Source organism: Ralstonia pickettii (genome assembly GCF_000607165.1).
Taxonomy (GTDB): Bacteria; Pseudomonadota; Gammaproteobacteria; order Burkholderiales; family Burkholderiaceae; genus Ralstonia; species Ralstonia holmesii.
On the sequence record NZ_JFZG01000026.1, the window covers coordinates 1 to 115,343 of the forward strand.

A 115,343-nucleotide genomic window follows, 5' to 3' on the forward strand; every position below is an offset into this window, starting at 1 on the left:
GACGGCCAACTGGCACCACGGAGGATCAGTGAATCAGCGGGGTGGGCGGCAACAGCTTGATGCCGGGCAGTTTGCATTGCGCGACCGCCTTGGCCACCGCTTCAATCGCAGCGATGCGAGTGAAGCTCTTGCGCCATGCCAGCACAACGCGGCGGTCGGGCACCGGCTCCTGGAACGGCACGTAACTCAGCAGGTCGGTGGCGGCAGGCTGCATGCTCGGCACCGACGTACGCGGCAGCACCGTAATGCCCACACCGCTGGCAACCATATGGCGGATCGTCTCCAGCGACGAACCTTCGAACGTCTTCTGGATACCGTCCGCGTTCTGCGAAAAGCGCGACAACTCCGGGCAGACGCCCAGCACGTGGTCGCGGAAGCAATGCCCGTTGCCCAGCAGCAGCATGGTCTGCTGCTTGAGCGCCTCCGGGTCCACCGACGACGCCTTGGCCAGCTCGTGACCACGCGGCACCGCCACGACAAAGGGCTCGTCGTACAGCGGCACCGTCATCAGACCAGCCTCGGGAAACGGCTCGGCCATGATGGCGCAGTCGATCTCGCCCTGCTTGAGCAGCTCCACCAGCCGCACGGTGAAGTTCTCCTGCAGCATCAGCGGCATCTGCGGGACGGTGTCGATCATCTGCTTGACAAGCGAGGGCAGCAGATACGGCCCGATCGTGTAGATCACCCCCAGGCGCAGCGGCCCCGCCAGCGGGTCCATCCCCTGCTTGGCGATCTCGCGGATCGCCATCGTCTGTTCAAGCACACGCTGCGCCTGTGTGACGATCTGCTCGCCGACAGGCGTAACGCTCACTTCCGACGCGCCGCGCTCGAAAATCTGCACGGCCAGTTCGTCTTCCAGCTTCTTGATGGCGACCGACAGCGTCGGTTGCGAGACGAAGCAGGCCTCGGCGGCACGCCCAAAGTGGCGTTCCCGCGCGACGGCGACGATGTATTTCAGTTCAGTGAGCGTCATGACGATCAATCGGCTTGGGGATATCGATAGATTTTACCAAGGGACGTGCGATGTTGCTTGGAGTTCGAACGGCGGCCCCGGCATTGACAACGCTGCCATCCGCCCCATCTTCCGTGAATGCGTTTCAACGAAACAATAAGGAGCCGCCCCAGCATGAGTGACGAACCTAACGGCAGCCGATCCCTGCCCCGCGGCAGGCGCCGCTTTCTGACAACGACAGTGGCGCTCATGGCAGCGCTGCACCTCTACATCGGATGGCGGCTCCTGCCGGATCTGGGCTGGAACGGCGCTGGCTGGGCTGCAGGCGTGATCTTCCTGCTCGTATCGACGGTGATGATCCCGACTGGGATGGCGGCGCGCTTCGTGATCCGCCCGATTTCGCTGGCGGATCGCGTGAGCTGGTTTGGCGCGTTGCTGATGGGCCTATTTTCGTCGCTGCTGGTCCTGACGCTGCTGCGGGACGTTGCGCTGATCGCGCTGCCACAGACTTATCGCCACGACTCGGCCCTGCTCGTCGTCGCCCTCACCTTGCTGGTGACGCTGATCGGCTATGTCAATGCGCGCCGCATCCCCCGCGTCGCTCGGGTGACGGTGCCCATTGCGGACCTGCCAGCGCCGCTGCACGGCTTCACCATCGCGCAAATCACTGATCTGCATGTCGGCCCCACCATCAAGCGAGCGTATGTGGCCGGCGTGGTCGACCGGCTCAATGCGCTGCAACCGGATGTCATCGCCGTGACGGGCGATCTGGTGGACGGCGAGGTCGACGTGCTGCGTCCGCATATCGCGCCGCTGGCCGGCATGTCGGCTCGGCATGGCGTTTTTGCGGTGACGGGCAATCACGAGTACTACTCGGGCGTCGGCCCTTGGGTGTCTGAGTTCGAGCGGCTCGGCATGCGGGTGTTGATGAACGAGCATACGGTGCTTGAGCACGACGGCGCGCCGCTGGTGATCGCGGGGGTAACCGATTTCAGTGCTGGCAAGTTCGACGCTGCGCATGCGAGCGATCCGACGCGGGCGCTGGCGGGGTCGCCGTCCGGCGTGACGCCCACCATCCTCCTCGCGCATCAACCGCGCAGCGCTCCTGCCGCTGCAGAGGCCGGCTTCGACCTGCAACTATCGGGGCACACGCATGGCGGCCAGTTCTGGCCGTGGAGCCTGTTTGTTCCGCTGCAGCAGCCCTTTACGGCTGGGTTGCACAAGCTCGGGCGCCTGTGGATCTACACCAGCCGAGGCACGGGATATTGGGGCCCGCCCAAGCGGTTCGGGGCGCCGTCGGAGATCACGCTGATACGGCTGGAGCCGGCCGTCGGCTAAACCCTAAGAGTGGGCATTCGACGAAGAACCCTGCGACCTCAACGTCTTGCGGCCTGCCGATTCTGCCCGCACCGCCGCAGTGCATACGAAAGTTGTAACGGCGCCTCAACCCGGCGACATTTCGGTCTATGCCGTTCGGGTGACGGGCTAAAATCGCGCGACTCACTGCTACACCCGCGCCGCGCCTCATGCCGTTCGACCACCCGCATCTGCAAAACCCCGCCACGCTCCTTGAAATCGTGCGAGCACAGTCAGAGATCGCCAAGCTGGGCACGGATCTGGGCGCGATCATGGCGCTGGTCACCGAGCGGGCACAGCATCTGACGTGCGCGACGGGGGCGGTCGTCGAATTGGCGGAAGGCGATGAGATGGTGTACTGCGCCACTTCGGGCCTGACCGAAACGCTGCTGGGCCTGCGCCTGGCGCGCAAGGGAAGCCTGTCGGGTCTGTGCGTGCAGACCAGCGAAATCCTGCAATGCACAGACTCCGAAACCGACGCGCGCGTCGACCGCGAAGCCTGTCGCCGCGTGGGTTTGCGCTCGATGGTGGTCACGCCGCTGCGGCATCTCGACACCACGGTCGGCGTGCTCAAGCTGGTGGCACCGGAGGTAGGCGCCTTCAGCGAAAGCGACATCAGCGTGTTGGAATTGATGTCCGAGCTGATCGCGGCGGCCATGTTCCACGCCGCCAACGCAGAGCGTGATCAGTTATATCTGCGCGCCACGCACGACGCGCTGACCGACCTCCCCAACCGCGCGCTGTTCTATGACCGCCTGCGGCAGTCGATCCATCTGGCACAACGCGCGCATGGCGGCTTGGGTGTGCTCAATGTCGACATGGACAATCTCAAGCTCATCAATGATCGCCATGGCCACCGTGCCGGTGATGCAGCCATTCGCGAGACCGCACAGCGCATGGGCCGCACTGCACGGCGCTCCGACACGGTGGCGCGCGTGGGCGGTGACGAGTTTGCCGTGATCCTGCCGGGCATTGTCGCGCGGGCCGATGCGCAGGCGCAAAGCGAGCGGCTCATTGAGGAGGTGCAGCAACCGTACGTGTTCGAAGGCCAGCCGCTGGATCTGCGCGTGAGCATCGGCGTGGCGGTGATGCCCGAAGACGGCACCGAGATCACGGCCCTGCTTGATCAGGCCGATCGCGAGATGTACACCGCCAAGCGCTTGCGCAAGCAGGCCCAGTTGGCGCACTAAAAAACTGTGCGCCGCCGGCCTTAAACGCGCAGGTAGTGCTCGCGCTCGCCCAGCCAGCGCTTGAGATGGGTGTCGACGGCTTCTGGAAAGCGGGCCAGCATGTCGTCCGCCGCTCCTTGGGCAAATTCGACGAGCCAAGCATCGTGGTTCAGATCGGCAAAGCGCAGCATGGCTTCGCCCGACTGCCGCGCGCCCAGGAATTCGCCGGGGCCGCGGATCTCCAGATCGCGCCGGGCGATTTCGAAACCATCGGTGGTCTCGCGCATGGTCTGCAGACGCTGCTTGGCCGTCGGCGACAGAGGCGCCTGATACAGCAGCACGCACACCGATTCCGCCGTCCCGCGCCCCACCCGCCCGCGTAGCTGATGCAACTGCGCAAGGCCAAAGCGCTCGGCATGCTCGATCACCATCAACGAGGCATTGGGCACATCCACACCGACCTCAATGACGGTGGTGGCCACCAGCACGTGCAGCTCGCCGCCGGCGAAGGCGCTCATCACGGCGGCCTTCTCGGCGGATGGCAGACGTCCGTGCACGAGGCCCACCTTCAAACCTTCCAGACTCTGGGAAAGCGTCTCGAAGGTGTCGACGGCGGTCTGCAGCTGCAGCGCCTCGCTCTCTTCGATCAGCGGGCAAACCCAATAGACCTGCCGACCTTCGCGTGCGGCAGCGTAGATGCGTTCAATCACTTCGTCGCGGCGCGCATCGTTCACCAGGCGCGTGACGATGGGCGTGCGGCCGGGCGGCAATTCGTCGATGGCAGAGACGTCGAGATCGGCGTAATACGTCATTGCCAGCGTGCGCGGGATGGGCGTGGCGGACATCATGAGTTGGTGCGGCACCTGGGCGTTGGCGGCGGGCGCATCGCCATTGCCAGCCTTGCCCCGCAACGCCAGACGTTGCGCCACGCCAAAGCGATGCTGTTCATCCACCACGGCCAGGCCGAGCCGCGCGAACGTGACCGCGTCCTGGATCAGCGCGTGCGTGCCGATCACGAGTTGCGCCGTGCCAGCCGCCACGCGCGCGGCCGCCTCGTCCTTCTGCTTGCGCTTGAGACTGCCGGCCAGCCAGACGATGTCCACGCCCAGCGGTTCCAGCCACGCAGAAAGCTTGCGGTAGTGCTGCTCAGCCAGCAGCTCGGTCGGCGCCATCAGGGCGGCCTGCCAGCCGGCGTCGATGGCCTGACACGCTGCCAGCGCGGCAATGACGGTTTTGCCGCTACCCACGTCGCCCTGCAGCAACCGCTGCATCGGGTACGGGTGCGCAAGGTCGGCACGGATCTCTTCCCACACGCGCGCCTGCGCGCCGGTCAGCTTGAACGGCAGCGCATTCATGAAGCGCGCGAGCAGCCCATCCTTACCGCTGTCGCGCAGGATGGGCGCATTGCGCATGCGACGCGCGGCCTGCGCACGCTTGAGCGACAGCTGCTGCGACAGCAGTTCATCAAACTTGATGCGCAGCCACGCCGGGTGCGTACGCTCGACGAGGCTGTGCTCGTCGACATCGGGCGTCGGTTGATGCAACAGGCGCACGGCATCGGCCGGCGTCATCAGCTTGAGCGGCGCTAGCGGCCCAGTGATGAGGCTGTTCGGCAGTGTTTCCGGCAGTGGCGTGCGCGTGAGCGCGTTCAGGATCGCCTTGCGCAGATAGGCCTGCGCCACACCAGCCGTGCTCGGATACACCGGTGTCAGGCGGTCGGGCAGCGGTTCATCTTCCGCCACGGCGCGCACGGTCGGGTGCACCATCTCGGCGCCGAAGAAGCCACCGCGCACCTCGCCGCGCACGCGCAGGCGCACGCCTTCGGCCATCTGCTTGACTTGGCTGCCGTAGAAATTGAGAAAACGCAGAACCAGCTCGCCCGAGTCATCGGCGATATGCACGACGAGTTGCCTGCGCGGCCGGAACGCCACTTCATTGCGCGTGACCGTGCCTTCGACCTGCGCGGCCCAGCCAGTATTGGCCCGGGCCGTGGCTTCGACAATGGTCAGGAGCATGGTTTCGTCCTCGTAGCGCATCGGCAGATGCAGGACGAGATCGACGTCGCGGTGCAGGCCAAGCTTGGCCAGTTTGTCCGCCGGGCGGGCGGTCTTGGCTGCTGCCTTGGCTGGCTTGTCTGCCGGGGCTGCGCGTTTTGGCTTCGGTGCCGGCGCAGTATCAGCGTCGGGCATAGGAGCAGCATCAGTGGCGGAACGGGCGCGAGGCGGCACAGGGCGTTTACAATGGCGAACTTTGCGAGTCGCCCGATTGTACCGGCGCCCGCCACCATCACTTGGCGCAATCCACGTCTGCGCCACTTTTCATGCTGACGCTGTCCGATTTCGACTTCGATCTGCCGCCCGAGCTGATCGCACAAACCGCCCTGCCCGACCGCACCGCGAGCCGCCTGCTGGCCGTCCGCCGTGCGGAAGATGCCGTACATTTTGAAGACCGCCAGTTTGCCGATCTGGTCGACTACCTGCGCCCCGGCGACCTGCTCGTCTTCAACGACACCCGTGTCATCAAGGCACGCTTTTTCGGCCACAAGGCCAGTGGCGGCAAGGTCGAGGTGCTCGTCGAACGCCTGCTGGACGAGCACACCGTGTTGGCGCAAATCCGCTCCAGCAAATCACCGGTCGAGGGCACCACACTTCGCCTGGCCGACGCCTTTGACGTGACGGTCGGCCCCCGCGCCGAGCCGTTCTTTACGTTGCGTTTCCCGCAGCCGGCGCTGGATCTGATCGAGCAATACGGCCGCCTGCCGCTGCCGCCCTACATCGAGCACGACCCCGACAGCTTTGACGAGACGCGCTACCAGACCGTGTATGCGCGCAACCCGGGCGCCGTCGCGGCACCCACGGCGGGCCTGCATTTCGACGATGCGCTGTTCGCCAAGCTTGACGCCATGGGCATCCAGCGCGGCTTTCTCACGCTGCACGTGGGTGCCGGCACGTTCCAGCCCGTGCGCGTGGAAAACATCGCCGAGCACCGCATGCACAGCGAGTGGTACGAAATCACGCCCGAACTGGCTGAAGCCATCCGCGCCACGCGCGCAGCCGGTGGCCGCGTGATCGCGGTGGGCACCACGTCGATGCGCGCGCTTGAATCGGCCGCGCAGCCAGACGGCACGCTCAATGCCTGCAGCGGCGAGACCGACATCTTCATCACTCCCGGCTACCAGTTCCGCGCCGTCGACATGCTGGTGACCAATTTCCACCTGCCAAAATCGACGTTGCTGATGCTGGTATCGGCATTTGCCGGCATGAGCGCCATCCGAGGCGCCTACCAGCACGCCATCGCCCAGCGCTACCGCTTCTTCAGTTACGGCGACGCCATGCTGCTGACGCGCGCTCCATCCGAATCCGGCGAACCCCAATCGCTCTGACCATGCTCAAGTACGAACTGCTCACCACCGATGGCCTCGCCCGACGCGGCCGCATGACCCTGAACCACGGCGTGGTGGAAACGCCCATCTTCATGCCGGTGGGCACCTATGGCGCGGTCAAGGCGATGTCGCCGGCGGAGCTGAAGGACATCGGCGCGCAGATCATCCTGGGCAACACGTTCCACCTGTGGCTGCGCCCCGGCCTGGAAGTGATGGACGCGCACAAGGGCCTGCACGGCTTTAATGGCTGGGACAAGCCCATCCTGACCGATTCCGGCGGTTTTCAGGTTTTTTCGCTGGGTGATCTACGCAAAATCACCGAAGAAGGCGTGACGTTTGCATCGCCCATCAATGGCGACAAGCTGTTCCTGTCGCCCGAGATCTCGATGCAGATCCAGCGCCGGCTGAACTCGGACATCGTCATGCAGTTCGACGAATGCACGCCGTACAAGATCGGCGATCGCCCCGCCACCGAGGCGGAAGCCGCCGCCTCGATGCGCATGAGCCTGCGCTGGGCGCAACGCTCACGCAACGAATTCGAGCGCGAGAAGAATCCGAACGCGCTGTTCGCCATTGTCCAGGGCGGCATGTTCGAGAACCTGCGCGATGAATCGCTTGCCGGTTTGCAAGCAATTGACGCCGATGCAGGCGGCGAAGGTTTCGGCGGCTACGCCATCGGCGGCCTGTCGGTCGGGGAGCCCAAGGAAGACATGATGCGCGTGCTGCAGCACGTGGCACCGCGTCTGCCTGCCAACAAGCCGCATTACCTGATGGGCGTGGGTACGCCGGAAGATCTGGTGGCGGGCGTTGCCAGCGGCATCGACATGTTCGACTGCGTGATGCCGACCCGCAACGCGCGCAACGGCTGGCTCTTCACCCGCTTCGGCGACATCAAGATCAAAAACGCGGTACACCGCAACGATCCGCGCCCACTGGACGAGACCTGCGGCTGCTACACCTGCAGCAACTTCTCGCGCGCTTACCTGCACCATCTGCAGCGCGTCGGCGAAATCCTGGGGGCCCGCCTGAACACCATCCACAACCTGTATTACTACCTGGAATTGATGGCCGAGATGCGCACCGCCATCGAGTCGCACGGCTTTGCCGCATTCCAGGCGCGCTTTGCCGCAGACCGCGCGCGCGGGGCGCTGTAACCCCGCTCCACAGGGCGCCAGGCGCGCCCATTTGCCGCGGCACCGCAATGGTAGAATGTCGGGTCCGATTTTTGACCGATTGACGAACCATTACGGAGTTCTGACGTGTTCCTGATTTCCGACGCTTACGCGCAAACTGCACCGGCTGTTGGTGGTGCCGCGGGTGGCCTGATGAGCTTCCTGCCCATCATCCTGATGTTCGTGGTGCTGTGGTTCATCATGATCCGCCCGCAAATGAAGCGCCAGAAAGAAACCAAGGCGATGCTCGAAGCCTTGGCCAAGGGCGACGAAGTCGTCACCGCCGGTGGCATTCTGGGCAAGGTCAGCAAGGTGGCTGAGCAGTACGTCACCGTGGAGATCGCTGCCAACACCGAAATCACCGTCCAGAAGAGCGCCGTGACGACCGTGCTGCCCAAGGGCACGCTCAAGGCACTGTAAATCGGCCCATCCCGGCGCCGCGCACGATTGCGCTGGCGCCGGAACCCCAGGCAGCGCCTATTCTAAGAATCCGCGCCCGCGCCTCTCGGCGTCGCCTCTCTGCATTCCAAGATGAATCGCTATCCGCTCTGGAAATACATTGTGATCCTGGTGGCGCTTGCCATTGGGTTCCTCTATACGCTGCCGAACTTCTTCGGTGAGGCGCCTGCTGTGCAGGTGTCTTCAGGCAAGGCCACCGTCAAGGTCGACCTGAACGTGCAAAAGCAGGTCGAAAGCCTGCTGGCCGCGGCCAGCATTCAGCCCAACGGTGTGTTCTTCGACAACAACGGAACCTCCGCCAGCGTGCGCGTGCGCTTTGCCGACACCGACACGCAGCTCAAGGCCAAGGACGTCCTGGCGCGCGGCCTGAACACTGATCAAGCCGATCCGACCTACATCGTGGCGCTGAACCTGCTGCCGGGCTCGCCGCGCTGGTTGAGTGGCGCGCCGTTCTTTGCCAAGCCGATGTTCCTGGGCCTCGATTTGCGCGGTGGCGTGCACTTCCTGCTGCAGGTCGACATGAACGGTGCCGTGACGAAGAAGCTCGACTCGCTGGCCGGCGACATCCGTACGCAACTGCGCGACAAGGGTATCCGCCACAACGGTATCGACCGCAACAACAACACGATCACGATCAAGTTCAGCACCCCGGACGAGGCCGACCGCGCCCGTGCGCTGCTGGCCGATTCGACCCGCGAACTGGCCTACACCGTGGACAAGAGCGCAGACGGCGCCACGCTCACCGGTACCTTCACCGCCGCTGCGATGAAGGAAGTGCAGGACAACGCAGTCAAGCAGAACATCGTTACGCTGCATAACCGGGTGAATGAACTCGGCGTGGCTGAACCGGTGATCCAGCAGCAGGGTCCGGACCGCATCGTCGTGCAACTGCCCGGCGTGCAGGACACGGCCAAGGCCAAGGACATCATTGGCCGCACCGCCACACTGGAAGCGCGCCTGGCAGATCCGAACGCGCCGCTCGTGCCGCGTGCCGGCGATCCGGTGCCGCTGGGCGACGAACTGTTCACGCAAGGCCGCAGCGCTCCGGTGCTGCTGCAAAAGCAGGTGATCTTCACGGGTGACCGCATCACCAGCGCTTCGGCCGGCTTCGACCAGAATCACAACTCGTCGGTCGACATCACGCTCGACGGCCAGGGCGGCCGCATGCTGCGCGATGTCTCGCGTGACAACATCGGCAAGCGCATGGGCATCGTGCTCTTTGAAAAGGGCAAGGGCGAAGTGCTGACGGTGGCGACCATCCAGTCAGAACTGGGCTCGCGCTTCCAGATCACTGGCATGGGCTCGACCGAGGCAGCTTCGGATCTGGCGCTGCTGCTGCGCGCAGGCTCGCTGGCGGCGCCAATGGAGATCATCGAAGAGCGCACCATCGGCCCGTCGCTGGGTGCCGACAACATCAAGAAGGGTTTCGATTCAGCGCTGTACGGCTTCCTCGCCATCTCGGTGTTCATGGTGCTGTACTACATGCTGTTCGGTGCGTTCTCGGTGGCAGCCCTGGGTGTCAACGTGTTCCTGCTGATCGCCCTGCTCTCCATGCTGCAGGCCACGCTCACGCTGCCGGGTATCGCGGCAATCGCACTGGCGCTCGGTATGGCCATTGACGCCAACGTGCTGATCAACGAGCGCGTGCGTGAAGAACTGCGCGGCGGCGCATCGCCGCAGATGGCCATCGCCGCCGGTTTCGACCGTGCATGGGCGACCATCCTCGATTCGAACGTGACCACGCTTATCGCCGGCCTGGCGCTGATTGCCTTCGGTTCGGGTCCGGTGCGCGGCTTCGCGATCGTGCACTGCCTGGGGATCGGCACGTCGATGTTCTCGGCAGTGTTCTTCAACCGCGGTCTCGTGAACCTCTGGTACGGCCGCAAGAAGAAGCTGCAGAGCGTCGCCATCGGGCAGGTGTGGAAGCCGGGCAATGCGAACACAGAATCGCCCGCCAAGTAATCACGCCACCCACAACGAATCTCGCATAACCGGCACCGCCCCCGGCACAAAAGGGGCGGTCGCCACAAAGGGCAGACCATGGAGTTTTTCCGCATCCGCCGCGACATTCCGTTCATGAAGCACGCGTTGATTCTCAACGCGCTGTCGTTCCTGACGTTTATCGCCGCTGTCTTCTTCCTGTTCCACAAGGGCCTGCACCTGTCGGTGGAGTTCACTGGCGGTACGGTGATGGAAGTCGCTTACACCCAGGCCGCCGATCTGCCGAAGATCCGCGGCGACGTTGAGAAGCTCGGCTATGCCGACGCCCAGGTGCAGAACTTCGGCACCTCGCGCGACGTGATGATCCGCCTGCCGCTCAAGACCGGTCCGGATGGCAAGCCCATCGCCTCGGCCGTGCAAAGCCAGCAGGTGATGACGGCCCTGAACGCCGCCAACCCTGACGCCAAGCTGCAGCGTGTTGAGTTCGTCGGCCCGCAGGTCGGCAAGGAACTCGCCACCGACGGCCTGCTGGCGCTGCTGTTCGTGGTGATCGGCATCGTGATCTACCTGTCGATCCGCTTCGAATGGAAGTTTGCCGTGGCGGGTGTGATCGCCAACCTGCACGACGTCGTGATCATCCTGGGCTTCTTCGCATTCTTCCAGTGGGAGTTCTCGCTGTCGGTGCTGGCGGGGGTGCTGGCGGTGCTGGGCTATTCGGTCAACGAATCCGTGGTGATTTTCGACCGGATCCGCGAAGCGTTCCGCAAGTACCGCAAGATGAATACGCACGAGGTGATCGATCACGCGATTACCAGCACCATCTCGCGCACGATCATCACCCACGGGTCAACCGAAATGATGGTGGTGTCGATGCTGGTATTCGGCGGCCCGACGCTGCACTACTTCGCCGTGGCCCTGACGATCGGTATTCTGTTCGGCATCTACTCGTCGGTGTTTGTGGCTGCTGCGCTGTGCATGTGGCTGGGCGTCAAGCGCGAAGACCTGGTCAAGTCTGAGAAGAAGGCCGGTGGGCCGAAAGAAGACGATCCGAACTTTGGCGCGCAGGTTTGAAGACCCTGCTACGCGCTGCCCCGAGGATTCATCCCTCGGGCAACAAAAAAGCCCCGCAACTGCGGGGCTTTTTCTTTGGCTGTGGCGATCGCGTGGCTTACTGCTGTGCGACGTTGGTGTCTTGCTTGATGCCTTCCACCTGAATCTTCAGCTTGGTTTCCATGTTGAAACCGTAAGCCTTGCCGTAATCGACGCCGAAGTCGTCGCGCTTGAACTTCATCTCGGCATCGGCGCCGCAGACTTCACGCTTGAGCATCGGGTGCGGCATGCACTTGAACGCGTCGATTTCCAGCTTGGCCGGCTTGGTCACGCCATGCAGCGTCAACTGGCCTTCGGCTTCGGTCGGCACGTCGCCCTTGAACTTCGTGAAGTTGCCCTTGAACGAGGCGGTCGGGTACTTGGCCACGTCGAAAATCTCGGCGCTTTTGGCGTGCTCGTTCATCTTGGCGAGACCGAAGTCGATGCTGTCGGTCTGCACGGTCACGTCAATGCTGCCGGTCTTGGCTGCGCGATCCAGCGTCACGGTGCCGCTGGACTTCTCGAACTTGCCACGCCACTTCGACAGACCGCCCATGTGGTCGGCTTCAAAGCTCGGGTACGTATGGCTCGGATCGAGCTGGTACGTAGCGGGGGCAGCAAAGGCGGCGGTGGCGGCAACAGCGGACAGGGCGGCAACGAGGATACGCAATTTCATGAGAACTCCTGCGGAATAAAAGGCGGCACACGAGGGCCGAAAAACGTTGGATTGAGACTTCTGATTACTTCTTGGCGATGACGACGCGGAATTTGATCGTTACGTCGTCCGAGACAACCGACGTGTCCTTCCACTCACCGTCACCCACCTTGAATACGTTGCGCTTGACCGGCAGCGCGCCTTCAAAGATCTGATTGGCACCGTCCTGCTTGAACGTCACCGGTGCCGTCACGTCCTGCGTGACGCCCTTGATGGTCAGCTTGCCGATCACATCGACCTTGCCGCCTGCACCGGGCTTGAATGCGGACGATACGAACGTCGCCTTCGGGTACTTGGCGGTGTCGAACCAGTCCTTCTTCTTCAGTTCGTCGTTGTATTCCTTGCTGCCGACGTCAACGCTCGTCACGTCGATGTCGACCTTCGCGGTCGATGCAGCCACGTTGGACGGGTTGTAATTGACTGCAGCGTCGAACTTGCCGAACTTGATGTCCATCGGCACACCGAGCTGCTTGCCGGTGGCGGTGACGCTGCTCTTGGCGGCATCGACCTGGGCGATGGCCGATACCGATACGGCAGCGATCGATAGCGCGCCGGCAGCAACCAGGGCAATGGCGCGGGGGCGCACAAAACGTTTCATCATCAGACTCCTTCGGTCAGGCCGGGTCATGCCGGCAGTCTTGGTCAGGATGGAAAGGCAGAGCGCCGGCACACACCGTGCACCGGCGTGTTTGGAAATCAGCGGAGGAAAGGCGCCATGCGGCGCAGCGTGCCGTCACGATCGACGACGTGGTGCTTGAGCGCGGCCAGAATGTGCAGCACGACGATAGCCGCCATGGTCCAGTTCAGCCATTCGTGCGCCATGCTGAAGATGTCTTTCAGCGCATCGCTCTTGTCGAACGGCATCGGCAGTTCCCACAGGCCAAGATAGACAACCTTGACCCCGGCTGCGACGCTCAGCAGATAGCCGGTCAGCGGCACCGCCAGAATCAGCAAATACAGCCCGACGTGTGCGGCTTCCGCGGCGGCGTGCTGCCACTTCGGCATGCCCGGCACGGGCCCCGGGGCGGGGTGCGTCAGACGCCACAGTACGCGAAGCACCGCAAAGATCAGCACCGTGATGCCAATCCATTTGTGATACGAGAACAGCTTCAGCTTGGTTGGCGTAAAGCCCGGGATATCGGTCATGTACAAACCGAGCCCGAAGGCCGCGAAGATCAGCAGGGCGACGATCCAGTGCATCGCAATCGCGGGCTTGGCATAGGCGCCGTGGTCAGCGGCGCCGCGCGTGGCGAGATTCGAGTGGGCGGCTTGTGACATCGGTTCCCTCTGTGTTTTTGAGCGCTCAGTAGGCGGCGCCTGTGGGTAAGACCACGGCGCCAAACGATTGTGCATTATTTGCGCGATCCGACCGGCCAAGGCCGCCTGAAGTTCATCAAGCAATTCAAATTTTTTGATTGACTAGGCATACTAATACTAGCGGCCCGCCGAAAGGTTCTTCGGAAGACACCAAGCAAAACGGCCCGCCCTCGGATTCGAGAGCGGGCCGTTCTTCACACGGCACCACCAAATTTTTGCAACAATCAGGCGATACGGCGTGCCAGTTCTTCAGCCTTACCGATGTAGCTGCCGGGCGTCATGTCCAGCAGCAACTTGCGGGCGTCTTCGGGAATCGCCAGCGTGCCGATAAATTCACGCAGCGCCTCGCGCGAGATGCCTTTGCCGCGCGTCAGTTCCTTCAACTGCTCATACGGGTTGGCGATGCCGTAGCGGCGCATCACGGTCTGCACCGGCTCGGCCAGCACTTCCCAGCAGGCGTCGAGGTCTTCGGCCAAGCGGGCGGGGTTGGTTTCCAGCTTGCCCATGCCGCGCAGGCAGGCGTCGTACGCGAGCAGGCTGTAGCCGAACGCCACGCCGATGTTGCGCAGCACGGTCGAATCCGTCAGGTCACGCTGCCAGCGCGACACGGGCAGCTTCTCCGACAGATGGCGCAGCACCGCGTTGGCCAGGCCGACGTTGCCTTCAGAATTTTCGAAATCGATCGGGTTGACCTTGTGCGGCATGGTCGACGAGCCGATCTCGCCGGCCTTGGTCTTCTGCTTGAAGTAGCCCTGCGAGATGTAGCCCCAGACGTCGCGATCCAGATCCAGGATGATCGTGTTGGCGCGGGCCACGGCGTCGAACAGCTCGGCCATGTAGTCGTGCGGTTCGATCTGGATGGTGTACGGGTTGAACGTCAGGCCCAGGCGGGTCTCGATCACGTTCTTCGAGAAGGCTTCCCAGTCCAGCGACGGATATGCCGACAGGTGCGCGTTGTAGTTGCCCACGGCACCGTTCATCTTGCCCAGCAGTTCAACGGCTTCGACGCGGCGGATGGCACGGTCCAGGCGGGCGGCCACGTTGGCCATTTCCTTGCCCAGCGTGGTCGGGCTGGCCGGCTGGCCGTGCGTGCGCGACAGCATCGGCACGTCGGCATTGGCATGCGCCAGTTCCACCAGGCGAGCCTGTACGCGGCGCAGCGTCGGCACGATCACCGTATCGCGCGCGCCCTTGAGCATCATGCCGTGCGAGGTGTTGTTGATATCTTCGGACGTGCAGGCGAAGTGGATGAACTCGCTGGCGGCTTCCAGCTCGGCGTTGCCCTTCACGCGCTCCTTCATCCAGTATTCGACAGCCTTCACGTCATGGTTGGTGACGGCTTCGATCTCTTTGATGCGGGCGGCGTCTGCCTCGGCAAAGTTCTCGACCAGGGCCAGCAGTGCGCCTTCGGCGGCCGCCGAGAAACGCGGAATCTCGGCCAGGCCGGCCTGCGACAAGGCGATCAGCCAGTGCACCTCCACCTTCACGCGGTTGCGCATGAAAGCGGCTTCCGACAGCCACTCGCGCAGCGGATCGGCCTTGGCAGCATAGCGGCCATCGATGGGAGACAGAGCGGTCAGGGCAGAAAGCGACGACATGGCAGGCGGGGAAAAATGTGAAGGGAATCTCAATCCGGACAACCCGGACGCGGCGTTGCGCGTTGAACCAAGGTGCATACGCGCACCCAAGCGAGCCCGCGATTTTACCACCCGGCACCTGTCTTTCATGGCCAATCCGGCCTAAAGCAAGCCTCCGTTTGGTTGAGTCGGGTTCAGGCGCCGCGCGGCGCACTCGGGAAAGTGCGCAGCTATACTTCCGCCTCCAACATGACACGCCTATGAAACTGATCGGATCGCATGCCAGCCCGTACACCCGCAAGGTGCGCGTCGTCCTGGCTGAAAAGAAAATCGACTACCAGTTCGTGCTGGAAGACGTGTGGAGCGCAGGTACGCAAATCCACCAGTTCAACCCGCTGGGCAAGGTGCCCTGCCTGGTGATGGACGACGGCGGCGCCCTATTCGACTCGCGCGTGATTGCGGAATACGCCGATACGCTCTCGCCGGTGGCGCGCCTCATTCCGCCCTCGAGCCGCGAACGCGTGGAAGTCCGCTGCTGGGAGGCGCTGGCCGACGGCCTGCTCGACGCCGCGCTCATGCTGCGCATCGAACATACGCAGCGCACGCCCGAGCAACGCAGCGAAACGTGGCTCGCGCGCCAGACCCACAAGATCGATCAGGCGCTGCAAGCCATGTCGCAAGGCCTGGCCGACAAGACTTGGTGCAACGGCAACCACCTGACGCTGGCCGACATCGCCGTGGGCTGCGCGCTTGCCTACCTGGACTTCCGCCAGCCGCAGATCGACTGGCGCGAACGTCACGCCAACCTGGCGACGTTCTACGCGCGCATTGAAAAGCGGCCGAGTTTCATGGAAACCCAGCCGCAGTAGCAACGGAAACTCACGAGCGTTACACGGCCACCGGATCAAACCGTTCGGCCTGGGCCATCGGCCAGTAGCGCTCATAGAGTTGATAGCGGTACCGCCCCGCAAGCAGGTCGCCGGGTTCCAGGTACTTGAGCAGCGCGGAGAGCAACTGCACCTCGTTGCCCGACACGCGCCGCACGATGTGGTGCGCGCGAAAATCCGCCGGATGCTGCAAGCCGGCCGCCTGCGTCAGTTCCAGCAGCGCATGCAACGTGTGCGCGTGATATTGATGCACGCGCTCGGCCTTGTCGGGCACCACGAGCGCCTTCTGGCGAGACGGATCTTGTGTTGCTACGCCGGTCGGGCAGCGGTCGGTGTGACACTTCTGCGCCTGGATGCAGCCGAGCGCAAACATGAAGCCGCGCGCAGCGTTGCACCAGTCGGCACCCATTGCCAGCGTGCGCGCCACGTCAAACGCCGTGACGATCTTGCCCGACGCGCCGATCTTGATTTTGTCTCGCAGATTGGCACCCACCAACGTGTTGTGCACCAGCAGCAGCCCCTCCTGCAGCGGCGTGCCGACGTGGTCCGTAAATTCGAGCGGCGCTGCACCCGTGCCGCCCTCCGCGCCGTCGACGACGATGAAGTCCGGCAGGATGCCCGACTCCAGCATCGCCTTGACAATGCCGAAGAACTCCCACGGATGTCCGATGCACAGCTTGAAGCCAGTGGGCTTGCCGCCCGACAGCGTGCGCAGCCGATCCACAAACTGCAGCAGCCCCAGCGGCGTGCTGAACTCCGAATGCGCGGCTGGCGAAATACAGTCCTTGCCAATCTGAATGCCGCGCGTGGCGGCAATCTCGGGCGTCACTTTGGCAGCAGGCAATACGCCACCGTGCCCCGGCTTGGCGCCCTGCGACAGCTTCACCTCAATCATCTTCACCTGCGGGCTGCGCGCCTGCTCGGCAAAGCGGTCCGGATCAAAGCGGCCATTGGCGTCACGGCAGCCGAAGTAGCCCGACGCCACTTCCCAGATCAGGTCGCCGCCCTCTTCGCGGTGGTACGGCGAGATCGAACCCTCACCCGTGTCATGAATGAAGTTGCCGAGCTTCGCGCCACGGTTGAGCGCCCGAATGGCATTGCCCGACAGCGCCCCAAAGCTCATCGCCGAGATGTTGAACACCGACATGGAATACGGCTTGGCGCGGCCCTCGCCCACCATCACGCGAAAGTCCGACGAGGCGATGCGCGTGGGCGCCAGCGAGTGGCCGATCCACTCGTGCCCCGGCACCTTCACATCGACTTCGGTGCCGAACGGCCGGCTATCGACTTCGCCCTTGGCGCGCTGATAGACGATGCTGCGCTGGGCACGCGAGAAGGGCTTTTCGTCCGTATCGTCTTCAACGAAGTACTGGCGGATCTCCGGGCGAATGAACTCGAACAGGAAGCGGAAATGGCCCCAGAGCGGGTAGTTGCGCAGCACCGAATGGCGCGTCTGCGTGATGTCGTGCACGCCCAGGATGACGAGCATGCCCGGAATGACCGCGCACACCCAATGCAGACGCCCCGCTATCGCAAACCCGGCGGTGACGGCAAACAACAGCACAACGCCCGCAAAGGCCCAGTAGCGACGTGGCAGCATGACAACCCTGTGTGGAGACAATCAGGGCGCAAGCTTAAACGAGTGCCGCAACAGCCGCAGCCGTCACAACGCAGTGTTGCGAAAACCGCTTAGGCGACCGCCTTTTCGACGAGAGCCGGTTCAGCAGCCGAAATAATGCCGCCGCCCAGGCAGATTTCACCGTCGTACAGCACGGCGGATTGGCCGGGTGTGACGGCCCATTGCGCCTCGGGAAAGGCCAGCGTGAGCGCGCCATCTGCCGCGCGTACAACCGTGCAAGGTGCATCCGCCTGGCGATAACGCGTCTTGGCGCCAAGATGGGCGCCTTCGGCGGGTGCGTGGCCGGCCACCCAACTCAGATCATCAGCATGCACGGTGTGCGCCAGCAGCCACGGGTGATCGTGACCCTGCACCACATACAGCGTGTTGGCCGCCATGTCCTTGCGCGCCACATACCAGGCATCGCCGGTGCCGTCGCGGCTGCCGCCGATGCCAATGCCCTTGCGCTGCCCCAGCGTGTAGAACGCCAGGCCGATGTGCTCGCCGATGGTCTTGCCGTCGGGCGTCTTGATCGGGCCGGGCTTGGTCGGCAGGTAGCGGTTGAGGAAATCGCGGAAGGGCCGCTCGCCGATGAAGCAGATGCCGGTGGAATCCTTTTTCTTGGCGTTCGGCAGGCCAATCTCGGCGGCGATCTCACGCACCTTCGTCTTCGGCATCTCGCCCAGCGGGAAGAGCGTGCGCGAGAGCTGCGCCTGGTTCAGCCGGTGCAGGAAGTAGCTTTGGTCTTTCGTGTGATCGAACGCCTTGAGCAGCTCGAAGCGGCCATCGACCTCGCGCACGCGGGCGTAGTGCCCGGTCGCGATCGTGTCGGCGCCCAGCGCCATCGCGTGATCGAGGAAGGCCTTGAACTTGATCTCGGCGTTGCACAACACGTCGGGATTGGGTGTGCGGCCAGCCGAATATTCGCGCAGGAAGTCCGCAAATACGCGGTCCTTGTACTCGGCGGCAAAGTTGACGGCTTCCACATCCACGCCAATCAGGTCGGCCACCGATACCACGTCGATCCAGTCCTGCCGGGTCGAGCAGTACTCGCTGTCGTCATCGTCTTCCCAGTTCTTCATGAACAGGCCGACTACGTCGTAGCCCTGCTGTTTGAGCAGCCAGGCAGTGACAGACGAATCCACCCCGCCGGACATGCCGACGACGATGCGCTTCTTGCTCATGGCTGCCCTCCGAGCCCATACACACTGGCGTGCGTATGGATGACGTCGAGCGGGTAGCGCTTGCCGGCCAAGTAGTCTTCCACGCAGGCGAGCAGCAACGGGCTGCGGTGGCGTTCGCGGCCGTCGCGGATTTCATCCGGTGTCATCCAGACGGTGCGGACGATGCCGTCGTCCAGCGCGCGGCGCGGGTCTTGGGGGCCGAGCTCGCCGGTAAATGCCATCCGCACATAGGTGATCGGATCCCCCTGCGGCGGTTGGAACTGCGCCATGTAGCAGCCCAGGAACGCGGTCGGCACAAAGCTGTACGCGGTTTCTTCCATCGCCTCGCGCGCGACGGCGTCGACCAGGCTTTCGTCCGGGTCGAGATGGCCGGCAGGCTGGTTCAGGCGCAAGCCGACATCGGTGTGCTCTTCAACCAGTAGAAAGCGCCCATCTTGTTCAATGACGGCGGCAACGGTAACACTGGGTTTCCAGCGAACAGCTTGGTTCATGGCAAAAAGGCAACAAAAACAAGGCGTTATTGTAGCTGGAGGCCGCCCTCCCCGCTTGCCCAGGGCGTTGGAGCAGACGCATATCGCCGCGCGCCGCTGTTGTGAGCAATTGAGCACACGTTTGCGCAGGATCGGCCTGCATTCCTTGTCGGTTCGGATATTCGACATGCCATTCGACGAGCGTCCGTGCGCCAAAAAGTTCGGGTAAGCTGCACGTCGATCCTGATCCAGCGCGCCTTCGTTCACTTCGCGCGCATCCTAAACATAATCAGCGAGGAGAGAACACGATGCACATCGGCATCCCGCAGGAGACGCGGGCGGACGAGACGCGCGTTGCCGCGACCCCGGAAACGGTGAAAAAGTACGTGGCGCTTGGCCATCAGGTGACGGTGCAATCGGGTGCCGGCGTAGCCGCCGCCCAGCCCGACGACGCTTACGTGGCTGCGGGCGCCAAGATCGGCACCGCGGCTGAAGCGCTCGGCGCGCAGATCGTGCTGAAGGTGCGCTCGCCAGAAGCGGCCGAACTGGCGCAGATGCAGCCGGGCGCGGTGCTTGTCGGCATGCTCAATCCCTTTGATGACGAAAATACGGCCCGCCTCGCCGCCGCCAACGTCACCGCGTTTGCGCTGGAAGCTGCACCACGCACCACGCGCGCGCAAAGCATGGACGTGCTCTCCTCGCAGGCCAACATCGCCGGCTACAAGGCCGTGATGGTGGCGGCCAACCATTACCAGCGTTTCATGCCGATGCTGATGACGGCCGCCGGCACCGTGAAAGCCGCGCGCGTGCTGATCCTGGGCGCAGGTGTGGCCGGTCTGCAGGCCATCGCCACGGCCAAGCGCCTGGGTGCCGTGATCGAAGCCTCTGACGTGCGCCCGGCCGTGAAGGAGCAGATCGAATCGCTGGGGGCCAAATTCCTCGACGTGCCGTTCCTGACGGACGAAGAGCGCGAGATCGCCCAGGGCGTGGGCGGCTATGCCCGCCCGATGCCGCCCGACTGGATGCGCCGCCAGGCAGAATTGGTGCACACGCGCGCAAGCCAGGCCGACATCGTCATCACCACGGCGCTGATCCCGGGCCGCCGCGCGCCGACGCTGCTGTCCGAAGCCACCGTGCAGGCGATGAAGCCGGGCTCGGTCGTCGTCGATCTGGCAGCGGCGCAAGGCGGCAACTGCCCGCTCACCGAAGCCGACCGTGTGGTCGTCAAGCATGGCGTCACGCTGGTGGGCTACACCAACCTCGCGTCGATGGTGGCGGCCGATGCCTCTGCCCTCTACGCCCGTAACGTGCTCGATTTCCTCAAGCTGATCATCGACAAGGATGGCGGCCTGAACATCAACCGCGAAGACGACATCGTGGCCGCCTGCCTGCTCAGTCAGGCCGGCCAGGTGGTGCGCGCTCCCGCAGCCACGAGCGCCGCCAAATAACGGAGACGGCGGCCTGGCGGGCGTCACAACCCGGCCTGGTCGCCAGTGGCGATTTCATTTTTGTTTCAAGGAAAGCTTCATGCAACGCAACATGCTTCGCGCCAAGCTGCACCGCGCGACGGTCACCCAGGCCGATCTCGACTACGAAGGCTCGTGCGGCATTGACGAGGACCTCCTCGACGCTGCCGACATGCGCGAATACGAGAAGATCGAGCTGTATAACGTCAACAACGGCGAACGCTTCTCGACCTACATCATCAAGGGCAAGCGCGGCTCGGGCGAAATCTCGCTCAACGGCGCCGCTGCACGCCGCGCCCACGTGGGCGACCTGCTGATCATCTGCACCTACGCGCCGATGAACGAAGAGGAGGTCGCCGCCTACAAGCCCAAGGTCGTGCTGCTGGGCGAGGGCAACAAGATCAAGGCCATCAAGGAAACCTGACGCGCCAGGCGGCCCGTGTCTGCATGACAGGGCCGCTTCGCACATCGACCAAGAAGCGAGGAGGAGCACTCATGGAGCTGGTCAATCACACGGTGATCAACCTGATCATCTTCGTGCTGGCGATCTACGTCGGCTACCACGTGGTCTGGACGGTCACGCCGGCGCTGCATACGCCGCTGATGGCCGTGACGAATGCCATCTCGGCCATCATCATCGTCGGCGCCATGCTGGCGGCCGGCCTGACACAGACGGGCCTGGGCCGCACGATGGGCGTGGTGGCGGTGGCACTGGCAGCGGTCAACGTGTTTGGCGGCTTCCTGGTCACCCAGCGCATGCTGGAGATGTTCAAGAAGAAAGAGCCGAAGGCCAAGGGCGGTCAGAGCGAGGGAGCCAAGCAATGAGCATGAACCTCGTCACCCTGTTGTACCTGCTGGCGTCGGTGTGCTTCATCCAGGCGCTCAAGGGGCTTTCGCACCCGACCACGGCGCGGCGCGGCAACGCGTTCGGCATGACGGGCATGGCAATCGCCGCCGTCACCACCATCGCGCTCATCTACAAGCTCAAGGCCGAGATGTTTGCCGGCACCGAGAGCGGCACATCCACGGGTTTCATCCTGATCTTCGCGGGCTTGGTGGTGGGCGGCGGCATCGGCGCCTATGTGGCGCGCACGGTCGAAATGACCAAGATGCCCGAGCTGGTGGCGGCCATGCACTCGCTGATCGGTCTGGCCGCCGTGTGCATTGCCGTGGCCGCCGTGGCCGAACCGTCGGCGTTCGGCATCACGATGGCTGGTGACAACGTGCTGCCGTTGGGCAACCGCGTGGAGCTGTTCATCGGCACGTTCGTCGGCGCCATCACGTTCTCGGGGTCGGTCATCGCCTTCGGCAAGCTGTCGGGCAAGTACAAGTTCCGTCTGTTCCAAGGCGCGCCGGTGCAGTTTGCTGGCCAGCACATGCTGAACCTGCTGCTGGCGGTGGCCATGCTGGGCTTCGGCATCCTGTTCTTCCTGAGCCAGAGCTGGCTGCCGTTCGTCATCATGACGGCCATCGCCTTTGTGCTGGGCGTGCTGATCATCATTCCGATCGGCGGCGCCGATATGCCGGTGGTGGTGTCGATGCTGAACTCGTATTCGGGCTGGGCTGCGGCGGGCATCGGTTTCTCGCTCAACAACCCGATGCTGATCATTGCCGGCTCGCTGGTCGGTTCATCCGGTGCCATTCTGTCTTACATCATGTGCAAGGCGATGAACCGGTCGTTCTTCAACGTGATCCTGGGCGGCTTCGGCTCCGAGGCTTCCGCCGGAGCCGCAGCGAGTGGCGGCGGGCAGCAGCGCCCGGTCAAATCGGGCTCGCCGGATGATGCGGCCTTCCTCATGGGCAACGCCGAAACAGTCATCATCGTCCCCGGCTACGGCCTGGCGGTGGCGCGCGCGCAGCATGCCCTGAAGGAACTGACCGAAAAGCTGTCGGACAAGGGCGTCACCGTCAAATACGCAATCCACCCGGTCGCAGGCCGCATGCCGGGCCACATGAACGTGCTGCTGGCCGAAGCCGAAGTGCCGTACGACCAGGTGTTTGAAATGGAAGACATCAACGGTGAGTTTGGCCAGGCCGACGTGGTGCTGGTGCTGGGCGCAAACGACGTGGTCAACCCGGCGGCCAAGAACGATCCGAAGTCGCCCATTGCCGGCATGCCGATCCTGGAGGCCTACAAGGCCAAGACGATCATCGTGAACAAGCGCTCGATGAACGCCGGCTACGCCGGGCTCGATAACGAGCTGTTCTACATGGACAAGACGATGATGGTGTTTGGCGACGCCAAGAAGGTCGTCGAAGACATGGTGAAGTCTGTCGAGTAAGGCCGTGCACTGACGGCTGTCAACGGGCCGTCAGGTCAAACGGGTTCCGCTTGCTCCCGGCGGCGGCAGGCAGTAACGTAGTGCAAACGGGCAGCGCCGGCCACACCGGCCGTGCGCTGCACCCGGCCCTCTTCCGATTCCTCCCGACGTATGCAACAGGACAGCGCCCTGCCGGTCTATTTCCACCCCACCCTGACGGTGGTGGTCGACGACAGCCAATCGTTCGTGGAAAGCCTCGGGTTCCAGATGGACCCATCGCGCGCGCTGTTGGCCTTCAATGATCCGGAAGAGGCCCTGGTGTGGCTGCGCCAGTGGCATTCGCTTCGCATGCCGGGTTTCCTGCCCGTGCGCGTCACGCACGACGACCTGACGTTCTCGACCGAGCGCCGCACCATCCAGCTTGACGTTGACCGCGTCTACCGTCAGATCCACGAGGTCAATCGTTTCCTGCAGCCCTCTGTCATCGTGGTGGATTACTCCATGCCGCGCATGAACGGGCTGGAGTTCTGCGCCAAGCTCAAAGATCTGCCGTGCATGACGATCCTGCTCACCGGCATGGCCGACGAGAACATCGCCGTGCAGGGTTTCAACGACGGCCTGATCGACCGCTACATCAAGAAAGACAATCCGGCGATGGCCGAGCGGCTTAGCGCGGAAATCGAAGCACTGCAGGTGCGCTACTTCAGCAACCTGTCGAGCACATTGCGCGATCTGCTGTCGCGCCACTCATTCAGTTTTCTGTCGGACCCCGCGATCACACGGCTCGTGCGTGAGCTGTCTACACGCTACCGTTTCATCGAGTACTACTTGTATCCGCACCCCGCCGGCGTGCTGCTGCTCACGGCCGACGGGCGCGCCACGCTCATGGTCATCGAGACCAACGCGAGCATGCTCACGCACCTGGAGAACGCCGAGGCGTACAACGCGCCCGATGCGCTGCTCAAGGGCTTGCACGACAAGCAGATCGTCCCGTTCTTCTGGCCCGGCGACGGCATGTACACCCCGGCCTGTGTGGAGTGGGAACAATATTGCCTGCCCGCAGAGGTTTGCCAGGGGCGCGAACCGTACTACTACGCGCTGTTCGACATGCCCAGCCACCTGCTGCCGGCACAGGTCTACAGCTACACCCAGTTCCTCACCAACTATAAGCAGGATCCGGACGCGCTCACCGGCCGAAAATCACGCTGAGGTGGTGTTTTCGCTTTGCTCTGCACTGCGGGTTTCCGCATTGTGTGGGTCACATTGGGCAAGTACAATCGATTGCGTCATCCGGCAGCCACGACGTCAGAGCATGGCCCGGCTGAATCGCCCTGATGCATGCGTGGCATAGCTGCGGCATCATGGCGAACGAGGGTGCCGGCACGCAACATTCGATACGGCGCCCCAAGTTCATTACTGTGCGGGATTCTCCTTGAGGGACGATTTGGGATGCAGCAGCGGGCCGCGCGTTCAAGCAGCGCGCGTTGCGGATGTCAGGGGAGTGCATCGTTCCAATCTGGTCATGGTTCACGGTTGCACGATTCCCGTTGCCACGCTGTTGATCGGCCGGTAGTAGAGGTGCCGCGGTAGCAATACTGACGGCGCCGGCTGCAGTCGATCATCTTCCCCGATCTTCTCGGAGCGGGTTTGGGCGAGAGACGCCCGGGCTGGCGCGTATTGCGCACGGCCAGCGGACGGCTTCAAGCACGCTTTCACGACTGATGCGGCGGCATGCCCGGCAGTGTCGGCGGGGCGCGTCGTATTCGCGGTGCCCGGATTCGCGGTGCGACCCCGGGTGCACGGTTGTTGGAGTGAGCGTCCCGCTTGGCAGACGTTTTCCCTGAAGTCTCCGGCAAATTCGCACCGTGTACTCACCCAACCAAATCGATCCCGCGGTCAGCTTCCGCAACTCACAGGGTCAGCAGGTCCGCGGCACCATCATCACGCTGCAGCGGCGTGCCCTGGTGATGGAGATCTACAACCCCTACTCGATCGTGCAGGTGAGCGAGGTGCTGTCCGAACTCGCGATCAAGATGGGGACGCGGCAAGCCTATCTTGGCAAGGCGGTGGTGATCAGCCTGGTGAACACGGGACTGACCGCAGTCGTCTCGCTCACGCTGATCGACGAATGGCGCGAGCTATCGGAAGTGGCCGATACGCCCGCCTCGGTGGGCGAAGAAGCGCGAACGTTCGTGCAGGAATGGCAGGAACGCTTCCGCATCCATCGCGACTATCAGATCGTCGTCAACGAGATGCGTGCGTTCTTGGCCGAGGTGTCGCGCTGGGTAGAACAGGTGGATCTGTCGAAGACATTGCCGCGAGAAGACAACAAGCTGCGCATGGATGTCTTCCAGGAGCTGGCCGAGCCGATCATGCTCAAGCTTAAGGGCTACATGGATGGGCTGGAGTCGGAAGCAGGCAAGGTGGAAGCGGAGCTTGCGCCGGCGCACCGCACGTTCGCGCAAGCCGCGCTGCATCCGCTGCTGTTGCGCGCGCCCTTCATCTATCGCACGTACACCAAGCCGCTGGGCTATGCGGGCGATTACGAGATGGTCAATCAGATCCTCTCCGACCCGCGAGAAGGTCCGAACACGTATTTCCAGATCGTCAACGCCGCCTTCCTGCGTACCGACGTGGCCGAGGCGCACCGCAACCGCATCGACATTCTTGTGCAGTATCTGAGCGACTTGGCCGCACAAGCCAAGGCGGCGGGCCGTACGTTCAAGGTGCTCAACGTGGGCTGCGGACCAGCGGTGGAAATTCAGCGCTTCATTCAGCAGCATCCGGAACCAACGCTGCTGTCGTTCGAACTGGTGGACTTCAGCGAAGAAACGCTCGACTACACCCGCGAGCAGATGCGCCGTGCGATGGACCGCGCGCGCAAGACCGTCACCGTCGATTTCGTGCATGAATCTGTACACCAACTGCTCAAACGCCGCATCACGGCCGACAGCCCGCAAGCCGGCGATTGCGATGCGGTCTATTGCGCCGGCCTGTTCGACTATCTCTCCAACAAAGTCTGCCAGCGCCTGCTCGCTTACTTTGCTTCGCGTACGCGTCGGGGCGGCGCCATTCTTGCGACCAACGTGCACGGCAACAACCCGATGCGCTTCGTGATGGAACACGTGCTGGAGTGGTATCTCGTCTATCGCGATGAACCACTGATGGCCGAGCTGCTGCCCGAAGGCTCGCACGACGTGCGTGTCTATACCGACGTGACCGGCGTCAACGTATTCGCCCATGCCAGCGTAGCCGGGCTCGCCACATCCGCCGCTTAATCCGCCGCCCAGGAACACGCATGGAGCCCATTACACATCGCGGATACCAGGCCGAGCTGAAGCAGTTCCGGCTCGTCTTCAGCCGCATGGCGGCCGTTACCGGCATCGTGCTGGTGCTGGCAGGCGTCGGGCTGGACTACGGCATGTACGTGGACAAGCTCTGGCTGTTCGCCTCACTGCGCGTCATCACCTCGCTCATCATGTTCGGCGCACTGCTTGTGCTCTATACGCGCTGGGGCGAAGAGCATGTGCAGAGCCTGACGTTCTTCTGGTTGATCTGTCCGCAGATCATGATCTCGTGGATGATCTACGACACCGAGGGCGCCAGTTCACCGTATTACTCGGGGCTCAACCTGGCGATCTACGCGGTGGGCATGGTGATGCCGATCGGCTTTCTGCAAGCCGTACTGTTCGGCACCTGCACGTATATCTTCTGGGTGATTGCGTGCACGCTGCATCCGGGCGGCATCCAGTCGCGCGAGATCTTCATCGTGCATTCGCTGTTCATCCTGTTCTCGATTGCGACGAGCACGCTATACACGTACTTCAACGAACGCGGGCGCTTCCAGCTCTTCCGACTCAAGGAAGAAGTTGCGCAGAAGAACGAGCAGCTCGCGCAGACCAATCAGAACCTCACCGACATCAAGGGCCAGCTTCTGCAGCAGGAAAAGATGGCCGCCATCGGCACGCTGTCTGCGGGCCTGCTGCATGAGATCAACAATCCGGTCAACTTCTGCCTGATGGCGATTGCCGTGGCGCAGGAAGACCCGACCGCCAAGGGCAGCCCGATGCTGCTCGAATGTCTGTCCGATGCCAAGGAAGGCATGCAGCGTGTGCAGCACATCGTGTCGGATCTGAAAACCTTCGCCTACCGCAGCCCTGAGAAGGGCGAGGCCGACGCGCCGTTCCTGGCGGAGAAGGCAATCGACTCGGCCATCCGCCTGACGAGCCACGAGTTGCGTGGCGTGGCCCTCGAACGCAAGCTTCCTCCGGACACGCTCGTGCGCGGCGACGAGGCCGCCATCATCGGCGTGCTCATCAACCTGTTGTCGAACGCGGCGCTTGCCATGCAAAAGGTGCAGCGCGAGAACCCACGCATCGAAATTGCCGGCGAGTGGATCGACAACCGCCTGCATGTGGTGGTGACCGACAACGGCCCGGGCATCTCCGAGAAAAACCTGTCGCGCGTGTTCGAGCCGTTCTTCACCACGCGCGATGTCGGCAAGGGCCTTGGTCTGGGCTTGTCGATCAGCTACAGCGTCATCCAGCGGCACGGCGGCACCCTTGCCGTGACGAGTCAGGAAGGCGAATGGGCGCGCTTCACGTTCGACCTGCCGCGCTCGGAGTAGAAACATCATGGACACCACGCCGGACACCGTCACCATCCTCTACGTCGACGACGAAGCGCAGGCCTGCAAATGGTTCGCGCGCATGATCGGCACCGGCTACGAGGTGCTGACGGCCAACAGCGTCGAAGAGGCCAAGACCGTGCTGCACGATTCGCACGAGCGCATCAGCGTGGTCCTGACGGACTTCCGCATGCCGGGCGGCGACGGCACCGAACTGCTGCGCTTCATCGATGCGGAATACGGCGACATCGCCACCATCCTCGTCACCGCATATGCCGACAAGGACCTGCTGATCCAGGCTGTGAACACCGGGCGCGTGTTCAAGATCCTGGAGAAACCCTATCAGCCCGATGACGTGCGGCGCTCGCTGCAAGAGGCGCTGGCACTGCGCCAGGACCGCCTCTTGCGTACCCAGCGCCTCATGGCAATCGACGAAACGCTGGCTTTTCTTGCGCACGAGCTGAACACGCCGTTGGCCGCCATCTCGAACTTTGCACGCGGCATCCGCATGCGCGTTGACCAGAGCGAGCCCACACCCGGGGCCCTTCCCGAAATTGGCCGCGCTGCCGACCGCGTGCAGGACAACGCGCGCTATTGCCTCTCGGTGATCGCCACGTTTCTGAACTCCGTGCGCAACACGTACGGCAAGCCCGGCACAGCGGCCACGCCCAACAGCGCGGGCGGGCTGATCCGCTCGTTGTTCGACACGTACCCGTTTACGAACGCGCAGCGCGAATGGGTGTCGTACCGCGTGGAAGACGATTTTCCGATCCAGACGCTGCCCAACTGCGTGATGCTGGTGCTCTCGTCGCTCACGAGCAACGCGTTGCAGGCATTGCGGCACACCAATGCGCCGAAGCTTGAAATCGTTGCCAGCCGTGTGCCGGACGCCGGCACCGCCCAGCACATGATTCGCATCGAGGACAACGGCCCCGGTATTGCGCCCGACGTTCTCGCGCGGCTGACCATCGACCCCGTGACGACGCGCGCCGAAGAAGGCGGCAACGGCATGGGCATGATTTTTTGTACGCGGATCATGCAATCGTTCGGGGGAGCGATTGCGATTGATTCTGCACCCAGCGCAGGCACGCGCGTGACTCTGACGTTCCCATGACAACACCACAAGACTTACGAACCAGGCCGCACGTGATTCGCGCGTTTGCCGTATCGACTGCAATTGCTATGAGGAGTGACGGATGATCAATCCCGGGGGCAACGAGCCCAAGATCCTGTACGTGGACGACGAGACATTGGCGCTGACTTACTTCGGCCGTGCCATCGGTTCACTGGCGCCGGTCGTCACCGCCACCTCGGTCGAAGAAGGCAAGCGCATGCTCGACCAGCACGCCGCCACGCTGGGCGTGCTCGTGTCGGACCAGCGCATGCCCGGTGAACTCGGCAACGAATTGCTGCGCTACGCACGCGAGCGCTATCCGCACCTCGTGCGCATCCTGACCACCGCCTACTCCGAAATCGAAGACACGGTTGAGGCAGTCAACCAGGGGCAGATTCACCGCTACATCAAGAAGCCGTGGGACATCACCGCGCTGCGTGTGGAACTGAAGCAGGCATTGGAATTCTCCGATCTGCGTCGCGAGCGTGACGCGCTGCTGCGCGAGAAGATGACCGTGCGCCAGAGCCAGACGCTTACACATCGCATCGGTGCGCTGCAGACGCTGTACCTCGCGGTGTCGGGGCTGTCGTCGTTCAGTGCAGTCAACGATTACCTCCGTGCAGCCGCCGTCGTGGGTCTGCAATCGCTGGCACAGCCCGATTGGGCGATGAAGGACTATACCGAGCTGGTTGGCGAAGAAAGCCTGCGTACCGGTGAGTTCAGCCACGCAGTGCGGCAGGCATATGTGGACCTGTCATCGCGCTTTGACAGCAAGCCCGCGGCGCAGGCGTTGGAAGTGCTGGCCGAGGTACTGCACGGCAAGGTCTCGCCGTCAGGTAGCGATGCTGCGGCGGTGGTGGATCTCACCACGCTGACGGAATTCCTGGAGGCGGCGTCCACGCACAAGGTGTCGGAATCGCATGCCAAGTGGCTGGCGTTCCTGCTGTGGCTCGATGGCAAGGGTTGGTCGCTCACGGCCGAGCGCGATGGCGCGACAGTCAAGCTGCGCCTGCTCGACAACCAGACGCAGCTCACGCCGGATCAACTCGCGGCGTGGATGGAGCATTTCCAGGATCTGCAGGCCGCCTGAAACGCCGCCCGCAGTTGTCACACAACGCCGATGCTTATGCGTCGGCGTTGTCGTTTGAGGCATCGCCCTTTGAGGGCCACTCGGACCGCTCGGGTCGATCGCGCATACCGCCCTTCACCATGTCGAAGCGGAACAGACGGCATTCGATGTTGCCGTTGTAGAGCGGTGTGCGCTGCGATTCCTTCAGTCGCATCCGACGCGGCATCGACAGATCGCCGGTGAAGACGAATGCCTTCCAGCCGGCGAAGTCGCGCTTGAGCGTGCCGGCAAAGGCCTGCGCGAACTCGTTGGCGGCGGCCTCTTCCTCGGGGTCGACGGGGGGCGGCGGCTCCGGTTGACGCAGCTCGCGCATCGGACGGCGACCATCGTCGCGCGGGGCGCCCATGGCTCGGCTGGCGCGCTCGAACACGGTGCCGTCCTCCGCACTCTCGCCTTCCGGCCGGCGGCGGCGCGAACCGTGAGCACCACGCACGACAATACGTTCACCGTAAGGCGGGTTCATCAGCAGCACACCGGCGGCCTCGAACGGCGGCTTGCCGAAGCGCGCATCAACTTGCTTGAGCACCGGCTCGCCGGGCAGGCCGGCACGCTGCCAGTTGGCTGCGGCATAGGCGAGCATGTCGGTGGAAATGTCGGCGCCAGCAACCAACGGCGGCGCACGGCGCATGGAGGCGGCGGCAGCATCGGCGGCGGCTTCGCGCAGGCGTTTGAAGCATTTGGCGTCGTGGTCCTGCAACCACTCGCAGGCGAAAGCGCGCTGGCCGCCCGGCGCAATGCCAAGCGCGCGTTGCGCGGCTTCAACGAGGAATGTGCCGCTGCCGCACATCGGATCGTAGAACGGCATGCCGTGAGCACCCGTCCAGCCCGTCAGGCGCAGAATGCCGGCGGCGAGATTTTCCTTCAGCGGCGCCTCGCCCTTTTCCTGGCGCCAGCCGCGCTTGAAGAGCGGCTCGCCGGTGGTGTCGAGATAGATCGTGCAGTCGGTCTCGGTCAGGTACGCGTAGATGCGCACGTCGGGGGAGACGGTATCGACGCTGGGCCGCGCGCCCATGCGTTGGCGGAAGCGGTCACACACCCCGTCCTTCACGCGCAGGCCGACAAACTTCAAGCTCTGCAACGGCGATTTGTGCGCAGTCACGTCCACGCGGATCATCTCGTCGGGCGTGAAGTAATCTTCCCAGCGCTGCGCGGCGGCCAGCGCGTAGATGTCGTCTTCCGAGCGATACCCGCGCGAGCCGAGGCGCATCAGCACGCGGCTGGCGATGCGGCTGTGCAGGTTCACGGCATACGCCGCACCCTGCGTGCCGAAGAAGTGCACGCCACCCGGCACGGTGCGGCCCACCTCGAACGCGGCCAGCTCATCCACCTCCGGGCGGATGGCGATTTCGGCCAGTTCATCGGCCAGCGCCTGTTCTAGCCCACGGGGGCATGGCGCGAAGTAAGCAGTTGCCATCGGAACACAAAATAGTTAGAGATCGCTGCAAAATGAAGCGAAGCGGTTCTGACGGGTCAATGCCGACGCAGACAGTACAAGTCGTACGGCAAGGAGGGGTTGGGCCGTCAGAATCATTTTGCAGTGATCTCAGAACGGCTTGACGACCACCAGGATCGTAATCGCCAGCAACAACAGCACCGGCAGTTCATTGAACCAGCGGTAGAACTTGTGGGAGCGCTTATTGGTGCCCGCCTCGAACTTGCGCAGCAGCACGCCACAACCGTGGTGATATCCGATCGTCACGAGCACCAGCGCGAGCTTCGCGTGCATCCAGCCATTGGGCGGATACAGCCCGATGCGATATCCCAGGAACAGCCACAGCCCCAGCAGGATCGCGACAATCGCCAGCATCGTCGTGAAGCGGAACAGCTTGCGCGCCATGATCAGCAGGCGCGTGATGGCCGCACGCTCGGTTTCCATCGCAAGGTTCACGAAGATGCGCGGCAGATAGAACAGCCCGGCAAACCACGACGCGATGAAGACGATGTGAAAGGCTTTGACCCAGAGCATGCGAACAGTCCCGTGAATGGTATGAAGCGCGATCGATGAAAACGCGTCGCGCCGCTCGTGGCGGCGCAAAACGTGCAAGAAGCGATATCAGGTGCGAATCTCGCCGTGCCCGAACACGACGTACTTCAGCGAGGTCAGCCCCTCCAGCCCGACCGGTCCACGCGCGTGGAGCTTGTCGTTTGAGATGCCGATCTCGGCGCCCAGGCCGTACTCGAAGCCATCGGCAAATCGCGTAGACGCGTTGATCATCACGCTCGCCGAATCGACCTCGCGCAGGAAGCGCATGCCGGTCGAATAGTTTTCGGTGATGATCGAATCGGTGTGTGCAGACCCGTAGGTGTTGATGTGCTCGATGGCGGCGTCCAGGCCGTCAACGGTGCGGATCGACAGGATCGGCGCGAGGTATTCGGTGTGCCAGTCGGCCTCAACAGCATCCTTCAGATTGCCGAAGCCGGCAGCTTCCAGCGTGGCGCGCGTGGCCGGGCATACGCGCAGTTCGACGCCCTTGTCCTGGTAAATCTTCGCCAGAGGCGGCAACGCGCGCGCAGCCACATCGCGCGACACGAGCAGCGTCTCCATCGTGTTGCACGGCGCATAGCGCTGCGTCTTGGCGTTGTCGCACACGCGCACGGCCTTTTCGATGTCGGCATCGGCGTCGATGTAGACGTGGCAGATGCCATCCAGGTGCTTGATCATCGGCACCCGGGCTTCTTCGATCAGGCGCGCGATCAGGCTCTTGCCACCGCGCGGCACAATCACATCGACATACTCCGTCATGGTGATGAGCTTGCCGACCGCCGCGCGGTCTGTGGTGGCCACCACCTGCACGGCGTTGGCAGGCAAGCCAGCATCGGCCAAACCTTCCTCGATGAGCGCGGCCAGCGCGCCGTTTGATTCGATCGCCTCGGAGCCGCCGCGCAGAATGGTCGCGTTGCCCGACTTGATGCAAAGCGCCGCGGCATCCACCGTCACGTTTGGACGCGACTCATAGATGATGCCGATCACGCCCAACGGCACACGCATCTGGCCGACCTGGATGCCGGTCGGGCGGAACTTCATGTTGCTGATCTCGCCGATGGGGTCCGGCAGCGCGGCGATCTGCTCCAGGCCAGCGGCCATGGTATCGATGGCGCGGTCGGTGAGCGTGAGGCGGTCGATGAAAGCAGCATCCTGGCCGTTAGCGCGGGCGCGCTCGACGTCGCGGGCGTTGATCTCTTTGAGCTTGGCAGCATCGCGACGGACGGCGGCTGCAATATGCAACAGCGCGCGGTTCTTCTGCGCGGTGCCGGCACGTGCCATGCCGCGCGAGGCGGTGCGCGCCTGACGGCCGACCAGGGCCATGTATTCGTTCACGTCGAGCTGCTTCATGATGATCGCGACCGGCGAGCTGCCGGCAATTCAGAGTGAGGACAATTCGGAGGCTTGCGCCAATGGCGCGGATCAGGCCGGCACCGGGAGGCTGCCGGGCCGCGCGATGCGCATCGCCAGTTGCAGCAGGCCATCCCATGGTTCAGCCGGTAGCGATGGTTCGCGCAATCCCTTGACCTGCCGATCCAGCTTGGCAGCCATGGAGAGTGCTCCCTCCAGCTCGTGCAGCGACAACCGCTGCGCCGCCTGCGGCACCAGCCGCTCGCGCGGGCCCCACACCCGAAGTTCCCGCAGCATCGAGGCCACCGGCTTGCCTTGGGCCGCACCAGAGGCGATTTTTGATAATACGCGAATTTCTTCGGTCAACGTCCAGAGGACCAGGACCGTGGCTTCACCCTCGCCGCGCAGGCCTTCGAGCATGCGGACCAGACGCGGCACATCTCCCGCCAGCATGGCTTCGGACAGCTTGAACACGTCGTAGCGCGCCACGTTGAGCACCGCATCGTGCACATCGTCGAACGTCAGTACGCCCGCCGGATGCAGCAGACCGAGCTTCTGGATTTCCTGATGCGCGGCCAGCAAGTTGCCCTCCACACGGTCGGCAATGAACTGCAGGGCGCGTCGGCCAGCCTCACCAGGCTCCGCACGCTGCTGCTGGCGTGCCAGGCGCTCGCCAATCCAGCCAGGCAGCTTGGTGCGGTCCACCGAATCGATCTTGATCGACACGCCCGCGCCTTCCAGCGCCGCGAACCACGCCGACTTGGCGGTCGCAAAATCCAGCCTCGGCAGCGTAATCAGCGTGAGGGTATCGGTGGCGGGGCCGGACGGCGTGCCCGCAGCCAATGCGCGCAATGCCTCACCGCCATCCTTGCCGGGCTTGCCGGACGGAATGCGCAACTCGACGATCTTGCGATCCCCGAACAGCGACATCGATTGCTGCGCCTCGGTCACGCGCGACCACGAGAAACCGCGCTCGACGCTCATCACCTCGCGCTCGCTAAAGCCCTGCGCACGGGCGGCCTGGCGCAGCGCATCAACAGCTTCCAGTGCGAGCAGGTGCTCGTCGCCGTGCACCACATACAGCGGCGCGAGCCCCTTGGTGGTGGCCTGCTTCAGATGACCTTCGAGCGCATCGAGCCGCAATTGCATGCCAAACCTTGCCCTGATCCGCCGCTTACGACGGCAGCTTCACGGCACCCAGACGCCGCACGAGCTGATTGATCGTATCGCCCTGCATGTCGCGGTAGAGCGCCGCTTCTTCGTAGTCCTTGGCGAGCACCTGCGTCTCGTTGTACGAGAGATCGCGGAACTGCGTGATTTCCGACGGCGGGATCAGCAGGTTGTCGTGCGCATCGCGCAGCTGGAAGCGGAAGCGATACGTAATGCGGTATTCGCGCACCACACCTTGCGGCGTGAGCGACGAGATGGTCTTCACGCGATCTTCGGCCAGCACGTCGAGCAGCGCATCGGCGTCTTTCTTGTCCGACACGATGACGGTGTCAGAGCCGTTGTCGATTAGCCGGCGCAACTGCGCGCGCATCTGCGAGTTCTGCGGCAGATTGATGTACAGCCGCTTGAACGCAAAGTCGGTATTGCCCCGCATGTGAAAACCGCAGGCGGACAGCGCCGGAAGCGCGATCGCCAGGGCAAGGACAGAGCGACCAAAGCGGCGGCGGGACAAACCTCGGGACAACGACATAACCATGCGTTCCTTGAGTGGGATGGCCGATCAGGCCACCACGTTCACCAGACGGCCCGGCACCACGATGATCTTCTTGGGCGGCTTGCCTTCAGCAAATTTCTGGACCGCTTCATCCTTGGCGGCAATCGCTTCGATGGCGGCGCGGTCGGCATCGGCCGGCACGACGATGCTGCCGCGCACCTTGCCGTTGACCTGCAGCACAAGTTCGATCTCGCTCTGCACCAGGGCGCCTTCGTCGACCTGCGGCCACGGGGCGTCGAGCAAGTCACCATACGCGCCGGCGTAGCCCAATTCCGTCCACAGCACGTGCGTGATGTGCGGCACCACCGGATACAGCACGCGCAGCAGCAGCCCCAAGCCTTCGCGGCGCGTATCGGCACCCGCGTCCTTGGCGCCTTCCAGCGCGTTGAGCATCTTCATCGTCGCCGAGACAACGGTGTTGTACTGGAGGCGCTCGTAGTCGTAGTTGGCCTGCTTGAGCACGGTGTACAGCTCGCGGCGCAGCGCACGATCGGCATCCGTTGCACCCGCCACGACGCCATTGCCGTGACCGGCGCGAATGGCGTCACCATGCGCCACGCCAAAATTCCACAGACGGCGCAGGAAGCGCGAGGCACCTTCCACACCGGCGTCGTTCCACTCGAGCTGTTGCTCGGGCGGCGCGGCGAACATCGTGAACAGGCGCGCCGTGTCGGCACCGTATTGGTCGATCAGCGCTTGCGGGTCGATGCCGTTGTTCTTCGACTTCGACATCTTTTCCACGCCGCCAATCACCACCGGCTGGCCATCCGCTTTGAGCGTGGCACCCACCGGGCGGCCGCGTTCGTCGGTCTGCACGTCAACATCGGCCGGATTGATCCACTGTTTCTTGCCCGATGCATCTTCGCGGTAGTACGTCTCGTTGAGCACCATGCCCTGCGTTAGCAGGTTGGTGAACGGCTCGTCGAACTTGACCAGGCCCAGGTCACGCATGACCTTGGTCCAGAAGCGTGCGTACAGCAGGTGCAGGATCGCGTGCTCGATGCCGCCGATGTACTGGTCCATCGGCATCCAGTAGTCGTTGCGGGCGTCGACCATGGTGTCGCCGTCCGGGCACGTATAGCGCATGTAGTACCAGCACGAATCGATGAACGTATCCATCGTGTCGGTCTCGCGGCGCGCGGGCTTGCCGCACGACGGGCACGTGCACTCCAGGAAGCGGGGGTCCTTGGCGAGCGGGTTGCCCGTGCCATCCGGAACGAGGTCTTCGGGCAGGCGCACCGGCAGATCCTGCTCGGGCACCGGCACGACGCCGCAGCTCTCGCAATGGATCAGCGGGATCGGCGTGCCCCAGTAGCGCTGGCGCGAGATGCCCCAGTCGCGCAGGCGCCAGGTCGTCTTCTTCTCGCCAAGGCCCTTGGCGGCCAGGTCAGCGGATACGGCGTCGACGGCCTGTTGATAGTTCAGGCCATCGTACTTGCCGCTGTGGAACAGCACGCCGTGTTCCTTGTCGCCGTACCACTCGGCCCAGGTGGTCGTGTCGTACGGCTGACCCTTTACGTCGATAACCTGCTTGATGGGCAGGCCGTACTTGTTGGCGAAGGCAAAATCGCGCTCGTCGTGCGCGGGCACGCCCATCACGGCGCCATCGCCGTAGGTCATCAGCACGTAGTTGCCGACCCACACCGGCACGGATTCGCCCGTGAGCGGGTGTGTGACGGTCAGGCCCGTCGGCATGCCCTTTTTTTCCATGGTTGCCATGTCGGCTTCCATGACGCTGCCGTGCTTGCACTCTTCGATGAACGCGGCGAGTGCCGGGTTGGTCTGCGCGGCGTGCGTAGCGATCGGGTGCTCGGCGGCCACGGCGCAGAAAGTCACGCCCATGATGGTGTCGGCACGCGTGGTGAAGACATACAGCTTGCCGTCGTTGATCAGCTTGCCGTCGTCACCGGAAATGTTGTGCGGGAATGCAAAACGCACACCCTCGCTCTTGCCGATCCAGTTCTGCTGCATCAGCTTGACGCGCTCGGGCCAGCCCAGCGGATCGAGGTCGGAGAGCAGTTCCTGAGCGTACTTGGTGATGCCCAGGTAGTACATCGGGATCTCGCGCTTTTCCACGATCGCGCCCGAGCGCCAGCCGCGCCCGTCGATCACCTGCTCGTTGGCAAGCACGGTCTGGTCAACCGGGTCCCAGTTCACGGTGCCGGTCTTGCGGTAGGCGATGCCCTTTTCGAGCATCTTCAGGAACAGCCACTGGTTCCAGCGGTAATAGTCCGGGCTGCAGGTCGCCACTTCGCGCGACCAGTCGATCGCCAGACCCATCGACTGCATCTGCTTCTTCATGTAAGCGATGTTGTCGTAGGTCCATGCAGCCGGTGCCACGCCGTTGTTGAGCGCCGCGTTTTCCGCCGGCATGCCGAAGGCGTCCCAGCCCATCGGCATCAGTACGTTGTACCCCTTCATGCGCAGCTGACGCGTCATCACGTCATTGATCGTGTAGTTGCGCACGTGGCCCATGTGCAGCTTGCCCGACGGATACGGCAGCATCGAGCACGCGTAGAACTTGGGCTTGTCCGAGCCGTCAGCAGCGCGCGCGTGTTCGGTCACCCGGTAGGCATCCAGGGCCTGCCAGTGTTGCTGCGCTTGCTGTTCGACTTCGGACGGGGAGTATTTGTCTTGCATGGTGATGGGTCGTCCGGGTGCCCCGGGCGATTGCAGCCGCACAACCAACGCGCGCAGCCGGATTGAATAACGGAAAAGGCCCGATTATACCGTCGCCACCCATCCCATCCGGGCGATCGCGAGCGGAGAAAAAAGGCGCCGGACAGGCCTGCCGGCGCCCTTTCCTGCCCACCTGATTTACAGGCCGAGCACGTCGTTCATGTCGTACAAGCCTTTCTTGCCGGCCACGTACACCGCAGCGCGCACGGCGCCTTCGGCATACGACTGGCGCGTGTTGGAGCGATGCGTGATCTCGATGCGCTCGCCGTCACCGGCAAACAGCACGGTGTGGTCGCCTACGATGTCGCCGCCGCGCACGGTGGCAAAACCAATGGTGCCAAGCTCCCGCGGGCCGGTCTCACCTTCTCGGGCATACACCGCACGATCAGCCAGCTTGGTGCCCTGCGCCTCGGCCACGATCTCGCCCATCTTGAGCGCGGTGCCCGACGGCGCGTCGATCTTGTGCTTGTGGTGCGCCTCGATGATCTCGACGTCATAGCCCTGCGCCAGGATCTTCGCGGCGACTTCGATCAACTTGAAGGTCGCGTTCACGCCCACGCTCATGTTTGGCGCCCAGACCACGCCGATCGACTCGCCGTAGGTCTTGAAGCTGGCCTTCTGCTCGGCCGTGAAGCCGGTCGTACCGATCACCACGGCAGTGCCCAGCTCACGCGCCACATTCAGATGATTGAGCGTCGCGTCAGGACGTGTGAAATCGATCAGCACATCGGCCTGCGAGAGCCCCGCGCGCACGTCGTCGGTCACAATCACGCCAGTGGTCTTGCCAAGCTTGACGCCGGCGTCCTGTCCCACGGCGTCGCTGCCGGCGCGGTCCAGCGCGGCGCCCAGCGTCACGCCCGGCGTACTCAGTACGGTGTCGATCAGCATCTGGCCCATGCGGCCCGAGGCGCCTGCAATCGCAATTTTCATGTCGGTGGAAGCGAAAAGCTGCAAAAGAGAAAGCGGTCTGTAAAACGCACAAGCGGCGGAACCCGTCCGCCGCTCGCTCGAAGATGGTGTGCCGGTGCTCCGGCTACACGCGCCCCTGGGCGTTCAGGGCGACGTGGTGGCCGGCGGCGGAACGCTGGTGTCGGTACCGCCACCACCAGTGCGGCGCTCCGGCAGCGTCACGTCAACACTGTTTTTGGAGCCGGTGGTCGACTGCACGCGGTCAGCTGCTTCAGCCGACGGAATCGACGGCGCGCGCGCTGCCGGTGCGGCACCCGCAGCAGCAGCGGCTTGCGCGGCGTCCTTCTTCGGGCGCTTGATGCCATCGATCTCGGAGATCAGTTCCGATTCGGACGGCAGCTCATCAGCGCCTACCCACTTGGCAAGGCGATCCCCATCAAACCACACGGTCAGCTTGCGTTCCTGCACAACGGCCGTGTTGCCACGCTTGAACGAGAAGATGTAGTCCCAGCGGTTGGCATGGAACATATCCGTCAACAGCGGCGTGCCGAGTACGAAGCGCACTTGGTCGCGCGTCATGCCTTCCTTGAGCTGCGCTGCTTGTTCGCGCGAGACGAAATTGCCTTGGACGATATCGATGCGATACGGCGTGATGGCATTGGCGATCTTGCGCGTGGTGCTGTCATAGGTGCCGCATCCGGCCAGCAACGCCGACGCAGCGAGCATGGCACCCACCAACAGGCCGCCGCGACGGGCGACGTGGGTAAAACGGACAGGACTGCGCGCAAAGGAAAAGGTCATGAGCGATCGGCCTTCAAACGGTTCCGGACATGCCGGTACGGGAGGAATCGGCGACGGCGGTGCAAATCGTGCACGCCCGTCAATAGGACTTTTGCCGCCAAAACCCTTATGATTGGAATCCGAACATTGTACTCTAGGGAGCCTGGCGCATGCCGAGTCCTGCAGACCTCAAGAACATCGGTCTGAAAGCCACGGTGCCGCGGTTGAAGATCCTCGAGATCTTTCAGACCAGCGAAGAGCGCCACATGAGCGCCGAAGACGTGTACCGCATCCTGCTCGCCGAGCACATGGACATTGGCCTGGCCACGGTCTATCGCGTGCTGACGCAGTTCGAACAGGCGGGGCTGCTGTCACGCAACAACTTCGAATCCGGCAAGGCGATCTACGAACTCAACGAAGGCAAACACCACGATCACCTGGTGTGCCTCGATTGCGGCCGCGTGGAAGAATTTTTCGATGCCGAGATCGAGCAGCGCCAGCAGAGCATCGCCCGTGCGCGCGGCTTCGCGCTGCAGGAGCACGCGCTGTCGCTCTATGGCAATTGCACGAAGGAAGCCTGCCCGCATCGGCCAAAGCGCTGAAGCGCCATCGCAAAAGAAAACGGCCGCATCGTCTGCGGCCGTTTTTCATTGGAGCGGCGAGTTGGCGGATGTCAGGCAGACAACCGCGTCTCGCCCTCCTTTTCTGCGTCGCCCTGGCCGCCCTTCTCGGCCTTGCCATGCTCATTGGCCTGTACGGGCGGATGGGCCGGCACGCCCGACGCCTGCCCGGTGTATTCGGCCACGACCTGCTTGAAGAGCTGACGCGCCCACACCAGCATCGGGTGCGTGTTGCGGCTACGGTGCCACAGCATGTTCAGCCCCAGCACGGTTTCAAGCTCTGCGGGCAGCGGGAACGCGTTGAGGTCGTACATCTTGCAGACCATGTCCTTCATCAGCGAGTTGACCGTGAAGATCATGTCGGTCTGGGCAGCCACTTCGCCCTGCGTGCGCCAGCTATGCACGGTCATGGTCGAGTTGCGCTTGAGGCCGCGCTGCTGCAGGGCGTAGTCCAGCGGAATGAGCGACGGCGCAACGCGGCTGCCGGGGCTGCCCTGCGCGATGAAGATATGCTCGCAGTCGAGGTATTGCTCGAGCGTGCAGCGATCACCGAGGATCGGGTGGTCCTTGCGTGCACAGACCCACATGTTGAAGGAGGTCACGACCTCTTCCATGATCTCGGGGTGGCGCGTGGGAAACGGCGAGAACGCCAGATCCAGCTCGTTGGCGCGCATGGCGGCCACATCGGCCTCCCACGAGGACGACTCGGTCAGGCGTACCTGCAATGACGGTGCCAGCCGCTTGATGCGCAACAGGAAGCGATCGAACAGCGCATCGCCCAACGTGCCGGCAAAGCTGACGTTGAACGTACCGGTGGCTTCGGCCGGGTCAAAAGGGCGATATCGCCTTCGTTGATGGCAGCCCACAGGTCAAGCATCTCACGCACCTTGGGGCCGAGTTCGAGCGCCTTGGGCGTGGGTGTCAGACCGTGCGGAACACGGATGAAGAGGGGATCGTCGAAAATTTCGCGTAGACGGCCCAGCGAATGCGAGACAGCCGGTGCGGTCATGTGCATCTTTTCAGCCACGTAGGTGGCGTTGCGCTTGCTGAGCAGCTCAACAAAAATCACCAGCAGCTTGGTATCGACGTTGACCATGGGACGCCTTGGCTCGAACACGTTGGGAAACTGGAAAGGCAACCATTGCCGAGGCAACGGGTCGGATGCGGCGTAAAAGCCCGCCACATCACAATGTAGTATTTGTTCAGTGTACGGACTGCAACCCGATTTTCAAAGCGAATTCCTGTTGCGCGAATTCGAAACTTGCCCATCCGCAAACGTTTCTTTTCAGTTCTTAACAAACTGGTATCGAGCGTGCGCCGAGTGGCGCGTGGCTGTGACGGCTGCTGCGCTTCGCCCGCCTATGAAAAACGCGCCCGAAGGCGCGTTTTTCTGTGCCTTTAAGCAGGATTACTTGCCCACCACACGCGCCATTTCCAGGCACTTGTTCGAGTAGCCCCACTCGTTGTCGTACCAGCTCACGACCTTGATGAACGTGCCGTCCAGTGCGATGCCGGCTTCGGCATCGAAGATCGAGGTGCGTGCATCGCCGCGGAAATCCGTAGCGACGACCTTGTCTTCGGTGTAGCCCAGCACGCCCTTCAGCGCGCCCTCGCTCTGTGCCTTCATTTCGGCGCAGATTTCAGCGTACGTGGCAGCGCTTTCCAGCTCGACGGTCAAATCGACGACCGACACGTCCGAGGTCGGCACGCGGAACGACATGCCGGTCAGCTTCTTGTTCAGTTGCGGGATCACCACGCCCACGGCCTTGGCGGCGCCAGTGGACGACGGGATGATGTTTTCCAGGATGCCGCGGCCGCCGCGCCAGTCCTTGTTGGACGGGCCGTCAACAGTCTTCTGCGTGGCGGTGGCAGCGTGCACGGTGGTCATCAGGCCGCGCTTGATACCCCACTTGTCGTTCAGCACCTTGGCAACCGGTGCCAGGCAGTTGGTCGTGCACGAAGCGTTGGAGATGATCGCCTCGCCCTTGTACGTTTCGTGGTTCACGCCGTACACGAACATCGGGGTGTCATCCTTCGACGGAGCCGACATGATCACCTTCTTGGCGCCCGCGTCGATGTGCTTTTGCGCGCCTTCCTTGGTCAGGAAGATGCCGGTCGATTCGATCACCACGTCGGCGCCGACTTCGCCCCACTTCAGCTCGGACGGATCCTTCACGGCGGTCAGGCGGATCTTCTTGCCGTTGACGACGAGCGTGTTGCCGTCGACCGACACTTCACCGTCGAAGCGGCCGTGCACCGAGTCGTACTTGAGCATGTACGCCAGGTAGTCGGGCTCGAGCAGGTCGTTGATGGCAACGACTTCGATGTCCTTGAAGTTGGCGGCGGCGGCGCGGAACACCATGCGTCCGATGCGGCCGAAGCCGTTGATGCCGATCTTGATGGTCATGGTCAGTCTCCTGATAGCAGAAAAGAAATCGACGGTGCGATAAAAACCAGCGCGGCACCTCGTGGGTGCCGCGTGCGCAAATTCAGTTAAGCAATGACGCTCTTGGCGGTGTTCACCACGTTTTCGACGGTGAAGCCGAAGTGCTTGAACAGCACGCCTGCCGGGGCCGACTCACCGAACGTGTCGATACCGACCACGGCTTGTACCTGGTACTTCCACCAGAAATCGGTCACGCCCGCTTCCACGGCAATGCGCGGCACACCGGCCGGCAGCACGCTCGCCTTGTAGGCAGAATCCTGCTTGTCGAACACGGTCGTGGCGGGCACCGATACCACGCGCGCATGAATACCCTCGGCAGCAAGCTGATCTGCTGCACCCACCGCCAGGCCAACTTCCGAGCCGGTGGCGATGATCACCACGTCCGGCTTACCGTTAGCGGCATCGCGGAGCACGTAGCCGCCGCGCGCGATGGCTTCGCGCGTGGCCGGGTTGCGCGCCTGGAACGGCAGGTTCTGGCGGCTGAAGATCAGGCAGCTCGGGCCGTTCTGGCGCTCGATGGCAGCAGCCCAAGCGACGGCGGTTTCGGTGGTGTCGGCGGTGCGCCAGACGTCCATGTTCGGGATCAGGCGCAGGCTGGCAACGTGCTCGATGGACTGGTGCGTCGGACCGTCTTCGCCCAGGCCGATCGAATCGTGCGTAAAGACGAAGATCGAGCGGATCTTCATCAGCGCGGCCATGCGCAGCGCGTTGCGGCTGTAGTCGGAGAACGTCAGGAACGTGCCGCCATACGGAATGTAGCCGCCGTGCAGCGCGATGCCGTTCATGATGGCGCTCATGCCGAACTCGCGCACGCCGTAGTTGATGTGGTTGCCCCAGGCATCCACACGCACGGCTTTGCTGCCGCTCCAGTTGGTCAGGTTCGAGCCGGTCAGGTCGGCCGAGCCGCCCAGCAGCTCACCCAGCACCGGGCCATAGGCTTCGAGCGTGTTCTGGCTGGCCTTGCGCGTGGCAATGGTCTCGGCCTTCTGCTCGCACTTCTCGATGAACTCGGCGACGGCCTTGTCGAAGGCTTCCGGCAGTTCGCCACGCATGCGGCGCTCGAACTGCGCGGCTTCGGCCGGGTGGCGCTCGGAATAGGCATCGAACAGCGCGTTCCAGGCCTTTTCCAGTGCCTGGCCCTGGCCCTTGGCATCCCACGCGTCGTACACGGCTTGCGGCACTTCAAACGGGGCGTGCGGCCAGGCCAGCGCTTCGCGCGCGGCAGCGATTTCAGCGCCGCCCAGCGGCGCGCCGTGCACATCGTGACCGCCTTCCTTGTTGGGCGCACCCTTGCCGATGAGCGTGCGGCAGCAGATCAGGGTCGGCTTGTCCGACTTCTTGGCTTCGGCAATGGCGGCGTCCACGGCGGCAACGTTATGGCCGTCGACGGCGCGGATCACGTTCCAGCCGTAGGCTTCGAAGCGCTTCGGGGTGTCGTCGTTGAACCAGTGGACAACGTCGCCGTCGATCGAGATGCCGTTGTCGTCCCACAGCGCGATGAGCTTGTTCAGCTTGAGCGTGCCGGCCAGCGAGCAAGCCTCGTGGCTGATGCCTTCCATCAAGCAGCCATCGCCCAGGAAGACATAGGTGTGGTGGTTGACGATGTCGAAGCCCGGGCGGTTGAATTCCTGGCCCAAAAGGCGCTCGGCCAGGGCCATGCCGACGGCGTTGGTGATGCCTTGGCCCAGCGGGCCAGTGGTGGTTTCCACGCCCGGGGTGATGCCGTATTCCGGGTGGCCAGCGGTCTTGCTGTGGAGCTGACGGAAGTTCTTCAGTTCCGACATCGGCAGGTCATAGCCGGTCAGGTGCAGCAGCGCGTAGATCAGCATCGAGCCGTGGCCGTTGGACAGCACGAAGCGGTCGCGATCAGGCCAGCGCGGGTTCAGCGGGTTGTGGCGCAGGTGGCGGCTCCACAGTGCCACGGCGATATCCGCCATGCCCATCGGCGCGCCGGGGTGGCCCGAATTGGCTTGCTGGACGGCGTCCATGGCAAGCACGCGAATGGCGCTGGCCATCAACTGGGTAGGCTGGGTGGTATTCGAGTGGAGGGCGGGGGCGGTCATGCGAACCTGCGGCAGGAGATAGGCGGGAAAACCGCGATTTTACCAGACGGGGATGACCCGGCTGGGGTGATCGCGGTCAGTAAAACGTGCTACGACTTCCCCCTCCCCCGCCCGGCTTACCACTCCGCGACGGAACCGTCGGCGTGGCGCCACACTGGGTTGCGCCAGTCGGGGGCTTCCTTGCTGCGTTCGATGACCAGCGCCTCGTCAATGTCGACGCCCAGGCCGGGCAGGCGCGGCGGGCGGATATAGCCGCCTTCCAGGGCGAAATCGGCCTTGTTCCGCACGTAATCAAGCAGTTCGGCGCCCTTGTTGTAATGGATGCCCATGCTCTGTTCCTGCAACGTGGCGTTCCAGCTCACGAAATCGACGTGCAGGCAGGCCGCCAGAGCGATGGGGCCCAGCGGGCAATGCGGCGCCAACGCCACATCGTAAGCTTCGGCCATTGCGGCGATCTTCACGCATTCGGTAATGCCGCCGGCGTGAGACAGGTCCGGCTGCAGAATCGATACCCCACCCGCTTCCAGCACGCGCTTGAAGTCGAAACGCGAGAACATGCGCTCGCCGGCGGCGATGGGCAGATGCGTGTGGGCGGCCAGGCGGGCGTAGGTTTCGGCCTGCTCGGCCAGCACCGGTTCTTCGATAAAGAGCGGGCGATACGGCTCCAGCTCCTTGATCAGCACCTTGGCCATCGGCGCAGAAACGCGGCCATGGAAATCGAGCCCGAATTCGACGGTATTGCCAAAGGCCGAGCGAATTTCTGCAACCTTCGCCACCGCGGCATCCACGGCGCGGGACGTGTCGATGATGCCCATCTCTTCGCAGCCGTTGAGCTTGAAGTGATCAAAGCCGCCGGCCTGCAGCGCCTTCATGCCGGCAATCACATCGGCCGGACGGTCGCCGCCGACCCAGCTGTACGTGCGCATCTTGTCGCGCACGAGGCCACCAAGCAGTTCGTACACCGGCACGCCCAGCACCTTTCCCTTGATGTCCCACAGCGCCTGGTCAATGCCGGCAATGGCGCTCATCAGAATCGGGCCGCCGCGGTAGAAGCCGGCGCGGTACATGGTCTGCCAGAGGTCGTTGATGCGGCTCGGGTCTTGGCCGATGAGGTAGTCGGACAGCTCATGCACCGCCGCTTCCACCGTGCGCGCACGGCCTTCGATGACGGGCTCGCCCCAGCCGGTGACGCCCTCATCGGTCTCGACTTTCAGGAACATCCAGCGCGGCGGCAGGCGGTAGGTGGTCAGACGGGTGATTTTCATGGATCGATGATGCGTTCAGGTGCGGACAGATTGGGCGGTGCGGTAAGCGGTGACGAAGGCGCGTGCGCGTTCGGCGGTGCGCTCGACGGGCTGGCCTGGGCGATACAGGTCGCTGCCGAGGCCAGCGCCAATGCAGCCGGCGGCAAGGTAATCGGCGAGGTTCTCCGGCGTGATGCTGCCCACGGCAAATACCGGCACCTCGGGCGGCAGCACGGCCTTGAGCGCGCGCACATAGCCGGGGCCTAGCGCGCCGGCCGGGAAAATCTTCAGTGCCTGCGCGCCCGCATCGAGCGCGGCAAAGGCCTCGGTGGCGGTCATGCAGCCAATGCAGGTGACGAGGCCGGCGTGGGCGGCGGCGCGGATCACCGGCGCATGCGTGTTGGGCGTGACGACCAACTTGCCGCCCGCCGCGACCATCAGGTCAACGTCTTCTGGGCGCAGCACGGTGCCTGCACCGATCAGCGCGCGGTCACCGAAGGCGCGTGCGGCCAGTTGCACGCTTTGCGCCCAGTCGGGCGAATTCAGCGGAATTTCGATGGCATCGAAACCGGCATCGACGAGCGCCTGCGTGTGCGCCAGCACCTCGTCGGGCCGGATGCCGCGCAGGATGGCGATCAGCGGAAGGTGGGTTGTCCAGGTCATTCGTGATAGAGCTGCGAGCGCCCGCCATCGATCAGGATGTCGGTCGCGTTGATGAAACGCGCCTCGTCGGAAGCGAGGAACAGCGCGGTGTAGGCCACCTCTTCGGGCTCGCCGATGCGCTTGCACGGCAGCAGCTCAGCCTGGCGGCGGCGTTCGGCTTGCGGATCGGGGGCGGCGGCAAAGCCGGCCTCGGCAATCGGCGTAAGGATCAGCCCCGGCGAGATCGAATTCACGCGGATACCCCGCGCCGCATATTCAATGCCCAGCGCCCGCGTGAGCCCGATCAGCCCATGCTTGGCCACCGGATACGGAAACGCGCCCGGAATGATCTTGTGCCCATGCACCGAGGCAATGTTGACGATGCTGCCCGCGCCGCGCGCCAGCATGTGCGGCAGCACGGCGCGCGCGCAGTGCCACGCGCCTTCCAGATCGACGGAAAGACAACGCGCCCAATCGTCCTCGCTCAACTTGAGGGGATCGGCAAACACGTTGATGCCGGCGTTGTTGACCAGCACGTCAATCCCGCCAAAGCGCTCGACGCCTGCGGCGACCATCGCGTCGATCTGCGCACGGTCGCGCACGTCGGCTTGTACGAGGAGGATGTTGTCGTCGCTGCCGACGCTGTTGCCAATTTCGGCGGCGAAGGCCTCGGCGCGCTCGTCACGCACCAGCGCGTTGACGATCACACGTGCGCCGTGTTGCGCGAACAGCTTGGCAATCGCGCCGCCAATGCCTTGCGTGGCGCCCGTCACCAGGGCGACCTTGCCTGCGAGACGCGGCGGAAAAGACATCGGAGAAGCAGTCATGCGGCGGGTTGATTCACGGTGAATTGATAGCTGCGTTGCAGGCTCTGGCCGGTGCCGAGAATGGTCAGGCCGTGGTCTTGCGGCAAGCCCGGCAGGTTGTGCGCATTGATCGCGTGGTCGATCGGCTCGAAGCAGAAGAAGTCGTACGCAACCGGCGTGTACAGCACATAGCGTGACGTGTCGGCGGCAATCTGCACGGACATGCGGCGGCTGGGCCAGACGATCTCGGCGCGGCCATCCCAGCCTTCGAAGCTGTGATTGATGGCGGCGCTGGCCTCCAGCTTCCGGAGCTTTCGAAAATCTGCGTCGGAAGATGGCGCCTGCAAGACCGTCGGCAGATAGTCCGGCGCGGATTGCCACATGGCCGTTGCGCCAGCGCGCAACCGAACGTCGGCCGTGCGCGGAAAGAACGGATGCACGCCAAGCCCGAATGGCAGCGTCGCACCTTCGTTGCGCACCGTGAGCGCGATGTCTAGCGTGTTGCCTGCCAGCGTGTAGCGCTGCACCGCCAGATAGCGGAATGGGCGGCCGTGGTCGACCATCGCGGCGAGTTCAACGGACGTATCTGTTTGCGACACTGCGTGCCACGGCATCAGCCAGCCGTGGCCATGCAGCGGATACGGTTCGTCGTCACGCGTGCGCGGCACTTCGATGGTCTGCCCCTGGAACGCGAAGCGCCCGCCGCCGATGCGGTTGGACCACGGCACCAGCGGATAGCAGGCCAGCGTTCTCGGATCGCGCAGTGCAGCGTCTGCATCGCCCGGCCGGAAGAGGGGTGCAACATCACCGTCTCGCAGCAGATCGAAACGCAGCAATCCGGCTCCCGCCTCGGGCAGCACCTCGGCGCGTAGCACGCCGTTGTCAAGCCGCAACGTAGGCATGGCCGAACCGGCCCTCCGGCAATCCGCGTACGTCGGGCACGGCAAGCTGCAGCGTCGCGCCGGCGTTCACGTCTTCTGCCAGGCGGTGCGACGACAAGCCGTCGCGCGCCGTCGTCAGATACAGCGTATCGAGCACCTCGCCGCCAAATGCGGGGCACGTGGGCTGCGATGCCGGCACGGACATGCGCGCCAGCACGCGCCCATCCGGTGCGTAGCGCGTCAGGCGGTTGCCGCCCCACTCTGCGTTCCAGAGGCAGCCGTCTGCGTCGACGGTGGAGCCATCGGGCGAGCCTTTGTGGGCACCCTCGGCATCCTGGTCGCGCAGATCGGCGAAGACGCGAATATTGGCGACTTCGCCGGCCTGCCCGTCGTAATCGCACGCGTGGATACGGCGGCTGTGCGTATCGCACCAATACATGGTCTCGCCGTCGGGGCTGAAGGCAATGCTGTTGGCGATGGCAATGTGAGGCAGCGCCAGACGCTGCAGCGCACCCATCGGCGTGAAGCGATAAAAACTGCCGGTGGGTTCGGGGCCGCCTTCGTGCATGGTGCCGAAGACGTAATTGCCGGAGCGATCGGCGCGGCCGTCGTTGACGCGCGTGGTCGGGTTGTCGGGCTCAACCTCGGCCAGCAGCGTAAGCGTGCCGGTGCGCGTGTCGAAACGGGCGATGTTCTTGGCAAGGCCCAGGATGAGCACGCCGGGTTCGTCCGTCAGCACGAAAGAGCCCACGCGTTGCGGCAGCGGCCATTGGCGCTCCTGCCCCGTCGCCGGATCGTGCTGCCACAGCAGCGATTCCTGGATGTCCGTCCACCAGAGCAGGCGCTGGGCGTCGTCCCAGACAATGCCTTCGCCCAGCGTGCACCGCAGATCGGAGAGCGTGGTTGCGGTTGTCATCTGCGCAGCCTCACTCACGGCCGCCGCGGTTCTTCAACTGGTCGACCAGCACCGCTGCCAGCAGAATCGCGCCGCGCACGAGGTACTGGTAGAACGCGTCGATATTCAGCAGGTTCATCGCGTTCTGCACGGTGCCCATGATGAGCACGCCGACCAGCACCCCGCTGATGGTGGCGCGGCCGCCCAGCAGCGACACGCCGCCCAGCACACACGCCGAGATCACGTTCAGCTCAAAGCCTTGCGCAGCATTCGGCTGGCCGCTGGTGATGCGCGCCGCCAGAATCACGCCCGCCAGCGCAGCAACCACGCCCTGGATGAGGAAGATGACGATGCGCGTCATGTTGACGTTCACGCCCGCCAGCCGTGCCGCTTCCGGATTGCCGCCAATCGCCAGCGTATTGCGGCCGTAGATCGTCTTGTTGAGCAGCACGCCAAACACCACGAAGCACAGCCCCGCCACCCACACCGGCGTCGGCACGCCAAAGACGATGGTGTTGCCCAGGTCGAAGAAGTCCATGTCGGACACGCCCACCGCCTGCCCGTGCGAGGCAATGAAGGCGAGGCCGCGTACGATTTCCATCGTGGCCAGCGTGGTGATCAGCGCATTGATCTTCAGCTTGGCGATCACGAAACCGTTGACGCCACCGATGATCGCGCCCGCCACCAGGCTGCCGCCGATGCCGAGTGCGATGCTGCCGGTGGCGTTGATGATCATCGCGCACAGCACGCCGGCAAACGCCACCGTGGAGCCGATCGACAGGTCGAAATCACGCGACGCCAGACAGAACATCATCGTGCAGGCGACCATGCCGATCTGCGAGACGGAGAGCGCCAAGCCCACCATGTTCTGCCACGAGAAGAAGTACTCGACCGAGAACGACAGCGCGGCAAACAGAATGGCGAAGATCAGCGGCAGGCTGAAATCGTCCAGCAGGCGAAGTAGGCGCGTCTTGTTCATGGCAGAGCGTGCCGATGCGGCGAGCGCATCGGAATGTTGCAGGGGTTGAGACTGGGACATCTTGGACTCCGGGGTTCTCAGGCAGCCAGCGGCGGCATGGGTGCAGAAGGCAGCGGCGCAGATTCAGGGCCTGACTCGGGACGTAGGGCGAGCTTGAGCACGGCCTGCTCATTGGCCTGCTCGCGCGGCAGTTCGCCGGCGATGCGGCCTTCGCTCATCACGAGCACGCGGTCGGCCACACCGAGGATTTCCGGCAACTCGCTGGAAATCATCAGCACGGCCACGCCACGTTCGGCCAGCTCGTACAGCACCTGGTAGATCTCGTTCTTGGCACCGACGTCGATGCCGCGCGTGGGCTCATCGATGATCAGCACACGCATGTCGTCTTCGGCCAGCCAGCGCGCCAGAATGGCCTTCTGCTGGTTGCCGCCCGACAGCAGGCGAATCGGCTGCTCGCGGTTGGGCGTCTTGATGCGCAGGCGCGCGATGTAGTGGTCAGCCGTCTTCGCTTCCTGCTTGTCATTGACGAACAGGCCGAAGCGACGCTGGTTGCGCCGGCAGCTGATGTTGATGTTTTCCGACACCGAGCGGCAGCCGATGATGCCCTCTTCCTTGCGGTCTTCCGGGCACAGGACGATGCCTTGGCGGATGGCATCGGCCACATCGCGGATGCGGATCGGCGCGCCGTCGAGCGTGATGCTCCCGGCCGTCTTGCGATCGGCCCCGTAGATCAATCGCGCCAGCTCCGACCGCCCCGCACCCACCAGCCCGAACAGGCCGACGATCTCGCCGCGGCGCACGGACAGGCTTGCCGGCTCGGCCAACTTCGGGCCCACCAGGCCATCCACCTGCAAGCGCACGTCGCCCAGCGGGCGCGCGCGGTAATCGAAGATATCGTCGATCTGGCGGCCGACCATCTGCGCGACCAGCTCGTCACGCGTGACGTTGGCCATCGACGGGAAATCCGCCACCTTGCGGCCGTCGCGGAAGATCGTGCAGCCGTCGCACAGCTCGAAAATCTCATCCAGCCGGTGCGAGATGTAGATCAGCGCACGGCCTTGGGCGCGCAGGTCTTTCACGAGGCGGAACAGGATGTCGGTCTCGCGGATCGACAGCGAACTTGTCGGCTCGTCCAGCGCAATCACGCGCGCATCGCGCAGGATCGCCTTGCAGATCTCGACCATCTGGCGCTGCCCGATCGACAGGTGTTTCAGCTTGGCGCGCGGGTCCAGATCGACACCGATGCGGCCGAGCTGTTCGCGCGTCCAGGCCATCGCCTCGCGCTGGCGGATGAACCCGCCGCTGGCCGGCAAATGGCCGAGCAGCAGGTTGTCCATCACCGTCAGTTCGGGCACCGTCTGCAGCTCCTGGTGGATGACGGCAATGCCGGCATCCAGCGCCGCCCGCGTGGTCGGGAACGCCGTCGGCTGGCCCTCGACGACGATCTGCCCTCCGTCGGGCTGATAGTCGCCGCCCAGGATCTTCAACAGCGTCGACTTGCCCGCGCCGTTCTCGCCCAGCAAGCCGTGCACGCGGCCGCATTCGATGCCAAACGACACATCGGACAGCGCCCGCACACCCGGAAACACCTTGCTGATGCCACGAAACTCAAGAAACGCCGACATGGCAAGTCTCCTTCAACAACGTTGTCCGCAAGATCACAAACCCATTTCCTGGCGGACTTGCTTCTCGTTGTCGCGTGTCATCAGGCGGCCGCTGGTCAGGGTAAGCGGGTCCGGTGCCTTGTTGTTCTTGATCCACTCGTACATGTTGATCGAGGTTTCGTAGCCGTGGCGCTTCGGGCTGATCAGCACGGTGCCGAAGAAACCGGTCTTCTCGGGCTTGGAGAACTCGTTGAGCGCCGACTGGCTGCCGCCGATGCCCACACCGATGATGTCTGCCGGCTTCACGCCGTGGCCTTCCGCTGCACGCACTGCGCCCAGCACGGCTTCGTCATTCAGGCCGAAGGCAATCCAGTGCTTGAACTTCGGGTTCTTGGTCAGGGTGATGTTGGCGGCGTTGAACGCGGCTTCGGTATCCGTCTTGGCCTGCGGGCTGGTCAGCACGTTCGCGGCCGGGAAGCCCGCTTTGGTGAGCGCTGCGACTGCGCCGTCGGTGCGCTCCTTGGCGGTCGGCAGTTGGTCATACGCAATACGGATGGCACCGACTTCCGACAGATTCCAGCCGCGCTTTTTCATCTCCTGCGCAATCGCATCGCCCACCTGTTCGCCGATCTTCGTGGCCGAGATGCCCATGTGCGGCACGGATTCGATCGGCTTGCCAGCACCGTCGACCAGGCGGTCATCCACCGTCATCAGCTTGAGGTTGTTCTGCTTGGCCTTGGCCACGACTGCCGGTCCGAGCTTCACGTCGGGCACGCAGATCACGAAACCCTGCGCATGCTGCGCGCCCAGGTTGTCGATGGCCGTCAGCACTTCGCCGCCGCTGGGCACGCCAATCTTCACCAGCTTGAAGCCCTTTTCCTTGGCGGCCTGGTCTGCGAACTTCCATTCGTCCTGGAACCACGGCTCTTCGGGCTGCTTGACCAGGAAGCCGATCTTCACGTCATCGGCTGCATGGGCAAACACCGAGAGGCCGCCGGCCATGGCGAACAGCGTGGCGGCAGCAATGGCCTTGAATGTCCCGCGTCGTTGTTGTTGCATGTTGTCTCCTTGCGATGCCGTCTTTGCGGCATCTGTTCTGCGTTGGATGAAAGATGGGATGGCGTGGGCGCCGGGCTTACGCCACCTTCAAGGTTTTGACCAGACCGCGCTCGCGTGCGATGGCGATCGCGCCGCTGCCGGCCAGGTGTTCCTGCTGTTCACTGCTCGTAACGGTGACCTTGCCCGAGAAGAAATCGTCGTCCGACACCAGCACGGCCAGCGCCTCGCGCAGCAGCGGCTTGCCGGTGATGACGAACTGCGTGCCGGGGTTCATGCGGATCGCGCTGCTGTTCTTGAGCGTGAGCAGATCCGCGCCCAGCACCGCGCCCAGCAGGAAGTTGGCCCGCGCATTGCGCTCGTAGATCGTGAACTGACCCAGCGTGCGCACCATGAAACAGGCGCGCCCCAGTCCGATGCTGCTGGCGCTGCGCGCGCCGGACAGCAACATTTCCGAATCGACCTCGGTGGCAAAGTCGGAGTCGAGCGCGTCGGCCAGGATGGTGTTGTGCGTGATCACGTGCAGCAGCTCGCCAGCCAGCGTCGTCACACAGCCGGTGATGCGCTGATCCGCGTCCAGATGCACAAACTTCGAGTGCGAACCCGGCAGCACGATCACCGCCGGCTCTGTGATGCCAAGGCGAGCGACCAAACCCATGGTCTCGACTTCTTCGCCGCGCATCATGTCCATCGACTCGATGTTGTGCAGGCCGAGGTTGTCCACCGGATTGCGCACGCCCGGCACAAACCAGATTGGCTGGGGGCACACCTCGGGAATGCTCGCCTGCACCATCCCCGCGGCCAGGTCGCGCAGGCCGGCTGGCGCCACCAGGTGCGGTACTTCATGCAGGCCAACGTTGGAGGTGATCATGCCGGACGCCAGCACCAAGTCGACCTGGCTCATGCCGAAACCGGCCTTCTGCAGCGCAGCTTCAATGGTGTCCTGCACGCCGCGCTGCAGCGTCGTCCGGTTGCCGGTGATGGCGGTGTCGCGCACGCCAACCTGGCGCGCAGCCTGGCAGAGCGCAACGTCATCGCGCCAGACCGTGACGCGTGTGTTGGTGGTACCGGTATCGATGGTGAGGATGTTCATGCGTGGCATTGCTTGGTGTGACGTGGGACGGGCCCTGGGTTAAAACCGTTTCATGATCCGCAGCGAGCGGCCCGTGGTTGACTTGGAAGGCGCCGCCGTCCATGAAGACGTCGTCGAGAAGCGGCAACGTCGCACAGTCGAGTTCGGGGCGCGCAACAGGATCATGAGCGGTTTTTTAGAACGAGTGAACGATACCGGTGTAGGCACCCAGTTGGTTCTTACCCGGCGCCGGGTTGTTGTTGGTTGCTTCCACCGAGAAGTTGGCGGTAGCGCTGTTCTGCACCGTGCCCACGCTCGCGTACAGCATCGTGCGCTTGGACAGGTTGTAGTTGGCACCCGCCATGAACAGGTTGGCGTTACCGCCGCCGTGGTTCACGTTGACGCGATAGGCCGCGCCGATCAGCGTCAACGCCGGCGTGACTTCATAGTTGATGCCCAGCCAGTAATGATTGGCCTTGGTCGGGGCGCCCGCTGCCGCATCCGGTGCAGACAGGTTTTCATACGCGGCAAACAGCTTCGCCTTGCCGATGGTGTACGTACCGCCGATCGTCGCTTCCTTCGAGAAATTGAAGATGTCGCTGAACTTGCCGTTGCCGTCGCGGATCACGTCGTAGATCGCGCGCACCTCCAGCGGGCCGGCGGTGTAGACGGCGGACACGCCATCGCGACGGCTGTTCGTGAACGAGCCGGGTTGTTCACCCAGACCGGTCTGCAGGCCGATCTGGAAGCCGCCCCAGGTCGGGCTTTGGTATTCGACGACGTTGTTGGCGCCCGGCCAGTTACGCCCGCGCACCAGCGTAGCCGAGCCGATGAACTGCTGGCCGGTCGGGTCCAGGAACCAGACGTCGTTGCTGATGAAGAGGTTCTTGCCGGCCGTCAACGTGCCCCAGGTCGGGCTGGACAGGCCGACGTACGAACGGCGATTAAACAGCGCGTCACCGTTGGTTTTGCCTTGCGCCGCGCCAAAGCCGGACTCCAGCCGGAAGACCGCCTGCAGGCCACCGCCCAGATCCTCCTTGCCCATGAACCCGAACATGCTGGTCCCCCACTGGTTGTCGGCGGCGCGCCAGAGGCTGCCGCCCGGGGAGGTCGCGGTGGGGGCGACGTTGTTCTGGTAGTCGATGCCGCTGGCGACGCGGCCGTACAGCGTGACGTTGGTTTGTGCGAGGGCGGGAGCGGTCCAGCCAGCGAGCGCAAGGCTGCACGCCAGCATCCCGCGAACAGCGGTGGTTCGATTCATGACGTCTCCTGAATGTTTTTGTAGGCGGGGTCCGGTGCGTCGCGCGGTTTGAGATCGCTGGAGGCACACACCAAGCATCGTCACCGGCCCCAGGCGCATTTGTAGTCGGGGCGGCCTTAACGTGGCAAACTACAAATTCTTCGTTGTACGTTAAATTTTTCTTAACGAGAACGCATGGCACGACGCCTCCCTCCCCTTAATGCATTGCGCGTCTTTGAAGTTGCGGGCCGCCATTTGAGCTTCAGCCGGGCTGCGGACGAGCTTTGCGTGACCAACGCTGCCGTCAGCCATCAGATCAAGCAGCTCGAAGATCATCTGGGCAAAAAGCTCTTTGCGCGCCGCAACAACCAGCTCTCGTTGACCGACGCCGGCGACAACTACCTGCCTCGCGTGCGCGACGCGCTGCGTGCCCTCGAACAAGCCACCGATCTGCTGATGGACACCGCCGACGCGCCGCTGCGCGTGGCCGTGCCGCCAACCTTCGGCGCCAAATGGCTGGTGCCGCGGCTGTACCGTTTCTTCAACCAGCATCCGCACGTGCGCGTCGAAGTCTCGACCGCCGACGTGCAAGACCACGGCCAGTTCGATCTGTGCATCGACGACCGGCAAGTCAACGCGCCCAACCTGCGCGTCGAGTGGTTCACCTCCACCGATTTTTTTCCCGTCTGCAACGCAACGCTGCAGGCGGCCATCCGCATGCCGCAGGACCTCGCCACGCAAACGCTGTTGCACGAGCGCGGCGGCCGCCATCTCGCGCACCATCCGACGTGGCGGCAATGGCTCGACGAGGTCGGTGTGCCCCACATCGATGCCACGCGCGGGCCGGCGTTTTCTGAGGCCCTGATGGCGCTGCAGGCAGCTATTGACGGCCAAGGCGTGGCACTCGGCCAGGGCATCCTTGTCGAGTACGACATCGCCGCCGGACGTCTGATGCGACCGCTGGCGACCGAAGCCTCGCTGCGCCTGTCGTACTACCTGATCCATCCACACCAGGCAGCCGAGCACGCGGGCTTTGCATTGTTCCGCCAGTGGCTCGTCGATGAAGTCGCGCGCGGGGGCGGCCGTGCACGCAACCAGCCCCCGGCAAGCGAGGTGTTTTGATTTCTTTTTGATTGTGGCGTGGCGGGCGCTCTACACTACTCGTCCCTGGCTGCATTGCGCCGAAGAAGGAGCCCGCCATGAGCTTCCCCCGCCCCGCCAACACCCCGTGGCTTGTCCCGTACCTGACCGTGCACGACGCCTCGGCCGCCATCGCCTTCTATCGCAACGCGTTCGGTTTCGATGTGCAGGATGAAATGCACGACCATGGCCGCCCGATCCACGTCGAGATGACCTACCAGGGCCAGCTCATGCTGATGTTTGCGCCCGAAGGCGTCTTCGGCTCCACCGCCAAAGCCCCTGCCGCCGCGGGCTTTGAATGCCCGCAGAGCTTCCACCTGTATTGCAACGACGTCGACACCGCGTATCAGAACGCGCTGGACCAGGGCGCCACGTCCATCATGGCGCCGCACGATGCCTTCTGGGGCGAGCGCTACGCCGCCGTGCGCGATCCCGACGGTTATCGCTGGGGCCTCGCCTGCCGCCCGGCGGCAGCCTGATCGCCTGACCCGATTCACCACAAGGATTGCTGTCATGGGGCTTCCCCGTTTTTTCGTCGATACGCCGCTCGCCCCCAACACAACCGTCACGCTGCCCGAGGCCGTCACACGCCACATCCACGTGCTGCGGCTGGCCGTCGGCGATGACGTCTGCCTGTTCGATGGCTCCGGCCACGAATTCCGTGCTCGGCTCGCCGCCATCAACAAGCGCGATGCCACCGCCAGCCTTGCGGATGCCACACAGCCCGACACAGAGGCCCGCTACGCCATCACGCTCGCGCAAGGCATTGCCGGTGGCGACAAGATGGATTGGCTGATCGAGAAGGCCATCGAACTGGGCGTGAATGCGGTGGCTCCGCTGCAGACCGAGCGCGCCGTGGTGCGCCTCTCCGGCGAGCGTGCAGCCAAGCGCGTGCAGCACTGGCAGTCACTGGTGCAGGCCGCCTGCGAGCAATGTGGCCGAGCCCGCGTGCCGGTTGTCGCACCGGTCGCCACGCTGCGCGAATGGCTCGCCGCCGCCAAGTCGACCGAGGCGCCGCGCGTGCTGCTGTCACCGCGCGGCACGCAATCGCTTACGCAATGGGCGGTGCAGTCGCGCACGCGCATCGAAGGCAGCGGCATCGTGCTGCTGATCGGCCCCGAAGGCGGTCTTTCGCCCGACGAAGAAGCGCTTGCCGAGGCTGCCGGTTTCTTACCGCTGACACTCGGGCGACGTATTCTCAGAACGGAATCGGCGGCGCTTGTTGCCGTGTCCGCGCTGCACGCCGTGCTCGGCGAGTTCTAAGTTCTGACAACGAAACACTGACCGTTTGATCCCCCCGGCGGGCCTTTCCCCCATGCCCGCCATTGACCAAAGGAGCTTCATCATGGGTCTACTCGATTCGATTCTCGGCGGCGGCAATGACGCCAGCGGTGCGCAATCGTCCTTGCTCGGCAACAAGAAGGTGTTGCTTGCCGTGGGCGTGCTGGCTTACCTGGCGATGAAGCACAAGTCGCAAGGCGCGGGCGATGCGGCCGCGCCGCAAGGGCAGGAAGATCAGGGCGGCGGCCTGTTCGGTTCGCTGGGTGGCTTGCTGGGTGCGGCAGGCGGTGCCGGCGCACTGGGCAGCCTGCTCGGCGGCGCAGGCGGAGCGGGTGGCCTTGGTGGCCTGCTCGGCGGTTTGCTGGGCGGTGGCAACGGCAATGCCGATCAGGCGGCCGTCGGAGGCCTGGGGCCGCTGCAGCAGATCCTGGAGCAAGCCGGTCTGGGCGAACAGGTCAAATCGTGGATCGGCAATGGCCAGAACCTGCCGGTGTCAGGCGAGCAGATTACGCAGGCACTGAGTGGCACGGGTGCGCTGGAGGAGGTATCGAAACTGGCCGCCCACTTCGGCATCAGCGAAGGCGACCTCGCCAACCAGCTCGCCGAAGGCCTGCCCGAAGCAGTCAATCACCTCACGCCGCAAGGCGCAGTGCCGGCGGCCTGAACGTTTATCGCCGCACAGAAGAAAGCCCGCAATTGCGGGCTTTTTTTGCGCCGACGGTCAACCCTCGCCGTAGGCCGTTCGGCCCGCGTCACGCAGCGCCTGCACCACATGCAGCGCCGCCGGAGACAACAACCGGTCCGTGCGCGTGATGATGCCGAAGTCGTCCATCTGGCACGGCATCGGCAACGGAAGAATCGCCAGCATCCGATACGACGCGTAGTACTGCGCGACGTCGGCGCCGATCACGGCCAGCATGTCGCTCTGCTCGAGGATGCGCGTCAGGAACAGCAGCGCCGAGGTTTCCACCACGCTGGACGGCGCTGTCAGGCTCTCCCGCTGGAACATCAGGTCGAACCGGTGACGCAGCACGCTGCCGATGGGCGGTACCACCCAGGTGGCCGGCTGCACATCGGCCAGCGTCAGCGATGGTTCCGCCAGCAAGGGATGCCCCGGCCGCGCCACCGCGACCACCGGCTCGTCGGCCAGCGGCTCGTAGCGCAGATGCAGTTTGTCGTGCTCAGCAAACAGGCGGCCGACCACGAGGTCGAGCTTGTCTTGCGCCAATCGCTCCAGCAACACATTGCTGCTTTCGATTTCCAGCGACACCCGCAGCCCCGGATGCTCGCGCGTGATCTGCGCCACCACCGGCGGCAGCAGCCGCACGCCCGGCGACGTGATCGTGCCCACCGCCACGTGCCCGAGGTGTCCGGCCTTGAGCCCGAGCACTTCCTCCTGGGCCTGGTCCAGGCTGCCGACCACCGCACGCGCGTGGCGGATCAGCGCATCGCCATAGCGCGTGGGCCGCATGCCGCGCGGCATGCGCTCGAACAGCTGCACATCAAGCATGGCCTCCAGCTCGCGCAGCAGCTTGGAGGCGGCGGGCTGCGTCATGTTGAGCGCGGCGGCCGCCCGGTGGATGTTGCCCTCCTCGGCCAGGGCAATCAGCAGCAGCAGTTGTCGCGTCTTCAGGCGCGCACGGACGTACCAGGGGCTGTTCGACATCGGGTCTTCCTTGAGATATCAAATTGGATATCGGTCACGGCCAATATTTCATTGGAAGGATATCAGGGCGCTCCGTACACTCGGTCCGATCAAAAAACCACAACCACACCGGAGACAACGGACGTGCCGCGCGGCCCGCAAGTGCCACGCAGCCGATCGATGCGCGCGCGCCTCGACCTCCACGTCCGTGACACACGCACCCATGTCGGAATCGAAACCCAAGCTGCGCTCGGCCCAATGGTTCGGCACCGCCGATAAGAACGGCTTCATGTACCGAAGCTGGATGAAGAACCAGGGCATCCCCGATCACGAATTCGACGGCCGCCCGATCATCGGCATCTGCAATACCTGGTCGGAACTGACGCCGTGCAATGCGCATTTCCGCAAGCTGGCGGAACACGTCAAGCGCGGCATTTACGAGGCGGGCGGGTTCCCGGTGGAGTTTCCGGTGTTCTCCAACGGCGAATCGAACCTGCGCCCGACTGCCATGCTCACGCGCAACCTCGCGGCCATGGATGTTGAAGAGGCGATTCGCGGCAACCCGATCGACGCGGTGGTGCTGCTCACCGGCTGCGACAAGACCACGCCGGCCCTGCTGATGGGCGCGGCAAGCTGCGACGTACCGGCCATCGTCGTGACGGGCGGGCCCATGCTCAACGGCAAGCTCGACGGCAAGAACATCGGCTCCGGTACGGCGGTGTGGCAGCTGCACGAATCGCTCAAGGCGGGGGAGATCGACCTGCATCGCTTCCTGTCGGCGGAAGCGGGGATGTCGCGTTCGGCCGGCACGTGCAACACGATGGGCACGGCGTCCACCATGGCATGTATGGCCGAAGCGCTCGGCACATCGCTGCCGCATAACGCGGCCATTCCGGCGGTGGATGCGCGGCGCTACGTGCTGGCGCATATGTCAGGCATCCGCATCGTCGAGATGGCGCTGCAAGGGCTGACGCTGTCCAAGATCCTCACGCGCGCCGCGTTCGAAAACGCCATCCGCGCCAACGCAGCCATTGGTGGTTCGACCAACGCCGTGATCCACCTGAAGGCGATTGCCGGGCGCATTGGCGTGCCGCTTGAGCTGGAAGACTGGTCGCGCATCGGCCGGGACACGCCGACCATCGTTGACCTGATGCCCTCGGGCCGCTTCCTGATGGAGGAGTTCTACTACGCGGGCGGCCTGCCCGCCGTGCTGCGCCGCCTGGGCGAGGCGAACCTGCTGCCGCATCCCGATGCGCTGACCGTCAACGGCAGGACGCTGTGGGACAACGTCAAGGACGCGCCCATCACCGACGACGAAGTCATCCGCCCGCTCACCAACCCGCTGATCGACGATGGCGGCATTCGCGTGTTGCGCGGCAATCTGGCGCCGCGTGGCGCGGTGCTCAAGCCATCTGCGGCGAGCCCAGAGCTGCTCAAGCATCGCGGCCGCGCAGTCGTATTCGAAAACCTGGAGCACTACAAGGAACGCATCGTTGACGAGTCCCTGGAGGTGGATGCCAGCTCCGTGCTGGTGATGAAGAACTGCGGGCCCAAGGGATATCCGGGCATGGCCGAGGTCGGCAACATGGGCCTGCCGCCCAAGCTGCTGCGCCAGGGTGTGAAGGATATGGTGCGCATTTCCGACGCACGCATGAGCGGGACCGCCTACGGGACAGTGGTGCTGCACGTGGCGCCCGAAGCTGCGGCGGGCGGCCCGCTGGCCGCGGTGCAGGACGGCGACTGGATCGAACTCGACTGCGAGGCCGGCACGCTCCACCTGGACATTGCCCCCGAAGAACTCGCGCGCAGGCTGGCGGCCTACCAGCCCCAGCGTTCGCATGGCGAGGCCGGCGGTTACCAGCGCCTGTACGTCAACCACGTGCTGCAGGCTGACGAAGGCTGCGACCTCGATTTCCTGGTCGGTTGCCGTGGCGCCGCAGTACCGCGCCACTCGCACTGAATCGACACACGCGTAGGAGACTGGCTTTGCCGATTGCTCAACCCGCCGCGCACGCACCACGCTATCGCGGCATCTTTCCGGTGGTGCCCACCACCTTCACCGAAACCGGCGAACTCGATTTGCCGAGCCAGAAGCGCGCGATCGATTTCATGATCGATGCCGGCTCGGATGGCCTGTGCATCCTGGCCAATTTTTCGGAGCAGTTCTCGCTGTCCGATGACGAGCGCGAAGTGCTCACCCGCACCGCGCTGGAGCACGTGGCTGGCCGCGTGCCCGTGATTGTCACCGCCTCGCACTACAGCACGCAGGTCTGCGCGCAACGCAGCCGCCGCGCGCAGGACATGGGCGCCGCCATGCTGATGGTGATGCCGCCCTACCACGGCGCCACCTTCCGCGTGCCGGAAGCGCAGATCTACGAATTCTTTGCGCGCGTGTCGAATGCCGTGGGCATTCCGATCATGATTCAGGATGCGCCGGCCAGCGGCACGGTGCTGTCTGCGGCGTTCCTCGCGCGCGTGGCCCGCGAGATCGAGCAAGTGGCCTACTTCAAGATCGAAACGCCCGGTGCGGCGGCCAAGCTGCGCGAGCTGATCCGCCTCGGCGGGGACGCCATCGAAGGCCCCTGGGACGGTGAAGAAGCCATTACGCTGCTGGCCGATCTGGATGCCGGCGCCACGGGCAGCATGACCGGTGGTGCATATCCCGACGGCATTCGGCCGATCATCGAGGCGCACGCGCAAGGGCAACACGATCTCGCCTTCGATCTGTATCAACGCTGGCTGCCGCTCATCAACCACGAGAACCGGCAGGCCGGCATCCTGGCCGCCAAGGCACTGATGAAGGAAGGCGGCGTGATCGCCTGCGAAGCATCGCGCCATCCGTTGCCGCCAATGCACCCAGACACGCGCCGGGGCCTGATCGACATTGCCCGGCGGCTCGATCCGCTGGTCTTGCGCTGGGGGCGATAGCCATGCACGGTGAACGTACCCCCGTTTCGATCGGCATTGTCGGCGTTGGCAAGATCGCGCGCGATCAGCATCTGCCGGCGCTTGCCGCGCAGCCCGGGTTCAAGCTCGCGGCCTGTGCCAGCCCGCATTCACGCGTCGACGGCCTGCCGCACTACACGACGCTCGACGCCATGCTGGCAGACGAACCCGCACTGCAGGCGGTGTCGCTGTGCACGCCGCCGCAGGTGCGATTTACGCAGGCCCGCGCGGCACTCGCCGCCGGCAAGCACGTGATGCTGGAGAAGCCCCCGGGCGCCAGCGTGTCGGAAGTTGCGATCCTGGCTGAACTGGCACGGGAGCATCGCAGCACGTTATTCACCTCATGGCACTCGCGCCATGCGCCCGGTGTCGAGGCCGCCCGCGAATGGCTTGCAAACCGCGCCATCGTCTCAGTCGATGTGCAGTGGAAAGAAGATGTGCGCCGCTGGCACCCGAACCAGGCGTGGATCTGGGAACCCGGCGGTCTGGGTGTGTTTGACCCGGGCATCAACGCGCTTTCGATCCTGACCCGCGTCCTGCCGCATGCGTTCTTTCTGACGGCGGCCGACCTGTGGGTGCCCGCCAATCAGCAGACCCCGATTGCTGCCCACCTGGCATTCACCGATGCGCACGGCACGGCCATCCAGGCGGAATTCGACTGGCGCCATGACGCAGGCGAGCTATGGCAGATCGACGTGACCACGCGCGACGGCACCTTGCGGCTGGCACAAGGCGGCAAGCAATTGACCATCGACGGCGTTGAGATCGACGTCGGCCCCGAACGCGAATACCCAAGCCTGTACACACGCTTTCTCGAACTGATCGCCAGCGGCGAGAGCGATGTCGATGTCCGCCCGCTTCAGCACGTGGCCGACGCCATGCTGCTCGGTCGGCGCCATCTGATTGATCCGTTCGTGCCGTGAAGCACGCCCGACTCACGTAGTGCCATAAGAGCCATTCCAACGAGGAGACAACCATGCAACGCAAACTTCGCCGCCTGACCCTATCCGCCCTGGCAGCCACCCTGTGCCTGGGGCCGCTGGCCGCCACCCTGCCCGCCCACGCCGACGAGCCGCTCAAGATCGGCTTCCTGGTCAAGATGCCCGAGCAGGCGTGGTTCATCAACGAACAGAAAGCTGCCACCGCGCTTGGCCAGAAGGACGGTTTTTCGGTGGTGAACATCGGCACGCCCGATGGCGAGAAGGTGCTGTCCGCCATCGACAACCTGGGCGCACAAGGTGCCAAGGGCTTCGTCATCTGTGCGCCGGACGTGCGCCTGGGGCCGGCTATCTCGGCACGCGCCAAGCACTACAACATGAAGTTCGTCACGGTTGACGATCAACTCGTCGACTCGTCCGGCAAACCGCTGGCCAACGTACCGCACCTGGGCATGTCGGCATTCAAGATCGGCAACCAGGTCGGCCAGGCCATCTCCGACGAGATGAAGCGCCGTGGCTGGAAGCCCGAGGAAGTGGGCGCGCTGCGCATCACCAACTACGAGCTGCCGACCGCCAAGCTGCGCACCGACGGCGCCACGCAGACGCTGCTGGCCGGCGGCTTCAAGAAGGAAAACATCTTCGACGCGCCGCAAAAGACGACCGACGACGCAGGTGGCTTCAATGCCGCGTCGCCGGTGCTGGCACAGCATGCGGGCATCAAGAAGTGGGTCATCTTCGCGCTCAATGAAGAGAGCGTGCTGGGCGGCGTGCGCGCAACCGAGCAGTTGCACATTCCGGCAGCCGATGTGATCGGGGTCGGCATCAACGGTGCCGGCGAGGCGTTTGCCGAGTTCCAGAAGAAGGAGCCGACGGGCTTCTTCGGCACGATTGCCGTCAGCTCGACCAACCACGGCAAGGACAGCGCTGCAAACCTTGTCGATTGGATCAAGACCGGCAAGCAGCCGCCAGCCGATACGCAAACCACCGGCAAGCTGATGGTGCGCGGCAATTGGCAAGAGGTCCGCAAGGAACTGGGCATTTGATGCAACGCGCGGCGCGGGCCAGTCCCGCGCCCCACGTGCATCCGCAGAGAGCAACCGATGACAGTTCAATCACTTGATGAGAGTGGCCCGCCCGACGCTTCCGCAGGCGCCTATCTGAAGCTCGACGGCATCACCGTGCGCTTTCCCGGCGTACTGGCACTCGACCACGTCTCGCTCGACATCCGCCGCGGCGAAGTGCACGGCCTGATGGGCGAAAACGGCGCGGGCAAGTCGACGCTGCTCAAGGTGCTGTCAGGCGTCAACCAGCCGGAGGACGGCACGCTGTCGCTCGACGGCGTGCCGCAGCAGTTCACGAACACCCGCGCAGCCATCGCGGCGGGCATCGCGATCATCTATCAGGAACTGCACCTCGTACCCGAACTGACGGTGGCAGAAAACCTGATGCTCGGCGCGCTACCCAATCGCTTTGGCGTGCTCGACGAGAAGACGTTGATCGCGCGTGCGCTGCGCGAACTCGAACGGCTGGGCGAGAAGCTCGATCCGGCCCAACCCGTCAAGCATCTGTCGATCGGCCAGCGCCAGATGATCGAGATCGGCAAGGCGCTGATGCGCGACGCGCGCGTGATCGCGTTCGACGAACCGACGAGTTCGCTCTCCTCGCGCGAGACGACGCAGTTGTTCCGCATCATTCGCGCGCTCAAGGCCGAGGGCCGCGCGGTCATCTATGTCACACATCGCATGGAAGAGGTGTACGAACTGTGCGATCGCGTGACGGTGTTCCGTGACGGCCGGCATATCGACACGTTCAACGCCGGCGCGAGCCTCGACCGCGAACGGTTGATCCGCTGCATGGTCGGCCGCTCGATCCAGGACGTGTATGGCTACAAGCCACGCCCGCTCGGTGAGGTGAAGGTCGACGTGCGCGGCCTGATGGGGCCCGGCTTGACCGAACCCGCATCGTTTCGCGCGCATGCTGGGGAAATCGTCGGCTTCTTCGGGCTGGTCGGCGCGGGGCGCTCGGAACTGATGAAGCTTCTCTACGGCGCGGTCAAACCCACAGCGGGCGAGGTTCACCTCAAAGGCAAGCGCGTCCAGTTCAACACGCCGCGCGATGCGGTGCGCGCGGGTGTCGCGCTCTGCCCTGAAGACCGCAAGCAGGAAGGCATCGTCGCGATCGCCTCGGTGTCGGATAACCTGAACATCAGTTGCCGGCGCCACTTCAGCCGCTTCAGCGTGCTGAACAACCGGCAGGAAGCGCGGACCACCAACTCGTTCATCGACAAGCTCGCCATCAAGACACGCAACGGTGAAACGCCCATCGGCAAGCTATCGGGCGGCAATCAGCAGAAGGTGATCCTCTCGCGCTGGCTGGCCGAAGACATCGACGTCTTCCTGATGGACGAGCCCACGCGCGGCATCGACGTCGGCGCCCGCAGCGAAATCTACAGCCTGCTCTACGGCCTTGCCGAGGCGGGCCGCACCGTCATCGTCGTGTCGAGTGATCTGGCGGAAGTCATCGGCGTTGCCGACCGAGTGCTCGTCATGAAACAGGGCCGCATCGTCGGCGATCTGCCCAGAGAGCACGCCTCGCCCGACACCCTCATCAAACTCGCGCTGCCACGCTAGCGCGCGAATCACGCCCTCATGGAAACCGATCCTATGCAAACGCCATCCACCGAATCCGTGCCGGGCGGCCCGCCATTGGCAGCCCCGGGCATCCCCAGCCGCGCAGCCCTCACGTGGGAGCTGGTCAACCGATCGGGCATCGTCGTGGTGTTCCTTCTGCTGTTCACCGCGCTGGCGTTCACGGTGCCGGGCTTCATCAGCAGCCGCAACATCCAGGGCCTGCTGCTCTCCGTCACCTTGATCGGCTCTATCTCGGTCACGATGATGTTCGTCCTCGCACTCGGCGAGGTGGACCTTTCCGTCGCCTCCATCGTGGCGTTCGCCGGCGTGGTGGCCTCCACGCTCATCACCGCAACCCATAGCGTGGTGCTTGGCGTCGGGGCCGGCGTGCTGGCGGGCGGCATGGTCGGGCTCGTCAACGGCGTGTTGGTGGCGCGCTATCAGATCAACTCGCTGATCGTCACGCTGGCCATGATGGAAGTCGTGCGCGGCCTCGCCTTCATCACCTCCAACGGCGACGCGGTGATGATTTCCGAAGAGAGCTTCTTCGACCTGGGCGGCGGGTCATTCCTTGGCATCTCGTACCCGATCTGGAGCAATATCGTCGGCTTCGCGCTGTTCGGTTTCCTGCTCAAGAAGACGGTGTTCGGCAAGAACGTGCTCGCCGTCGGCGGCAATGAAGAAGCCGCGCTGCTTGCCGGCCTGCCCGTGACGCGCATCAAGATCGCCGTGTTCGTCCTGCAAGGCCTGGTGACCGGTTTTGCGGGCGTGATGCTCGCCTCGCGCATGAGCCTGGGCGATCCGAAAACGTCGGTCGGGCTCGAACTGGGCGTGATCTCAGCCTGCGTGCTGGGCGGTGTTTCGCTCACAGGCGGGGTGGCAACCGTGTCCGGTGTGCTGGTCGGCGTTCTGATCATGGGGTCGGTGCAGAACGCGATGAGCCTGATGAACGTGCCGACGTTCTATCAGTACCTGATTCGCGGCGGCATTCTGCTGCTGGCGGTGTGGTTCGACCGCATTCGCCGCAACAAGCGGGTAGGCTGACACGCCGGTCGGCCTTCGCACGGCAACAAAAAAGCCCGCATTTGCGGGCTTTTTCATTCCAACGCCGATCAATCAGCGGGAAAGTCAGTTCACGCGAACGAATAGAACACGCGGAACTGAACCTTGCGCTCGCCCCAGAACTCTGCCGCGTCGCGGAACACGTCCAGCAGCACTTCGCGCGCTTCCTTGTCGAACTTGGGCTGGCACGGCAGCCCCTCGAGCACGATGACAAAACCCGGCTGCGGGCCGGCCTTGTAGATCATGTCGGTCAGGCAGTCAGCCAAGGCGTCGAAGTTCTTGCCGAAATGCTTCGGGAACAGGAACTCGCGTGCGATCACGTCGAGCACTTCGCTCTTGGTGGTCGCGGCCGCGCAGTTGGCGTACAGGAAATGCTGGCCAAGGCTGGCCGCCGACTCGGCCAGATCCGCCACGCGAAACGCGCGGATCGACTGCACGATATTCGGACGCACCGTCTTGAACAGGTTCATGGCGTCTTCGCGGCCTCCGTCGTCGTCCGTCTGAATATTGTCCTGCGTCATGATGTTCTGCGGTGCGCTTTGAGGCAACTTGGCCGCTCCCCCGACGCGTGCGCCCAGAGCTTGCATTCCGACCACACCGTCGTACAGATTTTGCGCCTTGTGCCACGCCTCGCGGGCCACGCGCTCATCGCGTGCGGTGAGCGAGTCGTCCAGCCCAAACATGTTGGTCGTCATCGCTGTATCCGTTGAAAACTGTTGTAGTGATCTTCCGTGTAGTAGCAGTCGTTGGCCGCTTGCTGATCGCCACCGCAAATAATGCGTCGGGCGCCACGGTTGCGTGCCCCTCGCGTCTTCACGGTGTACTCGTGGTAATAGCCACGCCGCTGTGCAGGCAAACGCCGTTCATAATTGCCGAACGTGGTGCCATCTTTTGCATACGGAAACGGGCCGCCCTGCTCAATCAGTGCCAGCGTGCGCTGCGCCTCGTTGGGCAGGTCTACCGGGCGAATGGTTCCCACGGCGGCAGCCATGCCGGTGGTGTCCCGAGCAACCGCATTGGCCGGCAGGCCGGCCACCGACAACGCGAGCGTTGCCATCAGCGCGCCACGCGCCATCGCCTGAGATACGGAGCGGCCGATCCACGCTCCAAGTCGCTTTGTCATCAGCAGGCCCTAACGGGAGAATCGCGCCGACCGGAGCCCGGCGCAGGTCACAAGCGCAGGTGGCCGTCCAATAACGATCCGGACAGCCGGTTTGCAGCTGAAAGCGAAGCGGCTCAATGCGTGAGAGGCCTGGCAGGGAATGACAAGTCGGGCGACTGCCGAAGACTTGGGGAATCCTTCCGCCTGCAAAACCACCCATTGCGCGCACCGAATAAGGCGAGCCAGTCAGACGTGTGTACGGAAAACCGCATTTTTTGAAACCCGTCCGGCCCGGTTCGGACCTCATGTGCTCAGAAGCACCCCTTCAGCCCGTAAGGGTACGCTCATCAATGACAACAATCAACCGACGGTGGAAGTCTGAAGGGTTTTTTGATATAGCTATTTAGTTTGCGGAAATGTAAGTACACGCAAACTTAGTGAATAAAAAAAGGGAGCGCAGCATCGTGCGCTCCCTCTTTGGTGCAGTCGCGATCAGCGTTGCGCTTGCGCAGCGGCATCCACGACGGTCAGGGCCGTCATGTTGAGGATGCGTCGCACCGTAGCCGATGGCGTGAGGATATGCACCGGCTTCTTCGCGCCCAGCAGGATCGGACCGATGGCGATGTTGTTGCCGGCGGCCGTCTTCAGCAGGTTGTAAGCGATGTTGGCGGCGTCGATGTTCGGCATGACCAACAGGTTCGCTTCGCCTTTGAGCGGCGAATCCGGCACCAGCGAGTCACGCAGCTTCTCGTCGAGCGCGGCATCACCGTGCATCTCACCGTCCACTTCCAGGTTCGGGGCACGTTCGCGCAGGATTGCCAGCGTTTCGCGCATCTTGACGGCCGAAGGCGCTTCCGAGGAGCCGAAGTTCGAGTGCGACATCAGCGCGACCTTGGGCTTGATGCCGAAGCGGCAGAGCTCCTCAGCGGCCATGATGGTGATCTCGGCGAGTTCCTCGGCAGTCGGGTCAACGTTGACATGCGTATCCGCCAGGAACACTTGCCGACCCGGCAGAACCAGGCCGTTCATGGCCGCGTACACGCAGTTCGTGCCACCCAGGATCTGGTCGATGTAGCGCAAGTGGGCGGCCGTGTTGCTGATCGTGCCGCAGATCATGCCGTCCGCTTCGCCCTTGTGGACCATGACGGCGCCGATCAGCGTATTGCGGCGACGCATCTCCAGCTTGGCGTACTGCGGCGTCACGCCCTTGCGCGCCATCAGCTTGTAATACGTCTCCCAGTAATCGCGGAAGCGCTCGTCATGCTCGGGGTTGACCACGGCGAAGTCCACGCCTTCGCGCAGACGCAGGCCGAAACGCTCGATGCGGTGGGCGATCACGCTCGGGCGGCCGATCAGGATCGGGCTGGCGAGCTTTTCGTCCACGACGATCTGCACCGCGCGCAGCACGCGCTCTTCTTCGCCCTCGGCAAAGACGATGCGCTTGCTCTCCATCGGCACCTTGCGGGCGGCCGAGAAGATCGGCTTCATCAGCGTGCCCGAGTGATAGACGAACTGCTGCAGATGCTGGCGGTAGGCATCCATGTCTTCGATCGGACGCTGCGCCACGCCCGAGAGCATGGCGGCCTGCGCCACGGCCGGCGCGATCTTGACGATCAGGCGCGGGTCGAAGGGCTTCGGAATCAGGTATTCGGGGCCGAACGACAAGTCCTGGATGCCGTACGCGGAAGCAACGATGTCGCTTTGCTCCTGGCGGGCCAGTTCGGCCACGGCGTGCACGGCGGCCACTTCCATCTCACGCGTGATGGTGGTCGCGCCCACATCGAGCGCGCCGCGGAAGATGAACGGGAAGCACAGGACGTTGTTGACCTGGTTCGGGTAGTCAGTGCGGCCGGTGCCCATGATGACGTCGGGGCGCACTTCTTTGGCCAGCTCCGGCAGGATTTCCGGATTCGGGTTGGCCAGCGCGAAGATGATCGGCTTGTCGGCCATGCGCTTGACCATGTCCTGCTTGAGCACGCCGGCGGCGGACAGGCCCAGGAAAATGTCGGCGCCGTCGATGACTTCAGCCAGCGTACGCAGATCGGTCTTCTGTGCGAAGTGCGCCTTGTCCGGGTCCATCAGTTCGGTGCGGCCTTCGTAGACGACGCCCGCCAAGTCGGTCACCCAGATGTTTTCGCGCGTCAGGCCCAGATCAACCAGCAGGTCAAGGCAGGCCAGCGCCGCAGCGCCCGCGCCCGAGGCCACCAGCTTGACCTTCTTGATGTCCTTGCCGACGACCTTCAGCGCGTTTGTAATGCCAGCGCCCACCACGATGGCGGTGCCGTGCTGGTCATCGTGGAAGACGGGGATCTTCATGCGCTTGCGCAGTTCGCGCTCGACGAAGAAGCACTCCGGCGCCTTGATGTCTTCCAGGTTGATGCCGCCGAAGGTCGGCTCCAGCGAGGCGATGATATCGACCAGCTTTTGAGGGTCTTTTTCGTTGATCTCGATGTCAAACACATCGATACCGGCGAACTTCTTGAACAGGCCGGCCTTGCCTTCCATGACAGGCTTCGAGGCTTCCGGGCCAATATCGCCCAGGCCGAGCACGGCCGTGCCGTTGGTCACCACGCCGACGAGGTTGCCGCGGGCGGTGTAGCGGAACGAGTTGGCGACGTCTTCGACAATCTCTTCACAGGCTGCGGCAACACCCGGCGAATATGCCAAGGCGAGGTCGCGCTGGTTCGACAGCGGCTTGGTCGGCGTGACGGAAATCTTGCCCGGGGTCGGAAACTCGTGGTACTCCAGCGCGGCCTTGCGCAAGGCGGCGCGCTGCTGCGCCTTGAGTTCTTCATCCGTGCGGGCGGGCTGCTGAGGCTGGGTATCCACCGTGGTCATGGGTCTCTCGTATCGGGTGGCCAGCGCGCGCGCCGGCCGTCGCATCTAGCGGGCCACCGGGATACCCTCACGAGCGCCACGGGAATACGGTCCGCCTCCTTGGGCCCGTCATTTTATATAGTGAAAAGCGATCTCACAACGGGATTTTGGGTGGGGGTGACATGCGTATTCGCTACAATATTCCACCGCCCTGTCACGGCACCATCGGGCTTGCCCCATATCTTTCCATCGCCGCCGCCGTGCCCAAGCCCGCAAATTCCAACAACTTCGCAGATCCAGCGGCAAATTTATCCGAATTTGACCTGATCAGGCGCTATTTCACCCGGCCGACGCCAAAAGCAATATTGGGCGTGGGCGACGACTGCGCCCTCCTCGCGCCGCGCCCCGGACACGAGTTGGCGATTTCCACGGATATGCTGGTCGCCGGCCGTCACTTTTTTCCGCATGCGGAGCCGCGCGCACTTGGACATAAAGCGTTGGCTGTCAACCTGTCGGATCTGGCCGCCATGGGTGCGGAGCCGCGCGCTTTTACGTTGGCCGTGGCGCTGCCTGAAGCCAACCCTGCGTGGCTTAAACCGTTTTCCGAAGGCCTGTTCGCCCTGGCGGATGCCTTTCACTGTGAACTCATCGGCGGCGACACCACGCGCGGGCCGCTCACGCTGAGCCTGACGGTCTTCGGCGACGTCCCCACCGCTGCGGCACTACGCCGCGACGCTGCCCGGCCCGGCGATGACCTCTGGGTCTCGGGCACCGTAGGCGACGCGCGGCTGGCCCTCGGCGCCCTGCGCAACGAATGGGCGCTTACGCCCGACGCACTCGGACACGTGCAGCCGCGCATGGACATGCCCACGCCGCGCGTCGCACTCGGCCTGGCATTGCGCGGTGTCGCCCGGGCAGCGCTCGACATATCAGACGGCTTGTTGGGCGATCTAGGCCACATCCTCACACAATCCCGCGTCGGGGCGACGATCACGGTCGACGATGTACCGCGCTCGGCGACGCTCGCGGCGCAGCCCCTGGCACTCCAGCTGCAATGCACGCTGGCCGGCGGCGACGACTACGAACTTTGCTTCACTGCTCCTGCCGATGCGCGCGATGCCGTGGTCGCGGCGGGGCAGCGCGCGGGTGTGGCTGTCACACGCATCGGCCGCATCGACGCCGAAACCGGCTTGCGGCTCGTCGATGCCCACGGCATGCCAGTCCTCTTCACGCACGGCAGTTTCGATCATTTCTCTTCCGCCTCATGATGTCTTCCGCTCCCTTCCCGCCCTCCAATCCGCCGGGCCAGCCTGAAACCGTCGTCCTCGAGGCGGGCCAGACCGCGCAGGTGCGGCGCCCGACGGCGCGCTTCATGTTCGGCCATCCGGCACGCATCCTGGCGCTCGGCTTCGGCTCGGGCTTGTCGCCCATCCTGCCGGGCACGGTCGGTACGCTGTACGCGTGGCTGATCTACGTGGTGTTTGCACGGTGGATTTCGGGGCCGACTTGGCTGCTGATCGCGGCGGTTGGCTTCGTGATCGGCATCTGGGCATGCGCCCGCACCGCACGCGATCTGGGCGTGGCCGATCATGGCGCCATGGTCTGGGACGAGATGGTCGCGTTCTGGCTCGTGCTGGCGTTCGTCACGCCCACCACGCTGGGCGGGCAGTTCGCCGCGTTCCTGTGGTTCCGCTTCTTCGACATGGTCAAGCCCGCGCCCATCCGCTATTACGACCGCACGCTCAAGGGTTTTGGCGTGCGCGGCGGCTATGGCGTGATGGTCGATGACATTCTCGCGGCGTTCTACACGCTGCTCGTGTTTGCGCTGTGGCGCTCGTTTTGACGTCTGACGTCAGAAGCTTCGAAGGTATTGCAATGGCTGAATCCCGCGCCCTGGCCCAACTGGCCGAACTTGTGGCTGACACGCTGAACAAGCGCAGCCTGATGATGGCGTCCGCCGAGTCGTGCACAGGCGGGCTGGTGTCTGCAGCCATCACCGATGTATCAGGCTCGTCCGCGTGGTTTGAGCGCGGCTTCGTCGTCTATTCCAACGAAGCGAAATCGCAGATGTTGGGCGTTCCGGCGGCGCTGATCCGCGAACATGGCGCCGTGAGCGAGCCCGTGGCGCATGCCATGGCCGAGGGTGCAGTGCTCAACAGCCGCGCGCAGGTGGCCGTCTCGATTACCGGTGTGGCGGGCCCAACCGGCGGCACGCCCGACAAGCCCGTCGGCATGGTGTGTTTCGGCTGGAGCAACCGCCTGCAGACGCGCGTCGAAACGCGCCACTTCAAGGGCGATCGCAAGCAGGTCCGCCTGCAGGCAGCCGAGCACGCACTGCGTGGCCTGCTCGACTTCCTCGACTCGGCTGAGTCGTGATCTAAATCTCGCTGGGATGATCCGGCCGGCGACGATCTCCGTGATCGTGTTCCGGCTGGTGCTCCTGGTCGTGCTCGTGGCGACGGTCGCGATCATGATCGCGGCGCTTCGTCTCGTGCTGATGGGTGTCGTCGCGCTCTTTCTCGAGCTTGCGGTCCGGGTCCTTGCCAGTCTCTTCTCGGTGCGTACCGGCAACGGGGCGGTGCGGATGCGTGGTCATGGTGTCCTCGCTCTCACCGCAACCGGACCGACAAGGCGGGTCAGTTGCGGAACTGGTTGATCTGGTCCCGAGTGGCAAGCGCCACGCGGCGCGCGGCATCGGCGAAATCGCTGTCGGTGCTGGCGTAGAGAATGGCCCGCGACGAGTTGATCATCATGCCGGTGCCGTCGGCCGTGCGGCCTGCGCGCACCGTGGCTTCGATGTCGCCGCCCTGGGCGCCCACGCCCGGAATCAGCAGCGGCATGTCGCCGACAATTTCTCGCACCTTGGCAATCTCTTCGGGGAAGGTCGCGCCCACCACCAGGCCCATCTGGCCGCTGGTATTCCACACGTCGCGCGCACGTTCCGCCACGACCTGATAGACAGGGCGGCCGTCGGTTTCCAGAAACTGCACGTCGCTGCCGCCGGCGTTCGAGGTGCGACACAGCACGATCACGCCCTTGTCGGCATGCGCGAGGTACGGCTGCATCGAGTCGAAACCCATGTACGGGCTGACGGTGACGGCGTCGGCCTGATAGCGCTCGAAGGCTTCCTTGGCGTAGTGCTCGGCAGTCGAGCCGATATCGCCTCGCTTGGCATCAAGAATGACGGGGATGCCCGGATATGCCTCGTGGATGTAGTTGATGAGCTGCTCGAGCTGGTCTTCGGCACGCTGCGAGGCGAAGTAGGCGATCTGCGGCTTGAAGGCGCAGACCAGATCGGCGGTCGCGTCCACAATGGCGCGGCAGAACGAGAAGATTGCTCCGCCCGTGCCCGTCAGCGACGCCGGCAGGCGCGACGGATCAGGATCGAGCCCGACGCACAGCAGGGAGTTGTTGCGCTGCCAAGCGGCAGCCAGTTGTTCGGTAAATCGCATGGTGTCGGGAATGTGAGAGCGGCCGGCCGGCCGCGTGACTTGTCTGCATTTTACCCGTCGGGCGGCCCGGTGGCGGCATCTTCCGGGCGTGGCGCCTGCCCCACGCGTGCGCGCCAAGCCACCGCTTGTGGCTGAACCTGCCGCCTCTTTACGCTACACTCGGCGCGATTTTTTCGCCGCCCGTTCAACGCCTGCTTCAAGGAAACACCCATGATCAACCTGTTCGTCGTGCAAAAAGGCCGTCTCGCGCAGGAACAGGTCGAAGAACGCAGCGAACTCCTGCAGCATAAGCCGATCTGGATCGACGTGATCGACCCCGACGACGAAGAGCTGGCGTGGATCAAGGAAGCCTACGGCGTGGTCCTGCCCGAGCTGGAGCAATTGGGAGACCTGGAAGCCTCAGCCCGCTACTTTGAAGGCGAAGACGGCCACATCCACATCCGCACCGATTTCCTGCTCGACGAAGAAGCTACCTCCCGTAACGTGCGCGTGGCCTTCGTCTTGACCAAGGATGTGCTCTTCTCCATCCACGACGAGGATTTGCCCGCATTCCGGCTGGTGCGCATGCGTGCGCGGCTTCGCCCGGGCTCGGTGCGCAACGCCAAAGATGTGCTGATGGATCTGTACGCCACCGACGCAGAATACTCGGCCGACTCCATCGAAGAAGTCTATGAACGCTTGGAAGATGCCAGCAAACGCGTGCTGGCCGATGAGGTGACCGACGCCGCCGCCGCCGATGTGCTGGAGATCATCGCCCGCGTGGAAGACTTGAACGGCCGGATCCGCCGCAACGTGATGGATACGCGCCGCGCGGTGTCGTTCCTGCTGCGCAGCCAGTTGCTCTCGGCTGACCAGCAGGACGAAGCGCGCCAGGTGTTGCGCGACATCGATTCCATCGAGAACCACACGGCATTCCTGTCGGACAAGGTCAACTTCCTGATGGACGCCACGGTCGGCTTCATCAACATCAACCAGAACAAGATCATCAAGCTGTTCTCGGTGGTGTCGGTGGCGCTGATGCCGCCCACACTGATCGCCTCGATCTACGGCATGAACTTCAAGGTGATGCCGGAGCTGGATTGGGCAGAAGGCTACCCATACGCGATCGTGATGATGGTGGTGTCGGCGGCGATTCCGCTGGTGTACTTCCGCCGCAAGGGCTGGCTGAAGTAGCCCTACGTCAGGTCAATCCGGCAGCGTGGCCGAGCCCATGCGGTTGGCGATTACGGTGGCCTTGCGTGTGAAGTTGACGTGCACGTTGGCGCAGTAGCTCTTCTTGTCGAAGCACTTCGGCGCGGGCAACGCTGCAGCCAAGCGGGCCGCCTGACCTACGGTGAGCTGCGAGGCCGGGCGCTTGAAGTAGTGCTGCGCTGCCGCTTCGGCGCCGAATACGCCTTCGCCCCATTCCACCGAATTCAGATAGATCTCGAGAATGCGTTCCTTGTCGAGCCAGAACTCAAGCATCCACGTGATGACGAGTTCTTCACCCTTGCGCAGATAGTGGCGCTCGCCCGAGAGGAAGAGGTTCTTGGCCAGTTGCTGCGTGATGGTCGAACCGCCCGCGACCACGTGGCCGCGCCGCTTGTTTTTCTCCCACGCGTCGAGCATGGCGTCGACTTCCCAGCCGCTGTGCGAGACAAAATCTGCGTCTTCACTGGCGATGACCGCACGCTTGAGGTTGCGTGATATCTGGTCGTAATTGACCCAGCGGTGGTCGACCTTGCAGGTAAAGACGTTGGCGCCGCACAGGCGCATGCGCTCGGCGCGCATGAAGCTGGTAGACGACGGATCAAACACCTGCCAACTCGCGATGGCGGCAAAGAAGTACAGGTTGAGCGCGACCACGCCCGCGACGAAGCAGCCGATCACGTAGCCGAACCAACGCATCATCGCGGGACTCCGCTCCAGGTTCAGCGAGGCGCGCGAGCCGCGACCGCGGCTTCGCCCTGCAACCCCTCGCGCATGGCGAGCAGCACCGGAGCGGTGTCCGGACGCACGTTGCGCCAGACGAAGAACGATTCCGCCGCCTGCTCCACCAGCATGCCCAAGCCGTCCCATGCGCGGGCGCCGTTGCGCCGGGCGAACTCCATGAATACCGTCGGCCGCGGTCCGTACATCATGTCGTAGGCCAGTGCGTTGGGGCCAAACACCGTGGTCGGGATCGGCGGCACTTCGGCCTGGAGGCTGCTCGCCGTAGCGTTGATGACGACGTCGAAAACGTCGTCCGCAGCAAGCTCGTCATAACCGCCGCCCACGAGCTCGACCTCGTGCAGCTTGGCCGAGACCTCGAAGCGCTCGACCAGCTTGTTGGCGCGATCGGCCGTGCGGTTGGCAATAAACACGCGCGCGGGCTTGTGTTCCAGCAGCGGCAGCAGCACGCCACGCGCCGCACCGCCCGCGCCCAGGAGCAGCACGCGTTCGCCTTCGAACGAGTTGCCGATGTTGTGGGTGATGTCGCGCATCAGGCCGACGCCGTCGGTGTTGTCGCCAAAGATCTCTTCGCCGTCGAACTTGAGCGTGTTGACCGCGCCGGCAGATTCCGCCCGCAGCGACAGCGACGTCGACATGGCATACGCATCGAGCTTGAACGGCACCGTGACGTTGAGCCCACGCCCGCCTTCGCGCACGAAGGCCATCACGGTTTCGTCAAACGCGATCAGCTCCGCATAGATGCGGTCGTAGCGGATGAGCTGCCCGGTCTGCTGCGCAAACGCAGCGTGGATGGTGGGCGACTTGCTGTGCGAGATCGGGTTGCCGATCACGCCATAACGATCTGTGGGCGGCGCGCTCGCAGCTGCGAGGATGGCCTCTTGAAACGACGACATGGACGACGAAATCAGCGGGTCTGCAGGTGGGTTTCCAGGCCTGCTCGGGTGAACTTGAAGGTGGCAACGACATCCTGGATATCGACGCGCTTGCGCATCTCGGCCGGGAAGCCGCCAAACGGTGAAGACGAACGCACGATTGCGACGGCCTGCCGATCCAGCACGGGGTTGCCCGAGCTTTTGGCGATCTCGATGCCTTCGATCTTGTAGCCGTCCTGGTTGTAGCCAAGCTGGCCTTCGCGGTTGATGCTGATCACCACGATCAACTCGCCGTACAGCGGGCGGCCGTTCTGGCTGGGAAAGTTGGCGGTGCCGCGCGCTTCGATCTTGCGGCGCACGGCATCGTAGTAGCGGGCGTAATCGACCTGACGCGCGCTGGCGGCCGTCAGCACATTGCGGCGCGGGCGCTTGGCGTAGTTTTCGAGGTTGCGGTCGATCTCGGCCTGCAGGCGGGCGATTTCATCTTGCGTGGTGCGGTCGTCGGTGCCATTGGTGGGCGATGGCTGCGGACGCTCACCGGGCTTGACCTGACGATCGTTGACCAGCGGTGCGCGGTCAGTCGATTGCGTGAGCAGCCGACGCTGCTCTTGCTCAAGATATTCAACGCGGCGCTGCGTGAGCTTGATGGCATCGCCGGTCTGCTCGTTGGTGTCGGCGGGCAGCGGCGTGGTGGCGCGCTGTTGGTCGTATTCACCACCGCCGTTCAGGTTGACCTGGGCCACAGCCGTCGCCTTGGACGGCGCCGTCGACGACTTGGCGTTCACCAGCACCACATCCAGGCCCGGATCTTCGCGCTTGATATCGAACGCCTCAGGGGCCACCACACGCACGAACAGCAGCAGAACATGCACGGCCAGCGACACCACCAGTGCCTTGGTGAGCGTGCTGCTGCCGGACCAGTCCGGACGGTTTGCAAGGGCGGCCATGGGGCGATTCCTGGTCGATGCGCGAAGAATGAAGGTCAGGTTGCGATTGTAGTTAGGCAGGGCCAGGCGTTCCACCGCTCTCGCCGTCTTGCGGCGGCGGCGCCACAGCAGCGTCGGCTTCTGCGCGAGCCTCTTCCTCATCGGCCGCCGGTTGTGGTTCAGCCGGCACATCCGCTTCGTTCTCTGCCTCGGCCAGTTCCTCTTCGATGGCTTCGGCTTCAGCTTGCGCGTCCGTTGCGGGTGTAAGGATTTCGACCACGCGGCACGATACTTCCAGGCTGATCTCGTCGGTGTCCAGGATATCGAGCACGACATGCGTGCCGCGTGGCGTTTGCGCCAGTTCCGGCACCTTCGTCACCAGCGGAATATCGGCGAAGCGCACGGCGCCTTCCTTGAGCACCACGGCCTGCATGCGCGTGCGATGTTCCTGCTTGAGCCAGCGCAGGCACCAGTAGCGCTCCATGGTCGACTGATGGTCGGCATAGGCAGCGTAGGTGGCCTCGAAGTCGGCCACGGCAGCCAGCAGGTCGGCATCTTTGGGCTTGAACGGCGCGATCAGCTTGGCTGTCACGCCGTGCTGCGCCACCGCGGCAATCTGCCATTGGTTGACCAGATCGACATAGCGGCGCAGAGGCGAGGTGCTCCACGCGTACTGCGCCACGCCCAGGCCTTCATGCGGCGCCGGATACGTCTGCATGCGCGTGCGGTGCATGCCCCACGCCTTCTGCGTGCGATAGATGCCCGGCACCCCGGCGTCGGCCAGCATGCGGCCCCACGTGCTGTTGGCCAGGATCATCAGCTCGGCAACGATCTTGTCCAGCGGCGAGCCGCGCTTGCGCTGTTCGATCCGCACGCGCTCGCCGCCGCCTTCCGCTTCCGGAATCGCATCGATGTAGAACGAATAATCGCCCTTCTGCGCGCCCTCGGGCTTCAGGCCGCTGGCGATGCGGGCCTGCTGGCGACCGTCGTACAAGGCGCACACAAACGGCCACAGCACCGCCAGTTCGGCCTTGAACGGGTAGTCGCCCGAGCCATCGGCCAGCGCGTCGGCGGTGATCACGTCGTCGAGCAGGTTGTGGCGCAGGTTGGCGGCCACGGTCACGGATTCGCAGCGCGTTTCGCTGGCGGTGACCGTCCAGGTGGCGCGGTCGACCGTCGCATACAGGGACAGCGCCGGGCACGCGCGCCCTTCCTGCAGCGTGTAGCGATCCACCACCGACTCCGGCAGCATCGTGATCTTGTCGCCGGGGAAATACACGGTCGACAAGCGCTGGCGTGCAATCACGTCCAACGGTTCGCCGCGCTGGACGCCAAAGCCCGGCGCGGCAATATGGATGCCGATGCGCACGGTGGCGTCATCAATCGGGGTTACGGAGATGGCGTCGTCGATTTCCGTGGTGGTCACGTCGTCGATCGAGAAGGCGCGCACGTCGGCGGCCGGCAACTCCATCGCCGGTTCCGGCACGGTCACATCGGGAAAGCCGGTGCCCTTCGGAAAGCATTCCGACAAAAAGCGCGCCTCGTGCAGCGCGCGGGCGTTGGCGATGCCGCCCACCGCCACCATCAGGCGCATCGGCGACAGGCCCAGCGCCGTGCACGCCGCGTCGAGCGCCTTGTATTCGAGACTGTTCTTGTCCGGTTTGAACAGCAGTTGCAGCGTCTTCCCGCGGAAGGCCTCGGGCAGGCGCATCGCCTTCAACTCGGTTTCGTATTCGGCCTGCAGTGCGGCTTGTTGCTTCTTGCGCTCCAGGCCCGCGAGCGCGGCTTTCAGTTGATCTTCAGGTGCGCGCTGGTAGCGGCCGCGGCCCTTGCGGCGGAAGTAGATCGGCGAGCCATGCAGCGCGATGGCCAGCGCGGCCTGCTGCGTGGCATTGGCGCCAGCGCCAAAGTATTCCCCGGCCAGATCGGTAAAACCGAATTCATCGGCCGAAGCGCATTCCCAGAGGAAATCCAGGTCGATCTCTGCTGACAGAGCCTGGGCGGCCTGCGACAGCTCCCCTGCGGACGGCTGCGCGAATTGCAGCAACACGTCGCGCGACTTGACCTTGGTGCGCTTGGCACTCGGCAACTCGACCTGATAGGCCTCGCCCTGTTGGGACAAGACGGTGCCCGCGCGGATCTCGCCGCCTTCTTCAAACAGCAACTGCATGGATTTGTATGGATTGCGGCACTCGCACGACCGAGCATCGCTTTGAATGAGATGGAATGGCCGCGCACCCTGACGTCACAACGTAATACGCGGCGATAAAAAGTTGGGGGCGATGATACCGCACTGGCTCAACGCCTGGCCCGCCAAATACGCTTACCGCGGCGGCTGGAAGCCAGCCAGCGCGGGCAGGAAAACCTCCGTCACCAGCATCGCGCTCGCGCCACGCCGGAACACCGATCTGCGGGCCGGCAACCGGGCGGTGCCGGCAACAGGCGCATCGCCCAGCGCCCCGTGCGCACGGCGCACCAGCGGGTGGCGCGCGTCCAGCAAGGCGAATTCGAAGTCTCCGCGCTCGACACGCGGATCGGCAAACAGCGAGTGCCCCAGCGGCTGCGTCCCCAGCGCTTTCAGGAACGGCCAGTCAAGCGCCACGCTGCGCTGATGCACGATGGTGTGGGCATAGACCACCGGGATATCGTCGCAGATCAGCAAAACCTCGCGGACCAGCGTATCGGCAGGGCCGGCCATGCCGAGACAACGCCACTCATCTCGCAATGGCATCGCCCGCCGCTGGCCGAGCAATTGAACGCGGAAGCGCGACGATGCCGCACGAAGCCGCGCAGTCAGCGAGTCGGCGCCGACTGCCCAGCGCGCCCAGTGCCGGTCATAGACCACAGCCGGGGGCAACGCGCTGCGCCAGAGGCTGCGCGGGTAAGACGGGGAATCGGTCATGCGGCGCTAAACGGATGCGCGGCCAACAGGTCGGCGGGAACGCCGCAGAAGACGAGCACTTCGTCCATGTACTGGGCGAAATCGCTGATGCCATGGTCGCCGCCCTCGATGATGCGGGAGGTCGCGCCAGGAAAGCGGCCAAGCATATCACGGTAGTCGAGCACCTCATCGCCGGTCGCGGCGAGCAGATAATAGCGCTCGGGTTGCGTGATGGCGGACACGGCGAGCGCTTGCAGCTCGTCCAGGTGATGCGGCTCGACGCGGATCGTGCCACCGCCATGCCACAGCGGCTGTTCGCCGACGTATTTGGCGAGATCCCGCTCTGGGCGGGTAGCGGGATTGAGCATTGCCGCGCGAAGCCCATGCCGCTCAGCCAGCCAAGTGGCGTAAAAGCCCCCCAAAGAGGAGCCGATAAGCACAGGTTTGATGCCGTCACGCGCACCCAACTCAGCGATCAGCGCCTCCATTTCGGCCATCGCTGCGCTGGGGGATACAGGCAATGTCGGGCAAACGTATTGATCTGCCAGCCCCACGGAAGCCATCCGCTTGGCCAACAACTGCGCCTTGAACGAGCGGGGCGACGAACGGAATCCGTGCAGATAGATGATGGATGCCGGCATATACGGATCAGCTGGCGGTACCGACGCGTTCAGCCAAGGCGTTCAGCAGCTTCTGATGTACGCCGCCGAATCCGCCGTTGCTCATGACAAGGACATGGTCGCCTGGGCGCGCGGTATCAGTGACGTCTGCGACCAGAGCGCCTAGATCAGAGAATGCCTTCGCGCGCTCCCCCAGCGGCGCCAACGCGCCAGCCAGATCCCAACCGATTGCATCGCGGCCATCGGCTGCCCCGTAAGCGAAGACTTGATCTGCTCCAGACAAGCTGTCCGGAAGCGCCTGTTTCATCACACCCAACTTCATGGTGTTTGAACGCGGCTCCAGTACCGCGAGAATGCGCCCCCTCCCTACGCGACGGCGCAGCCCCTCGATCGTCGTGCGAATGGCGGTCGGATGATGGGCAAAGTCGTCGTAGACGGTCACATCATTGACGGTGCCGCGTACTTCCATACGGCGTTTCACATTTTCGAAACGAGCCAGGCTTTCAATGGCTTGAGCAGGCGACACGCCGACGTGACGAGCGGCGGCAATCGCCGCCAGCCCGTTCATGCGGTTGTGATCGCCCTGAAGCGCCCAGCGGACCCGACCCTGCGGTTGGCCATTGAAAACCACGTCGAAGCTATCGTCTTCACCCAGGTTCGCGATTTCCCAACCGAGGTCGCCTTCTGCGCCGAATTGCTCGACTTCCGACCAACATCCGCGCTCAAGTACACGCTTCAGACTATCTTCGCGACTATTGACAAGCAGGCGGCCTTGACCGGGCACGGTGCGCACCAGGTGGTGAAATTGGGTTTCGATTGCGGCAAGATCGGGAAAGATATCGGCGTGATCGAACTCCAGGTTATTCAATATGGCAGTACGGGGGCGGTAATGGACGAACTTGCTGCGCTTGTCGAAGAAGGCCGTGTCGTACTCGTCGGCCTCGATGACGAAGAAGTCGGATTCCGTGAGCCGCGCCGACAGCCCGAAGTTGCACGGCACACCGCCCACCAGGAAGCCAGGGTTGTAGCCTGCGTCCTGCAGAATCCAGGCGAGCATCGACGTGGTGGTCGTTTTGCCATGCGTGCCTGCCACGGCAAGCACCCATTTCTGACGCAGTACGTTGTCACCCAGCCATTGCGGGCCGGAAATGTAGGGCAGATTGCGATCCAGGATGGCTTCCATCAGCGGATTGCCACGGGAGATCACGTTGCCGATGACGTACAGATCGGCGCCGATGGAGAGCTGTTCGGGGTCGAAGCCCTCAATCAGCTCGATACCTTGCGCCTCGAGCTGGGTGCTCATCGGCGGGTAGACGTTGGCGTCGCAGCCGGTGACGCGGTGACCGGCCTGGCGGGCAATCAAGGCAATGCCGCCCATGAAGGTGCCGCAGATTCCAAGGATGTGGATATGCATGGGAGCCATCTCAACTTCGTTGCGCCGCATTGTACCTGCGGCTTCAGGCCGGCCCGCGCGCTTCAGTAAAATAGAGCCATGTCCAAACGCCCCACCCTCGACCCCGCCCGCGTGCGGGAGGAAATTGCCATCACCGCCGCTCGCATGATCGCGGAAGACGGCGCCGACTACGCCACCGCCAAGCGCAAGGCTGCGCGCCAAGTGCTCGGTACGGAATCCCGCGCGCCCGGCGAATGGCTGCCGGACAATGAACAGGTCGAAACGGAAGTCCGCGAATACCAGGCGCTGTTCCAGGCCGAATCCCAGCCGCGCGTGCTGGCGTTGCTGCGCCGCATCGCACTGCTGCTGATGGAAGGGCTGGCAGTCCATCACCCGTATTTGGCGGGCGCGGTCTTCAACGGCACCGCCAGCGAGCACTCCGACATCCACCTGCAGGTCTTCTGCGACAGCCCGAAGGATGTGGCGATCTTCCTGCTCAACGCCGGCGTGGATTTCGACACAACAGAGAGCGCTCACTTCGCCGGCCGCGACGAAGTGGAAACGCTCAGCTTCCTATGGCGCGGCCAGTGGCCCGCGGGGGCCGAATCCCGGGAGCTTGCGCGCGAGCTGCGCGCTGAAACAGGCACGCCTGTCGGCGTCCACATCGCCTTATACGACATGAACGATGTGCGCGGCGCGCGGCGCGCAGACGCCACCGGCAAGACCCAACGTGGCGACGCGGCGGCGGTGCGTGCCCTACTGTCGCAGGGGTGACCGGCCGACAGGAGTACAATCCCGCACGCTCCGCCTCTGTCTATATATAGAGACCTCCGCAAAACCATGTCCCGCCGTACCACTCTGATTGCCCTGTTGATCGCTGGCCTGCTTGCCGCGGCGGCGGGCGTCTATTTCGGACATCGCGCCACCGAGCCCAAAACGCCGGCTGACAATGCCGTCACCGCCTTCTACGGCAGCAAGCTTCCAGACGCCAATGGCGCGCCCCTGGATCTGGCAGCTTTTCGTGGCCAGCCGGTGGTGATCAATTTCTGGGCACCGTGGTGCGGTCCTTGCGTGGAAGAAATGCCAGAGCTGTCCGCGCTGGCGCAGGAGCAGAAGGCCAAGGCAAAGTTTGTCGGCATCGGCATTGACTCGGCATCCAATATCCAGACGTTCTTGAGCAAGGTACACGTCACATACCCGATCGCGGTGGCGGGCTTTGGCGGGACAGAACTGGGCCGTCAGTTCGGCAACGAAGTCGGCGGCCTTCCGTTCACTGTGATTCTCAATGCACAAGGCGAAATCACGTTCCGAAAGATGGGCCGCGTGCATCCGGACGAACTGCGCGAGGCTTTGCAGCGCACGTGAATATACAAAAACGTCATATGACGTTCATGTGCACGCAACTCCCCTTCTTCTGCGGCCAAAGCGTAGGCAGCGCCCTCAAGATCGGTGAAAACACCGATTTCTCAAGACTTTTTTGACAAAAACTAGACAAAGCATTCTAAGTTGCTGTAAATTGCGCCCAACTTCGCTCAACCGGTCAAAACCGTGGCTGATAAACCCATCGCCAAAGCGCTTCGCAACGTGCTCGTACTGCACGGCCCGAACCTCAATTTACTGGGGACGCGCGAGCCGGAAGTCTATGGTGCAACCACCCTTGCCGACATCAACGCCGCCTTGGTCGAACGTGCCACGGCGCGCGGCGTGACGCTGGCGCACTTCCAGTCGAACCATGAAGGTGCGCTGGTTGACCGCATCCACGCCGCCAAGAGCGAAGGCATTGAATTCATCATCATCAATCCGGCCGCCTACACGCACACGAGCGTGGCCCTGCGCGACGCGCTGGCCGGCGTGGTGATCCCGTATATCGAAGTACATCTGTCCAACGTGCATCGTCGTGAGCCGTTCCGCCATCATTCGTATCTGGCAGACCAGGCGGTGGGCGTGATTTGCGGACTGGGCTGGCGCGGCTATCTCGCGGCACTGGACTTCGCAATTGACCAACACGGCGGCTGATCAGCCGTCTTCTTCCTTTTATTTCAACTACTTAACCAACGCAACGACGCCAGCGCCTGGAGCGCCTTTGACCGATGCGCGACTGAAGAGCCATTCGCGCGCATCCACTGCCCCAGACCGCCGACGCTGCAGGAGAACGTTCATGGATTTGCGCAAGCTGAAAACGCTGATCGACCTGGTAGCCGAATCGGGCATTTCGGAACTCGAAGTGACCGAAGGCGAAGGCAAGGTCCGCATCGTCAAGTCGGCGCCACAAGTGATGGCGCCGATGCAATATGCGCCGATGCCCATGCAGGCTGCACCGGCCGTCGGCGCACCCGCCGCCGCTCCGGCTGCCGTCGGCGCCGAAGCTGCTGCCCCGGCCCTGCCGGCTGGCCACATCGTGACGTCGCCAATGGTCGGTACGTTCTATCGCTCGCCCTCGCCGGGCGCGGCCGAGTTCGTCAAGGTGGGCGACACCGTCAAGGAAGGCCAGACGATCTGCATCATCGAAGCGATGAAACTGCTCAACGAAATCGAAGCGGACAAGGCCGGCGTCATCAAGGAGATCCTGATCGACAACGGCCAGGCTGTGGAATACGGCCAACCGCTGTTCGTGATCGGCTGATCTTCCGGCATCTCACCGACTCTCATCGTGCGGCGCGCAGCGTGCCGCATCCGAGCGCGAGCCGGCGCACCCGGGCTGCCACTGTGCGCGGCCCAGCCACAGCGCCCTCGCCTCTCCTTTTTGTAGCGAGAACACGATGTTCGACAAGATCCTGATCGCGAATCGCGGCGAGATCGCTCTTCGCATCCAGCGCGCCTGCCGCGAACTCGGCATCAAGACCGTGGTGGTCTATTCCGAGGCGGACAAGGAAGCCAAATACGTCAAGCTGGCCGACGAAGCGGTGTGTATCGGCCCGGCACCGTCGCCGCTGTCGTACCTGAACATGCCGGCCATCATCTCGGCCGCCGAAGTCACCGATGCCCAGGCCATCCACCCTGGCTACGGTTTCCTGTCGGAAAACGCCGACTTTGCCGAGCGCGTGGAGCAATCCGGCTTCACCTTCATCGGCCCGACGCCCGAATCGATCCGCTTGATGGGTGACAAGGTGTCGGCCAAGCAGGCAATGATCAAATCCGGCGTGCCGTGCGTGCCGGGCTCGGAAGGTGCCCTGTCGGAAGACCCGAAGGAAATTCTGGCAACGGCCAAGAAGGTCGGCTATCCGGTGATCATCAAGGCGGCTGGCGGCGGCGGTGGCCGCGGCATGCGCGTGGTTCACACCGAGGCTGCGCTGATCAACGCCGTCAACATGACGCGCGAGGAAGCTGGCCGTGCCTTCGGCAATCCGGAAGTCTATATGGAGAAGTTCCTGGAGCATCCGCGCCACGTGGAGATCCAGATCCTGGCCGACCAGCACCGCAACGCCGTCTGGCTGGGCGAGCGTGATTGCTCCATGCAGCGCCGCCACCAGAAGGTGATCGAAGAAGCGCCGGCACCGCACATTCCGCGCCGCCTGATCGAGCGCATTGGTGACCGCTGCGCCGAGGCCTGCAAGAAGATCGGCTACCGTGGCGCCGGCACGTTCGAATTCCTGTACGAAAATGGCGAGTTCTACTTCATCGAAATGAACACGCGCGTGCAGGTCGAACATCCGGTCACGGAAATGATCACGGGCGTGGACATCGTACAGGAGCAGATCCGTGTGGCGGCCGGCGAAAAGCTGCGCTTCCGCCAGAAGGACATCGTGCTCAAGGGCCACGCCATCGAGTGCCGCATCAACGCGGAAGATCCGTTCAAGTTCACGCCGTCGCCGGGTCGCATCACGTCGTGGCACGTGCCGGGTGGTCCGGGCGTCCGCGTGGACTCGCATGCTTACAACGGCTACTTCGTGCCCCCCAACTACGACTCGATGATCGGCAAGGTCATCACGTACGGCGCCACGCGCGAGCAGGCCATCGCCCGCATGCGTATCGCCCTGTCGGAAATGGTGGTGGAAGGTATCCAGACCAACGTGCCGCTGCACCGCGAACTGATGCTCGATGCCAACTTCGTTGAAGGCGGCACCGACATCCACTACCTGGAGCACCGTCTGGCGCAACAGGAAGTGGCCAAGGGTGGCGGCAAGTGACGTACCGCGAATGCGTGCTCGAAGTGGCGCGTGACGACGCCGAAGCGTTGTCCGAAGCCCTGTTTGATCTCGGCGCACTGTCGGTCTCGGTGGAAGACGCCGATGCCGACACGCCCGAAGAGCAGCCGCTCTTTGGCGAGCCCGGCCACGAGCCGACACGCCTGGCGTGGAACCGCTCGCGCGTGGTTGCACTGCTCGCCGACGACGCCGATCCGGCACTGCTGGTGGCAGCCGCTGCCAACGAGATCAACCTGACGCCGCTGCCCGCGTACACCGTACGCGAAGTCGAAGAACAGGACTGGGTTCGCGTCACGCAGTCGCAGTTCGAGCCCATTCATATTGGCGAGCACATCTGGGTCGTGCCGTCTTGGCACGACGCGCCAGAGCCCGATGCCGTGGTGCTGGAACTGGACCCGGGCCTCGCGTTCGGCACAGGCAGCCACCCGACCACGCGCCTGTGCATGGAATGGCTGGAGCAGCACGTGCAGCCTGGCGAACGCACGCTCGACTACGGCTGTGGCTCGGGCATCCTGGCCATCGTCGCCAAGAAGCTGGGCGCCGGTGAAACCGTCGGTGTCGACATCGATCCGAACGCGGTGGAAGCCTCGCGCTACAACGCCGAGCGCAACCACGTCGAAGCCACCTTCGCTCTGCCCGACGACGCACCGGAAGGTACGTTCGATCTGGTCGTCGCCAACATCCTGTCGAACCCGCTCAAGCTGATGGCAGCCATGTTGTGCGCGCGCGTGCGCCCGGGCGGCCGGCTGATTCTCTCGGGCGTGCTCGAGCGCCAGGCCGAAGAAGTGGCCGCCGCGTATGCCTCGGTCATTCCACTCACCGTGTGGCGTGCACGTGACGGCTGGGTCTGCCTGCACGGTGTGAAGCCCGCGTAATTTCAAGGTATTGCGCGCCAGTGTCGCCTGCAAAGGTCGACGCTGGCGCCGCTGTCTGCAATACTCGCGCGGTCGGCATTTTTCTCCTCGTCCCGCATGGCAACTGCGCCACAAGCTGCGCCACGTTTGGCCGCCCGCTGTCCCAACTGCCAAACCGCATTCCGCGTTGTCGCCGATCAGCTTCGGCTGCGCGGCGGGCTCGTCCGTTGCGGCCGCTGCAATCACGTCTTCGATGGCCGCGATCACCTGATCGAGCTTGGCGCCGTGCTCACGCCTGCGGCGCCGACCGCCGAAGCACCGCAGCCACAGCAATCGCCGGAACACGCCGCGCGCATAGCGCCGCTCTCAACGCCCGCCACCCCTGAACCGGAAACGCCCGCGGCGCCGCCTGCAGCAGAGGACGATCACGGCTTCGGCATGACGCTGATCTGGGAAGAAGACGTTCCAGAAGAAGGCATCGCCGAAGTGCATCTGGGGGAAGTTGAAGGCGCAACACCCGCGCCCGACGTGCAATCGACTGCGCCGGACACGCGCCCGCTACCGGACGAGGCGCCAATCGAGCACGCTGCCGAGCCTGCCGCCGAGCCCGCACAGCAGGCACCGCAACCCGAACAGCCCGCCGCTCCCGCCGCTCCCGCCGATCCGTTCCACGGCCTGCCGCCGATCCGCGACCTCGACGACGAGGAAGACGCGTTCGCCGCCGCCGTGCCCAAGCAGCCGTCGGCAGACCTGCCGGTAGAGCCGGCCATCGCGCCCCCGGCACCTCCGGCAGCGGCACCGTCCACGCCGGCAGCCGTCGCATCCCCGAAGCCCGAGGCGGAGAAGCACGATTCGGTCTGGATGCGCCACGAAACCGATCCGCACACGCTTTTTGCGCCGGTGCCGCGCCGCCATGGTCAAGCACGTCGCACGCAAGCCGAGCCGACCGGCCCGGCGCCGCAGCGCACGCTGACCGGTGCTCCACGTCCGCGCAAGGCGCGTGGGCCGAATCATGGTGTCTCTGCCGCGACGCTGGATTTTCTGCGTGCCGCGCAGGCCCGCGAGCAGGCACGCAAAACCACCGGACGCCGTGCCCTCGCGCGCATCGCGATCGGCTTGCTGACGGTGCTGGCGGTGGCGCAGATGCTCTTCCTGGCGCGCGCCGAGATCGCGCGCCGCGTGCCCTCCACACGCCCGATGTTGGAAGCCCTGTGCCAGCCACTGCGCTGCACGATCGCGCCGCCGCGTGATCTCGATGCATTGCAGATCGAATCCTCGCAACTGCAGCGGCAAGAAGGCGATGCATCCGACCAGTACGTACTGACGGCTACGTTGCGCAACCGCGCCGGCGGCCCCATCGCCCTGCCGGCCATCGAGCTGGTAACAACGGACCTGCAAGACCAACTGCTCTCGCGCCGCGCGCTGCTGCCCACCGACTACCTGAACCCGACCGACAGTGCATACAGCAAGTCAGGGCTGCCCGCCCGCGCCGAATTACCGATTCGGGTACGATTCCAATCCCAGCGCCCGACGGCCAACTACCGGGTCCTGATTTTTTACCCCTGAATCTTCACCCCTGGCTTAGAGCCGCTAACAAGACCCTGCCGGCCGAGCGGGCCGACGCAGATGCCAGCAGGGTCCTGTTAGCGGCTTTTCCCCAACACGTATCAAAGGAAGGAGTAACACCATGGCAAACGTGACCCTTGGCGGCAACCCGATCGAAGTCGGCGGCCAATTCCCGACCGCAGGCTCGAAGGCTCCGGCATTCACGCTGGTCGGCGCAGACCTGAAAGACGTCTCGCTCGCTGACTTTGCCGGCAAGCGCAAGGTCTTGAACATCGTGCCGAGCCTGGACACCCCGGTGTGCGCCACCTCCACGCGCAAGTTCAACGAAGCCGCTGCCAAGCTGGATAACACCGTCGTGCTCTCCATCTCTGCTGACCTGCCGTTCGCGGCCGGCCGCTTCTGCACCACCGAAGGCATCGCCAATGTGAAGCCGCTGTCGACCTTCCGCGACAAGGGTTTCAAGCAAGCCTACGGCGTCGACATCACGTCGGGCCCGCTGGCTGGCGTGACTGCGCGTGCCGTGGTTGTGCTCGACGCCAACGACAACGTCCTGTACTCGCAACTCGTGCCCGAAATCAAGGACGAGCCGAACTACGACGCTGCCCTGGCTGCGCTGAAGTAAGCTGAACTGATTGCATGGAGACCGGCTTCCGGTCTCTCGTTCATCACACGGCCGTCCACTGGGCGGCCGTGTCATATCTGGAGTGCTTCAATATGGCCAGCGTGATCTGCGGCTCGGTTGCCTACGACACCATCATGACGTTCGACGGACACTTCCGCGAACACATCCTGCCCGACAAGATTCACATCCTGAACGTTTCCTTTCTGGTGCCGACCATGCGCCGGGAGTTCGGTGGCTGCGCAGGCAACATCGCCTTCACGCTGAAGATGCTCGGCGGCGACCCCATCATCATGGGCACGGTCGGCCAGGATGCAGGCCCGTATCTGGACTATCTGCAGAAGCTCGGTATCTCGACAGCGCATGTCACGGAGGTTCCGGACACGTTCACCGCGCAAGCGATGATCACGACCGACCGAGACAACAACCAGATCACCGCGTTTCACCCAGGCGCGATGAGCCATTCGAGCATCAATTCGGTCAAGAATGCGCTGCCAGCCAGGCTCGGCCTCGTTGGCCCCGACAGCCGCGAAGGCATGCTCCACCACGCGACGCAATTTGCCGAATCCGGCGTGCCGTTCATCTTTGATCTGGGCCAGGCAATGCCGCTGTTTGACGGCGCTGACCTCCGCCACTTCGTTGAACTCGCCAGCTACGTGGTGGTCAATGACTACGAAGCGCAGGTCATGCTGTCACGCACGGGCTACAGTGCGGCAGAACTTGCGCAGCGCGTCGAGGCTTACATCGTCACGCGCGGGGAAGAAGGGGCGGAGATTTACGCCGGCGGCAAGCAGTACACTATTCCGGCCGTGCCGGCCGAACGTGTGGTCGACCCGACCGGTTGCGGCGACGCGTTCCGCGGCGGCCTGCTCTACGGCATCGAGAACGGCCTGGATTGGGACACCACCGGCCGCCTCGCCAGCCTGATGGGCTCACTCAAGATCGCTTGCCAAGGCCCGCAAAATCACGGCCTGCCCGTCGACGAAATTGCGCGGCGCTTTGAATCCGCTTTCGGGTACCGGTATCAATAAGGAATCAACATGAAACCCATCTATCGCATCGGCGCCGCGACTCTGCTGGTCGCCGCCCTTGGCCTGCAAGGCTGCGCCATGGGCACCAACTCCAACAGCGCTTACACCTCGGGTCAGGCGCAGCGCGAGCAGACCGTGCGCTTCGGTACGGTAGATTCCGTGCGCAATGTCGTGATCGACCGTGAACAGACCGGCGTTGGCACCATTGCCGGCGGCGCGATCGGCGGCATCGGTTCGGCAGCAGCCATCGGGCGCGGCAACGGCTCGGTGGCGGCGGGTGTGCTCGGTGCGATTCTCGGTGGCGTTGCAGGCAGCGCGCTCGAGGGTCAGATGAACAAGCGTCCAGGCCTGGAAATCACGGTCAAGCTCGACAACGGCGAGTACCGCGCGATCACGCAAGACGCCGACGAGGCCTTCCGCCCTGGGGAGCGCGTGCGTCTGCTCTCATCGGGTGGCGTGACGCGCGTCACGCACTGATCGACAACGCTCGGCTGATAGGCCGAGGGCTTTATCGGAAACACCGCATCGGCATCGCGCCGGTGCGGTGTTTTTTTGCCTGCGAGAAACGTATGCGCGATGCTCGGGGCAAGAAAAAGCCCGCCGAGGCGTGAGCCGATCGGCGGGCGGTGCAAGACACTGAGGTCTTGCGGACCGGATACGCAGTATCCGATCAGGTGGGCGCGACTTGCGCGCCGCTGTGGTCCCGGAGGATCACCGTCGTAAGAATGACTTACGGACGGTTGCCGGTCGGGAACGGCCATGCCGCAGCCGGATTCAGCGCGGTCTTGGCAGCGGGTGCAGCAGGTGCAGCGGCCGGAGCAGCAGCGGGCTTGGCGACAGCCTTCTTCGCGGGGGCCTTCTTCGCAGCAGGCTTGGCAGCAGCCTTCTTCGCAGCCGGGGCCTTCTTGGCGGCAGCCTTCTTCGCAGCAGGCTTAGCAGCAGCCTTCTTCGCAGCCGGAGCCTTCTTGGCTGCAACCTTCTTCACTGCAGCTTTCTTGGCCGGAGCCTTCTTGGCTGCAACCTTCTTCACTGCAGCTTTCTTGGCCGGGGCCTTCTTGGCTGCAACCTTCTTCACTGCAGCTTTCTTGGCCGGAGCCTTCTTGGCTGCAACCTTTTTCACTGCGGCCTTCTTGGCGGGTGCCTTCTTGGCAGCGACCTTCTTAGCTGCAACCTTCTTGGCCGGGGCCTTCTTTGCGGCCGGAGCAGCCTTCTTTGCAGCAGCCTTCTTGGCGGCCGGAGCCTTCTTCGCAGCGGCCTTCTTGGCCGGGGCCTTGGCGGCCGGTTTCTTCTTAGCAGCAGTTGCCATGGGAAACTCCTTCAAGATTGGGTATCGAACTATCGAGATTGAGCAACCCGACCGGTCCGATCCCACGATGCATTGGCATCGCCAGACCAACCGAGCGAGCGATTCATCGGCGCACCACCAAACGGCAGTCGCACGCTAATGAATTCGGTAGGAAGATCTGCGACTTGCGCGGCGGAAACACGCAGCAAGTTACACGCCTCGATTGCGCACACAGGCGTAACCGCAGTCGGCCAGACAGATTGCATCCGGCGAGTCTTCATCAATTGAGAGGACCGGGGCATCGTGGCCACACCGGTCGAAATCTGATCTTGCGCGAATCGCTGCGTGGACCGCAAAGCCGCGTGCAGCGTGACTTTGCAGACAGCGAAAAACTGGAGAGCGCGCGTTTTCTTTTGGGGGTAGTACGCCCATCCCAACGGGGGGATCGCAGAGACGGCACCGAGTTCGAACAGCCCTGTCGGCGTGGCGTGCATCAAAGTGGTTACGCTCCTCGACTACCTTTCACTTGCCGCTTGGAACTTCATCGTCGTTGATCGCGCGAAGCTTCCTTGCATCGAAGTCAACGTCTTGTCAAGGCGAATCATAATTCGTTTGCGCGGTGATGTTAAGAGATTTATGCAAAAAGCGCGGTGAGTTTTGGTGAAGGATTGCGCTGCGTCTGTGCGTCGCTGCGATTCGATTCGCGCATGCACGCAGATCGATCTCGCGAAGGCGCATTTTCTTGCGTCGTGACATCACGTTACGGCGTTGCTCCACGTTGACACACGCGCCCCGCAAACCCAGTGGTCATGCCGGTTTACAGCAACACGCGATGTTGTGCGCGTGTGCATCGTGAACACACGCACGCGCCTTGCGCGCATTCGGCATCGTCGTGCGCACCGACGTGCGAGCTGCGCGATGCGTGTCGAAAAAACCGATGCGTAGATGCGACAACGCGCGCGAATTTTTCGCGCTCAACACGTCGATACACACGCAATTGATGCAGTCGACACATGCGCATCGACGTGTTCAACGTGTCGACGACACTGCTGACACGCATCTCGAACACCGTCGACGCGCGCCGCGCGAAGTCGATGCGATTGCGATGGTCAACAGCGTGCATGCAGGTACCGCAAGTCGCGTGCCGCGCATCCGATGCGCGAGGTGTTGGCGATAGGGTCGACACATCGATGCGTGCGTGAGCGCGAATCGCATCGACGCATGCGATGTTGGTGCCAATGCATGCGACACCCGCGCCCAAGCGTGACGACGCCGAACTGCTGGCGAGCGCGACCGCGCGATCGCGACATGCGCTGCGCAAAACCAATCGTCGATCGCGGGAAAACCCTGCTCAGCAACCGCTGAAAAGTTCACGCAACTGCGTTTGAAACGAGGCTGTTTTACGACGATAGAAGGATTGTTCTACGGCGATCCACAGGCGATTTTTGTTGCGGCTTTTCTACCCGAAGATTGGCTTCCAGTGTCGTTTCATTCGAAATCAAGTGCGTGAATTGCTGCAACCGCATATTTGGGTGTCAGGTTGACGCTGATTGTCATGCCATTCGGTTTCACTTCACGATCCGCTCACCACATCAGCACGGCATCGATCGGGCGGTGTGGCACGGGCCTCGCGCGTGGCACGTGACAAGACAGGGAGGTCGTCGCCAACACCACAGCCCTGGCGAAGACAAACCCGACGAGCAAAGAGCGCAAGACAGAAGGGGTCCAACACAAGCGTTCTGTTCTGAGTAGTGGAGGCACAAGATGCGCGATCAAGCGTTCTTGTCGAAATCGAATCCGCCGAAGCGCGGAGTGTTCCTGCAGTGCGTGCTGGCGACGGCATCGCTCGTCGTGTTGGCCGGCTGCGCGAATTCGGGCAGCGGCGACATGGGTACGTCGCTGGGCGGCGGCAGCGATTCGCAATCAAAGCCTGCGATCGCGGCATCGACCTCGCCCACGTGGTCGAACGACAACGGCAGCAATGCAACGGGTAGCACCGGATCGACCGGCAGCACGCCCATCGCGACGCTGACCGGCCCCGTCGAGCAGGTGACGACCGCCACCATCACCGCCATCGTGCCGCTCACCAGCACGCTGACTTCGACCACACAAACGCTGGGCGCCGCCACTGGCCTTGGAGCGCCGGTGAGCAACGTGCTGGCGACGCTCGGCAGTGCGCTAGGCAGCGAGGGCAGCACGATCACGACGGCCGGCAAGGGGGATGCGCTGGTGTCGACGTTGGGCAACACGGTCGGTGCGCTCGGTTCGCTCACCACCGGGTTGTCGACGATGGTTTCGCCGGCGACGCCATCTGCCGCGGGTGGTGCGCCGGGTAGTGCGCTAACCGGTGCACTCGGTGGTGCTCTGGCGCCGGTCACGACGGCAGTCGGTTCGCTGACGGCGGGCTTGCCTGGTGTCAGTGCGCTTGGTTCGGTCGGCGCGGTCAGCAGTGGTGGTACGGCCGCGACCGGTCCGCTGGGCGGATTGGGCAGCGTTGGTACAACGGTGGGCGGGTTGGTTGGCGGTGTGCTGTCGGGTGTGACATCCGGCGTGCATCACTAGCCACTGCTCTGTAGAACTTTCTTTGCATTCGACAGCAAACGCAGGCGGATGCTACCCGCTGGACGCCAGATGCGCGTTCTTCTGACCCGGCGGTGACACGCGGTACGGGCCGCGCTTACAAGGAGACTCACCATGAAGATTCAGAACCCGCTCCACACTTCTTCTTCCGCTTCGTTGTCCGCCGTTTCGGCGTCGCGCACCCTACTGGCAGCAGCTGCCGTAGCCGTGCTGACACTGGCCGGTTGCGCTTCGGGCGGCAACCCGAACGGTGATACGACGCCCTCATCGTCGGCCAACAACAATCCGGGCGCTGTGCCGGTCGGCAACGTGGCCAGCAGCGGCGGCAACGTGGTCACGCAGACGGGCAAGACCGTCAGCGACCTTGGCACGACGATCGGCACGGCGTCGGTGCCCGTCATCGGCGGCACGGCAGCGCAGAAGGATCTTGGCGCGACGGTCACCTCCACTGGCAATACGGTCCAGACGTTGGGTGCGGGCATCAGCAACGGGCTCGGCAAGATCGGCTCGACGCCCGACCCGGTCGGCACCACGGTGCAGAGCTCGGGTGACGTGATCCGCTCCGCCGGGGTGACGGCAGGCAACGCAGGGCAGACCATCTCGGATCTAGGTGCCGCTGGCAGCCCGCTGGCGCCGCTGAATCCGGTGACTTCGCCGGTGGGCAGCGGTGTGTCGGCGCTCGGGCAAGTGCTGCAAGGTGCGGGCGGCCTGGCCACCATCGCCACGTCGAGCGGCCCGGTCCAGCAGGTCACGCAGCAGACCAGCAACGCGATCGTGCCGCTGTCGTCGCAGGTGGTGAAGGGCACGCAGACGGTCGGCAGCACGACCATGCTCGGTGGCCCGCTGGCCGGTGCACTCAACACGGTCGGCGGCGGCCTGCAGAGCGGGGGGGCGCAAGTCGGCGCGGCCGGCGGCAACCCGCTCACGGCAGACGTTGGCGGTGTGGTCGGCGCCGTCGGCGGCACGGTAGCCAGCGCCGGTGGCCTGGTCAACGGCAGCAGCAGCGGTTCGACGAATCCGCTGGCGCCGATCACGGGCGCGCTCGGTGGCGGCCTCGGCGGTGGCAGCAATCCGCTGGCGCCGGTAACAAGCGCACTGAGCGGCGCAGCCGGCAGCGGCAACCCGCTCGCCCCAATCACGAATGCGCTGGGTGGCGTCACGAACGCCACCGGCACCTCCGGCAGCAATCCGCTGTCACCCCTGACCGGTGCGTTGAGCGCGCATTGATCCCTGCGCCGACATCATCGATCAGCCCTCACCGATTTTTTTGACTGACAACAAGGAGACTCCACAATGAAACATACCCCCCACTCTCTCGCGCGCCTGGCTGGCGCATTGGCCCTCGCACTGGCAGCCGGCAGCGCTTTCGCGCAAGTCAGCCCCGCCGGCACCTGGAAGACCATCGACGACAACACAGGCAAACAGAAAGGCGAGGTGACGATCGTCGATAACGGCGGCACGTTCTCGGGCAAGGTCAGCAAGATCCTGGTACCCGGCGACGAGAACAAGACCTGCACCAAGTGCACGGACGACCGCAAGGACCAGCCGATCAAGGGCCTGACGATCCTCACGGGTCTGAAGGCGGACGGCAACAACAACTGGGATGGCGGTCAGATCCTGGACCCGGAAAACGGCAAGGTCTACAGCGCCAAGATGTCGCTGTCGGAAGACGGTCAGAAACTGAATGTGCGCGGCTTCCTGGGCATCAGCCTGCTGGGCCGTACGCAAACGTGGATTCGCGAGCAATGATCGCCCACTGATAGCGAAACCTCCCAACGCGCGGCGGTGCCCCTCCTTGTGGATGGGCACCGTCTCTTCGGGCGCCGGTGCAAGCCGGCGCCTTCTTTTTGCGGAAATCCGCACACTGCGCGCACGGTATCTCCACTAAAGAAGACAACTCGATCGCCGTTACACCGTTGCGGAGTCGTCAAACAATAAGTGGAGAAAACGCGACATGCGACAGTGGACACTCAAAGCAAAGCTGCGCCTCGCGCTGGCCCTGATGTGGCTGGGGCTGATCGGCGTTGGCATCTGGAGCGCGATGGAGACCCGCGCGACCATGCTCGACGAACGTAAGGTCGGGCTGCAGAACCTGGTGGACGCCGCCGAAGGCGTCGCCAAGCTGTATCACGGCCGCGCACAATCGGGTGCCATGAGCGAGGCCGATGCCAAGAAAGCCGCGTTGTCGACGCTCGCCTCGATGCGCTTTGGCTCCACCGGCTACCTGTTCGTGGTCGATTCGCAGTTCATCCTGCTGATGCACCCGACGCTGGCCGACATGGTCGGCAAGAGCACCGCAGGCTTCAAGGACCCGACCGGCAAACCGGTCTACCCGACCATCGTCAACGCCGCCAAAGACAAGGGCTTCGGCTTTGCCGAATACCAGGGCCGCTTGCCCGGCAGCGAGACCGCATTGCCGAAGATCGGCTATGTGAAGCACTTCGCGCCGTGGGACTGGAACATTTCTAGCGCCGTCTTTCTGCAGGAAGTGGATGCGGCGTATCGCCACTCGCTCATCGCCAACCTGCTCGTCATTCTGCTGGTGGGCGGCGCGGTGTCGCTGGCCATGTCGCTCATCATCCGCAACGTGCAGCGCGGGCTGGGCGGTGAGCCCAGCTACGCCACCGAGGTCGCACGCCGCATTGCCGGCGGCGACCTGGCCGTGCACGTGCAAACCCACACCGGCGACCGCGACAGCATGCTGGTCGCCATGGCGCAGATGCAGCAGCAACTGACCGGCACCATCAGCCATATCAAGACGTCGGCGGACTCGATCGCGAGTGCCACCAAGCAGATCGCAGCTGGCAATGCCGATCTGTCGCAACGCACGGAAGAGCAGGCTTCGTCGCTGGAGGAAACCGCGTCGAGCATGGAAGAACTGACGAGCATCGTGCGTCAGAACGCTGACAACGCGCGCCAGGCGAGCACGTTGGCCGTCAACGCATCGGACATCGCGACCAAGGGCGGCGAGGTGGTCGGCCGCGTGATCGACACCATGGCGGGCATCAACGAAAGCAGCAAGAAGATTGCCGACATCATCGGCGTAATCGAAGGCATCGCGTTCCAGACGAATATCCTGGCGCTCAATGCCGCGGTCGAGGCCGCGCGTGCCGGCGAACAGGGCCGCGGCTTCGCCGTGGTGGCCGGAGAGGTGCGAAACCTGGCGCAGCGCTCGGCTGGGGCGGCCAAGGAGATCAAGGAACTCATCGGCGATTCGGTCGGCCGCGTAGAAAACGGCACCACGCTGGTGGCCGAAGCGGGCAGCGTGATCGACGAGGTGGTGATCGCGGTCAAGCGCGTGACCGACATCATGGGCGAGATCAGTTCGGCCTCCGAAGAACAAAGCTCCGGCATCGAGCAGGTAAACCAGGCCGTGAACCAGATGGATGAGGTGACGCAGCAGAACGCCGCGCTGGTCGAGCAGGCTGCGGCCGCTGCGCTGTCGCTGGAAGAACAGGCACAGGTGCTGCGGGACGCGGTGGCGTCGTTCCGCACCGCCTGATCGCCGAGACTTCACGCCCGATTCCCCAACGAGGGGAGGGGCGCCGCGCCGTTCTCTGGTGTGTCGCATGGTGCTATGCTGCGCGCCAGAGAATCGATAAAACCATGTTGGAATAGCCATGCCCGAGCGCAACCGGCCGCCATTCAGTGGCCCTTTTAGCGCGATTGCCGGGTCGACCACCAGCGCCTATGCCGCAGCAGGAGACACTGCCGGCGACGCCCATGAGCCGATGTCCGGCGGCCGCTCCAGTGCCGTGCGTGATGTCGCTGCACAGGATCTGGCCAGCGACACCGCGCTGTGGCGCTTTGCGCTGGCCGCAGAGCACGGCGGCCGCGCGCCCCACCCCGATGCCGCCTTGCGCGACGATCTTTCCGTCCTGCGCATCCTGCGCCACGCTGATGGCCTGCGCCTGCTCCGGCAAGGATTGCGCAGTGCGTTCCCGGGTTCAGCCCTGCGCTTGACCACCTTCTGGCCCGAAGAACAGCCGCACGCCTACCCGGCGCGCGCGGAAGCCCGCCCAGCGGAATTCGGCGATCTGCTCGTGCTGCTGCGCCTGCGCGGCGCGGTGCCGACGCTCGATTGCCGTGCGCTGTTTCTTACCAGCCGCCGCATCGATCAGCCCGACGATGCGCTCGACAAGCACCACGCGCTACCGCAGATCAGCCTGTACGAAGGCTGGCCCGATTTCAACGTCTATGCGCGTTCGCCGATCAAGTCGCGCAACGCAACCTTCCTGGGCAAGTTTGACCTGTCGGCCGAGCTGGACCCGCTGCGCCGCGTTGGCCGCGACCAGCGCCAGTGGCGCTACCTGACGCCCTGCACTGGCCTGCAGCAGTACGCGCAATGGCCCGGCGCACGGCCGGCTTCGCCGCTGCAATGGCGCTGGCCGTCGGGCGCGCAAGCCGCTGGCGCACGGCCCAGTTCCGGTTCGTTTACCGGGCTGCTGCGACAGCTCGCACGCCCGGAAGGCCCCGGCGAGGATTGCTCCGCGGGCACTGATGTGCCGACCTGGGGCCGCCTCATCAACAGACTGCTCGATCACAGCTGGGAAGTCGCCCCGAGCCACGCGCTCAAGAGCGGCAATATCAGCTCGCTGGCGTTCTGGACGCGACTGCGCGGCTTCCTGACGGCGGAGTACCTGCTGGGCTCGCATTCGTTGCAGAAGGGTTTTGGCGCGTCGTTGCAGTTCGAGATGGCCAACGGCCTGCAGGACATCGCCCGCGACGACTGGACGGCCACCACCGGCTTCGACCCGGAAGACCTCGACGTGCCCGGCGTGCGCGGCACGCTGCAGCGCATTGCGGCGTCCAGACTGGCCGTCTTCGGCATGAGCGCCGAAGACCCCGCACCGCTCGCAGCGCCGCGCCCGCAGCGCGGCGTGACCCCGCGCCCCGATGGCGAACGCGAAGGCCTGCGCGTGTTGCTGATCGACGTGATCCGCCCCAGCGCAGCCGCCCTGTAGGCACGCCAATTCGATAAAAAGCGACGCCCGCGCCGCAGAGAACGCAACGATTTCTCGGTGGTGCGCGGCTATGCTGTGGCGTTGCGCTGCTGCGCTTCCTGCCGCCCCTCCGCTGTCGCCCATGCCTTCCGCTGCTCCCGCCTCCGCCGCTTCCACGACAACAGCCTCCCCCTGGATGCCCATCCTTGCGCTGATGGGTTCGATGGCCTCTGTGTGCCTCGGTAACTCATTTGCCAAGACGCTGTTTCCGGTACTGGGCGCTGCGGGCACGGTCACGTACCGCGTGACGATTGGCGCGGTGATCCTGCTGGCGTTCTGGCGGCCGTGGCGCCTGCACCTGAGCCGCGCAGATGCCGGCCGCATTGCCCTGTACGGCATCACGCTAGCGAGCATGAACCTGCTGTTCTACCTGTCGCTGCAGCGGTTGCCGATCGGCATTGCGATCGCCATCGAATTCACGGGGCCGCTGGTGCTGGCCGTGCTGCTGTCGCGCCGCGCTCTGGATTTCGTGTGGATCGGGCTGGCGGTGGTCGGCTTGCTCATGCTGACGGTGGCCGACAAGTCGGTCGGCCAGGTTGACCACCTGGGCGCGATGTATGCGCTGGCCGCCGGCGTGTGCTGGGCGCTCTACATCCTGACCGGCAAGAACCTCGGCGGCCTGCATGCGGGCCAGGCTACGTCGATCGGCATGCTGGTCGGTGCGCTGTTTGCGATTCCGTTTGGGGTGGCGCAGGCAGGGTCGGCACTGCTTGCGCCCTCGCTCATTCTGGCTGGACTGGGCATCGGGCTGCTGTCCAGCGCGATCCCGTATTCGCTGGAGATGGTGGCGCTCAAGCACCTGCCGGGCAAGACGTTTTCCGTGTTGCTGAGCCTGGAGCCCGCCATCGGCGCGCTGGCGGGGGCAATCGTGCTGCACGAGCAGCTGACCGGGCGCCAATGGGTGGCAATTCTGGCCATCATCGCTGCGTCAGCGGGGTGTGCGCTGACGGTGCGGGCACCTAAGCCTTCCCCTGATCCTGCCGGCGTCGCCTGACGTCGTTTAGCCGGAAAACCGCACCAGCGCTTGCAGAACAGCCATGCGCGTCTGCGCGTAGACCATCCCCTTCCATTCCGGCGCGTCGCAATAAAACGCATCACGCAGCGCCTGGCGAATGCCGGTGCGCTGCGCGGCGCCCTGCTCCGGATGGCGATGCAGCCAATGATCGGCACGCAGCGCCTGCAGCACCGCCAGCGGTGCGAGCGTGCCGAACTCCAGCGTCACGCAGGTCTTCTCGATGCTGGGCAGCAGTTCGTATGCGATGCCGACCAGATCGCCCTTGACGACCGATGAGACCGAACCCGCTGCCGCAATCGGTCGAACATCGGCGCCCCAGGTGCGCATGGCGCGCTCCAGTTCCGCAGCGTCGGGGCTGTTGAAGATCTTCTCACCGTGGCCGTAGTGGCCAAGCCCGGTATGCAGGTCGATCCACACCAGGCGCGACATGCCGGCCGCATGCCGCGACACGATCCCGCGCATCTGCAGCGTGCTCCAGCACGGCGCGCTGCCGCCGTAGAACATGCCGTCCGGCACGCGGTATTGGCCGCTCGTTGCGGCGTCTTGCAGGGCCTTCTCGCCGCGCGTCACCATGTAGTGCTGCAGCGCTGCCTGATCCGCCTGGCTGGGCGGCCACGTGCGCGGCAGCAAAAGTGGATCGACTTCGAGATAGGCCGGGTTGGCAGAAGCGGCTTCGGCAAAGTCGACGCTGTTGCGGTTCAGGTCAACGTTGTCTTCATTCACGCGCCGCAAGTGTGCAAACCCGTACGGATTGACCGCGTGCACCAGCAGCAGCGCTACGTTGGCTGCCGCCAGCCGCGCGAATAGTTCTTCATCTTGCAGCAGGCCGGTCTGGCAGCCGGAGCCGCAGAACCCCTCCACACCATGGACACCGGAGGTGACGATCAGCAGCGTTTGCGCCTGTGCCGGCACAAGCAGCGCGGTGTCGATGGAGAGCTGCTCGCCGGACGGCCCCGCCACATCCGGATGCAGATGACGCTCGATGCGGAGCCCGCGCGTCTGCGCGGCGGCGAGGAACTTGCCGCGCGCTTCATCGTAGGTCTGCGAGAAGAAAGCTTCGACCGTCATGGCGGGAATCCCGGGGGCAGTGGTAGCCGCAGCGTGCCATGCCCAACAGGCGCGGCGCAACCGCACAAACGTGAATCGACCGCCCCAAAACGCAAACAGGCGACGCATGGTGCGTCGCCTGTTTGCGTTGATGCCGGGTCGAGCCGAGTGTCGAGCCGTTGGCTCAGATCACTCCCAAGACAGCGCACCGCCGGTCTGGTACTCGATCACGCGCGTCTCGAAGAAGTTGCGCTCCTTCTTCAGGTCGATCATCTCGCTCATCCACGGGAACGGGTTTTCTTCGTTCGGGAACAGCGCGTCCAGGCCGATCTGTTGGCAGCGACGGTTGCAGATGAAGCGCAGGTAGCCCTTGAACATCGGTGCGTTCAGGCCCAGCACGCCGCGCGGCATGGTGTCTTCTGCGTAGCGGTATTCCAGGTCGACCGCCTTCTTGAACAGCTCCGTGATCTCGGCCTTGAACTCGGCCGTCCACAGGTGCGGGTTCTCCAGCTTGATCTGGTTGATCAGGTCGATACCGAAATTGCAGTGCAGCGACTCGTCGCGCAGGATGTACTGGTACTGCTCCGCAGCGCCGGTCATCTTGTTCTGACGGCCCATCGCCAGGATCTGCGTGAAGCCGACGTAGAAGAACAGGCCTTCCATGATGCAGGCGAAGACGATGAGCGACTTCAGCAGCTTCTGATCGTTCTCGGGCGTGCCGGTCTTGAACGACGGATCGGTCAGCGTGTCGATGAACGGGATCAGGAACTCGTCCTTGTCACGGATCGACTGCACCTCGTGGTACGCATTGAAGATCTCGGCCTCGTTCAGGCCCAGCGACTCAACGATGTACTGATACGCGTGCGTGTGGATTGCCTCTTCAAACGCCTGGCGCAGCAGGTACTGGCGGCATTCCGGCGCGGTGATCTGGCGGTACGTGCCCAGCACGATGTTGTTGGCGGCCAGCGAGTCAGCCGTCACGAAGAAGCCCAGGTTGCGCTTGATGATGCGGCGCTCGTCTTCGGTCAGGCCGTTCGGGTCTTTCCACGTCGCGATGTCGCGCGACATGTTGATTTCCTGCGGCATCCAGTGGTTCGCGCAACCGGCGAGGTACTTTTCCCAGGCCCACTTGTACTTGAACGGCACCAGCTGGTTGACGTCGGTGGCGCCGTTGATGACGCGCTTGTCGGCGGCGTTCACACGGCGGTTGCTCTGTGCGGCAGCGGCGTTCGGATTGTTACCGAGGATGCCCGTGCCGGCGGCAGCGGTGGCCGACGGAGGCAGCACGCCGCCCTGGTCAGCGGTGGCCGTTTGCAGTTGCGGCTGCGGTTGATACACCGGCTGCGGTGCAGCCGGAGGTTGTGCGGCAGGTTTGACGTCGTCGTCCCAGCTCAGCATGTGTGTTTCTCCTAATTCTTTGCTCGTCGCTCCCGCTCTTTTGGAGCGCGAGTCCAGTGTCGTTCAGGTCACGGCGCCCCCGCTTGCGCGGGAGCAACCTCAGACACTGTTTTGACTTATTGGCAGGCTTCGCATTCCTCGAAACCGGGGTCGCCGGGGCGCATCGTGCACACGGCGCCTTCAGCTTCCGGCATGGCCTGCGCGGTGGCAGCAGCGGCGTCCAGTGCGCTGGTCGGTGCGGCCGAATTCACGCCGGATGCACCTGCAGCCCCGGTTGCCGAATGACCACCCACATCGCTACCCGACGACACCGCATTCAGCGTGCCGCGCGACACGGTCGACTTCTCGACGTGCGTGGCGCCGATCGTGCGCAGGTAATACGTGGTCTTCAAGCCACGCAGCCAGGCCAGCTTGTACGTGTCGTCCAGCTTCTTGCCCGAGGCGCCGGCCATATAGATGTTCAGCGACTGTGCCTGGTCGATCCACTTCTGGCGACGCGAGGCAGCTTCCACCAGCCATTGCGGCTCCACTTCGAAAGCCGTTGCGTACAGGTCGCGCAGGTCTTGCGGGATGCGGTCGATGCGGGCCAGCGAGCCGTCGAAGTACTTCAGGTCGGCGACCATCACTTCGTCCCACAGACCGCGTGCCTTCAGGTCGCGCACCAGGTAGTCGTTGACCACCGTGAACTCACCCGACAGGTTCGACTTGACGTACAGGTTCTGGTACGTCGGCTCGATACAGGCCGACACGCCGATGATGTTGGAGATCGTTGCCGTCGGGGCGATCGCCACGCAGTTCGAGTTGCGCATGCCGTACTGCTTGATGCGGCCGCGCAGGCTGTCCCAGTCCATCGTCGACGACATATCCGTTTCCAGATAGCCGCCGCGCTCTTCGGCCAGCAGCTTGAGGGAGTCTTGCGGCAGGATGCCGCGATCCCACAGCGAGCCCTTGTAGCTGCTGTAGCGGCCACGCTCTTCAGCCAGTTCGGTCGACGCCAGGTAGGCGTAGTAGCACACGGCTTCCATCGAGGTATCGGCAAACTGCACCGCTGCATCGCTGGCGTAAGGCAGACGCAGCACATGCAGCGCGTCCTGGAAGCCCATGATGCCCATGCCGACCGGACGGTGGCGCAGGTTGGAGTCACGCGCCTTCTTGACCGCGTAGTAGTTGATGTCGATCACGTTGTCGAGCATGCGCATGGCCGTGCGCACGGTCTTCTTCAGCTTCTCGTGATCGAGCACCACGCTGCCGTCCGCCTGCTTGATCAGGTGAGCGACCAGGTTGACCGAACCCAGGTTGCACACGGCGATTTCGCTGTCGTTGGTGTTCAGCGTGATTTCCGTGCACAGGTTGGAGCTGTGCACCACACCCACGTGCTGCTGCGGGCTGCGGATGTTGCACGGATCCTTGAACGTGATCCACGGGTGGCCGGTTTCGAACAGCATGCCCAGCATCTTGCGCCACAGTTGCAGCGCCGGCATCTTCTTGAAGAGCTTGATCTCGCCGCGCGCGACCTTGTCTTCATAAGCCAGGTAGGCCTGCTCGAATGCCTTGCCGACCTTGTCGTGCAGGTCCGGGCAGGTAGACGGCGAGAACAGCGTCCACTCGCCACCTTCCATCACACGCTTCATGAACAGGTCGGGAATCCAGTTCGCCGTGTTCATGTCGTGCGTGCGGCGGCGGTCGTCGCCGGTGTTCTTGCGCAGTTCCAGGAATTCTTCGATGTCCAGGTGCCACGTTTCCAGATACGCGCAGACAGCGCCCTTGCGCTTGCCGCCCTGGTTCACGGCCACGGCTGTGTCGTTGACCACCTTCAGGAACGGCACCACGCCTTGCGACTTGCCGTTGGTGCCTTTGATGTGCGAACCGAGTGCACGCACGTTGGTCCAGTCGTTGCCCAGGCCGCCTGCGAACTTCGACAGCAGCGCGTTTTCCTTCAGCGCCTCGTAAATGCCGTCCAGATCATCCGACACGGTGGTCAGGTAGCAGGACGACAGCTGCGAGCGGCGCGTGCCCGAGTTGAACAGCGTCGGCGTGCTCGACATGAAGTCGAACGACGACAGCAGCTGGTAGAACTCGATGGCGCGGGCTTCGCGGTCGATTTCGTTCAGCGCCAGGCCCATCGCCACGCGCATGAAGAATGCCTGCGGCATCTCGATGCGGGTTTCGTTGATGTGCAGGAAATAGCGGTCGTACAGCGTCTGCAGGCCGAGGTAGTTGAACTGGAAGTCGCGCGAGGCGTCCAGCGCCGCACCCAGGCGGGCCAGGTCGAACTGCGCCAGCTTGTCGTCGAGCAGCTCGGCGTTGATGCCGCGCTTGATGAACTGCGGGAAGTAGTCGACGTAACGCGTGCTCATTTCCGCTTGCGTGACTTCTTCGCCGAGGATTTCGCGGCGGATCGTGTGCATCAGGATACGCGCCGTGACCTGGCTGTACGCCGGGTCCTTTTCGATCAGGGTACGCGAGGCCAGGATGGCCGAGTCGTACACCTGCGTCATCGGCACGCCTTCATACAGGTTCTTGACCGTTTCCTTGAGGATCGGCTCCGGGTCCACCGCTTCGCCTAGGCCTTCGCAGGCCGAGACGATCACGTTGCGCAGCGCCGCCATGTCCAGCGGGCGGGTGATGCCGCCGTCGGTCACGTTCAGGCCGATGAAGGCCGGTTGCTGCTGGGTTTCGCCGGCTTGCGCGCGCTCCTGGGCGCGGCGCTCGCGGTACAGCACATAGGCGCGGGCCACGTCGTGCTCGCCCGAGCGCATCAGGGCCAGTTCCACTTGGTCCTGCACGTCTTCGATATGGAACGTACCGCCGTTCGGGCGGCTGCGCAGCAGTGCGCGCACGACGTTCTGCGTTTGTTGGTCGACCAGCTCGCGCACACGCGCGGAAGCAGCGCCCTGCCCGCCATTCACGGCGAGGAAGGCCTTGGTCATCGCCACGGCGATCTTCGAAGGCTCGAAGCTGACCACGGCGCCGTTGCGGCGAATGATCTTGTAGTCGGCAAGGTTGACGCCGGAAGCGATGCCGGTGGCCACGGCCGTGCCGCCAGCGCTTTGCGCAAATTGCGAGGGGTTGGCGGTGCCGGAGTGGATTTCGGATTGGGCCGTCTGCATGTGGACTCCTGTTGAACCGTTCGTTTTTTATTGGCTCGCCGAGCGGGTGACCCGTTGGCGAACCCTCGCGCTACGCGGAGAAATGAGACGGAAAAGACCCTTGCCTTTTCTCAGCTCCCAAGCGTCGGCTTGACCCGCCGTACGCCCGCCCCCGCGTGGCGCCGAAATAAGAATCCCGGAAAGTCACCACTATATCTAGTGTGTTACCCCGGGATTAGCCCTAAGTATAGTGGATCGACCAAACAAGACCAGTCTTGACAGATGGCGGTGAAGGGGGGTTTTCTCAACCCAAATGCAGTGCCGCAAACCCGCCATCCCAGGCAGCACAACGGGTCGGCGGGACTGGCGTGCGGCGTCGCAATGACCGCCTCTTCAGAATAATTCTTTCTATCGACGTCGCAAGTTCAATAGACGTCACCTCATCCACGGTAGGGGCATGTGGGCCGCGCACAGCACTGGTGCAGACGTGCTGCGCTCCGCGCCCTCCTGGACATTCCCCCCGCTCAAGAAATCCGAATAGCCGCATCAGCATTCTTGCCGCGGCTGTCACTTGAGCGACAGGCCCCAACCCTACGCTTCGGTCGCATTGCAGGGAGCGCAATCACAGCGGTGGGACACCGAGCGCCGCACACAACGACCGAGGAAATCGACATGGACTGGAATCAACCCGCCCGCCGCCTGCTGACGGCTGCGCTGGGCACGACGGTGGCCGCCACGCTGGCGACCACCTTGACCGCATGCGGCGGCGGCGACAGCAGCCCCATCGCCAACCAGGGCAACACGGACGCACCGACCACCAGCGCCAGCAAGAAAGTGCTGGTGGTCGGGGTAGACGGTGCCACCTATGCGCAGGTGCAGAGCGCGCTCCTGCAGCGCAGCTTGCCGAACCTGGGCACCCTGGCAGTGATGCCGGCTTCGACGGGCGGCACGCTGGGTACCACCACCGCCCAGGCGCCGCTGGACACGCCAAGCTGGGCCACCGTGCTGACCGGCACCTGGCAGAACCGCCACAGCGTGACGGACGACACCGTCACCACCCTGGCCGCCCCGAGTGTCTTCAGCTATGCGCGCAGCGCCGCCAAGGCGGCCGGCACCACGCAACGCCTGGGCGCTGCCGTCAGCTCGGCCGTACTGCCGGCGCTGCTCAAGGCGGATCAGCAAGGCGGCAATCTCGACGCGCTCGTCGACTGCGCCCAGGTGGACACCTGCGTGACGCAGAACAGCGTGAAGCTGGTGCAGTCGGGCTACGACGTCGTCTTCGCGCAATACACCGCGCCGGCTGCGGCCGCGCTGGCTTCCGGCGTGCAGAGCGACGCGTACGCGGCCGCACTGGCCAACGTCGATCAGGCGCTGGGCACGCTGCAGGCTGCCATCGCCCAGCGCCGCACCGCCAACCCGAACGAAGACTGGCTTGTCGTCGTGACCACCAGCCACGGCCTGGACGCCACAGGCGCCACCACGTCGGCGCCGACGCTTGAAAACCGCACCGCCTTCATCGCGCTGAACAAAAGCGTCAATCCGTTGCTCGGTAAGAACGGCATGGCCGCGCCCACGTCGGAAGCCGCGCTCGCGGCCCTGCCGAGCGAGGCTGACATCGTGCCGACCGTGCTGGCGCAATTGAACGCCGCCGTGCCGGCGACCGCCCACAAGTTGGATGGCGCAGCGCTCACCGCCAGCGCCATCGGCGTGCGCAACCTCCAGAGCACCGTGGGTGCGTACAGCGCATCGCTGGTGCTGAACTGGCAGAACCCGACGTCAGCGAGCGGCCCCATCACCGTGCTGCGCGACGGCAAGCAGGTCGCCACGCTACCCACCACGGCCACGCAGTACACCGACAGCAACATCGCCACCGCAAGCGGCATCTACCGCATCAACTACACGCTGGTGCGCAACAACGTGCCGGTGTCGATGCTTGCGCAGATCGCCTACGTTGCACCGACGCCGCTGGCGACGTCGCTCACCAACGGCCTGGCCGCGTACTACAGCTTCGACCCGCTGCCGCCGACTGACCGTAAAGCCAGTTCGACGATCGGCCCGTGGGTGGCAGGCACCGACGGCGGTTCTGCGGTAACCGACCCCTTTGGCGGTACGGCGCTTTCGGTCGATTCGCGCATCGACGCCTACAAGCTCACCCAGAACGGCGCCGACATCGCGCAGAGCCCGCAGTTCACGATTGGCTTCTGGTTCAAGTCGGACTGCACGCAGGGCAACGGCACTGGCGAGCCCATCCTCGCCAACAAGGACTACTACTCCGGCTCCAATGCCGGCATCGCCATCGGCCTGTGGGGCGGCTGCGAAGTGCGCTTCAACCTGGGCAGCGGCGGCAAGCGCGACGACATCCAGGGCATGAAGTTCAGCGCCAACCAGTGGGCCTACCTCGCCCTGTCGGTCGATGCGCAGGCCAAGCTTTTCAGCGCGTACATCCTTGACCCGGTGCTGGGCGTGCAAAAGGTGGAAGACAAGGCCATCGCCAATACCGACGTCACCAAGCTCAATGGCCTGGCCACCAAGGTCTGGGGCCTGAACGACGACGCCACGCACAACTACGTGCCCAACAACCCGGGCTCGCTCAAGGGCGTGATGGCCTACGACGACCTCGCCATGTGGACACGCCGGCTGACGCTGGACGAACTCAAGACGATCAACGGCTCGCACCAGCCGCTGTCGACGCTGAACCCCTGATCCCCTCCCCCAACCCGAACGAGACAGCTCATGAAGCCTTTCATCAACCCTCTCGCGCGGCCGCACTGGCTGGCCGCCGTGCTGCTGTGCGCCGCCACCTTGTCGTTGTCGGCCTGCGGCGGCGATTCGAACGACGGCACGCCGAGCGCAGGCCCCGGCGCCGCTCAGCCGGATCAACCCGGCCAGCCGCCGGCCAACAAGCCGACCCTGCACTGCGCTCCGTAATGCGCGGCTTCCCATCGACTTGCGTTTGAGACCGACATGACTTCCGACACGAACCACGCCAACAACGGCAGCCGCCGCAACTTCCTCAAGATGGCCAGCACGGGCGCGATTTCCGCCGCTGCGCTCGCCGCCTTCCCGCCGTCGATCCGCCGTGCGCTGGCGATTCCGGCCAACAACGCCACCGGCACGATGCGCGACGTTGAACACGTGGTGATCCTGATGCAGGAGAACCGCTCGTTCGACAATTACTTCGGCACGCTGCAAGGTGTGCGCGGCTTCGGCGACCGCTTCCCCATTCCGCTGGCCGGCGGGCTGAACGTGTGGCAGCAGACCTACGTGCCAAGCAGCGGACCGAGCCGCACGGTGCTGCCCTATTACCTCGACAGCAGCGCCGGCAACGCGCAGCGCGTCTCGGGCACCCCGCACAGCTACCCCGATGCCCAAAACGCATGGGACCTCGGCCGCATGAGCAAGTGGCCGACCTACAAGCAGACGCAGTCGATGGGCTACTACAAGCAGGCCGAGCTGGACTTCCAGTTCGCGTTGGCCAACGCCTTCACGCTGTGCGATGCGTACCACTGCTCGTTCCACGGCGGCACCAACACCAACCGCCTGTTCCACTGGACGGGCACGAACGACCCGACCGGCGCTGCGGGCGGCCCGGTCATCGACAACAGCGGCGACCACCTCGACGCCAGCGTCACGTACAACTGGAAGACCTACCCGGAACGCCTGCAGGCTGCCGGCGTGTCGTGGAAGGTCTACCAGAACATGCCGGACAACTTCACCGACAACCCGCTCGCGGGCTTCAAGGCCTACCGCGATGCCAACGCCGCGCGTGGCAACCTGGCCGACGGCACCCCGTTCCCGCCGTACACGCCAGCCGACGAAACCGTCAGCCCGCTCATCAAGGGTGTCGGCAACACCATGCCCGACGGCGGCTTCCTGCAAGCCTTGAAGGATGACATCGCCGCAGGCCTTCTGCCGCAGGTGTCGTGGATCGTTGCACCGGCCACGTATTCCGAGCACCCCGGCCCGTCGAGCCCCGTGCAGGGCGCGTGGTACACGCAGGAAGTGCTCAACGCGCTCACCGCCAACCCGGCCGTGTGGAGCAAGACCGTGCTGTTCATCAACTTCGATGAAAACGACGGCTTCTTCGACCACGTGCCGCCGCCCGCAGCCCCCGCCTATGACAACGGCGTGCTGGCCGGCAAATCGACGGTCAGCACGGCCGGCGAATACCACACGGACCAACACCCCTATGGCCCCGGCCCGCGCGTGCCGATGTACATCGTCTCGCCGTGGAGCCGCGGCGGCTGGGTCAACTCGCAGGCGTTCGATCACACCTCGGTGCTGCGCTTCCTGGAACTGCGCTTCAACGTCCAGGAGACGAACATCAGCGCATACCGTCGCGCCGTGCTGGGCGACCTGACCAGCGCCTTCAACTTCGTCAACCCGAACAACGAAACGCTGCCGACGCTTCCCAGCCGCGACAAGACCACTGCCGACGCCATCCGCACCGCGCAGGGGTTGCAGCCGCAGGTGCCGCTGCCCTCCGTCACGGCGCAGCAAATGCCGACACAAGCCACCGGCACCCGCCCCTCGCGCGCCCTGCCGTACGAGCTGCACGTCAGCGCGCGCGAAGACGTCACCAACCGCGCGCTGCGCCTGATCTTCAGCAACACCGGCACGGCCGCCGCCGTCTTCCACGTGTACGACCGTCTGCATCTGGACCGCGTGCCGCGCCGCTATGCGGTCGAGCCCGGCAAGATGCTCGACGATGCATGGGACGTCTTCACCGCAGACAAGGGCAAGTACGACCTGTGGGTGCTCGGCCCCAACGGCTTCCACCGCGCCTTCTCGGGCGATGTGAGTGCCGTGTCGGCAGCGGGTTCGAGCGCGCCGGAAATCCGCGTGTGCTACGACCTGGCCAACGCCGAGGTCTACATCACGATGATGAACACCGGCACCGCCGGCTGCACCTTCACCGTCAAACCCAACGCCTACCGCACCGACGGCCCGTGGACGTTCGACATCCCAGCCGGCAAGCAGCTCGACCAGCACTGGCCGATCGCGCGCCAGGGCAACTGGTACGACTTTACGGTGACGGTGCCGCAAGGCGGCTTCACGCGGCGCTTTGCCGGCCGGATGGAAACGGGCAAGGACAGCGTGTCCGACCCGGCGATGGGCAACTGAGCCAGCCAGTGAAGTAGAAACATCAGCAGGGAAGAAAACGCGGGCGGCCTTCGAAAGGAGGCTGCCCGCTTTTGTTTCGACGCCTACGTGGGCGTGGTGCACCGGGCGCGCCGCGGTGGGCGTGCGGTGTGTCGTCCTTGGAGGGGCGAAGGTCACGGTTTCGCCCCGACGCTTGCGCTTCCCATCATGACGTTCGAGCCGTTTATCGGCGCGCGTCGGGCTCACACCGTCGTGTGCCGGGGTCAGACCCTCGTGCGCGAGCCTTGGACCGTGATGTTGTGCTCGGATTGACGGACGGCGCCGGCCTCGGACGGTCGCGCTTCACGGTTTCACACTCGCACGTGACCCTCCGACCGTAACGTTCCACGGTTTTACCGTCGTGCGTGAGCCTCAAACAGTAGTGATCCGCAGTTTTACCCTCGTGCGCGAACCTCGGACTGTGGTGTTCCACGGTTTTAGGCTCGCGAGTGATCCCTGGACATTGGGGTTCCATAGTTTCACCCTCGCGCCTGAGTCTTAGAGGGTGACACTCCACGGTTTTACCCTCGTACGTGGGCCGCAGACCGTGAGGCGTCATCGCTTTACCGCCGTGTGCCGGCGCCGCGTCGAGATGCTCGGCCTTCCTACCTTGGGGAGCGAACGGGTGTTGTCGCGTCAGAGCGCGTACTGATACGGAAACAACGCCGCATTGAACCCGCCGAGCGCACGCAGATGCGCCCAGTCGAAATGCGGTCCGGGGTCCGTCTTGCGGCCCGGTGCGATATCAGAGTGCCCCGCGATCGCCGTAATCGGATACGCCGCGCAGATCGCCCGCACGAGCGACGCCGTGGCGGCGTACTGCTCGGGCGTGAAGGACAGATCGTCGGTGCCCTCGATTTCGATGCCGATCGAGAAATCGTTGCAGCGCGTTCGGCCGAAAAAGTCCGACGCACCGGCATGCCACGCGCGCGCGTCGCACGGCGCAAACTGCACGCACTCTCCTGTGCGACGGATGAAGAAATGCGCCGATACGCGCACGCCGCGCAACTGATCGAAGTACGGATGCGCGTCGCAGTCGAGCGTGTTGGTAAAGAAGTCGAGCACGTGATTGGTGCCGAAATCGGCAGCAGTCTGCGCGGGCGGCAGGCTGATGTTGTGCAGCACGATCAGGTCGATCGGCATGCCTTCGGGCCGCGCGTCGATATTCGGCGACGGATGTCGGTGCCCGCCATCGACCCATCCGTCAGCACCGATATGCAACCGTTCAGGCATCGCCGTTCAGCCCATTTCCGGCAGGTTCACCCACGCTGCCAGACGGCGCTTCAATGTCCCGCGGGTCACGGATGCCAAGTTGCTGCATGCGATAGCGCAACTGGCGGAATGACAATCCGAGCAGCTTGGCCGCTGCCGTGCGGTTGAAGCCCGTCTGGTCCAGCGCGGCCAGGATCACGTTGCGCTCGACCGACTCCAGGTAGGCCGGCAGATCGATCGGCAATGCAACGCTCGGCAGCGACGGCTCCGCCGGCTGCGCAACGGGCGCCGGCTCGGGCTGTGCCATCGGTTGCGGCATCCCCAAGGGGCTTGGCACAGGCGCCGGCATGTAGACGGCATCAGGCCAGCTCGTCATCGGCGGCGACATCGGGTGATGGGCGGCTGCGGCAGCCTGCGCCTCGCGCGTGCGGTGGAACAACGGCGAACGCTCGATCTCGGCGCCCAGCGCGCCAAGGTCGTCCACATCGATCGACTCGCCTTCCGCAAACGCGTAGGCACGCTCCAGCAGGTTCTCCAGCTCGCGCACGTTGCCCGGGAACGGGTACGCGCACAGTTGCTGCAGCGCCGGACGCGTCAGGCGCTTGGGGCGCGGATCGCCGTAGCGGCTGGCGAGCTGTTCGAGCAGTACGCCGGCCAGCACGGGCACGTCTTCGGCACGCTCGCGCAGCGTGGGCATGCGCAGCTCCAGCACGTTCAGGCGGTAGAACAAGTCTTCGCGGAAACGGCCGGCGGCCACCAGGCGGGCCAGATTCTGGTGGCTGGCGCAAACGACGCGCACGTCGACCGGGTCTTCGCGGCTCTCGCCGATCTTGCGCACGCGGCGCTCCTGCAACGCGCGCAGCAATTTCACCTGCATCGTGAGCGGCAGGTCGGCCACCTCATCGAGCATGAGCGTGCCGCCATTGGCCGCCTGGAAGAACCCCTGGCGATCGCTGTCCGCGCCGGTAAAAGCGCCTTTCACGTAGCCGAAAAACTCGGCTTCCATCAGGTTCTCGGGAATCGCACCGCAGTTGACCGCCACAAACGGCCGCGATGCACGCGCAGACAGGGCATGCACAGCGCGCGCAGCGCGCTCCTTGCCGCTGCCGGATTCGCCGCTGATCACCACCGGCGCCATGCTGCGCGACAGGCGCATCAGCGAACGGCGCACTTCCTGCATCGCGGCGGAATGGCCTGGCAGCAGGTCGTTGGTGCGCTCCACCAAGTCGGCATTACCGGGATCGGGATCGCGTTGCTGGCGACCCAGCGCGTTGAGCACGAGGCTGCGCAACTGGTCCAGCGAGAGCGGCTTGGCGATGTAATCGAACGCACCGGCCTTGAGCGCTTCGACCGCGTTCTCGGCGCTGCCATAAGCGGTGATGACGGCCACCGGCGTGCGATCTGCCGTGGCAGAGAGCTGGCGCACGAGCTCAATGCCCAGGCCATCGCCCAGGCGCATGTCGGTCAGCACGAGTGCGAAACGCTGGCGCGAGAGCGCCTCGCGCGCTTCGGCCAGCCCGCTGGCGAGCACGACGTCGTGCCCCATGCGGCGCAGGGATATCTCCAGCAGCTCGCGCAGGTCGGCTTCGTCATCGACGACGAGAATGGGTTCGCGAACGATGGCGGCTTTGGACATGAATCAGCAGAAGATCGGCGGAAATTCGCGGCCAGCGGATCATTCCGCTACGGCCAAGGCAGGTTGGTCAAACATCAGGGTGATGACGAAGGCGCGGCGCGGCAATGTGTCGCGCGCCTCCATGGTCAACGCTCCGGTGCGATCGAGCAAGGATTCCAGTGCGATGGCACCGTAACGGATCTGCGCATCGTTGGCGCTACACAACTCGCGGGCCATGTAGAGGCCCAGACCAGTGCCTTGTGCGTCATTCGTGAAGAACGGCTCGAACAGGCTGCGTTGCTGTTCGGTCGGCACTTCGGGGCCGTCGTTCCAGATCACGAGTTCGGCGTGGGTATCGTCCAGCGCGTAGGCCGCCAGCTGGATCGAACCCGGCACACGGCGGCAATAGCGCAGCGCGTTGTCGAGCATATTGCCCACGACCTGCTGCAACTGCGCCGGGTCGAACAGCACGGGCTTGTCCAGGTCGACCGCCACGCGTACTAGGTTCGGGTTGATCTCGGTTGCTTCACCTGCGCGGCGCAGGGCCTCGGCACGCCAGCGCTCGACCACCTCCGGCAGCACCTGCGCCAGTTGCACGCGCACGCGTTCGCCACGCGGGCGGCGCGAGAGCATCAGCACGTCGGCGACCACCTGATCGAGCCGGCGCACGTTGTCACGGATGATGCGCAGCAGGCGCGTCTCCACGCCGGAGCTTTCCGGACGCACGTGTGCGCCGCCATCCTGGCCGTCGCCCGGATCGTCCAGCAGTTCCGCGGCCTGGCTGATCGCGGCCAGCGGGTTGCGGATCTGGTGCGCGACGCTGGCCACCAGCCGCCCCATCGAGGCCAGCTTTTCCTGCTGCGCCTGCTCCGCCACACGCTCCCAGCTTTCCACATGGACCAGCACGGTGTCATGCAACTCGTGGCGCAGAAACGCTTCGTCGTCCACCGACCAGCCCTGTGCGGTGGCCTCGGCCGACGGAATACGTGGACGCATCTCGCCGCCCTCGCCCGGCAGGCCCCGGCCGATCGAGCTGACGAGGCTATCCATATAGACGCTGCGCAGGTTGGCCAGGCTCGGCAGGATGAAGCGCAGGCGCAGGCGAGCGCTCAACATGGCGCGGCCACCCCGGCCGCCCGAGGCAACGGGCAGTAGGTCGAGGATGCGCGGTGCATCGTCGTCACCGGTGCCATCGGTGGGACGGCTCTTGCGGCGCAGCCACTGGCGCAGCATTTCGAGCAGCGGGC

Annotated in this window: 101 protein-coding genes and 1 pseudogene (1 of these 102 running past the window's edge); 52 read left to right on the top strand and 50 right to left on the bottom strand. The window is 64.2% G+C overall.

Annotation, left to right across the window (positions count from 1 at the left end; genetic code table 11):
- Positions 1–25: 25 nt before the first annotated feature.
- Positions 26–973 (bottom strand): LysR substrate-binding domain-containing protein, encoded by a 948-nt coding sequence (locus tag BG83_RS0123575; RefSeq protein WP_024979056.1) that lies wholly within the window; start codon positions 971–973, stop codon positions 26–28.
- A 153-nt stretch (positions 974–1,126) separates the two neighbouring features.
- Between BG83_RS0123575 and BG83_RS0123580 the strand changes: the two genes are divergently transcribed.
- Positions 1,127–2,290, top strand: coding sequence for a metallophosphoesterase (locus tag BG83_RS0123580; protein ID WP_024979057.1), 1,164 nt, complete (start codon positions 1,127–1,129; stop codon positions 2,288–2,290).
- 188 nt (positions 2,291–2,478) lie between these two features.
- A complete protein-coding gene (locus BG83_RS0123585; RefSeq protein ID WP_024979058.1) occupies positions 2,479–3,498 on the top strand; it encodes a sensor domain-containing diguanylate cyclase in 1,020 nt (339 codons plus the stop codon).
- A gap of 20 nt (positions 3,499–3,518) precedes the next feature.
- Here the strand turns inward: BG83_RS0123585 and recG are convergent, their stop codons facing one another.
- Entirely contained in the window at positions 3,519–5,666 is a 2,148-nt protein-coding gene (recG, locus tag BG83_RS0123590; RefSeq protein ID WP_037032428.1) for an ATP-dependent DNA helicase RecG, read from the bottom strand.
- 131 nt (positions 5,667–5,797) lie between these two features.
- On the opposite strand from recG, the gene queA reads away from it, so the two are divergent.
- The 5 genes from queA (at position 5,798) to secF (ending at position 11,502) form a co-directional block, all read left to right on the top strand.
- Positions 5,798–6,859, top strand: a complete 1,062-nt coding sequence (queA, locus tag BG83_RS0123595) for a tRNA preQ1(34) S-adenosylmethionine ribosyltransferase-isomerase QueA (protein WP_024979060.1) — start codon at positions 5,798–5,800, stop codon at positions 6,857–6,859.
- A gap of 2 nt (positions 6,860–6,861) precedes the next feature.
- Positions 6,862–8,013, top strand: coding sequence for a tRNA guanosine(34) transglycosylase Tgt (gene tgt, locus BG83_RS0123600; protein WP_024979061.1), 1,152 nt, complete (start codon positions 6,862–6,864; stop codon positions 8,011–8,013).
- 105 nt (positions 8,014–8,118) lie between these two features.
- Positions 8,119–8,451, top strand: coding sequence for a preprotein translocase subunit YajC (gene yajC / locus BG83_RS0123605; RefSeq protein WP_024979062.1), 333 nt, complete (start codon positions 8,119–8,121; stop codon positions 8,449–8,451).
- A 111-nt stretch (positions 8,452–8,562) separates the two neighbouring features.
- Complete coding sequence (gene secD, locus BG83_RS0123610) at positions 8,563–10,452, top strand: protein translocase subunit SecD (RefSeq protein ID WP_024979063.1); 1,890 nt, start codon at positions 8,563–8,565, stop codon at positions 10,450–10,452.
- A gap of 78 nt (positions 10,453–10,530) precedes the next feature.
- The gene (gene secF, locus BG83_RS0123615) at positions 10,531–11,502 is read left to right on the top strand and encodes a protein translocase subunit SecF (RefSeq protein ID WP_024979064.1); all 972 of its coding nucleotides are present in this window, start codon (positions 10,531–10,533) and stop codon (positions 11,500–11,502) included.
- Positions 11,503–11,599: 97 nt separating this feature from the next.
- Here secF and BG83_RS0123620 read toward each other — a convergent pair whose 3' ends face one another.
- The 4 genes from BG83_RS0123620 to purB all read right to left on the bottom strand — a co-directional run bounded on the left by BG83_RS0123620 (position 11,600) and on the right by purB (position 15,150).
- Positions 11,600–12,196, bottom strand: coding sequence for a YceI family protein (locus tag BG83_RS0123620; protein WP_024979065.1), 597 nt, complete (start codon positions 12,194–12,196; stop codon positions 11,600–11,602).
- Positions 12,197–12,260: 64 nt separating this feature from the next.
- A complete protein-coding gene (locus BG83_RS0123625; protein ID WP_024979066.1) occupies positions 12,261–12,833 on the bottom strand; it encodes a YceI family protein in 573 nt (190 codons plus the stop codon).
- A 98-nt stretch (positions 12,834–12,931) separates the two neighbouring features.
- Entirely contained in the window at positions 12,932–13,513 is a 582-nt protein-coding gene (locus BG83_RS0123630; protein WP_024979067.1) for a cytochrome b, read from the bottom strand.
- Positions 13,514–13,776: 263 nt separating this feature from the next.
- Complete coding sequence (gene purB, locus BG83_RS0123635; protein ID WP_024979068.1) at positions 13,777–15,150, bottom strand: adenylosuccinate lyase; 1,374 nt, start codon at positions 15,148–15,150, stop codon at positions 13,777–13,779.
- 239 nt (positions 15,151–15,389) lie between these two features.
- On the opposite strand from purB, the gene BG83_RS0123640 reads away from it, so the two are divergent.
- Positions 15,390–15,998, top strand: coding sequence for a glutathione S-transferase (locus BG83_RS0123640; protein ID WP_024979069.1), 609 nt, complete (start codon positions 15,390–15,392; stop codon positions 15,996–15,998).
- A 19-nt stretch (positions 15,999–16,017) separates the two neighbouring features.
- Here BG83_RS0123640 and BG83_RS0123645 read toward each other — a convergent pair whose 3' ends face one another.
- The 3 genes from BG83_RS0123645 to BG83_RS0123655 all read right to left on the bottom strand — a co-directional run bounded on the left by BG83_RS0123645 (position 16,018) and on the right by BG83_RS0123655 (position 19,309).
- Positions 16,018–17,616 carry an FMN-binding glutamate synthase family protein gene (locus BG83_RS0123645; protein ID WP_024979070.1) on the bottom strand — a complete coding sequence of 533 codons (1,599 nt, stop codon included), beginning with the start codon at positions 17,614–17,616 and terminating at the stop codon, positions 16,018–16,020.
- A gap of 89 nt (positions 17,617–17,705) precedes the next feature.
- The gene (mnmA, locus tag BG83_RS0123650; RefSeq protein ID WP_024979071.1) at positions 17,706–18,818 is read right to left on the bottom strand and encodes a tRNA 2-thiouridine(34) synthase MnmA; all 1,113 of its coding nucleotides are present in this window, start codon (positions 18,816–18,818) and stop codon (positions 17,706–17,708) included.
- Positions 18,815–19,309, bottom strand: coding sequence for an NUDIX hydrolase (locus BG83_RS0123655; protein ID WP_024979072.1), 495 nt, complete (start codon positions 19,307–19,309; stop codon positions 18,815–18,817). The genes mnmA and BG83_RS0123655 overlap by 4 nt, the downstream gene beginning before the upstream one ends.
- Positions 19,310–19,596: 287 nt before the next feature.
- On the opposite strand from BG83_RS0123655, the gene BG83_RS0123660 reads away from it, so the two are divergent.
- The 9 genes from BG83_RS0123660 (at position 19,597) to BG83_RS0123700 (ending at position 29,846) form a co-directional block, all read left to right on the top strand.
- Positions 19,597–20,736 carry a Re/Si-specific NAD(P)(+) transhydrogenase subunit alpha gene (locus BG83_RS0123660; protein WP_024979073.1) on the top strand — a complete coding sequence of 380 codons (1,140 nt, stop codon included), beginning with the start codon at positions 19,597–19,599 and terminating at the stop codon, positions 20,734–20,736.
- Positions 20,737–20,815: 79 nt separating this feature from the next.
- Positions 20,816–21,178: an aspartate 1-decarboxylase gene (panD, locus tag BG83_RS0123665; RefSeq protein WP_024979074.1), complete on the top strand. Its 363-nt coding sequence runs from the start codon at positions 20,816–20,818 to the stop codon at positions 21,176–21,178.
- Positions 21,179–21,249: 71 nt separating this feature from the next.
- The gene (locus tag BG83_RS0123670; RefSeq protein ID WP_024979075.1) at positions 21,250–21,579 is read left to right on the top strand and encodes an NAD(P) transhydrogenase subunit alpha; all 330 of its coding nucleotides are present in this window, start codon (positions 21,250–21,252) and stop codon (positions 21,577–21,579) included.
- Positions 21,576–23,036 (top strand): NAD(P)(+) transhydrogenase (Re/Si-specific) subunit beta, encoded by a 1,461-nt coding sequence (locus BG83_RS0123675; protein WP_024979076.1) that lies wholly within the window; start codon positions 21,576–21,578, stop codon positions 23,034–23,036. The genes BG83_RS0123670 and BG83_RS0123675 overlap by 4 nt, the downstream gene beginning before the upstream one ends.
- A 150-nt stretch (positions 23,037–23,186) precedes the next feature.
- A complete protein-coding gene (locus tag BG83_RS0123680; protein ID WP_024979077.1) occupies positions 23,187–24,224 on the top strand; it encodes a response regulator in 1,038 nt (345 codons plus the stop codon).
- Positions 24,225–24,880: 656 nt separating this feature from the next.
- A complete protein-coding gene (gene phcB, locus BG83_RS0123685) occupies positions 24,881–26,293 on the top strand; it encodes a class I SAM-dependent methyltransferase PhcB (RefSeq protein ID WP_024979078.1) in 1,413 nt (470 codons plus the stop codon).
- A 20-nt stretch (positions 26,294–26,313) separates the two neighbouring features.
- Entirely contained in the window at positions 26,314–27,642 is a 1,329-nt protein-coding gene (phcS, locus tag BG83_RS0123690) for a two-component system sensor histidine kinase PhcS (RefSeq protein WP_024979079.1), read from the top strand.
- Positions 27,643–27,649: 7 nt separating this feature from the next.
- Complete coding sequence (gene phcR, locus BG83_RS0123695; RefSeq protein WP_024979080.1) at positions 27,650–28,756, top strand: two-component system hybrid sensor histidine kinase/response regulator PhcR; 1,107 nt, start codon at positions 27,650–27,652, stop codon at positions 28,754–28,756.
- An 82-nt stretch (positions 28,757–28,838) separates the two neighbouring features.
- Positions 28,839–29,846 carry a response regulator gene (locus tag BG83_RS0123700; protein ID WP_024979081.1) on the top strand — a complete coding sequence of 336 codons (1,008 nt, stop codon included), beginning with the start codon at positions 28,839–28,841 and terminating at the stop codon, positions 29,844–29,846.
- Positions 29,847–29,880: 34 nt separating this feature from the next.
- Here BG83_RS0123700 and BG83_RS0123705 read toward each other — a convergent pair whose 3' ends face one another.
- The 8 genes from BG83_RS0123705 to BG83_RS0123740 form a co-directional block, all read right to left on the bottom strand.
- Positions 29,881–31,299: a THUMP domain-containing class I SAM-dependent RNA methyltransferase gene (locus BG83_RS0123705; RefSeq protein ID WP_024979082.1), complete on the bottom strand. Its 1,419-nt coding sequence runs from the start codon at positions 31,297–31,299 to the stop codon at positions 29,881–29,883.
- 129 nt (positions 31,300–31,428) lie between these two features.
- On the bottom strand, positions 31,429–31,851 hold the full coding sequence (locus tag BG83_RS0123710) for a CopD family protein (RefSeq protein ID WP_024979083.1): 423 nt from the start codon (positions 31,849–31,851) through the stop codon (positions 31,429–31,431).
- An 87-nt stretch (positions 31,852–31,938) separates the two neighbouring features.
- On the bottom strand, positions 31,939–33,219 hold the full coding sequence (locus tag BG83_RS0123715; RefSeq protein ID WP_024979084.1) for a glutamate-5-semialdehyde dehydrogenase: 1,281 nt from the start codon (positions 33,217–33,219) through the stop codon (positions 31,939–31,941).
- A gap of 72 nt (positions 33,220–33,291) precedes the next feature.
- Positions 33,292–34,368 (bottom strand): DNA polymerase III subunit delta, encoded by a 1,077-nt coding sequence (holA, locus tag BG83_RS0123720; protein ID WP_024979085.1) that lies wholly within the window; start codon positions 34,366–34,368, stop codon positions 33,292–33,294.
- Between the two features lie 25 nt (positions 34,369–34,393).
- The gene (lptE, locus tag BG83_RS0123725) at positions 34,394–34,918 is read right to left on the bottom strand and encodes an LPS assembly lipoprotein LptE (protein ID WP_037027129.1); all 525 of its coding nucleotides are present in this window, start codon (positions 34,916–34,918) and stop codon (positions 34,394–34,396) included.
- 30 nt (positions 34,919–34,948) lie between these two features.
- On the bottom strand, positions 34,949–37,582 hold the full coding sequence (gene leuS / locus BG83_RS0123730; protein ID WP_024979087.1) for a leucine--tRNA ligase: 2,634 nt from the start codon (positions 37,580–37,582) through the stop codon (positions 34,949–34,951).
- 177 nt (positions 37,583–37,759) lie between these two features.
- Complete coding sequence (gene dapB, locus BG83_RS0123735; protein ID WP_024979088.1) at positions 37,760–38,551, bottom strand: 4-hydroxy-tetrahydrodipicolinate reductase; 792 nt, start codon at positions 38,549–38,551, stop codon at positions 37,760–37,762.
- Positions 38,552–38,674: 123 nt separating this feature from the next.
- The gene (locus BG83_RS0123740) at positions 38,675–39,331 is read right to left on the bottom strand and encodes an outer membrane protein assembly factor BamE (protein WP_024979089.1); all 657 of its coding nucleotides are present in this window, start codon (positions 39,329–39,331) and stop codon (positions 38,675–38,677) included.
- A 149-nt stretch (positions 39,332–39,480) separates the two neighbouring features.
- Between BG83_RS0123740 and fur the strand changes: the two genes are divergently transcribed.
- Positions 39,481–39,912 (top strand): ferric iron uptake transcriptional regulator, encoded by a 432-nt coding sequence (fur, locus tag BG83_RS0123745; RefSeq protein WP_004632868.1) that lies wholly within the window; start codon positions 39,481–39,483, stop codon positions 39,910–39,912.
- A 71-nt stretch (positions 39,913–39,983) separates the two neighbouring features.
- On the opposite strand, the pseudogene BG83_RS28070 reads toward fur, so the two are convergent.
- From BG83_RS28070 to BG83_RS0123810, 13 genes and pseudogenes are all read right to left on the bottom strand, one after another.
- Positions 39,984–41,026: pseudogene (locus BG83_RS28070) on the bottom strand (LysR family transcriptional regulator).
- Positions 41,027–41,338: 312 nt separating this feature from the next.
- A complete protein-coding gene (gap, locus tag BG83_RS0123755; RefSeq protein ID WP_009241512.1) occupies positions 41,339–42,337 on the bottom strand; it encodes a type I glyceraldehyde-3-phosphate dehydrogenase in 999 nt (332 codons plus the stop codon).
- An 86-nt stretch (positions 42,338–42,423) separates the two neighbouring features.
- Entirely contained in the window at positions 42,424–44,439 is a 2,016-nt protein-coding gene (gene tkt, locus BG83_RS0123760) for a transketolase (protein WP_024979090.1), read from the bottom strand.
- A gap of 116 nt (positions 44,440–44,555) precedes the next feature.
- A complete protein-coding gene (gene dgoD / locus BG83_RS29745) occupies positions 44,556–45,704 on the bottom strand; it encodes a galactonate dehydratase (RefSeq protein WP_012762895.1) in 1,149 nt (382 codons plus the stop codon).
- A gap of 15 nt (positions 45,705–45,719) precedes the next feature.
- Positions 45,720–46,346: a 2-dehydro-3-deoxy-6-phosphogalactonate aldolase gene (locus tag BG83_RS29750; RefSeq protein WP_024979091.1), complete on the bottom strand. Its 627-nt coding sequence runs from the start codon at positions 46,344–46,346 to the stop codon at positions 45,720–45,722.
- A complete protein-coding gene (locus tag BG83_RS0123775) occupies positions 46,343–47,152 on the bottom strand; it encodes an SDR family oxidoreductase (protein ID WP_024979092.1) in 810 nt (269 codons plus the stop codon). Before BG83_RS0123775 ends, BG83_RS29750 begins: the two co-directional genes overlap by 4 nt.
- Positions 47,149–48,033: an aldose 1-epimerase gene (locus tag BG83_RS0123780; RefSeq protein ID WP_024979093.1), complete on the bottom strand. Its 885-nt coding sequence runs from the start codon at positions 48,031–48,033 to the stop codon at positions 47,149–47,151. The genes BG83_RS0123775 and BG83_RS0123780 overlap by 4 nt, the downstream gene beginning before the upstream one ends.
- Entirely contained in the window at positions 48,014–48,928 is a 915-nt protein-coding gene (locus BG83_RS0123785) for an SMP-30/gluconolactonase/LRE family protein (protein ID WP_024979094.1), read from the bottom strand. Before BG83_RS0123785 ends, BG83_RS0123780 begins: the two co-directional genes overlap by 20 nt.
- A gap of 10 nt (positions 48,929–48,938) precedes the next feature.
- Positions 48,939–49,886, bottom strand: a complete 948-nt coding sequence (gene araH, locus BG83_RS0123790) for an L-arabinose ABC transporter permease AraH (protein ID WP_419177616.1) — start codon at positions 49,884–49,886, stop codon at positions 48,939–48,941.
- A gap of 77 nt (positions 49,887–49,963) precedes the next feature.
- Positions 49,964–51,511: an L-arabinose ABC transporter ATP-binding protein AraG gene (araG, locus tag BG83_RS0123795; RefSeq protein ID WP_024979096.1), complete on the bottom strand. Its 1,548-nt coding sequence runs from the start codon at positions 51,509–51,511 to the stop codon at positions 49,964–49,966.
- Between the two features lie 33 nt (positions 51,512–51,544).
- On the bottom strand, positions 51,545–52,549 hold the full coding sequence (locus tag BG83_RS0123800; protein ID WP_024979097.1) for an arabinose ABC transporter substrate-binding protein: 1,005 nt from the start codon (positions 52,547–52,549) through the stop codon (positions 51,545–51,547).
- A gap of 76 nt (positions 52,550–52,625) precedes the next feature.
- On the bottom strand, positions 52,626–53,639 hold the full coding sequence (locus BG83_RS0123805) for a 2-dehydro-3-deoxygalactonokinase (RefSeq protein WP_024979098.1): 1,014 nt from the start codon (positions 53,637–53,639) through the stop codon (positions 52,626–52,628).
- Positions 53,640–53,814: 175 nt separating this feature from the next.
- Positions 53,815–54,879, bottom strand: a complete 1,065-nt coding sequence (locus tag BG83_RS0123810) for a porin (RefSeq protein WP_024979099.1) — start codon at positions 54,877–54,879, stop codon at positions 53,815–53,817.
- Positions 54,880–55,053: 174 nt separating this feature from the next.
- Here BG83_RS0123810 and gcvA point away from each other — a divergent pair, with 174 nt between their 5' ends.
- The 4 genes from gcvA to BG83_RS0123830 all read left to right on the top strand — a co-directional run bounded on the left by gcvA (position 55,054) and on the right by BG83_RS0123830 (position 57,943).
- Entirely contained in the window at positions 55,054–55,980 is a 927-nt protein-coding gene (gcvA, locus tag BG83_RS0123815; RefSeq protein WP_024979100.1) for a transcriptional regulator GcvA, read from the top strand.
- Positions 55,981–56,057: 77 nt separating this feature from the next.
- Positions 56,058–56,477, top strand: a complete 420-nt coding sequence (locus tag BG83_RS0123820) for a VOC family protein (RefSeq protein ID WP_024979101.1) — start codon at positions 56,058–56,060, stop codon at positions 56,475–56,477.
- A gap of 34 nt (positions 56,478–56,511) precedes the next feature.
- The gene (locus tag BG83_RS0123825) at positions 56,512–57,261 is read left to right on the top strand and encodes a 16S rRNA (uracil(1498)-N(3))-methyltransferase (RefSeq protein ID WP_024979102.1); all 750 of its coding nucleotides are present in this window, start codon (positions 56,512–56,514) and stop codon (positions 57,259–57,261) included.
- A gap of 82 nt (positions 57,262–57,343) precedes the next feature.
- Complete coding sequence (locus tag BG83_RS0123830; protein WP_024979103.1) at positions 57,344–57,943, top strand: YidB family protein; 600 nt, start codon at positions 57,344–57,346, stop codon at positions 57,941–57,943.
- Between the two features lie 57 nt (positions 57,944–58,000).
- Here BG83_RS0123830 and BG83_RS0123835 read toward each other — a convergent pair whose 3' ends face one another.
- Positions 58,001–58,945 carry a LysR family transcriptional regulator gene (locus tag BG83_RS0123835; RefSeq protein WP_024979104.1) on the bottom strand — a complete coding sequence of 315 codons (945 nt, stop codon included), beginning with the start codon at positions 58,943–58,945 and terminating at the stop codon, positions 58,001–58,003.
- Between the two features lie 202 nt (positions 58,946–59,147).
- Here BG83_RS0123835 and BG83_RS0123840 point away from each other — a divergent pair, with 202 nt between their 5' ends.
- From BG83_RS0123840 to araH (BG83_RS0123865), 6 genes are read left to right on the top strand one after another with little or no spacing between them, the layout of a single operon-like run.
- Positions 59,148–60,884, top strand: coding sequence for an IlvD/Edd family dehydratase (locus BG83_RS0123840; protein ID WP_024979105.1), 1,737 nt, complete (start codon positions 59,148–59,150; stop codon positions 60,882–60,884).
- 26 nt (positions 60,885–60,910) lie between these two features.
- Positions 60,911–61,852 carry a dihydrodipicolinate synthase family protein gene (locus BG83_RS0123845; RefSeq protein WP_024979106.1) on the top strand — a complete coding sequence of 314 codons (942 nt, stop codon included), beginning with the start codon at positions 60,911–60,913 and terminating at the stop codon, positions 61,850–61,852.
- 2 nt (positions 61,853–61,854) lie between these two features.
- Positions 61,855–62,793: a Gfo/Idh/MocA family protein gene (locus tag BG83_RS0123850; RefSeq protein ID WP_024979107.1), complete on the top strand. Its 939-nt coding sequence runs from the start codon at positions 61,855–61,857 to the stop codon at positions 62,791–62,793.
- 53 nt (positions 62,794–62,846) lie between these two features.
- Positions 62,847–63,851, top strand: a complete 1,005-nt coding sequence (locus tag BG83_RS0123855; RefSeq protein ID WP_024979108.1) for an arabinose ABC transporter substrate-binding protein — start codon at positions 62,847–62,849, stop codon at positions 63,849–63,851.
- 57 nt (positions 63,852–63,908) lie between these two features.
- Positions 63,909–65,438, top strand: a complete 1,530-nt coding sequence (araG, locus tag BG83_RS0123860; protein ID WP_024979109.1) for an L-arabinose ABC transporter ATP-binding protein AraG — start codon at positions 63,909–63,911, stop codon at positions 65,436–65,438.
- Positions 65,439–65,471: 33 nt separating this feature from the next.
- Positions 65,472–66,482, top strand: coding sequence for an L-arabinose ABC transporter permease AraH (gene araH, locus BG83_RS0123865; RefSeq protein ID WP_024979110.1), 1,011 nt, complete (start codon positions 65,472–65,474; stop codon positions 66,480–66,482).
- Positions 66,483–66,571: 89 nt separating this feature from the next.
- On the opposite strand, the gene BG83_RS0123870 is transcribed toward araH (BG83_RS0123865), so the two are convergent.
- From BG83_RS0123870 to BG83_RS0123880, 3 genes are all read right to left on the bottom strand, one after another.
- Positions 66,572–67,195 carry a barstar family protein gene (locus BG83_RS0123870; protein WP_024979111.1) on the bottom strand — a complete coding sequence of 208 codons (624 nt, stop codon included), beginning with the start codon at positions 67,193–67,195 and terminating at the stop codon, positions 66,572–66,574.
- On the bottom strand, positions 67,192–67,623 hold the full coding sequence (locus BG83_RS0123875; RefSeq protein WP_024979112.1) for a ribonuclease: 432 nt from the start codon (positions 67,621–67,623) through the stop codon (positions 67,192–67,194). The genes BG83_RS0123870 and BG83_RS0123875 overlap by 4 nt, the downstream gene beginning before the upstream one ends.
- 471 nt (positions 67,624–68,094) lie before the next feature.
- A complete protein-coding gene (locus BG83_RS0123880) occupies positions 68,095–70,440 on the bottom strand; it encodes an NADP-dependent malic enzyme (RefSeq protein ID WP_024979113.1) in 2,346 nt (781 codons plus the stop codon).
- A 161-nt stretch (positions 70,441–70,601) separates the two neighbouring features.
- Between BG83_RS0123880 and thiL the strand changes: the two genes are divergently transcribed.
- From thiL to BG83_RS0123895, 3 genes are read left to right on the top strand one after another with little or no spacing between them, the layout of a single operon-like run.
- Entirely contained in the window at positions 70,602–71,687 is a 1,086-nt protein-coding gene (gene thiL / locus BG83_RS0123885) for a thiamine-phosphate kinase (RefSeq protein ID WP_024979114.1), read from the top strand.
- Complete coding sequence (locus BG83_RS0123890) at positions 71,684–72,262, top strand: phosphatidylglycerophosphatase A (RefSeq protein WP_024979115.1); 579 nt, start codon at positions 71,684–71,686, stop codon at positions 72,260–72,262. The genes thiL and BG83_RS0123890 overlap by 4 nt, the downstream gene beginning before the upstream one ends.
- 32 nt (positions 72,263–72,294) lie before the next feature.
- Entirely contained in the window at positions 72,295–72,795 is a 501-nt protein-coding gene (locus tag BG83_RS0123895; RefSeq protein ID WP_024979116.1) for a CinA family protein, read from the top strand.
- Position 72,796: 1 nt separating this feature from the next.
- On the opposite strand, the gene BG83_RS0123900 is transcribed toward BG83_RS0123895, so the two are convergent.
- Together BG83_RS0123900 and pyrF are read right to left on the bottom strand one after the other, a co-directional pair.
- Positions 72,797–73,015 carry a hypothetical protein gene (locus BG83_RS0123900; protein ID WP_024979117.1) on the bottom strand — a complete coding sequence of 73 codons (219 nt, stop codon included), beginning with the start codon at positions 73,013–73,015 and terminating at the stop codon, positions 72,797–72,799.
- Positions 73,016–73,055: 40 nt separating this feature from the next.
- Entirely contained in the window at positions 73,056–73,871 is an 816-nt protein-coding gene (gene pyrF / locus BG83_RS0123905) for an orotidine-5'-phosphate decarboxylase (RefSeq protein ID WP_024979118.1), read from the bottom strand.
- A 210-nt stretch (positions 73,872–74,081) separates the two neighbouring features.
- Between pyrF and corA the strand changes: the two genes are divergently transcribed.
- The gene (gene corA / locus BG83_RS0123910) at positions 74,082–75,044 is read left to right on the top strand and encodes a magnesium/cobalt transporter CorA (protein ID WP_024979119.1); all 963 of its coding nucleotides are present in this window, start codon (positions 74,082–74,084) and stop codon (positions 75,042–75,044) included.
- Between the two features lie 12 nt (positions 75,045–75,056).
- Here the strand turns inward: corA and mtgA are convergent, their stop codons facing one another.
- From mtgA to mpl, 7 genes are all read right to left on the bottom strand, one after another.
- On the bottom strand, positions 75,057–75,761 hold the full coding sequence (gene mtgA / locus BG83_RS0123915; RefSeq protein ID WP_012436427.1) for a monofunctional biosynthetic peptidoglycan transglycosylase: 705 nt from the start codon (positions 75,759–75,761) through the stop codon (positions 75,057–75,059).
- Positions 75,762–75,781: 20 nt separating this feature from the next.
- The gene (aroE, locus tag BG83_RS0123920; protein ID WP_024979120.1) at positions 75,782–76,696 is read right to left on the bottom strand and encodes a shikimate dehydrogenase; all 915 of its coding nucleotides are present in this window, start codon (positions 76,694–76,696) and stop codon (positions 75,782–75,784) included.
- A gap of 11 nt (positions 76,697–76,707) precedes the next feature.
- Entirely contained in the window at positions 76,708–77,622 is a 915-nt protein-coding gene (locus BG83_RS0123925) for an energy transducer TonB family protein (RefSeq protein ID WP_024979121.1), read from the bottom strand.
- A gap of 52 nt (positions 77,623–77,674) precedes the next feature.
- Complete coding sequence (locus tag BG83_RS0123930) at positions 77,675–79,771, bottom strand: ribonuclease catalytic domain-containing protein (RefSeq protein ID WP_024979122.1); 2,097 nt, start codon at positions 79,769–79,771, stop codon at positions 77,675–77,677.
- Between the two features lie 153 nt (positions 79,772–79,924).
- On the bottom strand, positions 79,925–80,503 hold the full coding sequence (locus BG83_RS0123935; RefSeq protein ID WP_024979123.1) for a chorismate--pyruvate lyase family protein: 579 nt from the start codon (positions 80,501–80,503) through the stop codon (positions 79,925–79,927).
- Positions 80,500–81,123 (bottom strand): YqiA/YcfP family alpha/beta fold hydrolase, encoded by a 624-nt coding sequence (locus tag BG83_RS0123940; protein ID WP_037032440.1) that lies wholly within the window; start codon positions 81,121–81,123, stop codon positions 80,500–80,502. Before BG83_RS0123940 ends, BG83_RS0123935 begins: the two co-directional genes overlap by 4 nt.
- A 7-nt stretch (positions 81,124–81,130) precedes the next feature.
- Positions 81,131–82,516 (bottom strand): UDP-N-acetylmuramate:L-alanyl-gamma-D-glutamyl-meso-diaminopimelate ligase, encoded by a 1,386-nt coding sequence (mpl, locus tag BG83_RS0123945; protein WP_024979125.1) that lies wholly within the window; start codon positions 82,514–82,516, stop codon positions 81,131–81,133.
- Between the two features lie 78 nt (positions 82,517–82,594).
- On the opposite strand from mpl, the gene BG83_RS0123950 reads away from it, so the two are divergent.
- From BG83_RS0123950 to BG83_RS0123995, 10 genes are all read left to right on the top strand, one after another.
- A complete protein-coding gene (locus BG83_RS0123950) occupies positions 82,595–83,269 on the top strand; it encodes a hypothetical protein (protein WP_024979126.1) in 675 nt (224 codons plus the stop codon).
- 66 nt (positions 83,270–83,335) lie between these two features.
- A complete protein-coding gene (locus BG83_RS0123955) occupies positions 83,336–83,860 on the top strand; it encodes a TlpA family protein disulfide reductase (protein ID WP_024979127.1) in 525 nt (174 codons plus the stop codon).
- 183 nt (positions 83,861–84,043) lie between these two features.
- Entirely contained in the window at positions 84,044–84,511 is a 468-nt protein-coding gene (aroQ, locus tag BG83_RS0123960) for a type II 3-dehydroquinate dehydratase (RefSeq protein ID WP_024979128.1), read from the top strand.
- Between the two features lie 142 nt (positions 84,512–84,653).
- Positions 84,654–85,118, top strand: coding sequence for an acetyl-CoA carboxylase biotin carboxyl carrier protein (accB, locus tag BG83_RS0123965; protein ID WP_024979129.1), 465 nt, complete (start codon positions 84,654–84,656; stop codon positions 85,116–85,118).
- A gap of 136 nt (positions 85,119–85,254) precedes the next feature.
- Positions 85,255–86,622: an acetyl-CoA carboxylase biotin carboxylase subunit gene (gene accC, locus BG83_RS0123970; protein WP_024979130.1), complete on the top strand. Its 1,368-nt coding sequence runs from the start codon at positions 85,255–85,257 to the stop codon at positions 86,620–86,622.
- The gene (gene prmA, locus BG83_RS0123975) at positions 86,619–87,515 is read left to right on the top strand and encodes a 50S ribosomal protein L11 methyltransferase (protein WP_024979131.1); all 897 of its coding nucleotides are present in this window, start codon (positions 86,619–86,621) and stop codon (positions 87,513–87,515) included. The genes accC and prmA overlap by 4 nt, the downstream gene beginning before the upstream one ends.
- A 96-nt stretch (positions 87,516–87,611) precedes the next feature.
- Positions 87,612–89,060 (top strand): DUF3426 domain-containing protein, encoded by a 1,449-nt coding sequence (locus BG83_RS0123980; RefSeq protein ID WP_080693732.1) that lies wholly within the window; start codon positions 87,612–87,614, stop codon positions 89,058–89,060.
- A 121-nt stretch (positions 89,061–89,181) separates the two neighbouring features.
- Positions 89,182–89,682 (top strand): thiol peroxidase, encoded by a 501-nt coding sequence (tpx, locus tag BG83_RS0123985; protein WP_024979133.1) that lies wholly within the window; start codon positions 89,182–89,184, stop codon positions 89,680–89,682.
- Positions 89,683–89,774: 92 nt separating this feature from the next.
- Positions 89,775–90,710 carry a carbohydrate kinase family protein gene (locus BG83_RS0123990; protein WP_024979134.1) on the top strand — a complete coding sequence of 312 codons (936 nt, stop codon included), beginning with the start codon at positions 89,775–89,777 and terminating at the stop codon, positions 90,708–90,710.
- 9 nt (positions 90,711–90,719) lie between these two features.
- Positions 90,720–91,187 carry a membrane protein gene (locus BG83_RS0123995; RefSeq protein WP_009241557.1) on the top strand — a complete coding sequence of 156 codons (468 nt, stop codon included), beginning with the start codon at positions 90,720–90,722 and terminating at the stop codon, positions 91,185–91,187.
- A gap of 253 nt (positions 91,188–91,440) precedes the next feature.
- Here BG83_RS0123995 and BG83_RS0124000 read toward each other — a convergent pair whose 3' ends face one another.
- Complete coding sequence (locus tag BG83_RS0124000) at positions 91,441–92,016, bottom strand: histone H1-like DNA-binding protein (RefSeq protein WP_004632965.1); 576 nt, start codon at positions 92,014–92,016, stop codon at positions 91,441–91,443.
- A gap of 992 nt (positions 92,017–93,008) precedes the next feature.
- Here BG83_RS0124000 and BG83_RS29460 point away from each other — a divergent pair.
- From BG83_RS29460 to BG83_RS0124035, 7 genes are all read left to right on the top strand, one after another.
- Positions 93,009–93,197, top strand: a complete 189-nt coding sequence (locus BG83_RS29460) for a hypothetical protein (protein WP_112183628.1) — start codon at positions 93,009–93,011, stop codon at positions 93,195–93,197.
- 562 nt (positions 93,198–93,759) lie between these two features.
- Positions 93,760–94,557, top strand: coding sequence for a collagen-like triple helix repeat-containing protein (locus BG83_RS0124010; protein ID WP_024979136.1), 798 nt, complete (start codon positions 93,760–93,762; stop codon positions 94,555–94,557).
- Between the two features lie 132 nt (positions 94,558–94,689).
- On the top strand, positions 94,690–95,802 hold the full coding sequence (locus BG83_RS0124015) for a collagen-like triple helix repeat-containing protein (RefSeq protein ID WP_024979137.1): 1,113 nt from the start codon (positions 94,690–94,692) through the stop codon (positions 95,800–95,802).
- A gap of 66 nt (positions 95,803–95,868) precedes the next feature.
- Positions 95,869–96,324, top strand: coding sequence for a DUF2147 domain-containing protein (locus BG83_RS0124020; protein ID WP_024979138.1), 456 nt, complete (start codon positions 95,869–95,871; stop codon positions 96,322–96,324).
- Between the two features lie 205 nt (positions 96,325–96,529).
- Positions 96,530–98,077: a methyl-accepting chemotaxis protein gene (locus BG83_RS0124025; RefSeq protein ID WP_024979139.1), complete on the top strand. Its 1,548-nt coding sequence runs from the start codon at positions 96,530–96,532 to the stop codon at positions 98,075–98,077.
- Positions 98,078–98,195: 118 nt separating this feature from the next.
- Positions 98,196–99,539, top strand: coding sequence for a hypothetical protein (locus BG83_RS0124030; protein ID WP_024979140.1), 1,344 nt, complete (start codon positions 98,196–98,198; stop codon positions 99,537–99,539).
- Positions 99,540–99,660: 121 nt separating this feature from the next.
- Complete coding sequence (locus tag BG83_RS0124035; protein ID WP_024979141.1) at positions 99,661–100,572, top strand: EamA family transporter; 912 nt, start codon at positions 99,661–99,663, stop codon at positions 100,570–100,572.
- A gap of 6 nt (positions 100,573–100,578) precedes the next feature.
- Here the strand turns inward: BG83_RS0124035 and BG83_RS0124040 are convergent, their stop codons facing one another.
- The 3 genes from BG83_RS0124040 to BG83_RS0124050 all read right to left on the bottom strand — a co-directional run bounded on the left by BG83_RS0124040 (position 100,579) and on the right by BG83_RS0124050 (position 106,148).
- Positions 100,579–101,661, bottom strand: a complete 1,083-nt coding sequence (locus tag BG83_RS0124040) for a M14 family metallopeptidase (RefSeq protein ID WP_024979142.1) — start codon at positions 101,659–101,661, stop codon at positions 100,579–100,581.
- A gap of 168 nt (positions 101,662–101,829) precedes the next feature.
- On the bottom strand, positions 101,830–103,038 hold the full coding sequence (locus tag BG83_RS0124045; protein ID WP_024979143.1) for a ribonucleotide-diphosphate reductase subunit beta: 1,209 nt from the start codon (positions 103,036–103,038) through the stop codon (positions 101,830–101,832).
- Positions 103,039–103,154: 116 nt separating this feature from the next.
- The gene (locus tag BG83_RS0124050; protein ID WP_024979144.1) at positions 103,155–106,148 is read right to left on the bottom strand and encodes a ribonucleoside-diphosphate reductase subunit alpha; all 2,994 of its coding nucleotides are present in this window, start codon (positions 106,146–106,148) and stop codon (positions 103,155–103,157) included.
- 651 nt (positions 106,149–106,799) lie between these two features.
- Here BG83_RS0124050 and BG83_RS0124055 point away from each other — a divergent pair.
- From BG83_RS0124055 to BG83_RS0124065, 3 genes are read left to right on the top strand one after another with little or no spacing between them, the layout of a single operon-like run.
- Positions 106,800–108,830 carry an alkaline phosphatase family protein gene (locus BG83_RS0124055; protein WP_024979145.1) on the top strand — a complete coding sequence of 677 codons (2,031 nt, stop codon included), beginning with the start codon at positions 106,800–106,802 and terminating at the stop codon, positions 108,828–108,830.
- 30 nt (positions 108,831–108,860) lie between these two features.
- Positions 108,861–109,055, top strand: coding sequence for a hypothetical protein (locus BG83_RS0124060; RefSeq protein WP_024979146.1), 195 nt, complete (start codon positions 108,861–108,863; stop codon positions 109,053–109,055).
- Positions 109,056–109,091: 36 nt separating this feature from the next.
- Entirely contained in the window at positions 109,092–111,251 is a 2,160-nt protein-coding gene (locus BG83_RS0124065; protein ID WP_024979147.1) for a phosphocholine-specific phospholipase C, read from the top strand.
- 654 nt (positions 111,252–111,905) lie between these two features.
- Here BG83_RS0124065 and ampD read toward each other — a convergent pair.
- The 3 genes in view from ampD to BG83_RS0124080 are tightly spaced (at most 39 nt apart) and all read right to left on the bottom strand, a layout consistent with a single transcriptional unit that may run on beyond the window.
- Positions 111,906–112,502, bottom strand: coding sequence for a 1,6-anhydro-N-acetylmuramyl-L-alanine amidase AmpD (gene ampD / locus BG83_RS0124070; protein ID WP_024979148.1), 597 nt, complete (start codon positions 112,500–112,502; stop codon positions 111,906–111,908).
- Complete coding sequence (locus BG83_RS0124075) at positions 112,495–114,117, bottom strand: sigma-54-dependent transcriptional regulator (RefSeq protein ID WP_024979149.1); 1,623 nt, start codon at positions 114,115–114,117, stop codon at positions 112,495–112,497. Before BG83_RS0124075 ends, ampD begins: the two co-directional genes overlap by 8 nt.
- A 39-nt stretch (positions 114,118–114,156) precedes the next feature.
- Positions 114,157–115,343, bottom strand: the 3' portion of a protein-coding gene (locus BG83_RS0124080) for an ATP-binding protein (RefSeq protein WP_024979150.1). Its footprint extends 853 nt past the window's final position; 1,187 of the gene's 2,040 nt are visible here — the last part of the coding sequence; its start codon lies beyond the right edge, outside the window; the stop codon is at positions 114,157–114,159.

Bases quoted from the DNA above. Each gene is read 5' to 3' on its own strand.
- BG83_RS0123575 (WP_024979056.1), bottom strand. From the start codon at position 973: ATGACGCTCACTGAACTGAAATACATCGTCGCCGTCGCGCGGGAACGC.
- BG83_RS0123580 (WP_024979057.1), top strand. From the start codon at position 1,127: ATGAGTGACGAACCTAACGGCAGCCGATCCCTGCCCCGCGGCAGGCGC.
- BG83_RS0123585 (WP_024979058.1), top strand. From the start codon at position 2,479: ATGCCGTTCGACCACCCGCATCTGCAAAACCCCGCCACGCTCCTTGAA.
- recG (WP_037032428.1), bottom strand. From the start codon at position 5,666: ATGCCCGACGCTGATACTGCGCCGGCACCGAAGCCAAAACGCGCAGCC.
- queA (WP_024979060.1), top strand. From the start codon at position 5,798: ATGCTGACGCTGTCCGATTTCGACTTCGATCTGCCGCCCGAGCTGATC.
- tgt (WP_024979061.1), top strand. From the start codon at position 6,862: ATGCTCAAGTACGAACTGCTCACCACCGATGGCCTCGCCCGACGCGGC.
- secD (WP_024979063.1), top strand. From the start codon at position 8,563: ATGAATCGCTATCCGCTCTGGAAATACATTGTGATCCTGGTGGCGCTT.
- secF (WP_024979064.1), top strand. From the start codon at position 10,531: ATGGAGTTTTTCCGCATCCGCCGCGACATTCCGTTCATGAAGCACGCG.
- BG83_RS0123620 (WP_024979065.1), bottom strand. From the start codon at position 12,196: ATGAAATTGCGTATCCTCGTTGCCGCCCTGTCCGCTGTTGCCGCCACC.
- BG83_RS0123625 (WP_024979066.1), bottom strand. From the start codon at position 12,833: ATGAAACGTTTTGTGCGCCCCCGCGCCATTGCCCTGGTTGCTGCCGGC.
- BG83_RS0123630 (WP_024979067.1), bottom strand. From the start codon at position 13,513: ATGTCACAAGCCGCCCACTCGAATCTCGCCACGCGCGGCGCCGCTGAC.
- purB (WP_024979068.1), bottom strand. From the start codon at position 15,150: ATGTCGTCGCTTTCTGCCCTGACCGCTCTGTCTCCCATCGATGGCCGC.
- BG83_RS0123640 (WP_024979069.1), top strand. From the start codon at position 15,390: ATGAAACTGATCGGATCGCATGCCAGCCCGTACACCCGCAAGGTGCGC.
- BG83_RS0123645 (WP_024979070.1), bottom strand. From the start codon at position 17,616: ATGCTGCCACGTCGCTACTGGGCCTTTGCGGGCGTTGTGCTGTTGTTT.
- mnmA (WP_024979071.1), bottom strand. From the start codon at position 18,818: ATGAGCAAGAAGCGCATCGTCGTCGGCATGTCCGGCGGGGTGGATTCG.
- BG83_RS0123655 (WP_024979072.1), bottom strand. From the start codon at position 19,309: ATGAACCAAGCTGTTCGCTGGAAACCCAGTGTTACCGTTGCCGCCGTC.
- BG83_RS0123660 (WP_024979073.1), top strand. From the start codon at position 19,597: ATGCACATCGGCATCCCGCAGGAGACGCGGGCGGACGAGACGCGCGTT.
- panD (WP_024979074.1), top strand. From the start codon at position 20,816: ATGCAACGCAACATGCTTCGCGCCAAGCTGCACCGCGCGACGGTCACC.
- BG83_RS0123670 (WP_024979075.1), top strand. From the start codon at position 21,250: ATGGAGCTGGTCAATCACACGGTGATCAACCTGATCATCTTCGTGCTG.
- BG83_RS0123675 (WP_024979076.1), top strand. From the start codon at position 21,576: ATGAGCATGAACCTCGTCACCCTGTTGTACCTGCTGGCGTCGGTGTGC.
- BG83_RS0123680 (WP_024979077.1), top strand. From the start codon at position 23,187: ATGCAACAGGACAGCGCCCTGCCGGTCTATTTCCACCCCACCCTGACG.
- phcS (WP_024979079.1), top strand. From the start codon at position 26,314: ATGGAGCCCATTACACATCGCGGATACCAGGCCGAGCTGAAGCAGTTC.
- phcR (WP_024979080.1), top strand. From the start codon at position 27,650: ATGGACACCACGCCGGACACCGTCACCATCCTCTACGTCGACGACGAA.
- BG83_RS0123700 (WP_024979081.1), top strand. From the start codon at position 28,839: ATGATCAATCCCGGGGGCAACGAGCCCAAGATCCTGTACGTGGACGAC.
- BG83_RS0123705 (WP_024979082.1), bottom strand. From the start codon at position 31,299: ATGGCAACTGCTTACTTCGCGCCATGCCCCCGTGGGCTAGAACAGGCG.
- BG83_RS0123710 (WP_024979083.1), bottom strand. From the start codon at position 31,851: ATGCTCTGGGTCAAAGCCTTTCACATCGTCTTCATCGCGTCGTGGTTT.
- BG83_RS0123715 (WP_024979084.1), bottom strand. From the start codon at position 33,219: ATGAAGCAGCTCGACGTGAACGAATACATGGCCCTGGTCGGCCGTCAG.
- holA (WP_024979085.1), bottom strand. From the start codon at position 34,368: ATGCAATTGCGGCTCGATGCGCTCGAAGGTCATCTGAAGCAGGCCACC.
- lptE (WP_037027129.1), bottom strand. From the start codon at position 34,918: ATGTCGTTGTCCCGAGGTTTGTCCCGCCGCCGCTTTGGTCGCTCTGTC.
- leuS (WP_024979087.1), bottom strand. From the start codon at position 37,582: ATGCAAGACAAATACTCCCCGTCCGAAGTCGAACAGCAAGCGCAGCAA.
- dapB (WP_024979088.1), bottom strand. From the start codon at position 38,551: ATGAAAATTGCGATTGCAGGCGCCTCGGGCCGCATGGGCCAGATGCTG.
- BG83_RS0123740 (WP_024979089.1), bottom strand. From the start codon at position 39,331: ATGACCTTTTCCTTTGCGCGCAGTCCTGTCCGTTTTACCCACGTCGCC.
- fur (WP_004632868.1), top strand. From the start codon at position 39,481: ATGCCGAGTCCTGCAGACCTCAAGAACATCGGTCTGAAAGCCACGGTG.
- gap (WP_009241512.1), bottom strand. From the start codon at position 42,337: ATGACCATCAAGATCGGCATCAACGGCTTCGGCCGCATCGGACGCATG.
- tkt (WP_024979090.1), bottom strand. From the start codon at position 44,439: ATGACCGCCCCCGCCCTCCACTCGAATACCACCCAGCCTACCCAGTTG.
- dgoD (WP_012762895.1), bottom strand. From the start codon at position 45,704: ATGAAAATCACCCGTCTGACCACCTACCGCCTGCCGCCGCGCTGGATG.
- BG83_RS29750 (WP_024979091.1), bottom strand. From the start codon at position 46,346: ATGACCTGGACAACCCACCTTCCGCTGATCGCCATCCTGCGCGGCATC.
- BG83_RS0123775 (WP_024979092.1), bottom strand. From the start codon at position 47,152: ATGACTGCTTCTCCGATGTCTTTTCCGCCGCGTCTCGCAGGCAAGGTC.
- BG83_RS0123780 (WP_024979093.1), bottom strand. From the start codon at position 48,033: ATGCCTACGTTGCGGCTTGACAACGGCGTGCTACGCGCCGAGGTGCTG.
- BG83_RS0123785 (WP_024979094.1), bottom strand. From the start codon at position 48,928: ATGACAACCGCAACCACGCTCTCCGATCTGCGGTGCACGCTGGGCGAA.
- araH (WP_419177616.1), bottom strand. From the start codon at position 49,886: ATGAACAAGACGCGCCTACTTCGCCTGCTGGACGATTTCAGCCTGCCG.
- araG (WP_024979096.1), bottom strand. From the start codon at position 51,511: ATGTCGGCGTTTCTTGAGTTTCGTGGCATCAGCAAGGTGTTTCCGGGT.
- BG83_RS0123800 (WP_024979097.1), bottom strand. From the start codon at position 52,549: ATGCAACAACAACGACGCGGGACATTCAAGGCCATTGCTGCCGCCACG.
- BG83_RS0123805 (WP_024979098.1), bottom strand. From the start codon at position 53,639: ATGAACATCCTCACCATCGATACCGGTACCACCAACACACGCGTCACG.
- BG83_RS0123810 (WP_024979099.1), bottom strand. From the start codon at position 54,879: ATGAATCGAACCACCGCTGTTCGCGGGATGCTGGCGTGCAGCCTTGCG.
- gcvA (WP_024979100.1), top strand. From the start codon at position 55,054: ATGGCACGACGCCTCCCTCCCCTTAATGCATTGCGCGTCTTTGAAGTT.
- BG83_RS0123820 (WP_024979101.1), top strand. From the start codon at position 56,058: ATGAGCTTCCCCCGCCCCGCCAACACCCCGTGGCTTGTCCCGTACCTG.
- BG83_RS0123825 (WP_024979102.1), top strand. From the start codon at position 56,512: ATGGGGCTTCCCCGTTTTTTCGTCGATACGCCGCTCGCCCCCAACACA.
- BG83_RS0123830 (WP_024979103.1), top strand. From the start codon at position 57,344: ATGGGTCTACTCGATTCGATTCTCGGCGGCGGCAATGACGCCAGCGGT.
- BG83_RS0123835 (WP_024979104.1), bottom strand. From the start codon at position 58,945: ATGTCGAACAGCCCCTGGTACGTCCGTGCGCGCCTGAAGACGCGACAA.
- BG83_RS0123840 (WP_024979105.1), top strand. From the start codon at position 59,148: ATGTCGGAATCGAAACCCAAGCTGCGCTCGGCCCAATGGTTCGGCACC.
- BG83_RS0123850 (WP_024979107.1), top strand. From the start codon at position 61,855: ATGCACGGTGAACGTACCCCCGTTTCGATCGGCATTGTCGGCGTTGGC.
- BG83_RS0123855 (WP_024979108.1), top strand. From the start codon at position 62,847: ATGCAACGCAAACTTCGCCGCCTGACCCTATCCGCCCTGGCAGCCACC.
- araG (WP_024979109.1), top strand. From the start codon at position 63,909: ATGACAGTTCAATCACTTGATGAGAGTGGCCCGCCCGACGCTTCCGCA.
- araH (WP_024979110.1), top strand. From the start codon at position 65,472: ATGCAAACGCCATCCACCGAATCCGTGCCGGGCGGCCCGCCATTGGCA.
- BG83_RS0123870 (WP_024979111.1), bottom strand. From the start codon at position 67,195: ATGACGACCAACATGTTTGGGCTGGACGACTCGCTCACCGCACGCGAT.
- BG83_RS0123875 (WP_024979112.1), bottom strand. From the start codon at position 67,623: ATGACAAAGCGACTTGGAGCGTGGATCGGCCGCTCCGTATCTCAGGCG.
- BG83_RS0123880 (WP_024979113.1), bottom strand. From the start codon at position 70,440: ATGACCACGGTGGATACCCAGCCTCAGCAGCCCGCCCGCACGGATGAA.
- thiL (WP_024979114.1), top strand. From the start codon at position 70,602: ATGCGTATTCGCTACAATATTCCACCGCCCTGTCACGGCACCATCGGG.
- BG83_RS0123890 (WP_024979115.1), top strand. From the start codon at position 71,684: ATGATGTCTTCCGCTCCCTTCCCGCCCTCCAATCCGCCGGGCCAGCCT.
- BG83_RS0123895 (WP_024979116.1), top strand. From the start codon at position 72,295: ATGGCTGAATCCCGCGCCCTGGCCCAACTGGCCGAACTTGTGGCTGAC.
- BG83_RS0123900 (WP_024979117.1), bottom strand. From the start codon at position 73,015: ATGACCACGCATCCGCACCGCCCCGTTGCCGGTACGCACCGAGAAGAG.
- pyrF (WP_024979118.1), bottom strand. From the start codon at position 73,871: ATGCGATTTACCGAACAACTGGCTGCCGCTTGGCAGCGCAACAACTCC.
- corA (WP_024979119.1), top strand. From the start codon at position 74,082: ATGATCAACCTGTTCGTCGTGCAAAAAGGCCGTCTCGCGCAGGAACAG.
- mtgA (WP_012436427.1), bottom strand. From the start codon at position 75,761: ATGATGCGTTGGTTCGGCTACGTGATCGGCTGCTTCGTCGCGGGCGTG.
- aroE (WP_024979120.1), bottom strand. From the start codon at position 76,696: ATGTCGTCGTTTCAAGAGGCCATCCTCGCAGCTGCGAGCGCGCCGCCC.
- BG83_RS0123925 (WP_024979121.1), bottom strand. From the start codon at position 77,622: ATGGCCGCCCTTGCAAACCGTCCGGACTGGTCCGGCAGCAGCACGCTC.
- BG83_RS0123930 (WP_024979122.1), bottom strand. From the start codon at position 79,771: ATGCAGTTGCTGTTTGAAGAAGGCGGCGAGATCCGCGCGGGCACCGTC.
- BG83_RS0123935 (WP_024979123.1), bottom strand. From the start codon at position 80,503: ATGACCGATTCCCCGTCTTACCCGCGCAGCCTCTGGCGCAGCGCGTTG.
- BG83_RS0123940 (WP_037032440.1), bottom strand. From the start codon at position 81,123: ATGCCGGCATCCATCATCTATCTGCACGGATTCCGTTCGTCGCCCCGC.
- mpl (WP_024979125.1), bottom strand. From the start codon at position 82,516: ATGCATATCCACATCCTTGGAATCTGCGGCACCTTCATGGGCGGCATT.
- BG83_RS0123950 (WP_024979126.1), top strand. From the start codon at position 82,595: ATGTCCAAACGCCCCACCCTCGACCCCGCCCGCGTGCGGGAGGAAATT.
- BG83_RS0123955 (WP_024979127.1), top strand. From the start codon at position 83,336: ATGTCCCGCCGTACCACTCTGATTGCCCTGTTGATCGCTGGCCTGCTT.
- accB (WP_024979129.1), top strand. From the start codon at position 84,654: ATGGATTTGCGCAAGCTGAAAACGCTGATCGACCTGGTAGCCGAATCG.
- accC (WP_024979130.1), top strand. From the start codon at position 85,255: ATGTTCGACAAGATCCTGATCGCGAATCGCGGCGAGATCGCTCTTCGC.
- BG83_RS0123980 (WP_080693732.1), top strand. From the start codon at position 87,612: ATGGCAACTGCGCCACAAGCTGCGCCACGTTTGGCCGCCCGCTGTCCC.
- tpx (WP_024979133.1), top strand. From the start codon at position 89,182: ATGGCAAACGTGACCCTTGGCGGCAACCCGATCGAAGTCGGCGGCCAA.
- BG83_RS0123990 (WP_024979134.1), top strand. From the start codon at position 89,775: ATGGCCAGCGTGATCTGCGGCTCGGTTGCCTACGACACCATCATGACG.
- BG83_RS0123995 (WP_009241557.1), top strand. From the start codon at position 90,720: ATGAAACCCATCTATCGCATCGGCGCCGCGACTCTGCTGGTCGCCGCC.
- BG83_RS0124000 (WP_004632965.1), bottom strand. From the start codon at position 92,016: ATGGCAACTGCTGCTAAGAAGAAACCGGCCGCCAAGGCCCCGGCCAAG.
- BG83_RS29460 (WP_112183628.1), top strand. From the start codon at position 93,009: ATGCGCATCGACGTGTTCAACGTGTCGACGACACTGCTGACACGCATC.
- BG83_RS0124010 (WP_024979136.1), top strand. From the start codon at position 93,760: ATGCGCGATCAAGCGTTCTTGTCGAAATCGAATCCGCCGAAGCGCGGA.
- BG83_RS0124015 (WP_024979137.1), top strand. From the start codon at position 94,690: ATGAAGATTCAGAACCCGCTCCACACTTCTTCTTCCGCTTCGTTGTCC.
- BG83_RS0124020 (WP_024979138.1), top strand. From the start codon at position 95,869: ATGAAACATACCCCCCACTCTCTCGCGCGCCTGGCTGGCGCATTGGCC.
- BG83_RS0124025 (WP_024979139.1), top strand. From the start codon at position 96,530: ATGCGACAGTGGACACTCAAAGCAAAGCTGCGCCTCGCGCTGGCCCTG.
- BG83_RS0124030 (WP_024979140.1), top strand. From the start codon at position 98,196: ATGCCCGAGCGCAACCGGCCGCCATTCAGTGGCCCTTTTAGCGCGATT.
- BG83_RS0124035 (WP_024979141.1), top strand. From the start codon at position 99,661: ATGCCTTCCGCTGCTCCCGCCTCCGCCGCTTCCACGACAACAGCCTCC.
- BG83_RS0124040 (WP_024979142.1), bottom strand. From the start codon at position 101,661: ATGACGGTCGAAGCTTTCTTCTCGCAGACCTACGATGAAGCGCGCGGC.
- BG83_RS0124045 (WP_024979143.1), bottom strand. From the start codon at position 103,038: ATGCTGAGCTGGGACGACGACGTCAAACCTGCCGCACAACCTCCGGCT.
- BG83_RS0124050 (WP_024979144.1), bottom strand. From the start codon at position 106,148: ATGCAGACGGCCCAATCCGAAATCCACTCCGGCACCGCCAACCCCTCG.
- BG83_RS0124055 (WP_024979145.1), top strand. From the start codon at position 106,800: ATGGACTGGAATCAACCCGCCCGCCGCCTGCTGACGGCTGCGCTGGGC.
- BG83_RS0124060 (WP_024979146.1), top strand. From the start codon at position 108,861: ATGAAGCCTTTCATCAACCCTCTCGCGCGGCCGCACTGGCTGGCCGCC.
- BG83_RS0124065 (WP_024979147.1), top strand. From the start codon at position 109,092: ATGACTTCCGACACGAACCACGCCAACAACGGCAGCCGCCGCAACTTC.
- ampD (WP_024979148.1), bottom strand. From the start codon at position 112,502: ATGCCTGAACGGTTGCATATCGGTGCTGACGGATGGGTCGATGGCGGG.
- BG83_RS0124075 (WP_024979149.1), bottom strand. From the start codon at position 114,117: ATGTCCAAAGCCGCCATCGTTCGCGAACCCATTCTCGTCGTCGATGAC.